The organism is Microbacterium esteraromaticum (assembly GCF_900163815.1).
Classification (GTDB): Bacteria; Actinomycetota; Actinomycetes; order Actinomycetales; family Microbacteriaceae; genus Microbacterium; species Microbacterium esteraromaticum_B.
On record NZ_FUKO01000019.1, the window covers coordinates 396614 to 509360 of the forward strand.

General features: G+C 66.3%; 110 protein-coding genes and 1 tRNA gene (2 of these 111 cut by a window edge). 70 read left to right on the plus strand and 41 right to left on the minus strand.

The annotated features are described in order from the left end of the window. On the plus strand, window positions 1–571 hold the 3' portion of the coding sequence (locus FM104_RS07305; protein ID WP_087130772.1) for a hemolysin family protein. 494 nt of this gene lie to the left of the window's left edge; 571 of the gene's 1065 nt are visible here — the last part of the coding sequence; the start codon falls outside the window, past its left edge; its stop codon occupies window positions 569–571. A 47-nt stretch (window positions 572–618) separates the two neighbouring features. Here the strand turns inward: FM104_RS07305 and FM104_RS07310 are convergent, their stop codons facing one another. Continuing rightward, window positions 619–1686 carry an NADH:flavin oxidoreductase/NADH oxidase gene (locus FM104_RS07310; protein ID WP_087130773.1) on the minus strand — a complete coding sequence of 356 codons (1068 nt, stop codon included), beginning with the start codon at window positions 1684–1686 and terminating at the stop codon, window positions 619–621. A gap of 51 nt (window positions 1687–1737) precedes the next feature. Here FM104_RS07310 and FM104_RS07315 point away from each other — a divergent pair, with 51 nt between their 5' ends. The 4 genes from FM104_RS07315 to FM104_RS07330 are packed head-to-tail and all read left to right on the plus strand — an operon-like array spanning window position 1738 to window position 4795. Next, entirely contained in the window at window positions 1738–2565 is an 828-nt protein-coding gene (locus FM104_RS07315) for an ADP-dependent NAD(P)H-hydrate dehydratase (protein WP_087130774.1), read from the plus strand. Further along, window positions 2450–3808, plus strand: a complete 1359-nt coding sequence (locus FM104_RS07320) for a hypothetical protein (protein WP_256971555.1) — start codon at window positions 2450–2452, stop codon at window positions 3806–3808. The genes FM104_RS07315 and FM104_RS07320 overlap by 116 nt, the downstream gene beginning before the upstream one ends. 11 nt (window positions 3809–3819) lie before the next feature. After that, window positions 3820–4137, plus strand: coding sequence for a thiamine-binding protein (locus FM104_RS07325; RefSeq protein WP_087130776.1), 318 nt, complete (start codon window positions 3820–3822; stop codon window positions 4135–4137). Window positions 4138–4141: 4 nt separating this feature from the next. Continuing rightward, window positions 4142–4795, plus strand: coding sequence for an NUDIX hydrolase (locus FM104_RS07330; RefSeq protein WP_218778560.1), 654 nt, complete (start codon window positions 4142–4144; stop codon window positions 4793–4795). Window positions 4796–4798: 3 nt separating this feature from the next. Here the strand turns inward: FM104_RS07330 and metX are convergent, their stop codons facing one another. Together metX and FM104_RS07340 are read right to left on the minus strand one after the other, a co-directional pair. After that, on the minus strand, window positions 4799–6004 hold the full coding sequence (metX, locus tag FM104_RS07335) for a homoserine O-acetyltransferase MetX (protein ID WP_087130778.1): 1206 nt from the start codon (window positions 6002–6004) through the stop codon (window positions 4799–4801). 220 nt (window positions 6005–6224) lie between these two features. After that, entirely contained in the window at window positions 6225–7547 is a 1323-nt protein-coding gene (locus FM104_RS07340; RefSeq protein WP_087130779.1) for a bifunctional o-acetylhomoserine/o-acetylserine sulfhydrylase, read from the minus strand. Between the two features lie 179 nt (window positions 7548–7726). On the opposite strand from FM104_RS07340, the gene FM104_RS07345 reads away from it, so the two are divergent. Together FM104_RS07345 and FM104_RS07350 are read left to right on the plus strand one after the other, a co-directional pair. After that, the gene (locus FM104_RS07345) at window positions 7727–8512 is read left to right on the plus strand and encodes an SDR family oxidoreductase (protein WP_179206712.1); all 786 of its coding nucleotides are present in this window, start codon (window positions 7727–7729) and stop codon (window positions 8510–8512) included. A gap of 15 nt (window positions 8513–8527) precedes the next feature. Next, on the plus strand, window positions 8528–9229 hold the full coding sequence (locus FM104_RS07350) for a uracil-DNA glycosylase (protein ID WP_087130780.1): 702 nt from the start codon (window positions 8528–8530) through the stop codon (window positions 9227–9229). Between the two features lie 115 nt (window positions 9230–9344). Here FM104_RS07350 and FM104_RS07355 read toward each other — a convergent pair whose 3' ends face one another. The 6 genes from FM104_RS07355 to FM104_RS07380 are packed head-to-tail and all read right to left on the minus strand — an operon-like array spanning window position 9345 to window position 15271. Then, complete coding sequence (locus tag FM104_RS07355; RefSeq protein WP_087130781.1) at window positions 9345–10133, minus strand: ABC transporter ATP-binding protein; 789 nt, start codon at window positions 10131–10133, stop codon at window positions 9345–9347. After that, entirely contained in the window at window positions 10130–10921 is a 792-nt protein-coding gene (locus tag FM104_RS07360; protein WP_087130782.1) for an ABC transporter ATP-binding protein, read from the minus strand. The genes FM104_RS07355 and FM104_RS07360 overlap by 4 nt, the downstream gene beginning before the upstream one ends. After that, complete coding sequence (locus tag FM104_RS07365; protein ID WP_373407840.1) at window positions 10918–11805, minus strand: ABC transporter permease; 888 nt, start codon at window positions 11803–11805, stop codon at window positions 10918–10920. The genes FM104_RS07360 and FM104_RS07365 overlap by 4 nt, the downstream gene beginning before the upstream one ends. Further along, window positions 11802–12752: an ABC transporter permease gene (locus tag FM104_RS07370; protein ID WP_087130784.1), complete on the minus strand. Its 951-nt coding sequence runs from the start codon at window positions 12750–12752 to the stop codon at window positions 11802–11804. Before FM104_RS07370 ends, FM104_RS07365 begins: the two co-directional genes overlap by 4 nt. A gap of 19 nt (window positions 12753–12771) precedes the next feature. Next, window positions 12772–14298 carry an ABC transporter substrate-binding protein gene (locus FM104_RS07375; protein WP_087130785.1) on the minus strand — a complete coding sequence of 509 codons (1527 nt, stop codon included), beginning with the start codon at window positions 14296–14298 and terminating at the stop codon, window positions 12772–12774. Between the two features lie 58 nt (window positions 14299–14356). Next, window positions 14357–15271, minus strand: a complete 915-nt coding sequence (locus tag FM104_RS07380) for an alpha/beta fold hydrolase (protein ID WP_087130786.1) — start codon at window positions 15269–15271, stop codon at window positions 14357–14359. A gap of 222 nt (window positions 15272–15493) precedes the next feature. Between FM104_RS07380 and FM104_RS07385 the strand changes: the two genes are divergently transcribed. After that, a complete protein-coding gene (locus FM104_RS07385) occupies window positions 15494–16198 on the plus strand; it encodes a tyrosine-protein phosphatase (protein WP_087130787.1) in 705 nt (234 codons plus the stop codon). Between the two features lie 58 nt (window positions 16199–16256). Next, window positions 16257–16733 carry an SIP domain-containing protein gene (locus tag FM104_RS07390; RefSeq protein WP_087130788.1) on the plus strand — a complete coding sequence of 159 codons (477 nt, stop codon included), beginning with the start codon at window positions 16257–16259 and terminating at the stop codon, window positions 16731–16733. Here FM104_RS07390 and FM104_RS07395 read toward each other — a convergent pair. The 4 genes from FM104_RS07395 to FM104_RS07410 all read right to left on the minus strand — a co-directional run bounded on the left by FM104_RS07395 (window position 16712) and on the right by FM104_RS07410 (window position 20874). After that, a complete protein-coding gene (locus tag FM104_RS07395; protein ID WP_087130789.1) occupies window positions 16712–17176 on the minus strand; it encodes a Fe-S oxidoreductase in 465 nt (154 codons plus the stop codon). The two genes, FM104_RS07390 and FM104_RS07395, sit on opposite strands and share 22 nt — an antisense overlap. Next, window positions 17173–17973, minus strand: coding sequence for an arginase family protein (locus FM104_RS07400; RefSeq protein WP_087130790.1), 801 nt, complete (start codon window positions 17971–17973; stop codon window positions 17173–17175). The genes FM104_RS07395 and FM104_RS07400 overlap by 4 nt, the downstream gene beginning before the upstream one ends. A gap of 61 nt (window positions 17974–18034) precedes the next feature. Beyond that, complete coding sequence (locus tag FM104_RS07405; protein ID WP_087130791.1) at window positions 18035–18775, minus strand: PspA/IM30 family protein; 741 nt, start codon at window positions 18773–18775, stop codon at window positions 18035–18037. Between the two features lie 71 nt (window positions 18776–18846). Then, window positions 18847–20874, minus strand: a complete 2028-nt coding sequence (locus FM104_RS07410; protein WP_087130792.1) for a TPM domain-containing protein — start codon at window positions 20872–20874, stop codon at window positions 18847–18849. Window positions 20875–20997: 123 nt separating this feature from the next. Here FM104_RS07410 and FM104_RS07415 point away from each other — a divergent pair, with 123 nt between their 5' ends. The 4 genes from FM104_RS07415 to FM104_RS07430 all read left to right on the plus strand — a co-directional run bounded on the left by FM104_RS07415 (window position 20998) and on the right by FM104_RS07430 (window position 23611). Next, on the plus strand, window positions 20998–21840 hold the full coding sequence (locus tag FM104_RS07415) for a DUF3097 domain-containing protein (protein WP_087130793.1): 843 nt from the start codon (window positions 20998–21000) through the stop codon (window positions 21838–21840). A 23-nt stretch (window positions 21841–21863) separates the two neighbouring features. Then, window positions 21864–22589, plus strand: a complete 726-nt coding sequence (gene trmB, locus FM104_RS07420; RefSeq protein WP_087130794.1) for a tRNA (guanosine(46)-N7)-methyltransferase TrmB — start codon at window positions 21864–21866, stop codon at window positions 22587–22589. Beyond that, window positions 22586–23458, plus strand: coding sequence for a CPBP family intramembrane glutamic endopeptidase (locus FM104_RS07425; protein ID WP_087130795.1), 873 nt, complete (start codon window positions 22586–22588; stop codon window positions 23456–23458). Before trmB ends, FM104_RS07425 begins: the two co-directional genes overlap by 4 nt. A gap of 80 nt (window positions 23459–23538) precedes the next feature. Further along, window positions 23539–23611 (plus strand) — tRNA-Arg (locus FM104_RS07430). A 39-nt stretch (window positions 23612–23650) separates the two neighbouring features. Here FM104_RS07430 and FM104_RS07435 read toward each other — a convergent pair. Continuing rightward, window positions 23651–24172, minus strand: a complete 522-nt coding sequence (locus tag FM104_RS07435) for a hypothetical protein (RefSeq protein WP_087130796.1) — start codon at window positions 24170–24172, stop codon at window positions 23651–23653. A gap of 48 nt (window positions 24173–24220) precedes the next feature. After that, the gene (locus tag FM104_RS07440; protein ID WP_143738274.1) at window positions 24221–24763 is read right to left on the minus strand and encodes a hypothetical protein; all 543 of its coding nucleotides are present in this window, start codon (window positions 24761–24763) and stop codon (window positions 24221–24223) included. Between the two features lie 143 nt (window positions 24764–24906). On the opposite strand from FM104_RS07440, the gene FM104_RS07445 reads away from it, so the two are divergent. Genes FM104_RS07445 through FM104_RS07455 form a run of 3 tightly spaced genes read left to right on the plus strand, consistent with a single transcriptional unit; the run spans window position 24907 to window position 27684 of the window. Further along, the gene (locus FM104_RS07445; protein ID WP_087130798.1) at window positions 24907–26925 is read left to right on the plus strand and encodes a BTAD domain-containing putative transcriptional regulator; all 2019 of its coding nucleotides are present in this window, start codon (window positions 24907–24909) and stop codon (window positions 26923–26925) included. After that, window positions 26922–27137, plus strand: coding sequence for a hypervirulence associated TUDOR domain-containing protein (locus FM104_RS07450; RefSeq protein WP_087130799.1), 216 nt, complete (start codon window positions 26922–26924; stop codon window positions 27135–27137). Before FM104_RS07445 ends, FM104_RS07450 begins: the two co-directional genes overlap by 4 nt. A 4-nt stretch (window positions 27138–27141) precedes the next feature. After that, the gene (locus FM104_RS07455; RefSeq protein WP_087130800.1) at window positions 27142–27684 is read left to right on the plus strand and encodes a DUF488 domain-containing protein; all 543 of its coding nucleotides are present in this window, start codon (window positions 27142–27144) and stop codon (window positions 27682–27684) included. Between the two features lie 6 nt (window positions 27685–27690). Here the strand turns inward: FM104_RS07455 and FM104_RS07460 are convergent, their stop codons facing one another. The 6 genes from FM104_RS07460 to FM104_RS07485 all read right to left on the minus strand — a co-directional run bounded on the left by FM104_RS07460 (window position 27691) and on the right by FM104_RS07485 (window position 33726). Next, a complete protein-coding gene (locus FM104_RS07460; protein ID WP_179206713.1) occupies window positions 27691–28488 on the minus strand; it encodes an SGNH/GDSL hydrolase family protein in 798 nt (265 codons plus the stop codon). Between the two features lie 121 nt (window positions 28489–28609). Further along, the gene (locus FM104_RS07465) at window positions 28610–29521 is read right to left on the minus strand and encodes a carbohydrate ABC transporter permease (RefSeq protein WP_087130801.1); all 912 of its coding nucleotides are present in this window, start codon (window positions 29519–29521) and stop codon (window positions 28610–28612) included. Continuing rightward, window positions 29518–30540 (minus strand): carbohydrate ABC transporter permease, encoded by a 1023-nt coding sequence (locus tag FM104_RS07470; protein WP_306298514.1) that lies wholly within the window; start codon window positions 30538–30540, stop codon window positions 29518–29520. The genes FM104_RS07465 and FM104_RS07470 overlap by 4 nt, the downstream gene beginning before the upstream one ends. Then, window positions 30537–31961 (minus strand): N-acetylglucosamine/diacetylchitobiose ABC transporter substrate-binding protein, encoded by a 1425-nt coding sequence (ngcE, locus tag FM104_RS07475; protein ID WP_087130802.1) that lies wholly within the window; start codon window positions 31959–31961, stop codon window positions 30537–30539. Before ngcE ends, FM104_RS07470 begins: the two co-directional genes overlap by 4 nt. An 83-nt stretch (window positions 31962–32044) precedes the next feature. Next, window positions 32045–32797, minus strand: coding sequence for a sugar isomerase domain-containing protein (locus FM104_RS07480; protein ID WP_087130803.1), 753 nt, complete (start codon window positions 32795–32797; stop codon window positions 32045–32047). Further along, window positions 32794–33726, minus strand: coding sequence for a MurR/RpiR family transcriptional regulator (locus FM104_RS07485; protein WP_179206714.1), 933 nt, complete (start codon window positions 33724–33726; stop codon window positions 32794–32796). The genes FM104_RS07480 and FM104_RS07485 overlap by 4 nt, the downstream gene beginning before the upstream one ends. A gap of 112 nt (window positions 33727–33838) precedes the next feature. Between FM104_RS07485 and FM104_RS07490 the strand changes: the two genes are divergently transcribed. From FM104_RS07490 to FM104_RS07505, 4 genes are all read left to right on the plus strand, one after another. After that, window positions 33839–34816, plus strand: coding sequence for an N-acetylglucosamine kinase (locus tag FM104_RS07490; RefSeq protein ID WP_087130805.1), 978 nt, complete (start codon window positions 33839–33841; stop codon window positions 34814–34816). A gap of 59 nt (window positions 34817–34875) precedes the next feature. Beyond that, window positions 34876–36381 (plus strand): HNH endonuclease signature motif containing protein, encoded by a 1506-nt coding sequence (locus tag FM104_RS07495; RefSeq protein WP_087130806.1) that lies wholly within the window; start codon window positions 34876–34878, stop codon window positions 36379–36381. A 64-nt stretch (window positions 36382–36445) separates the two neighbouring features. Next, window positions 36446–38113: an arginine--tRNA ligase gene (argS, locus tag FM104_RS07500; RefSeq protein ID WP_087130807.1), complete on the plus strand. Its 1668-nt coding sequence runs from the start codon at window positions 36446–36448 to the stop codon at window positions 38111–38113. A gap of 1 nt (window position 38114) precedes the next feature. Then, a complete protein-coding gene (locus FM104_RS07505) occupies window positions 38115–38888 on the plus strand; it encodes an LmeA family phospholipid-binding protein (protein WP_087130808.1) in 774 nt (257 codons plus the stop codon). An 8-nt stretch (window positions 38889–38896) separates the two neighbouring features. On the opposite strand, the gene FM104_RS07510 is transcribed toward FM104_RS07505, so the two are convergent. The 3 genes from FM104_RS07510 to FM104_RS07520 are packed head-to-tail and all read right to left on the minus strand — an operon-like array spanning window position 38897 to window position 40711. Then, window positions 38897–39115, minus strand: a complete 219-nt coding sequence (locus FM104_RS07510) for a DUF1990 family protein (RefSeq protein WP_087130809.1) — start codon at window positions 39113–39115, stop codon at window positions 38897–38899. 59 nt (window positions 39116–39174) lie between these two features. Next, entirely contained in the window at window positions 39175–39648 is a 474-nt protein-coding gene (locus FM104_RS07515) for a hypothetical protein (RefSeq protein WP_087130810.1), read from the minus strand. 13 nt (window positions 39649–39661) lie between these two features. Then, window positions 39662–40711 carry a YihY/virulence factor BrkB family protein gene (locus FM104_RS07520; RefSeq protein WP_087130811.1) on the minus strand — a complete coding sequence of 350 codons (1050 nt, stop codon included), beginning with the start codon at window positions 40709–40711 and terminating at the stop codon, window positions 39662–39664. 122 nt (window positions 40712–40833) lie between these two features. Between FM104_RS07520 and lysA the strand changes: the two genes are divergently transcribed. The 6 genes from lysA to FM104_RS07550 all read left to right on the plus strand — a co-directional run bounded on the left by lysA (window position 40834) and on the right by FM104_RS07550 (window position 48593). Then, window positions 40834–42225 (plus strand): diaminopimelate decarboxylase, encoded by a 1392-nt coding sequence (gene lysA / locus FM104_RS07525; RefSeq protein WP_179206715.1) that lies wholly within the window; start codon window positions 40834–40836, stop codon window positions 42223–42225. A gap of 72 nt (window positions 42226–42297) precedes the next feature. Beyond that, the gene (locus FM104_RS07530) at window positions 42298–43611 is read left to right on the plus strand and encodes a homoserine dehydrogenase (RefSeq protein WP_087130812.1); all 1314 of its coding nucleotides are present in this window, start codon (window positions 42298–42300) and stop codon (window positions 43609–43611) included. 29 nt (window positions 43612–43640) lie between these two features. Then, window positions 43641–44603: a homoserine kinase gene (gene thrB, locus FM104_RS07535; protein WP_087131200.1), complete on the plus strand. Its 963-nt coding sequence runs from the start codon at window positions 43641–43643 to the stop codon at window positions 44601–44603. 166 nt (window positions 44604–44769) lie between these two features. Further along, a complete protein-coding gene (gene rho / locus FM104_RS07540) occupies window positions 44770–47040 on the plus strand; it encodes a transcription termination factor Rho (RefSeq protein WP_087130813.1) in 2271 nt (756 codons plus the stop codon). A gap of 24 nt (window positions 47041–47064) precedes the next feature. Continuing rightward, complete coding sequence (gene prfA, locus FM104_RS07545) at window positions 47065–48150, plus strand: peptide chain release factor 1 (protein ID WP_087130814.1); 1086 nt, start codon at window positions 47065–47067, stop codon at window positions 48148–48150. A 41-nt stretch (window positions 48151–48191) separates the two neighbouring features. Further along, window positions 48192–48593 (plus strand): phage holin family protein, encoded by a 402-nt coding sequence (locus FM104_RS07550; RefSeq protein ID WP_087130815.1) that lies wholly within the window; start codon window positions 48192–48194, stop codon window positions 48591–48593. A gap of 12 nt (window positions 48594–48605) precedes the next feature. Here FM104_RS07550 and epsC read toward each other — a convergent pair whose 3' ends face one another. Together epsC and cysK are read right to left on the minus strand one after the other, a co-directional pair. Then, window positions 48606–49175: a serine O-acetyltransferase EpsC gene (epsC, locus tag FM104_RS07555; RefSeq protein ID WP_087130816.1), complete on the minus strand. Its 570-nt coding sequence runs from the start codon at window positions 49173–49175 to the stop codon at window positions 48606–48608. Window positions 49176–49220: 45 nt separating this feature from the next. Further along, complete coding sequence (gene cysK / locus FM104_RS07560; RefSeq protein ID WP_087130817.1) at window positions 49221–50168, minus strand: cysteine synthase A; 948 nt, start codon at window positions 50166–50168, stop codon at window positions 49221–49223. Window positions 50169–50268: 100 nt separating this feature from the next. On the opposite strand from cysK, the gene prmC reads away from it, so the two are divergent. The 17 genes from prmC to FM104_RS07645 all read left to right on the plus strand — a co-directional run bounded on the left by prmC (window position 50269) and on the right by FM104_RS07645 (window position 66903). After that, on the plus strand, window positions 50269–51126 hold the full coding sequence (gene prmC, locus FM104_RS07565) for a peptide chain release factor N(5)-glutamine methyltransferase (RefSeq protein ID WP_179206716.1): 858 nt from the start codon (window positions 50269–50271) through the stop codon (window positions 51124–51126). Between the two features lie 24 nt (window positions 51127–51150). Continuing rightward, complete coding sequence (locus FM104_RS07570; protein WP_087130819.1) at window positions 51151–51888, plus strand: L-threonylcarbamoyladenylate synthase; 738 nt, start codon at window positions 51151–51153, stop codon at window positions 51886–51888. Then, window positions 51885–53060: an MraY family glycosyltransferase gene (locus FM104_RS07575; RefSeq protein WP_087130820.1), complete on the plus strand. Its 1176-nt coding sequence runs from the start codon at window positions 51885–51887 to the stop codon at window positions 53058–53060. Before FM104_RS07570 ends, FM104_RS07575 begins: the two co-directional genes overlap by 4 nt. Beyond that, on the plus strand, window positions 53057–53518 hold the full coding sequence (locus FM104_RS07580) for a hypothetical protein (RefSeq protein WP_087130821.1): 462 nt from the start codon (window positions 53057–53059) through the stop codon (window positions 53516–53518). The genes FM104_RS07575 and FM104_RS07580 overlap by 4 nt, the downstream gene beginning before the upstream one ends. A gap of 155 nt (window positions 53519–53673) precedes the next feature. Beyond that, window positions 53674–54468: a F0F1 ATP synthase subunit A gene (atpB, locus tag FM104_RS07585; RefSeq protein ID WP_087130822.1), complete on the plus strand. Its 795-nt coding sequence runs from the start codon at window positions 53674–53676 to the stop codon at window positions 54466–54468. Window positions 54469–54512: 44 nt separating this feature from the next. Beyond that, complete coding sequence (gene atpE, locus FM104_RS07590; RefSeq protein WP_087130823.1) at window positions 54513–54749, plus strand: ATP synthase F0 subunit C; 237 nt, start codon at window positions 54513–54515, stop codon at window positions 54747–54749. A 28-nt stretch (window positions 54750–54777) separates the two neighbouring features. Then, window positions 54778–55314, plus strand: a complete 537-nt coding sequence (locus FM104_RS07595; RefSeq protein ID WP_087130824.1) for a F0F1 ATP synthase subunit B — start codon at window positions 54778–54780, stop codon at window positions 55312–55314. After that, the gene (locus tag FM104_RS07600; RefSeq protein WP_087130825.1) at window positions 55314–56102 is read left to right on the plus strand and encodes a F0F1 ATP synthase subunit delta; all 789 of its coding nucleotides are present in this window, start codon (window positions 55314–55316) and stop codon (window positions 56100–56102) included. The genes FM104_RS07595 and FM104_RS07600 overlap by 1 nt, the downstream gene beginning before the upstream one ends. 51 nt (window positions 56103–56153) lie before the next feature. Then, the gene (gene atpA / locus FM104_RS07605; RefSeq protein WP_087130826.1) at window positions 56154–57794 is read left to right on the plus strand and encodes a F0F1 ATP synthase subunit alpha; all 1641 of its coding nucleotides are present in this window, start codon (window positions 56154–56156) and stop codon (window positions 57792–57794) included. Window positions 57795–57812: 18 nt separating this feature from the next. Beyond that, window positions 57813–58709, plus strand: a complete 897-nt coding sequence (locus tag FM104_RS07610; RefSeq protein ID WP_087130827.1) for a F0F1 ATP synthase subunit gamma — start codon at window positions 57813–57815, stop codon at window positions 58707–58709. A 26-nt stretch (window positions 58710–58735) separates the two neighbouring features. Next, the gene (gene atpD, locus FM104_RS07615) at window positions 58736–60190 is read left to right on the plus strand and encodes a F0F1 ATP synthase subunit beta (RefSeq protein WP_087130828.1); all 1455 of its coding nucleotides are present in this window, start codon (window positions 58736–58738) and stop codon (window positions 60188–60190) included. A gap of 2 nt (window positions 60191–60192) precedes the next feature. Next, window positions 60193–60453 (plus strand): F0F1 ATP synthase subunit epsilon, encoded by a 261-nt coding sequence (locus FM104_RS07620; protein WP_087130829.1) that lies wholly within the window; start codon window positions 60193–60195, stop codon window positions 60451–60453. Window positions 60454–60534: 81 nt separating this feature from the next. Continuing rightward, window positions 60535–61275, plus strand: coding sequence for a YaaA family protein (locus tag FM104_RS07625; RefSeq protein ID WP_087130830.1), 741 nt, complete (start codon window positions 60535–60537; stop codon window positions 61273–61275). Window positions 61276–61407: 132 nt separating this feature from the next. Continuing rightward, entirely contained in the window at window positions 61408–62214 is an 807-nt protein-coding gene (locus FM104_RS16265) for a large exoprotein (protein WP_143738279.1), read from the plus strand. Window positions 62215–62294: 80 nt separating this feature from the next. Further along, window positions 62295–63278 (plus strand): aldo/keto reductase, encoded by a 984-nt coding sequence (locus tag FM104_RS07635; protein WP_087130831.1) that lies wholly within the window; start codon window positions 62295–62297, stop codon window positions 63276–63278. Window positions 63279–63350: 72 nt separating this feature from the next. Then, window positions 63351–64145: a PP2C family protein-serine/threonine phosphatase gene (locus tag FM104_RS07640; RefSeq protein ID WP_087130832.1), complete on the plus strand. Its 795-nt coding sequence runs from the start codon at window positions 63351–63353 to the stop codon at window positions 64143–64145. A 58-nt stretch (window positions 64146–64203) separates the two neighbouring features. Further along, window positions 64204–66903: an FtsK/SpoIIIE domain-containing protein gene (locus FM104_RS07645; protein ID WP_179206717.1), complete on the plus strand. Its 2700-nt coding sequence runs from the start codon at window positions 64204–64206 to the stop codon at window positions 66901–66903. Window positions 66904–66925: 22 nt separating this feature from the next. Here FM104_RS07645 and FM104_RS07650 read toward each other — a convergent pair whose 3' ends face one another. Then, window positions 66926–67921, minus strand: a complete 996-nt coding sequence (locus tag FM104_RS07650) for an asparaginase (protein ID WP_087131203.1) — start codon at window positions 67919–67921, stop codon at window positions 66926–66928. A 39-nt stretch (window positions 67922–67960) separates the two neighbouring features. On the opposite strand from FM104_RS07650, the gene FM104_RS07655 reads away from it, so the two are divergent. After that, window positions 67961–68461, plus strand: a complete 501-nt coding sequence (locus FM104_RS07655; RefSeq protein WP_087130834.1) for an OsmC family protein — start codon at window positions 67961–67963, stop codon at window positions 68459–68461. Here FM104_RS07655 and FM104_RS07660 read toward each other — a convergent pair. After that, a complete protein-coding gene (locus FM104_RS07660) occupies window positions 68430–69206 on the minus strand; it encodes a lysophospholipid acyltransferase family protein (protein WP_087130835.1) in 777 nt (258 codons plus the stop codon). The genes FM104_RS07655 and FM104_RS07660 overlap by 32 nt on opposite strands. A gap of 86 nt (window positions 69207–69292) precedes the next feature. On the opposite strand from FM104_RS07660, the gene FM104_RS07665 reads away from it, so the two are divergent. Then, complete coding sequence (locus tag FM104_RS07665) at window positions 69293–70324, plus strand: FKBP-type peptidyl-prolyl cis-trans isomerase (RefSeq protein WP_256971556.1); 1032 nt, start codon at window positions 69293–69295, stop codon at window positions 70322–70324. Between the two features lie 48 nt (window positions 70325–70372). Beyond that, the gene (gene dxr / locus FM104_RS07670; protein WP_087130836.1) at window positions 70373–71455 is read left to right on the plus strand and encodes a 1-deoxy-D-xylulose-5-phosphate reductoisomerase; all 1083 of its coding nucleotides are present in this window, start codon (window positions 70373–70375) and stop codon (window positions 71453–71455) included. A 14-nt stretch (window positions 71456–71469) separates the two neighbouring features. On the opposite strand, the gene FM104_RS07675 is transcribed toward dxr, so the two are convergent. The 3 genes from FM104_RS07675 to FM104_RS07685 form a co-directional block, all read right to left on the minus strand. Then, the gene (locus FM104_RS07675) at window positions 71470–73083 is read right to left on the minus strand and encodes a Mur ligase family protein (protein ID WP_179206718.1); all 1614 of its coding nucleotides are present in this window, start codon (window positions 73081–73083) and stop codon (window positions 71470–71472) included. Window positions 73084–73197: 114 nt separating this feature from the next. Further along, the gene (locus FM104_RS07680) at window positions 73198–73905 is read right to left on the minus strand and encodes a YcnI family copper-binding membrane protein (protein WP_087130837.1); all 708 of its coding nucleotides are present in this window, start codon (window positions 73903–73905) and stop codon (window positions 73198–73200) included. A 101-nt stretch (window positions 73906–74006) separates the two neighbouring features. Further along, window positions 74007–74582, minus strand: a complete 576-nt coding sequence (locus FM104_RS07685) for a hypothetical protein (RefSeq protein WP_087130838.1) — start codon at window positions 74580–74582, stop codon at window positions 74007–74009. An 85-nt stretch (window positions 74583–74667) separates the two neighbouring features. Here FM104_RS07685 and FM104_RS07690 point away from each other — a divergent pair, with 85 nt between their 5' ends. Continuing rightward, the gene (locus FM104_RS07690) at window positions 74668–75981 is read left to right on the plus strand and encodes a M50 family metallopeptidase (RefSeq protein ID WP_087130839.1); all 1314 of its coding nucleotides are present in this window, start codon (window positions 74668–74670) and stop codon (window positions 75979–75981) included. Between the two features lie 21 nt (window positions 75982–76002). On the opposite strand, the gene FM104_RS07695 is transcribed toward FM104_RS07690, so the two are convergent. Further along, on the minus strand, window positions 76003–77883 hold the full coding sequence (locus FM104_RS07695; RefSeq protein WP_087130840.1) for a chorismate-binding protein: 1881 nt from the start codon (window positions 77881–77883) through the stop codon (window positions 76003–76005). A 226-nt stretch (window positions 77884–78109) separates the two neighbouring features. On the opposite strand from FM104_RS07695, the gene ispG reads away from it, so the two are divergent. Together ispG and FM104_RS07705 are read left to right on the plus strand one after the other, a co-directional pair. Then, window positions 78110–79261, plus strand: a complete 1152-nt coding sequence (gene ispG / locus FM104_RS07700) for a flavodoxin-dependent (E)-4-hydroxy-3-methylbut-2-enyl-diphosphate synthase (protein ID WP_179206719.1) — start codon at window positions 78110–78112, stop codon at window positions 79259–79261. A gap of 5 nt (window positions 79262–79266) precedes the next feature. Further along, a complete protein-coding gene (locus FM104_RS07705) occupies window positions 79267–80121 on the plus strand; it encodes a hypothetical protein (protein ID WP_087130842.1) in 855 nt (284 codons plus the stop codon). Between the two features lie 108 nt (window positions 80122–80229). On the opposite strand, the gene FM104_RS07710 is transcribed toward FM104_RS07705, so the two are convergent. The 4 genes from FM104_RS07710 to FM104_RS07725 all read right to left on the minus strand — a co-directional run bounded on the left by FM104_RS07710 (window position 80230) and on the right by FM104_RS07725 (window position 83807). Beyond that, window positions 80230–80577 carry a GntR family transcriptional regulator gene (locus FM104_RS07710; protein ID WP_087130843.1) on the minus strand — a complete coding sequence of 116 codons (348 nt, stop codon included), beginning with the start codon at window positions 80575–80577 and terminating at the stop codon, window positions 80230–80232. Further along, window positions 80574–81464 (minus strand): hypothetical protein, encoded by an 891-nt coding sequence (locus FM104_RS07715; protein WP_087130844.1) that lies wholly within the window; start codon window positions 81462–81464, stop codon window positions 80574–80576. Before FM104_RS07715 ends, FM104_RS07710 begins: the two co-directional genes overlap by 4 nt. Window positions 81465–81546: 82 nt before the next feature. Further along, window positions 81547–82392: a phosphotransferase gene (locus FM104_RS07720; RefSeq protein WP_218778561.1), complete on the minus strand. Its 846-nt coding sequence runs from the start codon at window positions 82390–82392 to the stop codon at window positions 81547–81549. Beyond that, window positions 82389–83807 carry an RNB domain-containing ribonuclease gene (locus tag FM104_RS07725; RefSeq protein WP_087130845.1) on the minus strand — a complete coding sequence of 473 codons (1419 nt, stop codon included), beginning with the start codon at window positions 83805–83807 and terminating at the stop codon, window positions 82389–82391. Before FM104_RS07725 ends, FM104_RS07720 begins: the two co-directional genes overlap by 4 nt. Window positions 83808–83843: 36 nt before the next feature. Between FM104_RS07725 and FM104_RS07730 the strand changes: the two genes are divergently transcribed. From FM104_RS07730 to rbfA, 7 genes are all read left to right on the plus strand, one after another. Next, window positions 83844–84614 (plus strand): isocitrate lyase/PEP mutase family protein, encoded by a 771-nt coding sequence (locus FM104_RS07730; protein ID WP_087130846.1) that lies wholly within the window; start codon window positions 83844–83846, stop codon window positions 84612–84614. Between the two features lie 9 nt (window positions 84615–84623). Next, window positions 84624–86381 carry a proline--tRNA ligase gene (locus tag FM104_RS07735; protein ID WP_087130847.1) on the plus strand — a complete coding sequence of 586 codons (1758 nt, stop codon included), beginning with the start codon at window positions 84624–84626 and terminating at the stop codon, window positions 86379–86381. 66 nt (window positions 86382–86447) lie between these two features. Further along, window positions 86448–87482, plus strand: coding sequence for an LOG family protein (locus FM104_RS07740; protein WP_087130848.1), 1035 nt, complete (start codon window positions 86448–86450; stop codon window positions 87480–87482). 118 nt (window positions 87483–87600) lie between these two features. Beyond that, window positions 87601–88584: a transcription termination factor NusA gene (gene nusA / locus FM104_RS07745; RefSeq protein WP_087130849.1), complete on the plus strand. Its 984-nt coding sequence runs from the start codon at window positions 87601–87603 to the stop codon at window positions 88582–88584. A 54-nt stretch (window positions 88585–88638) separates the two neighbouring features. Next, window positions 88639–88911, plus strand: a complete 273-nt coding sequence (locus tag FM104_RS07750) for a YlxR family protein (protein ID WP_087130850.1) — start codon at window positions 88639–88641, stop codon at window positions 88909–88911. A 94-nt stretch (window positions 88912–89005) separates the two neighbouring features. After that, complete coding sequence (gene infB, locus FM104_RS07755) at window positions 89006–91771, plus strand: translation initiation factor IF-2 (RefSeq protein ID WP_256971557.1); 2766 nt, start codon at window positions 89006–89008, stop codon at window positions 91769–91771. Between the two features lie 62 nt (window positions 91772–91833). Further along, complete coding sequence (rbfA, locus tag FM104_RS07760) at window positions 91834–92262, plus strand: 30S ribosome-binding factor RbfA (protein ID WP_087130852.1); 429 nt, start codon at window positions 91834–91836, stop codon at window positions 92260–92262. Between the two features lie 9 nt (window positions 92263–92271). Here the strand turns inward: rbfA and FM104_RS07765 are convergent, their stop codons facing one another. Continuing rightward, a complete protein-coding gene (locus FM104_RS07765; RefSeq protein WP_087130853.1) occupies window positions 92272–93168 on the minus strand; it encodes an A/G-specific adenine glycosylase in 897 nt (298 codons plus the stop codon). Window positions 93169–93229: 61 nt separating this feature from the next. Here FM104_RS07765 and truB point away from each other — a divergent pair, with 61 nt between their 5' ends. From truB to FM104_RS07795, 6 genes are all read left to right on the plus strand, one after another. Further along, window positions 93230–94123: a tRNA pseudouridine(55) synthase TruB gene (truB, locus tag FM104_RS07770; protein WP_087130854.1), complete on the plus strand. Its 894-nt coding sequence runs from the start codon at window positions 93230–93232 to the stop codon at window positions 94121–94123. Then, window positions 94120–94488, plus strand: a complete 369-nt coding sequence (locus FM104_RS07775; RefSeq protein ID WP_087130855.1) for a hypothetical protein — start codon at window positions 94120–94122, stop codon at window positions 94486–94488. Before truB ends, FM104_RS07775 begins: the two co-directional genes overlap by 4 nt. Before the next feature lie 44 nt (window positions 94489–94532). Then, a complete protein-coding gene (locus tag FM104_RS07780) occupies window positions 94533–94952 on the plus strand; it encodes a hypothetical protein (protein WP_256971558.1) in 420 nt (139 codons plus the stop codon). Continuing rightward, a complete protein-coding gene (locus tag FM104_RS07785) occupies window positions 94949–95896 on the plus strand; it encodes a bifunctional riboflavin kinase/FAD synthetase (RefSeq protein WP_087130857.1) in 948 nt (315 codons plus the stop codon). Before FM104_RS07780 ends, FM104_RS07785 begins: the two co-directional genes overlap by 4 nt. 206 nt (window positions 95897–96102) lie before the next feature. Next, a complete protein-coding gene (locus FM104_RS07790; protein WP_087130858.1) occupies window positions 96103–98253 on the plus strand; it encodes a DEAD/DEAH box helicase in 2151 nt (716 codons plus the stop codon). A 221-nt stretch (window positions 98254–98474) separates the two neighbouring features. Further along, entirely contained in the window at window positions 98475–99503 is a 1029-nt protein-coding gene (locus FM104_RS07795) for a 6-phosphofructokinase (RefSeq protein WP_087130859.1), read from the plus strand. Window positions 99504–99631: 128 nt separating this feature from the next. Here the strand turns inward: FM104_RS07795 and FM104_RS07800 are convergent, their stop codons facing one another. After that, a complete protein-coding gene (locus FM104_RS07800; RefSeq protein ID WP_143738281.1) occupies window positions 99632–100618 on the minus strand; it encodes a hypothetical protein in 987 nt (328 codons plus the stop codon). A 257-nt stretch (window positions 100619–100875) separates the two neighbouring features. Beyond that, complete coding sequence (locus tag FM104_RS07805; RefSeq protein ID WP_256971559.1) at window positions 100876–102981, minus strand: S9 family peptidase; 2106 nt, start codon at window positions 102979–102981, stop codon at window positions 100876–100878. Between the two features lie 150 nt (window positions 102982–103131). Here FM104_RS07805 and FM104_RS07810 point away from each other — a divergent pair, with 150 nt between their 5' ends. The 4 genes from FM104_RS07810 to FM104_RS07825 all read left to right on the plus strand — a co-directional run bounded on the left by FM104_RS07810 (window position 103132) and on the right by FM104_RS07825 (window position 107406). Beyond that, window positions 103132–104595: an inorganic phosphate transporter gene (locus FM104_RS07810; protein ID WP_087130861.1), complete on the plus strand. Its 1464-nt coding sequence runs from the start codon at window positions 103132–103134 to the stop codon at window positions 104593–104595. Beyond that, the gene (locus tag FM104_RS07815; RefSeq protein WP_087130862.1) at window positions 104592–104927 is read left to right on the plus strand and encodes a peptidase; all 336 of its coding nucleotides are present in this window, start codon (window positions 104592–104594) and stop codon (window positions 104925–104927) included. The genes FM104_RS07810 and FM104_RS07815 overlap by 4 nt, the downstream gene beginning before the upstream one ends. A 48-nt stretch (window positions 104928–104975) precedes the next feature. Further along, the gene (locus tag FM104_RS07820) at window positions 104976–105884 is read left to right on the plus strand and encodes a phosphodiesterase (protein ID WP_087130863.1); all 909 of its coding nucleotides are present in this window, start codon (window positions 104976–104978) and stop codon (window positions 105882–105884) included. A gap of 61 nt (window positions 105885–105945) precedes the next feature. After that, the gene (locus tag FM104_RS07825) at window positions 105946–107406 is read left to right on the plus strand and encodes an aspartate ammonia-lyase (protein ID WP_087130864.1); all 1461 of its coding nucleotides are present in this window, start codon (window positions 105946–105948) and stop codon (window positions 107404–107406) included. 57 nt (window positions 107407–107463) lie between these two features. Here FM104_RS07825 and FM104_RS07830 read toward each other — a convergent pair whose 3' ends face one another. Further along, on the minus strand, window positions 107464–108333 hold the full coding sequence (locus FM104_RS07830; RefSeq protein WP_087130865.1) for a fumarylacetoacetate hydrolase family protein: 870 nt from the start codon (window positions 108331–108333) through the stop codon (window positions 107464–107466). Window positions 108334–108392: 59 nt separating this feature from the next. Between FM104_RS07830 and FM104_RS07835 the strand changes: the two genes are divergently transcribed. From FM104_RS07835 to FM104_RS07845, 3 genes are all read left to right on the plus strand, one after another. Next, the gene (locus FM104_RS07835; protein WP_087130866.1) at window positions 108393–109814 is read left to right on the plus strand and encodes a PrsW family intramembrane metalloprotease; all 1422 of its coding nucleotides are present in this window, start codon (window positions 108393–108395) and stop codon (window positions 109812–109814) included. Between the two features lie 368 nt (window positions 109815–110182). After that, window positions 110183–110551, plus strand: coding sequence for an FKBP-type peptidyl-prolyl cis-trans isomerase (locus FM104_RS07840; RefSeq protein WP_179206720.1), 369 nt, complete (start codon window positions 110183–110185; stop codon window positions 110549–110551). Window positions 110552–110702: 151 nt separating this feature from the next. After that, window positions 110703–111251, plus strand: a complete 549-nt coding sequence (locus FM104_RS07845; protein ID WP_087130867.1) for a YceI family protein — start codon at window positions 110703–110705, stop codon at window positions 111249–111251. A gap of 30 nt (window positions 111252–111281) precedes the next feature. On the opposite strand, the gene FM104_RS07850 is transcribed toward FM104_RS07845, so the two are convergent. Continuing rightward, window positions 111282–112574 carry an MFS transporter gene (locus tag FM104_RS07850; RefSeq protein ID WP_087130868.1) on the minus strand — a complete coding sequence of 431 codons (1293 nt, stop codon included), beginning with the start codon at window positions 112572–112574 and terminating at the stop codon, window positions 111282–111284. 143 nt (window positions 112575–112717) lie between these two features. On the opposite strand from FM104_RS07850, the gene rpsO reads away from it, so the two are divergent. Beyond that, window positions 112718–112747, plus strand: partial view of a 30S ribosomal protein S15 gene (gene rpsO, locus FM104_RS07855; protein WP_087130869.1) — the beginning only. Its footprint extends 240 nt past the window's final position; the window shows 30 of its 270 coding nt (coding positions 1–30); the start codon lies at window positions 112718–112720; its stop codon lies beyond the right edge, outside the window.

The window sequence follows — 112747 nt, forward strand, 5'->3', positions numbered from 1 at the left end:
GCGGCTGTTCCGCGTCGAGCCCAAGAACGAGGCGGCATCGACGTTCACCATCGAAGAGGTCGCGACGATCGTCGACCGCTCACGCCGGGAAGGACTCCTGACGGATTCGGCCGGAGCCGTGGCCGCTGCGCTGGAGTTCACCGACAAGAAGGCGCGCGATGTGGCGGTGCCGCTGGCCGAGCTGGTCACGCTGCCAGAAACCGCCACCCCGGATGATGTGGAACGCGCCGTGGCCCGCTACGGCTTCTCGCGGTACGTGATCGTCGACGCCGAGAACGACCCGGTCGGCTACGTGCACCTGAAGGATGTTCTGCGGGCATCCGAAGGTCCGACGGTCGACGACCATGTCGATGCGCCGCTGCCTGCCAAGCGCATCCACCACATGGCACCGGTCCACGAGGAGACCGACCTCGAGGACGCGCTCGCCGTCATGCGGCGCGCGGGGCGCCATCTCGCCCGCGTCTGCGACGCGAACGGCGAGACGACCGCGGTGCTGTTCCTGGAAGACATCCTCGAAGAGCTCGTCGGCGAGGTGCAGGACGCCACGCGGCGCGGCTACCCCGGACGCTGATCCGGTTCGGCATCCGCTTCAGCAGACAAGCGGATGCCGACCGCCGGTCAGCGCCAACGGGCACGCAGGTACTGCGGCGGCCATTCGGTTTCCACGTCGAGCTCATGCGCAGCGCGCAACCCGAAGTGCGGGTCGCGCAGCCATTCGCGACCGGCGAAGATCGCATCTGCGGATTCTGAAGCGAGAACCTGCTCGGCCTGCTCGGCCGAGGTGATCAGGCCCACCGCGGCGGTGCGCACGCGTCCTCCGGCGCGCACGGCGGCCGCCAGCGGCACCTGGTAACCGGGATGGATATCGACCTTTGGGCGAGGCACGATCCCGCCAGAGGAGACATCGATGAGGTCGGCGCCGTGCGCGGTCGCCCAGCGTCCCACTTCGGCTGCCTCCTCCGGAGTGAAGCCGCCGTCGGCGTAGTCGGTGCCGGACAGTCTGACGAAGATCGGCAGATCGGCACCAGCTGCCTCGCGCACAGCTTCCACCACCCGCAGCAGCAGCCGTGCGCGGTTCGCCAGCGAGCCGCCGTATTCGTCGCTGCGATGATTCGACAGCGGAGAGAGGAACTCGTGCAGCAGGTACCCGTGCGCGCCATGCACTTCGAGCACGTCGAATCCTGCATCCACAGCGCGACGCGCGGCATCCGCGAAGGCGTTCACGATCCGCTCGATTCCCGCGACGTCCAGCTCCGCGGGAGCGGCGTAGGTGTCGAAACCGATCGGCGATGGCGCCACCGTGGGCCAGCCGCCTTCGGACCGCGGCACCGTTCCCCGCTCAGCCGCCCATGGCCACCACGTCGATGCCATCCGGCCGGCGTGGGCGAGTTGGATGCCGATCTGCGCCCCTCGATCGTGCACGTCATCTACGATTTCTGCCCAGGCGTCACGCTGCTCATCCGACCAGATGCCGGTGTCACGGGGCGAGATGCGCCCCTCGGGCACCACGGCGGTCGCCTCGGCCATGATCAGCCCCGCACCGCCCGAGGCGAACTGGGCCAGGTGCGAGTGATGCCATCGTTGCGGGACGCCGTCGACGGCGCTGTACATGCACATGGGCGAGACCCACAGTCGGTTGCGGAAAGTGCGTGCACGCAGGGTCAGTGCAGAGAAGAGCAGGCTCACACCTCGACGTTACCGCGTGGAAAACGGGGCGTGCCGCGCTACCGTGGATACATGCTCCGGGAGTGGACCAGAACCGATATGGCGACTGCGCTGCGCGTACCCACCGCAGCGGACGACAAGTATTCGCGCGGCGTCGTCGCGCTGCGCACGGGATCGGCCGACTACCCCGGGGCAGCGGTGCTGGGTGTGGAGGCTGCCTGGCGCAGCGGTGCCGGCTACGTGCGCTACATCGGTGGCGCGGCGGACGCCGTTCTCGCGCGTCGACCGGAGACGGTCGCCGGAGCAGACCTCGGCCGCACGCGGATCGGCGCGTGGGTGATCGGATCGGGAACGGATGCTGCGCACCGCAGCGACAATGAGACCGATGCGCTGCAGAAGATCCTGGCCGGATCGGTTCCCGTCGTGGTCGACGCCGGGGCACTGGACCTCGTCGCAGAAGCTGCTGCGCCGCGGCTGCTGACACCGCACGCGGGTGAACTCGCCCGCCTGTGCACGCGGCTCGGGATGAACGCTGACCGGCTGGAAGCGGATCGAGCCGGAATCGTTTCGGAGGTCGCGGAGAAGCTGGGGGCGACAGTGCTCCTGAAGGGTGCCACGACGCTGATCGCCGCGCCGGGAGCGCAGCTGATCGCCGTCTCGAATGCGCCGTCATGGCTCGCCACCGCGGGAACGGGAGACGTGCTGGGCGGAGTGCTCGGTGCCTTGATCGCCGCGAACCCGCAGCATCCGATTGATGAGACGGCGGCAGCCGGAGTGTGGCTGCATGCCCACGCCGCCCGCCTGGCATCCGGTGCCGTCGACGGCGCACCAGGGCATCCGATCGTCGCGCTGGATGTGGCAGAGGCTCTTCCGCTGGCCATCGCAGAACTTCTCGCGTGAGAACGGCGCTCGACGAATGAGGGCTTCCGTGCGCGTGCTGTGGGCGGCATTCCTCGCCGCGCATCTGCTGGTCGCGTGGTGGGGATGGGTGCTGCCCAGTCAGCCGATGGGCGATGTGGTGCTGGTGTATCAGCCATGGTCGGCTGCGGCGCTCAACGGCGGCGCGGTGGTGGGCATCACGACCACCTGGGTGTATCCGCAGCTCGCCCTGGTGCCCATGCTGCTCGCGCAGCTGTTCGCGGTGCCGTTCACCTCGGTGATGGGAGGGGACGGTGCGTATCTGATCGGCTGGGCGATTCTCGTCACGGTGTGCGACCTGTTCGGCTTCGCGGCCCTCGTCGGACGCGGCCGCACACGAAGACGCCGCACGGCGGGATGGATGTGGACAGCAGCGCTGGTGCTGCTCGGCCCGATCGCGATGTACCGGATCGACGCGATCACTGTGCCCCTGGCGATCGTCGGCGGTCTCTGGCTCGCACAGCGTCCCCGCGTGGGTGCGGCGCTGTTGACGATCGGTGCATGGATCAAGATCTGGCCCGCCGCGATCGTGCTGGCAGCCATCGCCGACGGACGCCGTGCGTGGAGCACCGCGGTGACGGCAGCATCCGTCACCGCGGTGATCATGCTGGTTCTGGTGCTGCTCGGTGCAGACCGGGCGCTGTTCGGCTTCTTGACCGAGCAGACCGGACGCGGGCTGCAGATCGAGGCCGTCGCGGCGACACCGTTCTTGTGGCTGGCGATGGTCGGAATCGCATCGATCGACTACAGCTTCGACATCCTCACCTATCAGATCACCGCACCGGGAGCCGAAGTCGTCGCTGCACTGCTGACGCCGCTGATGGGCGTGGTCGTGCTCGGCATCCTCGTCGTGGCGGTGCTGCGCGCTCGACACGGAGTGCTGTGGCAGCGGATGCTGCCGGCGCTCGCCATGGCCGTCGTCGTCGCGCTGATCGTGACGAACAAGGTCGGCTCGCCGCAGTTCCAGACGTGGCTGTTCGCACCGGCCATCCTTTGGATCGTCTTCGACCGCCCGCGAGCGCAGCTGCCCTCCGCGCTCGTGCTGCTGCTGTGTGCGCTGACGTTCACGATCTATCCGCTGACATACGATGGGCTGCTACAGGCCGAGGCCTTCCCCGTGCTGTTGATAACTGCACGCAATGCGGTGCTCGTCATCCTGCTCTTCCACGCGGTGCGCTCGGTCGTGCACGCACCCGTTTCACCCCACCTGACCCGCACGCGCTAACGGAGGAAATCATGCTCGTCGCATTCTCAGTCGCCCCATCCGGCAACGCCCACGAAGACGGCTCGGTTCACGACGCTGTCGCCGCAGCAGTGAAGGTGGTGCGCGAATCCGGTCTCGCGCATCGCACGACGAGCATGTTCACCGAGATCGAGGGCCCCGATTGGGACACGGTGATGGACGTCGTCAAGCGCGCGACCGACGCGGTCATGCCGTTCGGGTCACGGGTTTCACTGGTGCTGAAGGCCGACATCCGCCCCGGCTACAGCGGTGAGCTGGATGCCAAGATCGAGCGACTGGAAGCCGCTATCGACAGCGCCGATGAGGCGTGACCCGATGACTGCCGCCCCGGCGTCGATACGCGTCGCGGGTACCGCTGTTGTGCTGCGCGACGGTGAGGCTGGTGTGGAGACGCTGCTGCTGCGGCGCCCGGAATCCGGCTCCTTCCCGGGTGCGTGGGTGTTCCCCGGCGGCCGGGTGGACCCCGGTGACGCTGAGGGCACAGCGACGGAGATGGATGCCGCTCAGCGTGCGGCGATCCGCGAGACGCGCGAGGAGGCCGGCATCCGCGTGCACGACCTTGCGGCGATCTCGTGCTGGATGCCGCCCGCGGAGACTCCCGTGAAGTTCCGCACGTGGTTCTTCCTCGCTCGCGAGCGGGGCGATGAGCTGCAGGCCAATGCCGGAGAGATCGACGAGGCGCTGTGGCTGAGTCCGCAGGGAGCGTTCGAACGGCACGCGGATGGCGCGCTGACGCTGTTTCCGCCGACCTGGGTCACGCTGCACGGTCTGCGGGAGCACCGCAGTGTCGACGACGTGTATGCGGCACGCGGAGAGGTCGCGCAATTCGCCACCCGCCTGGCGCAGACGTCGACCGGGCGACTGGCGTGCTGGGCGGGGGACGAGGAGTACCCCGACGCGCCCGGGCCCGTGAGCGGGCGCCATCGGCTTCTGATGGGCGAGCTGCCCTGGAGGTACGAGCGCAGCTGAGGCTCAGGCGTCGAGCAGACGACCCAGATGCTCGCCGACCGGATCTGTCTCGATGAGGAATCCGTCGTGCCCGAAATCGCTGGTGAGCACGATCGCCTCCTCGTCGATGAGGTGCGGGATGCTGCGTGCGATGCGCTGCTGACCATCGGCGGGGAACAGGCGGTCCGAGTCGATGCCGAGCACAAGAGTCTTGGCGGTGATCGTATGCAGGGCCTCTTCGATGCCGCCGCGATCTCGCCCGATGTCATGCGAGTTCATGGCCTCGACGAGCGTGACATAGCTGTTCGCGTCGAAGCGGCGAGTGAACTTGTTGCCGTGGAAGTCGAGGTAGGACTCCACAGCGAAGCGCCCGCCGCGACCCAACGGCGACACGCTGGACTGCCAGGATCGCTGGAAGCGCTGGTTCAGCTCGATCGGGCTGCGGTAGTTCAGCAGGGCCATCCGCCGGGCGAGGGCGAGCCCCCGGTGCGGGCCGTCACCGAGGCCGGCGTCGTAGTACTCGCCGCCGTCGAACTGCGGATCCATGCGCACGGTCTCCAGCTGCACGAAGTTCAGGGCCAGCTGGTCGGCCGTCGTCGCCGGGGGAGAGGACAGCACGGCGAGGCGCTCGACGCGCTCCGGCGCCATGATCGCCCATTCCAGCGCGTGCATCCCGCCCATCGACCCGCCGACGATGGCGGCCCACCGGCTGATGCCCAGCTGGTCGGCGAGAAGCATCTGCGCAGACACCTGGTCGCGGATCGTGAGGTAGGGGAACCGCGATGCCCACTCTCTGCCGTCGGGGGCGATGCTGGCCGGGCCGGTCGATCCCTGGCATCCGCCGAGGATGTTCGGGGCGATCACGAACCAGCGGTCGGTGTCGATGCCGGCGCCGGGCCCCACCACGGGTTCCCACCAACCAGCGGTCGGGTGCCCCGGACCGGCTGCACCGCGCACGTGACTGTCGCCGGTAAGGGCATGCAGAATCAGCACGGCGTTGTCGCGTGCTTCGTTCAGCTCTCCCCAGGACTCCCACGCGAGGCGAGTCGCTGGCAGGTTCTCGCCGTTCTCGGTGCGGAAGTCGCCGAGGAAGGTCAGCTGGCGGCCACCGGCCGGATCACCGTCGCGCCAGGCCCCCGTCGCGGGTGGGCGGCCCCGCAGCAGCCGCACATCGGCCTCGGAGACGAGCGCCGATGGCACCGTGTCCTCAGAGGTCGTCTGCCAGTCCATGCCTCCATTCTCGCCTGTGCCGCCATGGCACCGCGTCACGTTACGGTCCGGCGCCTCTGCGCAACTCCGCAGATCTGCAGTTCTTCGCAGAGAAACCGCAGAATTCATGCGAACTTGTGCAGATCTGCGAAGAATGGATGCGGGTGAGCAGCGCGAGTGGAGACGACGGATGCCCCGGACCAGGCGGTCCGGGGCATCCGAGGGGCTGTGCTGAGGCGGGTCAGGCGCGAGCGGCCTCGGTCACCCGACGGGCGGCGGCAAGGGCGCTTTCGAGATCGGCCTTCAGGTCTTCGGCGTTCTCGAGTCCGACCGAGAGACGCACCAGGCCCGGGGTCACCCCCGCGGTGAGCTGCTGCTCGGGCGAGAGCTGCGAGTGGGTGGTGGATGCCGGGTGGATGACCAGCGAGCGCACATCGCCGATGTTGGCGAGGTGGCTGAACAGCGACAGGCTGTTGACGAATTCGCGGCCGGCTTCGACGCCGCCCTTCAGCTCGAACGACAGCACCGCACCGACACCCTTGGGTGCGTACTGGTTCGCCTTGGCGTACCACGGCGACGACGGCAGCCCCGAGTAGTTCACCGAGGCGACGTCGTCGTGGTTCTCCAGCCACTCGGCGATCTCCTGCGCGTTCTGCACGTGCCGCTCGATGCGCAGCGACAGGGTCTCGATGCCCTGGATGAGGTTCCAGGCGCTCTGCGGAGCGATTGCCGATCCGAGGTCGCGCAGCAGCTGCACGCGCGCCTTGATGATGTACGCGAGACCATCGCCGACCGCGGTCGTGTAGCTGGCGCCGTGGTACGACGGGTCGGGCTCGGTGAGTCCGGGGAACTTCTCGACGTTCTTCGACCACTCGAACGTGCCGCCGTCGATGATGGCACCGCCGAGGGTCGTGCCATGGCCGCCGAGGAACTTCGTGACCGAGTGCACGACGATGTCGGCACCGTGCTCGAACGGACGGATCAGGTACGGAGTGGCGATCGTGTTGTCGACGACGAGCGGCACACCGTTCTCGTGAGCGATGTCGGCGATGGTGCGGATGTCGAGCACGTTGATGCGCGGGTTGCCGATCGTCTCGGCGAACAGCAGCTTCGTGTTCGGGCGCACCGCGGCACGCCACTCCTCGGGGTCATCCTGGTTCTCGACGAAGGTGACCTCGATGCCGAGCTTCGCGAGCGTGTACTTGAAGAGGTTGTACGTGCCGCCGTAGATCGAGCTGGATGCGACGAAGTGATCGCCTGCCTGCGCGACGTTCAGCACTGCGAACGTGGTCGCGGACTGTCCGCTCGCCAGCACGAGCGCTCCGGTGCCGCCTTCCAGGGCAGCGAGGCGCTGCTCGAGCACATCCTGCGTCGGATTCTGCAGACGCGTGTAAATGTTGCCGAACTCCGCAAGCGCGAACAGGTTCGCCGCGTGATCAGCGCTGTCGAAGACATACGAGGTGGTCTGGTAGATCGGCGTGGCGCGCGACTTGGTGACCGGGTCGGGCGCAGCGCCGGAGTGGATCTGCTTGGTCTCGAAGCGCCAGTTCTCGGGTGCGGACATGAGATTCTCCCGGAGTCGTAGAGGGTAATCGGGTGGGGTCTTTTGGCAGTTGCCTTGATGAGAGAGTACGGATGCCGAGCATCCGTCAACAAGCGCCGGGAAATGTTACGTAACACAGCGGCGCCCCGCATGTCGTGGTGATGATCGGCTGACGGCATGAAAAGCCCTACGGTGGATGCATGGTGAACAGACGTGCCGTGGTGACCGGAGCGAGTTCCGGTATCGGGGAAGCAACCGTGCGGGCATTGCGCGCGCAGGGCTGGGAAGTTGTCGGGGTCGCACGCAGGGAGGAGCGCCTGGCCGCGCTCGCCGCAGAGACCGGAGCCTCGGCGATCGCGTGCGATCTGACCGATGCGGATGCCGTCGCGGCGCTGATCGAAGAACTCGATCGCTCCGGTCCGGTGCATGCGCTCGTGCAGGTCGCCGGGGGAGCCCGCGGAACCGACAGCGTCGAGGGCGGCTCGGCCGAGGACTGGCAGTGGATGTTCGATGCCAACGTTCTGTCGACGCAGCGGCTCGTGGCGGGCATGCTGCCGCTGCTGCGTAAAGCCGCCACCGCAGACGGCCATGCCGACACGATCTTCGTGACCTCGACCGCCGCGCAGATCGCGTATCCGGGTGGGGCCGGATACAACGCGGCGAAGGCCGGGCAGTCGATGCTGGTGAAGGTGCTGCGCCAGGAGCTCAACGGCGAGCCGATCCGCGTCGTCGAAGTCGCTCCGGGCATGGTGCACACCGAGGAGTTCACTCTGAATCGACTGGGTGGCGACAGTGTCGCGGCCGAGGCCGTCTATTCCGGCGTCGACGAGCCCCTGCTCGCGGAAGATGTTGCCGATGTGATCGCGTATGCGCTCAGCACGCCGCGGCGTGTGAATCTCGATCAGATCACTATGCGCCCGGTCGCGCAGTCCGCTCAGCACCTGCTCGCGCGCGGACCGCTGCACGTGCGCACCGACGTCGACTGAGACCGGCGTCGACTGATGTCGCAGACGCTCGCGGAGCTGGCCGAGACCGGTCAGCTCGATCCGGGGTGGGCTGAGGCACTCGCGCCGGTGCAGCCGCTGGTCTCCGAACTCGGAGAGAGACTGCGCGCGGAGCATGCTGCGGGGCGTGGCTATCTGCCTGACGGACCGCGCGTGCTGCGGGCATTTCAGCGACCATTGGCAGATGTGCGGGTGCTGATCACCGGTCAGGATCCGTACCCGACTCCCGGACACGCGATCGGGCTCTCGTTCGCGGTCGACCGGAACGTGCGCCCGCTGCCGCGCAGCCTGGGGAACATCTATCGCGAACGCGAGAGCGATCTCGGCATCCCACCGGCATCGCACGGCGACCTGACTGCGTGGAGCGACCAGGGCGTGCTGCTGCTGAACCGGGTGCTCACCGTGCAGCCGGGAAACGCTGGCTCCCACCGCGGGTGGGGCTGGGAGAAGGTCACTGAGCTGGCCATCCGTGCACTCGTCGCCCGCAAGCAGCCGCTGGTCGCGATTCTGTGGGGGCGGGATGCTGCCGGGCTGCGGCCGCTGCTGGGGGACGTGCCCGCGATCGAATCCGCGCATCCCTCGCCGCTGTCGGCCCGGCGCGGGTTCTTCGGCTCGCGGCCGTTCTCACGGGCCAACGCCCTGCTGGAGCAGCAGGGCGCGAGCCCCATCGACTGGCGCGTCGCGGGCGAGGCGTGCTGACCTCCGCATCTGCGCCAGTTTCTCGCATCCGCTGCATCGATCGATGCCGCGGATGCGAATACCTGCAGCGGATGCTGTCGCAGCATCCATCGACAGACGACGACGCGCCGAACGATCAGGGGTGCGGGATCACCGGGATCGCGGCGAGCAGGGCCTTCGTGTAGTCGGCACGCGGATGCTGCAGCACAGCATCCATCGTTCCGCGCTCGACGATCCGGCCGTCCTTCATGACCGCAACGGTGTCGTTGAGATTCTGCACGAGCCCGATGTCGTGCGAGACGACGATGAGGGTCAGACCCTCCTCGACCCGCAGCTTCGCGAGCACTTCGAGGATCTGCGCGCGCATGGTGACATCCAGCGCCGACATCGGCTCGTCGCCGATGAGAATGCGCGGGCGGTGCGCAATGGCGCGCGCCAGCGCGATGCGCTGGCGCTGCCCGCCGGAGAACTCGTGCGGATGCCGGTCGGCCATGTCGGCTTCCAACCCCACCTGCGCGAGCACTTCACGCACGCGTGCGCGGTGATCACCGGGAATATCGAGTGCCCACAGCGGCTCGGCGACGATCTGGCCCGCGGTCATCCGCGGATCGAGCGACGCGTACGGATCCTGGAAGACGAGACCGGTCTGTCGGCGCAGCCAGTGCAGCGAGCGCGCGGATGCTGTCGCATCCACCTCCTTGCCGTCGACGAGCACTCGACCACTGGTGGGTCGATCGAGTCCCAGCAGCAGCCGGACGAGGGTTGACTTTCCCGACCCCGATTCGCCGATCAGCCCCAACGACTCGCCCTCGGCTATCTCCAGATCGGTCGGATGCAGCGCGGTGTTCGCACGGGACCGCTCGAAGAGGTGGCGCTTGGGGATCGCGAAGCTGCGGCTCAGGCCTTCGGCGACGATCAGACTCATGCTGTGCCTCCTTCCGGACGCCACAGCGTCGCCGTGGCGTCGCGCAGCAGCGCCTGCGTGACGGGAGAGGACGGCGTGCTGAGCAGCGTGGGCACGGGCGCGGATTCGACCACGTGGCCGTGTTCGAGAACCACGCCGTGGGTGGCGACCTGTGCGAGCACTGCGAGGTCGTGCGTGATGAACACCAGAGACATGCCCTGATCTTCGACGAGCGAGAGCAGCAGGCGCAGCACCTCGGCCTGGATCGTCACATCCAGTGCGGTCGTCGGCTCATCAGCGATGAGCAGCTTCGGCCGGCAGGCAAGTGCCATCGCGATCGCGACCCGCTGGCGCTGGCCGCCGGAGAGCTGGTGCGGGTAGCGGTCCACGATCCGCTCCGGATCCGAAAGCCGCACCCGGGCGGCTTCGGCGATTGCGCACTCGCGCGCTTGTCGTCGGCTCACCTTCTGATGGATGCGCACCGACTCGGCGATCTGCCGACCGACCGTGCGTATCGGGTTCAGCGCGGTGCGCGGCTCCTGGAAGATCATGCCGATCTCGTCGCCGCGCAGTTCAGCCAGCTCGCGGTCCGGCATCCCGAGCAGTTCGGTGCCGTTCCAGCGGATGCTGCCGTGCGCCGTGGCCTCATCGGGAAGCAACCCGAGCACGGCCAGCGCCGTCAGCGACTTGCCAGACCCGGATTCGCCGATCAGGCCCAGACGTTCGCCGTCGGCAACCGCGAACGAGACGCCGTCGACCACACGGCGTCCGCCGATCTCGACCACCAGGTCGCTGACTTCCAGGCTCATGCGATCGCCTCCGGCAGGTGGACCTGCGCTGCGCGGCGGGACAGAGTCGGATCCGTCGCCTCGCGCAGCGCGTCGCCGAGCAGGTTCAGCCCGAGCACGGTGATGGTGATGGCGAGCCCCGGCCAGACCACGGTCAGCGGGTGCACGCCGATGTACCGCTGCAGATCGGCCAGCAGCAGCCCCCACGACGATTCCGTGAGGGAGGCGCCGAAGCCGAGGTACGACAGCCCTGCTTCGGCGAGCACCGCGACAGCCATCGACCACGACAGCTGCACGATGAACACCGGTGCGACGTTGGGGAGCAGGTGCCGGATGAGGTTCTGGCCGTTGGTGAGGCCGCTGGCGCGCCCGGCGACGACGAAGTCGCTCTGCTGCACACGTCGCAGCTCAGGACGGGTCACGCGCGCGATGCTCACACCGAAGCCGATGCCGACCGAGAACACCACCACCCACAGTGAGCCGCCCCACACCGCGGAGATCATCATGGCGATCATGAGCACGGGGAACGCGATGAGGATATCGACCAGGACGGCGACGGTTTCGCGCATCCACCGCGCTGTCAGAGCACCCAGGGCGGCGAGCAGGATGCCCACGATGGTGGCGACGATGCCTGAGCCGACGGCGACGAAGACCGTGGTCCGGGCGCCCGCCATCAGCAGGCTGAGGATGTCACGGCCGGTGCCATCCGTGCCGAGCAGGTGCGGCCAGCTCGGTGTCGCCCAGCGGCCGCGAATATCGGAGAGCATCGGGTCGAATGGCATCCAGAACAGCGACACCACTGCGGTGAGCGCGAGCAGCACGACGACGATGACCCCGAACCACCCGGTGGCCGAGGAGAGCAGTGCGCGCAGCCAGCGCGGCGCCGATGCGCGAGCAGCCATCATTCCGCCTCCCTCTGCCGCGGATCGACCATGTGGTGCACCAGATCGACCACGAAGCCGATGACCAGCACGAAGCCCGTGAGCACGAGCAACTCGCTCTGCACCTTGATCAGGTCACGGGTGCCGACATCCGCGACCAGCATCCGGCCGATGCCGGGCAGTGTGAACAGCTGCTCGATCACGACCGAGCCGACGATGATGCCGGCCACCTGCAGACCGAGCACCGTCACCACCGACAATCCCACAGCCGGGATGCCGTGCCGCACCAGCGCCTGCCTGCGCGTGAGGCCCTTTGCCGCGGCGGTGCGCACGAAGTCCTGGCCAGCGGCCTGCAGTGTAGCGCTGCGCACGAAGCGCATCAGCATGGCGCCTTCGACGATGCCGATCGTCAGTGCGGGCAGCAGCAGAGCTTCGAAAGCCTTCGTCGGCGTCGACCAGCCCGAGCGCGGAAAGCCCTGGGCCGGCAGCCAGCCGAGCCAGTGCGCGAAGACGACGACCAGCATCATGCCTGCCCAGATCACGGGCACCGCGGCGATGGTCTGCGCGCCGACGCTGATGGCCGTGCCGCCGGCGCGCCCGCGGAGAATCGCGGAGACGACGCCGAAGGGCACGGCGATCAGCAGAGCGATCGTGAGCGCCATCAGCCCGAGTGGCACCGTGACGGCGGATTTCTCCAGCAATTCGGCCCCGACGGACGCACCGCTCAGCTGCGATGTGCCGAGGTCGCCGTGGAAGATGCCGCCGACCCAGTCGAGATACTGCGAGGTGAGCGGCTTGTCGAGGCCCAGCGACTCACGCAGCGCCTCGACGACGGCAGGGCTGGCTTGCGTGCCGGCGATGAGCTGCGCGACGTCCCCAGGGAATACGCGCAGCGTGAGGAAGATGATCACACTCGACACGAGGAGCCCTGCGATGAGCAGGGCTCCTCGTGTGAGCGCGTAGCGGGCCACGTGTCAGTCAGCTCGCTGGTCAGTCAGCGGTCTTGGTGACGCCCGCGAGGTTGATGCGCGAGTTGATGGAGTCCTGCGGGAACCCGGAGACGCCGGGTACGTGCGCGGTGAGCGTGGCGCCGTTGTACAGCCAGTCGGCGGCGTGATCCTCTGACACGATGCGCGCGGCCTTCTTGAGCAGGTCGGCGGACTTCTGCGGATCGAGCTCGAGCTGCGACTGCTCGTAGAGCTTCTGCACCTTCGGGTTGTCGTAGTCGAAGTAGTAATCAGGGTTCGCGAAGTTGCTGAAATCACGGGGCTCGACGTGCAGTACGAAGCTCAGCTCGTAGTCGTGGTTGGTGTAGACGTCTTCCAGCCAAGCCGGGAACTCCACGCGATTGACCTCGAGCGAGACGCCCACCTTGGCGAAGTCGGAGATGAGCACCTGTGCGACCGTGGTGCCGTAGAAGGAGGGGATGGTCAGCGTGAGATCGAGCTTTTCGTGCCCGGCTTCCTTGAGAAGCTTCTTCGCCTTGTCCGGATCGAACGGAACCAGCTCGGACAGATCCTCGTATCCGGGATCGAGTTCGGGAATCGGCCCGTACAGCGTTTCGCCCGCGCCGACGGCCTCGACGAGGGCCTCGTGGTCGATGGCCAGGCGTAGCGCTTCACGCACCCGCTTATCATCGAGGGGCGCTTTGGTGTTGTTGAACGCGAGGGTGGCCTTGTCTGTGGTGCGACCGTTGGTGATCTTGAACTCGCCGCTGTCTTCCAGTTGCGAGACCAGGTTCGGGTCGACGGCGGTGAGTACGTCCACGGTGCCATCCAGAGCCGCATTCACCCCTGCGGTGAAATCGGGGATGTACTGGAAGACGACCTCGCTGAGCGTTGCCTTCTCGCCCCAGTATTCGTCGTACCGATCGAAGGTGATCGAGCTGCCCTTCGTCCATCGCTTGAGCGTGAAAGGACCGGTGCCGTTCTCGGCTGTCTTCAGGTCGGTCGCGTCGCCCTTCTTGAAGACGAGTCCGCCTGGTCCGGTGAGGTTGAACAAGAAGTTCTGGTCGGGCTGAGCGAGCGCGATCTCAACGGTCGCTGCATCGGGGGCGGTGATCGCTGTCACACCGGTGAACTGTGCGTTGCCCTGCACACTGGCATCGGTCTTCACCGTCTCGTAGGAGGCGACGACATCGGCTGACGTCATCGCGGCGCCATCGTGGAAGGTGACGTCCGGATTCAGCGTGAATGTGTAGACGAGGCCGTCGGGGGAGACGTTGTAAGAACTCGCGAGGCGCTCTTCGATCTTGTTGTCCTGCGTGCGTGCGAGGAGACCCTCGTAGATGTTGTCCACGAGGACCTGCTCGAGAGCGGCACCGCTGGTGTGCCGGATGTCGAGGTTGGTGGGCTCGAGCACGAGACCGACCGTGAGGGTTGCATCGGGGTCGGGCTTGCCCGATGTGGTCGGCGCGGGCTCGGGTGCGCCCGTGCAGGCACTGAGCACAAGGGCTCCGGCGGCGAGGATGCCGATTGCGGCCAGACGGGCCGATCGGCGGGCGGTGGTGAGGTGCAAGGGAGTTCCTCTCGGAGAGGTGCTGTGCGGGGCCGGGCGGTTTCGCACAGCGATCGGGTCAGTTCGGCAGTCGGATCAATGCGGCGGAGGCGAGCTCGGCGATCGTCGCCGGCGATGTCTCCTGCACGTTGTGGCCGGCGTCTGCGGTGACGACGGATGCTGTGGGCAGGCGCCTGGTGAACTCAGCGACGTCTGAATCCTGCAGGAAGCCGTGTGTGCCGCGGATCAGTGTGACGGGTGCCTGGACCGCGGTGAGGTCGGTCCAGGGGTCGGCGGCATCCGGTCGCGTGTTGGCGTCTGCCAGCGCGTCGAAGGCATGGCCGATGATCTGCGCGAAGTGGTGTTTCCACTCGACGCGACCGTCTTCGCGCACGCGCGTGTTGAAGAAGACGCCGCGTGCCGTGTCTTCCCTCGTGCCGCCGAAGCCGAATGACATCGCGCGCTCGACGATGTCATCGCGTGTGTCGAAGTCTGTGACGCCGTAGAACTCGCGGAGTACGGCGGGGGCAGCTGCCGTGTCGAGGGCCGGGACGATGTCGACGAGCAGGAGTTCGCGGATGAGTGCCGGATGCTGCGCCGCGACGACAGCCGCGGTGAGTCCACCCAGTGAGTGTCCGACGAGCACCTGCGGCTGCGCGGTCTGTGCGGTGATCGCGTGTGCGACGTCGGCAGCGAGCGCAGCAGGGGAGTAGTCGAGATCGTCTCGCCAAGAGGAATCGCCGTGTCCGGCGAGATCGATGACGAGAGCAGGGCGCCCGAGCAGCAGCACCACGGAGTCCCAGGTGTGCGCGTTGAGCCCGGCGCCGTGCAGCAGGGTGACCTCGGGGTCGCCTTCGCCGAAGCGGAGCATGCTGAGCGTGCGCCCATCGGGGAGCGCAACCGAGAGACGCTGCGCCGCCGGAACGGTCGCGTGCAGAACATCGGCCTGTGCGGGCAGATATCGGAACTCGCTGGTGTCGTGTGCCACGGCCATATTCTGCTATCGAGCGAGCCCCAGCAGAAATGCCAGATCGAAACAACAAGTAACACAGTGACTTTTTGAGCAGAATGACAGCAATGAGGGCCCTTTTGGTGCGCACTCTGCATTTGATGCGTACGGTGTTGACGAGGTGCCGCTCGCTTAGGCTGGAAGCATGATTCATCTCCGCGCGCTACTCTCGGCCCCTCGACAGCTTCTCACGCTGCGCGCCGCGCTGTGACTGTCATCCAGATCCCCGGCGTCGCCAATCTGCGCGACGTCGGCGGCATCCCCATTGGCTCTCGGCGCGTGCGAGAGGGCATGCTGCTGCGCTCAGGGCAGCTCGCCAAACTGACCAGCGAAGGCGACACCATGCTGCAGACTCGCGTGCGTCACGTCGTCGATCTGCGTGATGACGCCGAGGTGTTCTCAGAGCCATCGGCGCTGACCGCGGTGCAGACCACTCGCATCCCGCTGTTCCTCGGGTCGGTAGAGTCCTTCTTCGCTCAGGACATGGACCTCGCGGGCATGTACCGGCATCTGGTCGACGACGCTTCTTCGCGCCTTGTCGAAGCGATCCGGATCATCGCCGTAGACGAGCCGACACTGGTGCACTGCACCGTCGGCAAGGATCGCACCGGCGTGACAGTCGCTCTGGCGCTCAGTGCAGTGGGCGCCGACCGCGATGCGGTGATCGCCGACTACGCCCTGACCGCATCGCAACTGCCCGAGGAGCGCACGAAAGCGATCGTGCAGTACCTCGCGGCGAACCTGCCGAACGCCCGCAACGCGATCCAGTTGGCCACCGCGTCGCCAGCGCACGTGATGGCAGAGCTGTTGACGGCGATCGATGACGAGTACGGATCTGCGGCCGACTACCTGCAGAACGCCGGGCTGACGGATGCCGAGCTCAAGGGGCTGCGCACGACGCTGGTCGAGTGACGTTTTCCGCCCAAGGTAGGTAAGGCATGCCTTCATCGGGTGTTATGATTGCTTCATCATGACCACCGTCGAAACCGTCGCTCGCGCACGCGCCGCACGCAGGGCATCGCGTCGCCCCCAGGTGCAGCACCTGATCACGGCAGACGAGAACTCGCTCGCAGAGCTTGAGGTTCTCCTCGCAACGCTGCCGCTGTGCGCCGTCGGACGTGTGTTCATCGAGGTCGCGGACAGCGACGACGTCAGTGCTGTCACGGCTCCGCCGCGGATGACTGTGACGTGGCTGCCACGGGCACGTCGCTCCGGTGCCTTCGGCAGTGTGCGCAAGTGCGGAATGGGTGCGGCGCTGACGCGCGCGGCCGTCGCATGGGCCGACGAAATGCTCTGCGATGAGAGCGACAGTGCGCTGGCAACAGAGGTGACGCTTCTCGGCGGCTACCTCAGCACGGCCGACATCATCGATCATCTCACCGAACGCCACGGCATCGACGTCGCGGCGATTCACGCACCCGAGCGCTACGGACTCTCCGTCCGCTGACGAGCGCGCGGAAGACGCCGCACATAGCCGCCGTCCTCCAACCCGGCTTCGATCTCGAAGCGGTTGCGCAGTGCGTCTCGCCCTGCGAAGAGGTACAGTACCGGCATCAGAAACCCGTAGCGCAGCCACTGCTGCTTGTGCACAGCCTCATGGCGCAGCACAGCCTCCGTCGGCGCACGGTCGCCGGTGAGGTAGCATCCGCCGACGCAGACGCCGCCTCGCGCGAACGCCCACTCCGGCAGGCCGCGGAAGACCCAGAGTCCGTTGCGACGTTCGACCGGCCCTGTGCTCCAGATCGAGCCCCATAGCCAGCCGACGGCGGTGCCCCACCAGTAGCCGACGCGACTGATCGGAGATCGCAGCAGGAATGCGGGGATGCGACGGTCGAAGCGCCGGCCATCTGCGAGTGCGCGTTCGGCGTCGACCTGCCAGCCGCCATTCACGCGACGGCGCCGATCAGACGAAGGATCGACCCGAGGTCCTGCACGGCAGCATCCGCGCTGCGGGGGGCGAAACCGGCGATGGTCGCACCCGCCAGCGGCAGATCTTCGCGCACCCGTTTGATCACAGCGATGAGGTCGGCGGCACTCATGCCGAAAGGTGCCGGTTCAGAGACCCCGACGAAGTCGGCCGGGTCGAGCACGTCGACGTCGATGTGCACCCAGACGCGTGACGCGCCGGTGGCGCGGATCGCGGCGGCGACGGCAGCCGGATCGAGGGCGTCGTCAACCGAGAGGCTCGTGAGTCGGTCGAGTTCGGGCTGCTCCGCATCGTCGATGCTGCGTGCGCCGAGCGTGATCACGCGCTCGCGCGCGATCCCTGGTGCCAGCGCCAGTTGCGCCTCGCCTTCGCCGAGGATGGCACGCAGCGCCATGCCGGAGAACGCTCCCGACGGTGATGACGACGGATCGTGCAGGTCAGGGTGCGCATCGCACCACAGCACGGCGACGTCGGTGGTATCGAGCGCTGACAGAGCGGCGGCACTCACACTGCAGTCGCCGCCGATCACGACCGTCGGCTCATCCGCTCCGGCCTCGTGCACCAATTCGCGTACGCGCAGCAGCGAACTCAGTCGGCGCACGCCCGTTGTCAGAGATTCGCCCGCCTCCAGCGGCACATCGAGGGTGACCGTGTCTTTGCGCGGCAGATCACCGGCGATGGCGTTCGCGCCGTCGACGAGCAGCATGGCACGCGGGGCGGGAGAGCCCTGCCATTGCGGAACGATGAGGAATCTGGTCATTGGATTCTCCGGGGGAGAAGTCGAGAGTGGATGCTGCAGATGCAGCATCCACTCTCTCGGCTCAGTCTGACTCGAGAGCAGCCTGCGGTGTGACGCCGGACTTGAGCTCGGCGAGGCGTGCTTCGACCTCGGTCAGCTCGCCGAGGTCTTCGAGGCTCTCGAACTGTGCGTCGAGCGAGGAGGCCGCGATCTCGGCCTTGCCCTGCGCGAGCGCCTCTTGGCGGCGGATCTTGTCTTCGAAGCGGCCCAGGTCGCTGGTCGGGTCGAGAACGTTGATCGAGCCGATGGCATCCTGCACCTTGGTCTGCGCTTCGGCGACCTTGGCACGGGCGAGCAGTTCGCTGCGCTTGGTCTTCAGCTCGCCGAGCTTCTCCTTCATGCCGTTCAGGCCGCTCTTGAGCTTGTCGACGATCTCGGTCTGCGAAGAGATCTGCGGCTCGGCCGACCTCGCCTCGCGCTCGGCGCTGATCTGACGCTGAAGGGCGATCTTGGCGAGGCTGTCGAACTTGTCGGCATCCGCACTGCTGCCGGCCCCGCGCAGCTCGTCCGCCTTGCGGCTCGCCGCGAGTGCCTTGTTGCCCCACTCGGTCGCCGCCTGGACGTCTTCTTCGTGGTCGCGCTCGAGCAGGCGCAGATTGCCGATGGTCTCGGCGATCGCCGATTCGGCGTCTGCGATGTTGTTCGTGTAATCGCGGACGAGCTGGTCGATCATCTTCTGCGGATCCTCGGCGGAGTCGAGAAGCGAGTTGATGTTCGCGCGGACGAGCGTGGAGATGCGCCCGAAGATGGACTGCTTGGCCATAGGTTGTTCCTTTCAGAGGGACGGAATCGTGTCACTGATAGTCGGTCAGGTGAGGTCGGTCATCGGGGGCGTCAGAAGCGACCACCTCCGGAACGGCCGCTGCGGCCGCTGGAACGACTTATCGATCGGCTCCCGCCGCCGAAGCCGGAACTGCGGAAACCGCTGCTGCCGCTGGAACGCCAGCTGCTGCCGCCTCTGCGGGACGTGCCGCCGCTGGCGAGGAGCCCGCCGATGAACCCGCCGAGGATATCGCCGGCGATGCTGGAGCCGCCGCCCGATCCACCGCGGTAAGGGTCGCCCCACATGCCGCTCTGCGAAGAATAGGCCGCGACATCGCTGTGCGCATACGACGAGGCCTGTCGCGCGAAGTCGAGCGCCCGAGTAGCTGCGACGAGCGCCGCCTTCGGGTCGGTCGCGCGCAGGCTCAGAGCCTGGTTGAGCGAAGCCTCGGCCTGTGAGATGCGGGTGCGTGCTGTGGAGCCGACGGATCCGCGCCGCGTCTGAATGAATTCGTGCGCGGCTCGCACCTCGGAATTGGCCTGTCCGAGCGTCTGCTCAAGCAGCTGCTGCTGTCGTCGAGCCTGCACGACGACTTCCTGACCTTGTGCGATTGCCGCGTCGATCTGGGTGTTCACCGCCGACAGTGCCTCAAGAGCACGGCGCGGGCTGCGCGCGTTTCCGGTGAGATCAGCCTGCGCGAGCGTCAACTGCTGCTGCACGGCCGCGACGGCGGCTGCCAGAGTCCCTGCAGCGTCGGGAAGGGTGCTGGCTGTCGAGATATCGCCCTGCAGGTCGGCGATCAGCGCCTGGGCCTGGGTCTCAAGGGCTGTGAGCTCGCCGCCGAGGGTGGTCACCGCCTGGCAGAGCTGCGCTGCCTGCGCGATCGACTGCTCAGCCGTGCGAATGGCGAACGCGGCCTCACCGGTTTCGCCGGCGGCGATGGCCTTCGCGGCGGCATCGATAGAGCGGTCGGCGAGCACCGCGCGCTCTCGTGCCTCGCGGGCATTGTCGGCGACCGTGTCGAGCGCTGCTGCATCGTATTCAGCGGCCAGCGCATCCATGGCTGGTGCGACGGCCGCGAGCGGGGAATCGAGCGCCGCACGCTCACCGCGCACGCGTTCGAGTTCTTGCGGCGCGTTCTGCTGGAGCGACCGTAATTCGTCGAACGCCTCGGTGTTGTCATCGAGCACGTCGTCGATCTCATCGCAGAGTTCGATGATGCGGATGTGCCAGGCTCGGCGATCATAGATCGTGTCTTCGATCTCATCGTCGAGCTTCTGCTTGAGATCGAACGCCTCGGACATCTTCGCCTTGGCCGTCTCGATCACCTGGGAGAAGCCGTCGGTGGCCTGATCACCGAACTGGGCGATCGCGAAGCCGAGTTCTTCACGGCTGGAGGTGATCGCATCATCGGCCTGCACCAGAGCGGAGCCGGCCTGGGTCTCGACCTGGTCGTCGGTGAGCGTGGAGAACGGATCATTCGGGTCGGGTGTCTCGGGCATGGCGCCCCGTGCACGGATGGCGGCTTCGCGGCGACGCTTCGCAACGAGTTTCACTGTCATCCAGATCAGCAGCGCGACGACGACGATGGCGGCGATCACGAGCATGATGCGGATGAAGCCCGCACCACCATCGCCCTGGATTTCGTCAGCGGCGAGTACGATCGCGCCGTCCCAGTCGCTCTGAGCGAGCAGCGGCTGGATCTTGTTCTCGATGGAGTCGAGTTGACTGTCACTGATCGGACCGCCGACCCCGGAGGAGATGTAGAACGCGCGCTGATCGACCGCCACGGCGAGCAGATACTGGCTGGTGCCGAGATTGTTGTTCTCGGCCGCGGTGTTCGCCCACTGGATGCGGTCGGACGGAGACGTGAAGGCATCGACGAAGACGACGAAAAGACTGGCGGAGGAGTTCTCGGCGAGCTCTTGCAGACGCGATTCGAGCGCCTGCTTCTCGGAAGCGGACAGCACGCTGGCCGTATCCGTCACATAGCCCGGGTCAAGCTGGACCGGGTCTGTGGCCGAGGCGGCGGATGCTGTGAAGCCTCCGATCACCACAGCCAGCAGCAGTGCGGCAAGCGTCAGCCACCGATTCCTCATAGTGCGCTCCCTCCGACCGACAGCCGTGCCCCCATCGCAACGAGTCTATGCAAGACCCCCGACACGCAACAGCATCCGAGCCATCTTCGTTCGCCGTCAGCGCAGGAGCATACGCTGGAAGGCATGGACGACCGATATGGCACCGACGTGCTCTCCGACGGATGGCGACAGCGCGGATCCGTGCAGGCGGCCGAGGTTTCGGCCGAGAAGGATCTCGTGATCGAAGTCGCCGACGACGGCTTCTGCGGCGCCATCACCCGCGTCGAGGCCGGCATGGTGGAACTCGAGGACTGGAAGGGCCGGCGGCGCAGCTTCCCGCTCGGCGGTGGCTTCCTGCTCGAGGGGAAACCCGTGCGGCTTGCGGTTCCCGCAGCGAAGCGGAGTGGGCCGCGCCGGACGGCATCCGGATCGTACGCCGCAGTCGATGACCGTGCGCGCGTCGCGTTGCCCAGCCGCATCCTCGTCGAAGGCAGACACGACGCCGAGCTCGTCGAGAAGGTCTGGGGAGCAGACCTGCGCGTGGAAGGCGTCGTCGTCGAGTACCTGCAGGGTCTCGACCTGCTCGACGAGTTGCTGACTGCAGAGCCGCCCTCATCGACCAGACGCTACGGCGTACTCGTGGATCACCTCGTGCCCGGCTCGAAGGAGACGCGCATCGTCGATCAGATCATGCGCGGTCCGCACGGGGCGCATCTCAAGATCGTCGGACACCCGTACATCGACGTCTGGCAGTGCGTGACGCCGGCGGCACTCGGCATCCGGGACTGGCCGCAGATCCCGCGCGGAACCGATTGGAAGACGGGCATCTGCCGAGCATTCGGCTGGCCGGCTGAGGATCAGACCGACATCGCGCACGCGTGGAAGCGGATCCTCTCGAAGGTGACCACCTTTCGAGACCTCGAGCCATCGCTGCTGGGCCGCGTCGAAGAGCTCATCGACTTCGTGACCGAACCGGCGGCGCGCTGACCGTCGCCCGGTACTCTGGAGGAATGCCAGAACCACGCATCTTCCGCGATGAGCCGGTCTCTTTCGTCCGCCGCAGCGGGCGCATGTCCGACGGACAGGAGCGGGCGTTCGCAGAACACGCGGAGTTCTATCTGCTCGACGTCGAGCGCGGGGTCGCGACGACGTCGGTGCACGCGGATGCACGGCTCGACGTGGCATCCGCCTACGGGCGCTCGGCGCCGCTGATCGTGGAGATCGGGTCCGGCCAGGGGCACGCGATCATCTCCGCGGCATCCGCACGTCCTGACGACGACTTCCTCGCGGTCGAGGTCTTCCGCGCGGGCCTCGCCCGCACGATGCTCGATGCCGACAACGCCGGCGTGCGCAATCTTCGTCTGATCGAGGCGAATGCGCCCGAGGTTCTCGACCCGTACCTGCCGGAAGGCTCGGTGTCGGAGATCTGGATCTTCTTCTCCGACCCGTGGCACAAGAACCGTCACACGAAGCGTCGGCTCGTGCGCACCGGCTTTGCAGAGATCGCCGCCCGTGCTCTGGCCGACGGTGGCGTCGTGCGTCTGGCGACCGATTGGGAGGACTACGCACGGCAGATGCGCGAAGTCTTCGATGAGGCTCCCGACTTCGAGCGTGCGTTCGACGGAGATTGGGCCGATCGTTTCGAAGGCCGCGTGATGACCGCCTTCGAACGCAAGGGGATCGCGAAGGGTCGCGCGATTCGAGACCTCAGCTACCGTCGCTCCCCGCGGACGTGACGCCTCTCGCCTGGCGCAGCATCCCGCCCGCGCTGCTGGTCTGCGCTGCAGCTCCCGCGTTCTTCGTGCTGGGCTGGACCTGGGTCGGCTGGGTGCTGCTGGCGGCAGGTGTCGGGACGGCCGCGCTGATCGAACGCGGTCAGCCCGCGATGGTCGCGGTATCGTTCGGCCACCGGGCCGATAGAGGCATGAAGCTCGGCGAGAAGCGCCGGCCGTCGCTCACCCGGGATCTTGCGCTCATCGGCATCGGGATGCTGATCGTGCACGCGATCCCGCTGGCAGCCGAGCTCGACAACCTCGCCATGCTGCGGTTCACGCTCGCCCTCGGTGGTGCCGTGCTCGTGCCGTACGTCGTCTCGCGTTTCCTGTTCCGCGATCGCGCGATCTCGTTTCCCTGGCGCACCGGTCGACGCTGGACGCTGTGGCAGTGGGGCTGGCTGGTGACCGTGCTGGTGCTCGGATGGCTGATTCTGCCGTTCTACTTCATCACCAGCGGTGTCTACCTGAATTGGCCGGTGGTAGACGACTCCGATCTGATCGCGCGGCTCTTCGTGGGTGTCGGTGCGGTGGGCATCTGGGATGAACTGTTCTTCATCTGCACGGTCTTCGCGCTGTTGCGTCGGCACATGCCGACCTTGCCCGCGAACCTGCTGCAGATGGTGGTGTTCGTGTCATTCCTGTGGGAGCTCGGCTACCGTGCCTGGGGCCCGGTGCTGACGATCCCGTTCGCGCTGCTGCAGGGGTACATCTTCGTGCGGACGCACTCGCTCGCGTATGTGGTCACCGTGCATCTGCTGTTCGATGCGGTGGTGTTCGCCGTGCTCGTGCACGCGCACAATCCCGGGATGATGTCGCTGTTCCTGGTCTGAGATGGATCCTCACCCGACGGCTCTGAGGGCGGTGCCATTGCGCGGGAGCCGCGGCTGCAACTGATAGCCTTGATCGGTACGCCTCCGTAGCTCAGTGGATAGAGCGCCGGTTTCCGGTACCGTAGGTCGCAGGTTCGACTCCTGTCGGGGGCACGGAAAGAAAAGACCGCCTGAGGGCGGTCTTTTCTGTTCCTAAGCCTTCCTCAGGTTTATCGACACGCTCTGCGTGCCTTCGGCATCCGTATCGAAATCGAGGGTGCCGGAATACCGCACGCCATTGACATCTCCCTTGGCGATGAAGGCTGCTTGATTGACCTGTTCGGCGAGGGGGTTCGGGTGTATCTCGAAACCAGCCTGCTGCAGCAGCTGCTTGTACTCCTCCGCGGCGGAGGCGGCGTCGCCGGGGTAGACGAAGGAGCCGGCCATTCCCATCTCCTTGCCGATCTTCTCTTCCGTGAACGGCCAGTTCTCTGCCCAGTCCTCCGGCACGGGGAAAGGGAACTCGGCGCTGGCGGGACGTGCGCCAGGCGGCATGACCGAGGCCTTGCCCTCGGGGGCGGCGGCGGGCTCGTCACCATCCTTGGGATCGGCATCGGTTGAGCTCTGGGTTGTGGGCGCTTCCTTCGGCGGGGAAGCGGGGCTCTCGGCCGCGCACGCGGTGAGGCCGGTCGTGCCGAGCAGAAGTGCCGCGAGTACGGCGACGGTACGGTTCATGATCTCTCTCAGATGTCTAGGAGGGGAAAGAATGGTGGATGCTGCCGTTCAGCGGCATGTGATGCGCACCGTGCCCTGGCCGAGGTCGGTGCCCTGGGCATCCCAACTGGCCGCGGTGACGACATAGTCATCGCCGTCGTTGTCAACGCTGATAGCGCCACCGGTGGAATCGCCGATCGATAGGAAGTCGCCGGTGGAGTCGAAGGGCTGATCCGTGCCGATGTCGATGCGGAACTCACCGCGCGGGGTGGAGTCCATCTCCATCAACCCTCCGTCGAAGTAGCTCGGCACGTCCGAGCCGGCTTCGCCACCGGGCCCTGAGACTTCAATTTCGCTGTCCTGGTATCGAGCACAGCTTTTGATCGTGAACGTGAACTCCCGACCATCGACAGATACCTGCACCGATCCAGCATCCGCTGCGGGCTGCTGCTCGTCCTGGCTGGCAGCGGGCGCTCCGGCGGTATCCGGCGCAGGATTGTGCGGGGCCTCGAGCGCATTGGCACAACCCGTCAGCATCAATGCCGTGGCGAGCGCGAATGCCCATGTGGTGACGTGCACGCCAGCGCGTCGGTTCAAGCGTCTTTGTGTCACGTCGGTTCCTCATGTTCGGTTGTGAAAAGCTGTTCCGCTGCGCTGAGGCATCGACAAGGCTTCCCCCTGGTACTCCGATCACCATATGAGGGTGTTTCTAAAGGCTTCTTAGCGCCGACGTTAAGCACAGCTATGGTGTTGCTATGCCCTCGACGACGCGGTTCGTGCTCCACTACTCCGGCCAGGATGCCAGCGAGCAGGTGCGTCGTGTGCCAGAGATCCTCGAACGTGTGGAGGCAACAGCGCACCCCGTGCGGACCCGGCTGCAGACGATTCTCGCCTCGGCGCATATCTTCACCGACATCACCGCGGCTGAGAGGGCTGCGGAGCACGCTCAGCGCGAAGCAGCGAGCGCCGGTGACGAAGTCTCGCGAGCCTGGGCGCTGATCGCATCGAGCATCGTGGATGTCTCGCCGGACGGCGTACAGCGGCGGCTAGTGGAAACCAGGGAAGCCCTGCGGATCGCACAGGTCAGCGGTGAACTCGAGTTCGTGCCGACGGCCTACTTCCTGCACCTGAGTGCGCTCGCCGAGTTGGGGCGGATCGCCGAGCTCGACCATGCTCTCAGCACGAGCGGCCAGCTGCTCTCCGCATTCCCCTGGCTCGAGCAGGAACGGCACGTCACCTGGTTCCGGTGTTTGCGCGCGACCATCGACGGACAGGCGGATCGAGCGGAGAAGATCGCTGATCAGGGTCTGGGCCTCGCGCTGCAGGGAGGTGATCCCGACGCGAAGAGCGTGTGGGTCGGACAGCTCGCGATCATCCGCTGGATGCAGGGGCGCGTCGTCGAGCTGGAGCCGGCATTCCTGCATGCGAGACAGGTCGCACCCCATGAGCCGGTGTGGGCTGTTTCACTCGCCTGGATGTGGCTTCGCCAAGGCCGCAGGAGTGCTGCGCGATCGCTTGTCGCCACCCTCCCGCCTTTCGCAGAGCTTCCGCTGGACCGCAACTGGCTGTCCACCGCGTGCATCCTCGCCGTCGCAGCCGCTGAGCTGGGTGAGACTGCGATCGCCGCCGAAGTCGGTGCGGCACTGCAGCCATTCGAAGACCGACTCGTCACGATCGGGCTCGGCGTCACGTGCTGGGGCACGGTATCGCGACCGCTGGCGCTGGTCGCGCAGGCCACGGGCGACGTCGACGGGGCGATCGGACACTACCGTCGCGCGATCGATGTGACAGCGCGGATCGGTGCCCATCCGTGGCTTGCCGAGGCGCAGGTCGAACTGGCCGCGATCCTCGCCGATCGGCGAGATCCTGCCGGGAGACACGAAGCATCCGACCTCGCTCGGGAAGCGATGGCAACCGCGGGTGCGCTGGGCCTGCACAGTATCGAGCGCGCAGCCGCGGGGCTCGTCGATTCGCTGAGCAGCCCGCATTCTGCGCCGGTGGCTGCGGATGAGCAGCCGACTGTCACCGCCGCGCCCAAGATCGAAGTGCTCGGCACTTTCGAGGTCACCGCGCACGATGGCACCGTCGCCCGCTGGCAGTCGCGCAAGGCCCGGCAGCTGCTGAAGATCCTCGTCGCGCGTCGCGGGGTCGCGATCGGGCGCGACACCCTGATGCACCTGCTCTGGCCCGATGAAGCACCGCAGCAGGTGGCGAACAGATTCTCGGTCGCGGCGACGACGGTGCGCCGAGTGCTGGACCCGCAGCGCGTCTTGCCGAGCGATGCGTTCGTGCAGACGACCGGTTCGACGGTGCGCCTGTGCGTCGAGCGCATCGACATCGACGTCGAGCGGTTCCTCGCCGAGACAGCCGTGGCGCTCAACGGGGCGCCGCTGACCGCGACGGGCGCCGACCGTCTGCGCGAAGCCCTCGACCTGCACCGAGGCGATGCGATGGTCGACGAACCGGAAGAGTCCTGGGCGGAGCAGCTGCGCAGCGAGGTGCACGCCGCGTTCTTCGCGGCAGCGCACACTCTCGCAGAGGCCTCGCAGGAGAGCAATGATGAGCTCACGCGGCTCGAGTGCTATCGGCGTATCCTCGCTATCGATGGCTATGACCAACGCGCGCACGAGGGCCTGATCGATGCGCTCGCAGCGCTGGGTGCCCACGGTCAGGCGAAAGCCGCCCGCAGCACCTATGCAAAGAAGATGGAGGAGCTGAACATCTCCATCGATGCGCTCGATGGTGAGCGCCCCACAGGAAGGAGCGTCGCATGACGAAGCAGTTCAAGGTCGGGGATCACGTCAGCTGGAATTCGGAGGCAGGTCGCGTGCACGGACGCATCACGGCCGTGCACACCGCCGATTTCGACTACAAAGGTCACACGCATCGTGCGAGCAAGACAGACCCGCAGTATGAGATCAAAAGCGACAAGACAGACCACATCGCGGCGCACAAGGGTGACGCGCTGAGGCATCTCAAAGACTGAGCGGATGATTCTCACAGTCGGTCATTCCACGCATCCGTTCGACGACTTCGTCTCACTGCTGGGGGCGGCGGGGGTGGATGCTGTCGTCGACGTGCGGCGGCTGCCGGGTTCGAATCGGTATCCGTGGTTCAACGAAGATGCGCTCTCGGCGTCATTGCCCGACGCAGGCATCTCGTATCAGCGCATCGCTGATCTGGCAGGGCGTCGCAATCGACAGCACACCGTCGATGACGCAGTGAATGGGTTCTGGGAGAACCGAAGCTTTCACAACTACGCCGACTACGCGCTCGGTTCCGAATTCGCCAGCGGTCTCGACGAGCTGCTCGCTCTCGCGGCGGGAGAACACGCGGAACACCACGTGGCCATCATGTGCTCAGAAGCGGTCTGGTGGCGGTGCCATCGCCGCATCATCGCCGACCATCTGCTCGCTCGTGACATGACGGTCGGGCATCTCATGCCCGATGGCCGCGTCACGCCGGCAGAGCTGACCCGTGGAGCGGTCGTCGCATCGGGCGGGGTCGAATACCCGGCCGAGCAGGCGGGGTAGCGGCGACTATTTCGCCGGGTCGAGTCGAGTGCCGTCGGCGGCTGTCACCGGGGCATCGCTGAACTGCTGCAGAGCATCGGAGACCTTCTCGGCGAGAAAGCGATGCCCGGCATCTGTCGGGTGCTTTCGTCCGGCGCCGACGTCGATCACGTCGAGGTAGTTCGCCTCCGTGATCCAGCGGTCCTGCACGGGGGAGATGTACCACCAGCCCCGGGATGCGGCCAAAGTGGCCAGGTCGCGGTCGATGCGCGCGGTCGTGGCGCCGACGGGCAGCTCGTGCGGTGCGGGGCCCATCACGATGATCGGCGTCTCCGGGAACTTGGTCGTGAGAGCATCCCAGGCGGCGTTCACCGCGGGGACGAACCCGGCAGGATCCTCGCGTCGGTCATTGATGGAGCCTTCGATGATGACAGCATCCGGGTTGATGTCGGCATCCAGTGCGGCGATGCGCTCACCGTAGGTCGGGCCGTCCACTCCCGGCTTCTGGTAACCGCTGCCACGCACGCCGTCTACGACGGTCTCACCCTGGATCAGGTCGGCGAGCAGGTATGCGTATCCGAGCGTCGGCTCCGTCGCGGCCGACCCGTAGGTCCAGGAGTCCCCGAAGACGAGCACGGTCGGATGCTCGCCGAGCGCCAGCGGAATGGGCGCTATGCCCGAGTCGACGGCTGCGGCCACTGGTGCTGTCTCCACCGGCGGCATCCACGGCCGGGTGATGCCGAGAACAGCTCCGGCGACGACTGTCAGCGCGCCCACGACCGCGAGGGCCGCGCGGCGCCGTCGGGTCGGCGGATGCAGGGTCATGAGGCGAGTGTAGGGGAATGATCGTGCGGGAGGAACTCGGCCGCGTGTGCCCGGCCGGCGCGCACCGGATCGCCCGTCCGGCGCGGGATGCGGGGAGGGGCGATCCATCAGTGCTGAGCCATCACTTCGATGTGCCCTGCGACACCGATCCCTGCAACTGGCGCTGGAAGAGGATGTACACGATGAGCACGGGGATGATCGTGATCATCACGGCGGCGAACATCTGACCGAAGTCGAGTGCGTAGCCTGCGGAGGATGCGTATGCAGCCATACCCTGCGACAGCACATAGTTGTCTTTCTCGGCGTTCAGCGAGATCGGCAGCAGGAACTGGTTCCACAGTCCCAGGAAGTTCATGATGGCCACCGCCGCCATGCCCGGCTTCGCCATGGGCAGCATCACCGTGAAGAACGTGCGCCACTCGCTGGCGCCGTCGACATAGGCGGCCTCTTGGATCTCATACGGGAGGGACTTGAAGAACGAGAACAGGAAGAACACCGTGAACGGCAGCGCGAAGGCGACGTACGTGATGATCAGACCCGGCAGCGTGTTCAGCAGGTTCATTCCCTGCAGGATGAAGAACAGCGGAACGATGGCGAGGAACACCGGGAAGGTGAGCCCGGCGAGCATCAGGTAGTAGATCAGCCGACTGCCCGGCAAAGAGAACCGTGCCAGCACGTAGGCGCACATCGCACCGAGCACCATCACCAGCACCAGCGAGACGCCCACGACGATGACCGTGTTCACGAACATCTGTCCGAAGGCGTTGTCGACCCAGGCGCTGACGTAGTTGTCGAAGTTCCACTCGGCGGGCAGGCCGAAGGGCGATGCGAAGATCTCCTTGGTCGTCTTGAACGACCCGATCAGAGTCCACACCATCGGCAGGATGACGACCAGTGACCAGATCGCCATCACAACGTGGGAAGTGCCTCCGACCACCTTGTCGCCGGTGGTCGCCTTCCTCGTGTGCAGCTGTGGATCCTGCCGCTTCGTGCGGCGATCGATGGTGACAGCGGCGCGCGTCTCAGTGCTCATGCGCGTCCTCCTTCATCTTTGCCGCCGATGAGGCGGAACAAGCCGATGATGAGCGCGGCGAACAGCAGGGTCATCACGGCGAGGACGACACCCATAGCGGTAGCGAGGCCGAACTGGCCCTTTTCGAAGGCCGTGCGGAACAGGTACTGGCTCATGACGAGGGTGCTGTTTCCCGGGCCGCCGGTGGAGTTCAGACCAGCCATGTAGACGAACGCGTCCAGGGCCATGATGCCGAGGTAGATGTACGCGGTCTGCACATTGTCGCGGATCTGCGGGAGAACGATCGAAGTCACGGTGCGGAACCGACCGGCACCGTCGATGCGCGCCGCCTCGAGAGTCTCGCCCGGGACGCCCTTGATCGCGGCGATGAACAAAATCATGTAGAACCCGACCATGCTCCAGACGATCACGAAGATCGTCGCGCCCATTGCTGTGCGCTCATCGCCGAGCCAGGCGAATTGGTTGGTATCGATGCCGAACGCGCCCAGGATGCCGTTGAGCAGACCGCTGGGCGTGTAGATCATGCTCCACAGGATCGCGATGACGATGGCGGGGATCACGTACGGGAAGAAGGAGATGACACGGTAGAAGCTGGAGCCTTGAAGCCCTCGCACCTGTCCGTGGCTCGGGCCACCGACGGTGATCATGCTCGCGAACGTCATGGCGATGACGATCGTGACCAGTGGGACGACGAGCGCCAGCACGACGTTGTTCAGCATCGCCTGCTGGAAGGTCGTGTCCTGGAACAGCTTGACGAAGTTCTCGACACCGACGAAATCCATCGTGTCGGAGAAGCCCGTCCAGTTCGTCATCGCGTAATACAGGGCCTGTACGAACGGCGAGATGACGAAGATGACGAAGATCGCCAGCGGCAGCAGGAGGAACACCGCCAGGAACGAGACGTAATCGAAAGTCAGCTTGCGGCCGCCGAGGCGGAGCGGCTTGCGCCGCCCCGCCTGAGCTGCGATGACCGCGGCCGTCTCAAAGCCCGGTCCACCGCTAGGGGTGGAATAGCTCACTTGATCTCGATCTTCTCGATGGAGCTGTCGTTGCGGATCTTGTCGACAAGTGCCTGCAACTGCTTGGTAATCTCAGCGACCGACATCTTGCCGTCCAGGAACGAGTTCCAGATCGGCAGCTGGTCGCTGTTCATGCCGTACAGGTTGGTCGACATGATCGTGAACATGCCGGATCCGGCAGCGGCGATCATCTCCACCTGCGAGACGAGAGCCGTCGAGCCGAAGCCGTCATCCGGAACGATGTCCTTGACGACCGTCGGTGCGAGCTTCTCCTTCGAGAACGCCGTGGCCGCGTCCTTGGAGAGCATCGTGCGCAGCAGCTCCTTGCCGCCGGCGGGGTTCTTGGCCTTCGACGGAACGATGAAGGGCTCGCCGGCCTCTGCGCGCATGAAGCCCGCCGGGGTCGTGGCCTTGTCGTCCAGAGGCATCTCGCGGACGCCCTTCATCTGGAAGTCGTCGGCCGTGGTCTTCTTCATCTCGTTCTCGATCCACGAGCCCGACGGGTACAGCAGCGCCTCCTGGTCGAGGCTCCACTGCGCCTGTGCCTGCGTGAACTGCGTGCCGCCACCACCCGGCTTCATGTAACCGGCCTGGATCAGGTCGTGCAGCTCGGTGAGAATCGCCTGCAGGGTCGGGTGCGACCAGCAGTTCTCCTTGAGGTTCTCCAACGGCAGACGCACGTCGTCACCGGACTGGATGACAGCGGAGTCGATAACGAACGTCTGGTAGTAAGTCGCTGCTTCCTTGCCCCAGAGGAACAGGTACTTGCCCTGCTCCTTCGCCGCGGCGCCCAGCGCCTTGAGGTCCTTCCAGGTCTTCGGCGGCTCCCAGCCGTTCTTCTCGAACAGGCTGCCCGAGTACCAGAGGCCATACGTGGTGAACACGTAGTTGATCGCCGCGAACTTGTCACCGAAGGTGCCAGGTGCCTTCACGCCGTCGAAGAGCGTGTCGGCGATCTTCTTGCCTTCGAGGTTGTCCGAGTCGAGGACATCGCTGAGGTCCTCGAGCTGGTCGAGGATCGTGTTCCAGCCGATCGAGTTCGCACCCGAGTTGTCGATGAGGTCCGGCGGGTTGCCACCGACGAAGCGGGGCTGGAGCTCCTGCGCGATCTTCGTCGACGACGAGACCTTGACGGTGACGCCATCCAGGGCCTTGTTGCCCTGCATGATCGTCGCGGCGTTCTCGACGTAGTCGATGCCGTAGCCGCCGTCGAAGATGACTGCGTCGACCTTCGAGTTCGCTGCGACACCGAACGGGTTGTCAGCAGTCGCGTCGCCCTTCGGCTTGTCGCCGCCGCCGCCTCCGCCGCCCCCGGGCGCTGCGCAGGATGCGAGGGTCATGCCGAACGGCAGCAGCATCGCTGCGGCAGCCGCGCCGCGCAGCAGGTTGCGACGGCTGATGGATGCTTCGTTGAGTTCCATCTCTATACCTTCCGTTGTGATGTGATCGTGTGTCGATTGCGGGCCCGTCTACGAGTTCAGGGCCCCAGGGTGAGCTCAGGAGATCAAGCTCCCCGTCGGATGCGGCCGCGGTAGCGGTCCTCAAGGACGGAGTTGTGGTCATCGCCGCCGGGAATGTTGGCGGAGATGTACATCGGGGGAGTCTCGCCGCGTTCGACGATGGCGCGCGCGACGCCGAGCGTCAGCAGTTGCGCGATGAACGCGGCGGTCATCGACGAGACGGCGCCGGCGCCGATGCCGTCGTCGAACTCGAGAGTCGTGTCTCCATAAGGCGCGAGGTTGTCGATCACCACGTCGGCGACATCGCTGAGACGCTTGCCGCTCGGATGCTTCGGATCGACGCGCGCCGTGTGCTCGAGGCTGGTGATGGCGATCACGGGATGACCGTGTTCCTTCGCCCACAGGGCGGTGCCGACGATCGACCCGTTCACACCGGAGTTCGATGCGATCAGGAAGACATCGCGCGGGCCGACCTCTACCGTCGCCATGAGCTCGTCTACGACCCAGGGCTCGCGCTCCAGCGCGGGGCTGAGCACGTCAATGCCACGATCGCCGTGCAGCACGATATCGCGCAGCGCGAACTTGTTCGTGGGGATGAGCCCACCTGCGCGCCCGGCGATCTCCATGGCGAACGCTTCGGAGTGTCCGGTGCCGAACGACTGCAGCACGCCGCCGTCATCCAGCGCGGCGACCATCAGCGCGATCGCGGCGTCAAGTGCGCCGGCTTCGGCATCCGATGCGAGCCGTTCGAGTCTGCTGGTCGCTTCGTGAAGCAACCCGGTGGGAGTGGGGCTCATCGCGTCTCCTCCAGGATCGGAGTGTTCTTGACAGCCCGCGGCGGTCTGCGGTGAGCGGACACGGCCATTGCGCTGGCGGCGAGCCGGGTCGATGCCTCGGTGAACATCTGCTGCGCGATGAGCAGGTACAGCAGATCCAGCACGAGCAGCTGGGAATGCTTCACCGAGAGGTCATCCGGGCGCAGGTAGCGCGAGGGCTCTGCCGTGGCGAGGGAGACGTCGGCGATGCCCGCGAGCCAGGACTCGGCGTCATGCGTGATCGCCACGGTGAACGCGCCCGTCGCTCCGGCTTGCGAGAGCATCTGCACGGTCTCATCGGTGCGACCGGTGCTGGAGATGCCGATCGCGACTGACGTGCTCTTCTGCATGACGGCGCTTGTCAGCCCCTCGTGCACGTCCGACCACGAGTGCGCATTCACACCGATGCGATACAGGCGACCCTGGAATTCGCGCGCGATGATGCCGCTGCCGCCGACGCCGTAGATGTCGACATGATGGCTGGAAGCGATGGCGTCTGCCACCCGGAGCACCGCGTCGAGGTCGAGGCGGGCCGCGGTGGTCTCCAGGCTCTCCACGTGAAGTGCCACGAGCGTCTGCAGGACCTTGCCCGGTTCGTCCTGTGATCCGAACTCCTGTCCGATGTCGGCCTGCCAGCTTTCGTTCGCGTCACCGCGTCCGATCTCGCTGGCGACGCCGACGCGGAACTGCGTGTAGCCGTCGAAGCCGAGAGCACGGCAGAAGCGCGTGACCGTCGCCGGTGACGTGCCGGCGCGATCTGCGAGTTCGGTGATCGTCAGCTCGACGGGGGCGGCGGGGTGCTCGGTGACGACATCGGCGATCTTGCTCATCGCAGTCGGCATGGCGCGACGGCTGGCGGCGATGCGACGTGCGATCGTCATGCCGTTGCCCATGTCGCTGGTCCGTGGCACCATTGCCTCCAATTCTTCGACCTCCGTTGGACGAATTTGATTCTTCGGGGAATCTCCGTTGAATGAAAACTATTCTCACGCGGCGAAAACGTCAAACAGGACAAGATCACAAATGAGTCACGAACCGCTTCTGGTCGGCATCGATGCCGGTGGGACCTCGACCCGTGCGGTCCTGACGAACCTCGGCGGCGAGTGTCTCGGCTACGGGGTCGGCGGGCGTGGGAATCCGATTTCGGCCGGTCCAGATCGTGCCGCGGATGGAGTCCTCGATGCGATCGACAATGCGCTTCGAGCGTCTGGAAGAGCGATCTCAGATCTCTCCACGGTCGTCGCTGCGATGGCGGGTTCGCGCGCGGCAGGCGGCGATTGGCTGCGAGAACGCCTGGTCGACCGAGGATTCAGAGGAGATCTCAAATTTGAGTCCGACCTTCTCGCGGCGTACTTCAGTGCTGCGGCATCACCGTTCGGTTATGCCCTCGTCTCCGGGACGGGAGCGTGTGTCATCCGCGTGCAGGATGGGTGCATCGCCAAGGCGGGCGACGGGCTGGGGTGGTTGCTCGGCGACCGGGGGAGTGGCTTCTCGATCGGCCAGGCCATCGCTCGTGCCGCGGTGCAGGATCTCGACGGCACGGGGCCCGCAACCGCACTGACGGACAAAGTGCTCGAGCACTGCGGCGTGGAACGGTCGAGGGAGATCCACCAGGGGCGAACGGAAGATTTGGAAGAGCTGATCACCGCGCTGTACGCGCGACCGCCGATCGAGCTCGCGGCGCTGGCTCCGTTCGCCTTCGAGATGTCGGATGCCGTGGCTACCGACATCCTCGCTGCGGCAGGAGAGCACCTCGCAGACACGCTTGCGTCCGTACTCGAGGGGCCGGGGCCGCTCGCCATCGGTGGCGGGGTGCTGGCGCGCACCGGGCCCGTGCGTGACGCATTCCTGGCACGGCTGGGTGGAGCCGTTGAAGGCTTGGAGATACGCGTCGTGCGGGATGGTGCGGTCGGTGCGGCGATGCTCGCGGTTCGCGCCGCCGGCGGCGTCATCGACGATCAATTGCTGGGGCGTTTGACAACGACGGTGGCACGTTTTTGAGGGTCAGCTTCCCTGCAGAGGCTCTTCCTAAATGGGAAAGTATGTTCTAAACTAGGGGCATGCCTGAGGATCTCGAAGTACTCATGGAGCGGCGCATTGCCCTGCTCGATGAGTGGGGAGAGCTGCAGCGTGAGATCGCCGCGATGCAGGCGAAGTCGGCGGCACTGCTCGCGCAGCGCTGGCGGCTGATGGAAGACGAGATCGCGGTTGCGCCGAGGCAGCGAGACGTCATTGAACGGTCGATGATCGCGGAGCATTCGGCGGCCGGCAGGATCTCGAAGGGGTCGATGGAGTATGCGTTCAGCGACGCGCGGATGCTGGAGCAGTGCTTTCCGGCGGTCGTCCTTTTGTTCGAATCAGGACGCATCACGCCTGGGCATGTGCGCGAAGTCATCCGCCCCGCAGAAGTGGTGCGCGATGCGATTGACGAGGGCACAGTGTCGTCTGACACTCTGGCTCTGTACGAAGCCGCCGTGCTCGAGATCGCTGAACGCGATACGGCGATGCGCACGCGGGTGCACGCTGCCGAGGTCGCCGCAGCTCTCGCCGGAGTCACGGTCGTTCAGCGGCAGAAGCGGGCGCGTGGCGAGCGGACTGTGACAGTGCGCTCCGTAGGCGATGGGCTCGCCCTGCTGGAGGCTGTGCTGCCCGAGCATCTCGCGGTGGGGATTCACGACCGGCTCACCACGATGGCTCGCGAACTGGCGAAGCATCCCGACAATCGCGACGTCGTGCTGCCTCCGCTCACGCCGGCCGATGTGGGCTGGGACGTCGAGGCGGGCATGAGCTTCGGCGCCGATACGTTCATCGCTGACCCGTTCGGCGGCGAAGATCCGTTGCTGCCAGATCCCGCTGACGACGACGTGCAGGCGATGCTGGCATCCGACCCGTTCTTCCACGCTGACAGCCCGTGCATCACGCACGTTCCCGCAGACGTTCGCACAATGGATCAGCTGCGTGCTGATCTGCTGACCGATCTGCTGCTGGCATCCGATCCTTCCGCCGCGCACCGCACCGGGCTCGACAACATCACGGCGACCATCCAGGTCACAGTGGCCGCGGCCACCCTGGCTGGTGCGGATGACCTGCCCGTGCAGCTCGACGGCACCGGGCCTTTGCATCCCGACACCGCACGGACGCTCGCGGGAGCGCGTGCCGGCTGGACTCGTCTGTTCCTCGACCCGACCGGATTCGTCACGCAGACCGATACCTATACGCCGAGCGAGCCGATGCGCAGCTATTTGCGCGCACGTGATCAGCACTGCCGGTTTCCCGGATGCCGGCAACCCGTGCATCGGTGCGAGACCGATCACAATCTTGACTATGCGCTGGGCGGTCCCACGGCGATCGACAACCTCGCGCATTTCTGCCGCGGACACCACGTGCTGAAGCATCCGGATATCCCGGATGCGCATCGTTGGACGGCACATCAGCTGCCGGACTGGTCCGTGCGGTGGACGAGTCCCACCGGCCGCGATTATGCCGACCCACCGCCGCGGCGGGTGATGTTCGTGCCGTCGGCAGTATCCATCCGCTCCGAAGCCCCCGTCGACGCGCCGTTCTGACGATTCCGTCGGGCAGCGGTTCGGATGCTGGCGGCGGCTCTGCGAGCCGTAGACTGGATCGTCTATGAACCCTGAAGCCCTCTCCGCAGCAATCCTCGCCGTCGTCACACCGATCGCGGCCGAGCGACGTCCGGACGGCGAACTGGGCCTCACGGCATCTGACATCGTGCTCGATCGCCCTCGCAATCGCGATCACGGTGACTGGGCGACGAACATCGCGATGCGCCTCGCCAAGCAGCTGGGCACGAACCCGCGCGAGCTCGCGCAGCAGATCGCCGGCGAGTTGGCGAAAGTCGATGGCATCGCCAGTGTCGACGTCGCTGGCCCCGGTTTCGTGAACATCCGGCTCGAAGCCGCAGCCGCTGGTGCGTTGGCGAAGACGATCGTCGACGCGGGCCCTGCATACGGCACCAATGACTCGCAGGCGGGCGTTTCTGTGAACGTCGAGTTCGTCTCTGCGAATCCGACGGGGCCGTTGCACATCGCACACACTCGATGGGCGGCACTCGGTGATTCGATCGTGCGTCTGCTGCTCGCGAGCGGCGCGAACGCGGTGCGGGAGTACTACATCAACGATGCCGGGGCGCAGATGGAGCGCTTCGCCTACTCGGTGCTGGCCGCGGCCAAGGGCGAGCCGACTCCCGAGGGCGGTTATCCCGGACAGTACATCGCTGACCTGGCCGCACGCGTGCTGGCCGCTCACCCCGGTCTGCTCGCGCTGGACGACGAGCAGCAGCTCGTCGTCGCGCGCGATCAGGCGTACGAGTACCAGCTCGCCGAGATCAAGGCCTCGCTCGACCGATTCAATGTGCCGTTCGACGTGTGGTTCTCGGAGCGCACGCTGCATGACCTCGGCCCGGACGGCCAGACGAGCCGGATCGACCAGGCGGTTGACCGCCTGCGCGCGCAGGGGCACGTCTTCGACGAGGGTGGCGCCGTCTGGGTGCGCACCACCGACTTCACCGACGACAAGGATCGTGTGATCCGTCGCTCCAACGGCGAGTACACGTACTTCGCTGCCGATGCTGCGTACTACCTCGACAAGGGCGACCGCGGCTTCCAGAACAAGATCTACCTGCTGGGTGCCGACCACCACGGCTACGTCAACCGGCTGAAGGCTGTCGCAGGGGCCGCGGGGGAGGACCCGGAGAAGAACATTCAGGTGCTCATCGGGCAGATGGTCTCGATCAACGGCGCCCGGCTATCGAAGCGCGCGGGAAACATCATCGAGATGGACGACCTGCTCGACTGGCTCGGCACCGATGCGCTCCGCTACTCGCTCGAGCGTTCACCCGCTGACTCGCCGCTCGATCTTGATCCCGAGCTGCTGCAGAAGCGCACCAACGACAATCCGGTCTTCTACGTGCAGTACGCCCACGCTCGCACGCACAACGTGGCCCGCAACGCGGCTGATTCCGGTGTCGACCGCTCGGAGTTCGCCCCGGAGCTACTCACGCATGACGCTGAGGGCGCGCTGCTGGGCGCACTGCAGGAGTTCCCGCGCATCGTCGCATTCGCTGCCGAAGTACGCGAGCCGCACCGTGTCGCCCGCTATCTCGAAGAGCTCGCCGGCCTCTATCACCGTTGGTATGACAACTGCCGAATCATCCCGAGAGGCGACGATCCCATCGAGAGCGTGCACCGGACCCGACTGTGGCTGAACGACGCGACCGGTCAGGTGCTGCGCAACGGGCTGGAGCTGCTCGGCGTCTCGGCGCCCAAGCGGATGTGACATGACCGCCGTCATCGAGGCTCCAACCCGCAGACCGCGAAAGCGCTGGCCGTGGATAGTGGCGATCGTCGTCGTCGTGATCGCGGTGCTGCTCGTCGCTGCCGAGCTGGTAGCCCGCGCCGTGCTGCCGAGTACGGTGCGCTCGCTGGTGATCGAGCAGCTGGAGCTGCCGGCAGATCAGCAGCTCGATGTGACCGCGTCCGGCATCCTGCTGCCGCAGCTCATCACCGGCACCCTCGATGAACTGCAGCTGTCTTCCGACGAGGTGACGATCGGCGGCATCACGGGGTCCGCGGATGTGGTCGCCACTGAAGTGCCCATTCACGGTGGCGCGTTGGGCTCGGCGGAAGGCACGATCACGATCGATCAGTCGCAGTTCGCATCTCTGCTGGATGCAGCTGATCTGCCCATCTCCGAGATCACCCTGCAGGAGCCGAACGTGGTCGCCCAGGGCGGCATCCCCCTGTTCGGGCAGGAGATTCCGCTGGGTCTCACCGTCACCCCCGGCGCGCAGGACGGCGATCTGCTGCTGACCCCGGTATCGGTGACGATCGGCGGCAAAGAGATCGACCTGCAGAACCTCGTCGGGCTTCTCGGCGATGCCGGCAGCGACCTCTCCGGACCGCAGCGGGTGTGCATCGCCGACCGGCTGCCCGCTGGCATCGCACTCACCGGCCTGCGGGTCGAAGGAGCGAAGATCGTCGCCGACATCAGCGCCGACGGTGACATCGCCGTCGACCCGAAGCTCCTCGAGAACGGCACCTGCTCGCGCTGACCCCGCTCTCAATCGAGCGAGCGCAGGTACCGTCGACGAACGATCTGCTGCACGATGCGCAGCAACGGGTACACCGCTCGCCAGGGCTGCTGCGGCGCGGCGCGCGTCAGAGACCGCACGGTGAGACGTACTTCGTCACCGTGCCGGTGCACGACGACCGCCGTCTTCTCCGCGAGGCGATAGCCATGACCATTCCACGCCCATTCACGAAGCTCAGGGGTGGTCACACGTGACCCTTCGCACTCCATCCACGAGCTGGTTCGCGAAGCAGAAGAATGGCACGCTCTCAGCCCTTGGAGAGGAGGTCGACGACATCCTGCGGGTTTTCGTCCGGCGAGAGCGCGATGGTGATCTCGTCGCCACCCAGGGCTTCTTTGACCTCGATGGCGCCGCGTATGTCATCGCCGATCTTGAGAAGCAGGCGTGCATCAGCACCGGCTCGAGCTGCGCGGTCCGTGACCGTGCTGAGCACCGCGGCGCCCTCGGACGTGAACGTGATCTCGACGGCATTGTCCTGCTGACCGCTGACAACGGCTTCTTCCACCGTCGCCTTGTCGAAGCTGGCTGGGTGCAGGACATACTGGCCGTCGACGTCAATGCACTGCGGGTCGGATCCCTCGACGCACGTCTCGGACACTGCCATTTCGATGGTGCCTCCGCCACCCGCTGCGCTTTCTTCTGGGCCCGCCGTGGCGGCACACCCGCCGAGCGACAACGAGACCAAGGCGACCAGAGCGATGTGGCGTGCGCGAAAAGTCATACGTCTCCTCAGTTCAGTGGGGTTTCTTCTGCTCGACGGCCACGGCCTCCTGAGCGTCGCGGAGGGAGGCTGTCGCTGTGCGCACGTCCTTCTCCGCGAGCTGCATGTTCGCCTGCGCCAGCGTCTCCGCGCGGTACTGGGCGGCAACCCGGTCATGCTCCTGTTCCACCGAGACGGCGATGAAGGAACTCGACAGCAGAATGACCTGCGTCGACAGGTTGAGCCAGATCAGCAGCGCCAGCAGCGATGCGAACGACGCGAGCAGCGGGTTGGAAGAGGCGCCTCCCACGAACAACCCCGACAGCTCCTGCAGCACCAGCAGGGCGACGGCACCGAGGGCAGCTCCGCTCCAGAGCGACTTCGCCGACGCGCGGATGCCGGACAGCATTCGGAAGGCCGCCGCGACCAAGACCGCGTTCAACAGCAGGACCACGACGAGAGAGACAACGCGAACAGCCCAGAAGGCGCCCGCAGAGTCGTCTGACAGCCCCACCGCATCCGTGACCCACTGCACGGCGAGCCGGCTTGCGAAAGTGAGACCAGCGGCAGCGAGGAAGGTGACCCCGATGATCAACGCCAGCGTCAGATTGCGAAGGATCACCTTGTACCAGGCGACATCGGCGCTCACGGTTCCGGTGATCGTGCGCATCCCTGTGCGCAGCGAGCCGATCGCGCCGAGCGCGGCGAAGATCAGCCCGACCAGCGAGATGGCACCGGCGATCGACAGGCCGGCGGGAGCCCCGATGCTGTCCAGATCGATGATTCCGTCACCATCCGAAGTCGCGATCAATCCGGGAACCGCCGAGTCGACTGCTGACACCACGGCATCCCACGCGGCACTGTTTCCCGCAAGCCACAATGCGGCGATCGAGAATCCGAGCAGCACGCCTGCGAACACGCTGAACAATGCGCGGTATGTCACCGCATCCGCGAGCACAGGTCCGCGTCGGGCCGAGTAGACCAGCGCCGCACGCACCAGACGCCATTTCAGCAGCCGCCGTATCACGGCCGCGATGGCTCGTGCCGGGAAACCGGGCCGCGCAGAATCCGAAGTGTCTTCCATCTCGTTCACCGTAGTCGCCCGATGAGATATTGACGGGGCGCGTCGCGGCGGTGCCTTAGAATCGTGGGCAACCTCGACGTGCGGCGTTTCCACCCGAGGACCCGTTCCAAGATTGGTGCTCTGTGCAATCCGCTGTCTCCTCTCCTGCGCCAGAATGGCTGGTCGCACCCGACGACGTCAATGATCTGGTGCCGGCTGTCTGGCCGGCGTCGATCGAGCGGGGCGCCGACGGAGAGATGATCATCGGCGGTGTCTCTGCAGATGAGCTGGTGCGCGCTTACGGCACCCCGGTGCAGGTCATCGACGAGGGCGAAGTGCGTCGCCGTGCGAGCACGCTGCGACGTGCCTTCGAATCGGCTGCTGCGGGGCAGGGCACGACTGCCCGCATCTACTACGCGGGCAAGGCGCTGCTGAATACTTCGATCGTCCGCTGGGTGACCAGTGAAGGGTTGAACGTCGACGTCTGCACGGGCGGCGAGCTCGAGGTCGCGCTCGCGGCCGGGGCGGATGCTGCGCAGCTGGGCTTCCACGGCAACAACAAGTCGGTGCTCGAGCTGGAGCGGGCCGTCGAGGCGGGCGTCGGCACCATCGTGATCGACAGTCTTATCGAGATCGAGCGCCTCGCCGCCATCATCGCCCGCACCGATGGTGACCAGCGCGTCATGCTGCGCGTCAACAGCGGCGTGCACGCCGAGACCCATGACTTCCTCGCCACTGCGCACGACGACCAGAAGTTCGGCTTCGCGTTGGGCGATGCCGCCGCAGCCGTCGCTCGAATCCGGGAGATCCCCGGCCTCGTGTTCGTAGGACTGCACTGCCACATCGGTTCGCAGATCTTCGGCGTGGCCGGCTTCCGCGAGTCCGCCTCGCGCGTGCTCGATCTGCACCAGGAGCTTCTCTCCGGCGGCGATGTTCCGCAGCTCAACCTCGGCGGTGGGTTCGGGATCGCTTACACGCGTGCAGATGATCCGACTCCCATTGCTGAGCTCGCTGAGGGGATCGTCTCGGCGGTCGCCGAGGGGTGCGCAGCCCGTGGCATCCATATTCCGGCACTGTCGTTCGAGCCCGGGCGCGCGATCGTCGGCAACGCCGGCGTGACACTGTACGAGGTCGGCACGATCAAGGACGTCACCCTCGAGGCGGGCAGTCGACGCTACGTGAGTGTCGACGGCGGCATGAGCGACAACGCTCGCCCGGCACTCTACGGCGCGCAGTACTCGGCGCGGCTCGCGTCGCGCGAGGGCTCGCCTGATCCGGTGCTGGTGCGCGTAGTCGGCAAGCACTGCGAGTCCGGAGACATCGTCGTCGACCACGAGTACCTGCCTGGCGATACCGCACCAGGCGATCTGCTCGCTGTGCCCGCGACCGGCGCATACTGCGCGCCGCTGTCGAGCAACTACAACCACGTGCCGCGGCCGCCCATCGTCGCCGTGCGCGATGGTGCTTCGCGCGTGATCGTGCGGGGCGAGAGCATGACCGACCTGCTGGCCCGTGATGCGGGCATCGAGCTGTGAGATCACCTGGAGAGAGTGAGCGGATGCGCGCGCTCTCCGAAAGTTACGACACCGACGTGCTGAGGAGCGCAGATGACTGACTACCGCCGACTTCGTGTGGCGCTGCTGGGTGCTGGGGCCGTGGGCTCGCAGGTGGCATCGCTGCTGCTGCGTCACGGCGATGAGCTGGCAGACCGCGCCGGAGCCCGACTGGAGCTCGCTGGCATCGCTGTCCGCGACGTGGACGCGCCGCGCGACGTCGATCTGCCGCGCGATCTGTTCACGACCGATGCCGAGACGCTGATCACCGGTGCCGACATCGTCATCGAGCTGATGGGCGGCATCGAGCCCGCCAGGTCGCACATTCTGCTCGGGCTCGGCTCCGGCTCTGACGTCGTCACCGCCAACAAGGCGCTGCTGGCCACCCATGGTCCGGAGGTGTTCGAAGCAGCCGATCGCGTCGGCGCCTCGGTGTATTACGAGGCGGCCGCCGCTGGTGCGATTCCGATCATCCGTCCGCTGCGCGATTCGCTCGCCGGCGACCGGGTCGTGCGCATCATGGGCATCGTGAACGGCACCACGAACTACATTCTCGACCGGATGGACATCGAGGGCGCCGACTTCGCAGAGGTGCTGGCTGACGCGCAGGCGCTGGGCTATGCGGAATCGGACCCCACGGCCGACGTCGAAGGTCACGACGCCGCGCAGAAGGCGGCGATCCTCGCCAGCCTCGCCTTCCACACCGCCGTGCCGCTGGATGCCGTGCACTGCGAAGGAATTTCCGCCATCACATCGTCGATGATCGAAGAGGCGCGCGCTGCCGGATTCGTCATCAAGCTGCTCGCCGTGTGCGAGCGGCTCACCGGCGGCGACACGGAGAAGATCTCCGTGCGCGTGTATCCGGCACTCGTCCCGCGCTCGCATCCGCTGGCCTCGGTGCACGGCGCGAACAACGCCGTCTTCGTCGAGGCGGAGGCTGCCGGCTCGCTGATGTTCTACGGTGCCGGTGCCGGTGGCGTGCAGACGGCATCCGCTGTTCTCGGTGACGTCGTCTCGGCGGCGCGTCGCCACATCGCCGGCGGCGTCGGGGTGGGGGAATCCACCAGGGGCAACCTTCCGGTTGCACGCATCGGTGACGTCGTCACCCGCTACCAGATCACGCTCGAAGTCGCCGATGAAGCCGGAGTTCTCGCCGCGATCGCCGGACTGCTCAGCGAAGGCGGCGTCTCGGTGGCGACGCTCGTGCAGACCGCTGTTCCGTCCGAAGAGGGCGAGGAGGAGACAGCGCGCCTCATCATCGGAACGCACCGTGCGACCGAGAGTGCGCTCAGCGCTGCCGTCGAACGCCTCGCAGCCAGCGACGTGGTCGAACGCGTCGTGTCGGTGCTCCGCGTCGAGGGGGAGTGACCGTGGGCGTCACCGTCGTTCCTGGCGACATGGAATCGGTCGTCACGGCCGCACCGGCCACCGAGGGGGCGGTGCGTACGGTCACTGTGACGGTGCCGGCGACGAGCGCGAACCTGGGACCCGGGTTCGACACTCTCGGACTCGCGCTGAGCCTTTACGACACGCTGACAGTATCGTCGTTCGCCGATGATCGACTCGACATCGACGTCGCCGGCAATGGTTCCGATGCGATCCCGCTCGACGCCAGCAATCTCGTGGTGCGCTCGATCGCGCATGTGTTCGCTGACGTCGACCGAACCATGCCGGGTCTGCATATCTTCGCCGAGAACGGCGTGCCGCACGGGCGCGGGCTCGGGTCTTCCGGCGCAGCCGTGACCGCGGGCGTTCTCATCGCCAAGGGCCTGCTGGCGGGCGATGTCGACCTCGACGACGAGGCGCTGCTGCGGCTGGCCACCGAGCTCGAGGGTCACCCCGACAACGTCGCACCCGCACTGTTCGGCGGGCTGACGATCGCGTGGACCGGGGAGCGCGGGCCGCAGCACAAGAAGCTGCTGGTGCATCGCGGTGTCGCACCGCTCGTGTTCGTACCGGGGTTCACGATGTCGACCTCGCTCGCACGTTCGCTGCAGCCGCCGCAGGTGCCTCGCGAAGACGCCGTCTTCAACGTCTCCCGCTCGGCGCTGCTGGTGGCGGCTCTCACGCAGAGCCCGGAGCTGCTGCTGGATGCCACCGCCGATCGCCTGCACCAGGACTACCGCGGCGCTGCCATGCCCGAGACGCTCCGCCTCGTGCAGGCGCTGCGCGCGGAAGGCTTCGCAGCGGTCGTCTCAGGGGCAGGACCGAGCGTGCTCGTCCTCGCGGACGGCCCGGGTGCGAGACAGCGCGCGGTCGAAATAGCGGATGCTGTCGCCGACACCCCCTGGGATGCGCATATGCTCGCCGTCGATGTGCGGGGTGGTACAGTTAGGGATCGAGCGGAGGGCTCCACGTAACTACGTGAATCTGGCCCCATCGCACTTCTGCGAAATCCCCACGCGATCCCCAGAACCACCGAGGTCCTGGCTGGCAGGCGCTCTGCGTCGGCGCGTGTGATGCGCGCAGCTTCTGCTGTGTGCATATCCGGATTGCTCATTTCCCACGACATATAAGGGAGTACTCGTGGAGAATTTCTCCGAGACCCAGAACAACCAGTCGGCCGCTGAGACGGCCGCAACCGAGACGACCACGGCTGCAGCTCCGGCTCGCAAGCGCGCTCCGCGCCGTGCGACCACGGCATCCGCCGCGGCTGCTGCGGCAGCGACTGCTGAGGCCCAGACGGACGCTCCCGCTGAGGCTCCGGCCGCGAAGGAGCCGAAAGCCAAGGCACCGGCGGCCAAGTCGTCCGCGAAGTCGTCGGCGACCAAGTCTGCCGCGGCCAAGGAGTCGGCTGCCAGCGAGACCGCTGCCAGCGAGCCCGCTGCCAAGGAATCGAAGGAGTCGACGGCCAATGCCGACGATGCCGACGCGACCGCAGCTGAAAAGCCGAAGACCCCGCGCCGCTCACGCGCCAAGACTGCCGCAGCCGAAACGCTCGATCTGCCGGTCTCCGATGCTCCGGCCACCGAATCGTCGGCTGATGCTGCCGATGCCCCCGCTAAGCCTGCACGCAAGCGTGCTTCGCGCGCCAAGGCTCCGGCTGAGAAGACCGACGTCGCAGAGAGCACCGCGCCCGCTGAAGAGCACGGCGCCGCAGAGTCTGCTCCGGCGAAGGACGACAATGCGGATGCCGCCGAGTCGGGCAAGCGCCCCGCACGTGGCCGCCGTGGCTCCAAGGCCGCTGACACCGACAGCGCTTCCAGCAACGCAGAGACGGGCTCTTCCGACTCGAGCTCCGCCGCTCAGGGCTCTGACGATGCCGCATCCGCGGGGCAGGGCTCTCAGAACGGGCGCGGCAGCCGCAATGAGCAGAGCAGCTCCTCCGATGGCGACTCCTCGGACAGCGACGGCGACGGCGACGGCAACTCCCGTGGCCGCGGCCGTGGCCGCAACCGCAGTCGTGGCCGCGGTCAGAGCGGCAGCAGCCAGGACGGCAATGGCCAGGGTGGAAGCAACCACGATGGCAACGGCCGCGGCAACCAGCGCGGCGGCGGACAGAACACCGACGGCGCGCAGAGCGATGACGAGCACTCCTTCGGCCGCACCCGCCAGCGCAACAAGCGTCGCGGCGGCGGCAACATGAACTCGGATGAGTTCGAGACGGAGATCGGCGAGGATGACGTGCTCATCCCCGTCGCCGGCATTCTCGATGTGCTCGACAACTACGCCTTTGTCCGCACCACCGGCTACCTGGCGGGCGCGAGCGACGTGTACGTCTCCCTCGGCCAGGTCAAGAAGTACCACCTGCGCAAGGGCGATGCAGTCGTCGGCGCGATCAAGCAGCCGCGCGAAGGCGAGCAGCAGGGCCGCCAGAAGTACAACGCTCTGGTCAAGGTCGATTCGGTCAACGGGCTCTCGCCCGACGACGCCGCGAACCGCGTCGAGTTCGGCAAGCTCACCCCGCTGTACCCCCAGGAGCGCCTGCGCCTGGAGACCGCACCGGAGAAGCTCACCCAGCGCATCATCGACCTGGTCGCCCCGGTCGGAAAGGGCCAGCGCGGTCTGATCGTCGCGCCGCCGAAGGCGGGCAAGACCATCGTGCTGCAGCAGATCGCCAACGCGATCGCGCAGAACAATCCCGAGGTCCACCTCATGGTCGTCCTCGTCGACGAGCGCCCCGAAGAGGTCACCGACATGGAGCGCACGGTCAAGGGCGAGGTCATCGCCTCGACGTTCGACCGCCCTGCTGAGGACCACACCACCGTCGCTGAGCTCGCCATCGAGCGTGCCAAGCGGCTGGTCGAGCTCGGCCGCGACGTGGTCGTACTGCTCGATTCGATCACCCGCCTGGGCCGTGCGTACAACATCGCCACGCCCACCTCGGGTCGCGTACTCACCGGTGGTGTCGACGCTGCGGCTCTCTACCCGCCGAAGCGCTTCTTCGGCGCGGCGCGCAACATCGAGAACGGCGGCTCGCTGACCATCCTCGCTACGGCGCTGGTAGAGACCGGCTCCAAGATGGACGAGGTCATCTTCGAAGAGTTCAAGGGCACCGGAAACAGCGAGCTTCGTCTGTCGCGCTCGCTGGCCGACAAGCGCATCTTCCCCGCCGTCGACATCAACGCATCGAGCACCCGTCGCGAAGAGATGCTGCTCTCCGCCGACGAGGTGAAGATCACCTGGAAGCTGCGTCGTGCACTTGCTGGTCTCGACCAGCAGCAGGCTCTGGAGGTCGTGCTCGGCAAGCTGAAGGAGACGAGCTCGAACGTCGAGTTCCTCTTCCAGATGCAGAAGTCGATTCCGGCTCCGGCGTCGACCGGTTCGTCGCACTCGCACGAGAACAACATCCGCTGATCGGTCACTGAGCGGAGCCACGGGGTGTTCGAGTCAGTTCAGACCCTCATCGACGAGCATCGCCGGGTGCAGGAGGAGCTCTCCGACCCGGCGGTGCACGCCGATGCCGCCCGCGCGAAGCGCGTCAACCGGCGATACGCCGAGTTGAACCGGATCGTCGCGGCGCATGCCGCGTGGACGGCAGCATCCGAAGATCTGGATGCTGCCCGCGAGCTCGCCCGCGAAGATGACGCGTTCGCCGCCGAGGTTCCCGCGCTGGAGGAAGAAGCTCGTGTCACGCAGGAGAAGCTGCGTCGCCTGCTGATCCCGCGCGATCCTGATGACGCCCGTGACGTGATCATGGAGATCAAGGCGGGGGAGGGCGGTGCGGAATCAGCACTGTTCGCGGCCGACCTGCTACGCATGTACGTGCAGTTCGCCGCGCATCGTGGCTGGAAGACCGAGCTGCTCGAGCGGAACGAATCCGACCTCGGTGGCTACAAGGACGTGCAGGTGGCGATCAAGGGGTCGGCATCCGACCCGTCTCAGGGCGTCTGGGCGCATCTCAAGTACGAGGGCGGTGTGCACCGCGTTCAGCGAGTGCCAGCGACCGAGTCGCAGGGTCGCATCCACACATCGACCACTGGTGTACTGGTCTTTCCTGAGGTCGACGAGCCCGAAGAGGTTCAGATCGACGCGAACGACCTGAAGATCGACGTGTATCGCTCTTCCGGCCCCGGTGGACAATCGGTGAACACCACGGATTCCGCCGTGCGCATCACGCACGTGCCCACGGGCATCGTCGTCTCGATGCAGAACGAGAAGTCGCAACTTCAGAACCGTGAAGCCGGCATGCGCGTGCTGCGCGCCCGGCTGCTGGCCAAGCGTCAGGAGGAGCTGGATGCCGCAGCATCCGACGCTCGTCGCTCGCAGATCCGCGGCATGGACCGCTCAGAGCGCATCCGCACGTACAACTTCCCCGAGAACCGCATCGCCGACCACCGCACCGGCTACAAGGCCTACAACCTCGATCAGGTGATGGACGGCGCGCTCGATCCGATCATCGAATCGGCGATCCACGCCGATGAAGAGGCGCGCCTCGCCGCGGTCGGCTCGGACAGCCGTTCCTGACGGTCCCTCCGAATTCGCGGTCCGCGCGATATGCTCAGCGCGTGATCACCCTCTTGATTCGTGCCGGCATCTATCTGGCTTCTGCGGCGATCGGCCTGATCGTCGCTGATCTGATCCTGGAGGATTTCCGGATCGAGTGGTCGCAGTGGTGGGGCTTCGTCATCTGCGTCGTGATCTTCGCTGTGCTGCAGAGCATCCTCGCGCCGTGGGTCAGCAAGCTCGCCGATCGCTATGCGCCGGTGCTGCTCGGAGGAATCGGCATCATCTCCACGCTGATCGCCCTGGTCGTCGTCGTGCTCCTGCCGATCGGCGGTCTGCGCATCAGCGGGGTGGCCGGCTGGGTGCTCGGCGCAGTGATCGTCTGGCTCGTCACGGCGCTGGGAACAGTGCTGCTGCCGATGATCTTCATCAAGCGCAAGGTTCAGGAACGCCGCAGCCGCTGAGCGCGCGCAGCCTCAGATCGAGTAGTCGGGCGCAGCCAGCAGCGAGCGGGTGCTCTCGGCCGCATCACGCGGTCTGGCCTTCGCCGGTACGCCCACGAGCACGCTGTCGGCGGGTGCATCGCGGGTGACGACGGCGTTCGCCCCGACGACGGAGTTCGCGCCGATCGTGATCGGTCCGAGAATCTTCGCCCCCGTGCCGACGGCCACACCGTCCGACAGGGTGGGGTGGCGCTTTCCGGCATCCCGTGTCCGTCCGCCGAGCGTGACCCCGTGGTAGAGCATCACATCATCGCCGATCTCTGCCGTCGCGCCGATCACCACCCCCATGCCGTGATCGATGAAGAACCGTCGACCGATCTGCGCGGCCGGGTGGATCTCGATGCCGGTGAACCATCGCGTGATCTGAGAGCCCGCTCGCGCAGGCAGGCGCAGCCGGCGCCTCCACAGCGCATGCCAGACGCGGTGCGCCCAGATCGCATGCAGGCCGGGATACAGCAGCGCGACCTCGAGGGCAGTGCGCGCAGCGGGATCCCGCTGGCGCGCGGCTTTGATGTCCTCACGGATGCGGGCTATGACGGTCATGCGTCCGCCTTCCTGCTGAGTGATCGGTCGAGTCAAGTGGTCGGCTCAGGCTTTGGGCTCGTCGCGCAGGTCCTCGAACAGCGCTGTGGAGATATAGCGCTCGCCGGTATCCGGAACGACAGTGACAATGGTCTTGCCAGCGTTCTCGGGCCGCCGAGCGACCTGCAGTGCCGCCCAGACCGCGGCGCCGGCCGACATGCCGACAAGCAGACCTTCCTTCGATGCAAGTTCGCGCGCGGTGCGGATGGAGTCATCGAATTCGACCGGGATGACCTCGTCGAGCACGTCGCGGTCGAGGACATCGGGGACGAAGTTCGGGCCGATGCCCTGAATCTTGTGCGGTCCGGGGTGGCCCTCGGTGAGCACGGGGGAGTCCTTGGGCTCGACGGCGATGACCTGCACGCCGGGCTTCGCGGCCTTCAGCGCCTGTCCGGCACCGGTGACGGTTCCGCCGGTGCCGACGCCCGCGACGAGGATATCGACTGCTCCGTCGGTGTCGCGCAGTATCTCCTGGCCGGTGGTCTCGCGGTGGATGCGGGGATTCGCCTCGTTCTCGAACTGGCGCATCCACACTGCCCCGGGCGTCTCGGCGATGACCTTCTGCAATTCGTCGATCGATCCGCTCATGCCCTTGGTCGGGTCGGTGAGCACGATCTCGGCTCCGAACGCCTTCAGCAGGACGCGGCGCTCCTTCGACATCGATGCGGGCATCGCGAGGATCACGCGGTAGCCGCGGGCAGCGCCGACCATTGCCAGCGCGATGCCGGTGTTGCCACTGGTCGCCTCGACGATCGTGCCGCCGGGCTGCAGCTGTCCGGACGCTTCGGCCGCGTCGACCATGGCGATGCCGATGCGGTCTTTCACGCTGGAGGCCGGACTGTAGAACTCCAGCTTGGCCAGAACCGTCGCATCCACCCCCTCGGTGACGCGGTTGAGTCGCACCAGGGGAGTGTTCCCGAACGCGGTGGTGATGTCGGAGTGGATACCTGCCATGGCAGACCTTTCGTCGAAGGAATCAGCGTGTTCAGCCTACGGCGGCAGAACAGGCGGCGGCTGAATGTGTCCGAAGATGTGCAGCGCCTACTCTGAAGGGATGCCCGAGAACCTCGCTGCGCGTCTGCGCGCCATCGCCCAGGAGCTTGCCGACGCCGGGGTGTCGGACCCGCTGGTCGACGCCGAGTTGCTCGTCGGTCACGTACTGGGGCTCCGCCGTGGAGAGGTGCAGGCTGCGGTCGTGCGCGGCGACAGCATTCAGGAATCGGATGCCGTGCAGCTGGCAGCTCTGGTTGCGCGACGCGCAGCCCGCGAGCCGCTTCAGCACCTCACGGGCAAGGCCGCGTTCCGTCACCTGGAACTCGCCGTCGGCCCCGGCGTCTTCGTGCCGAGACCGGAGACCGAGACCGTCGTGCAGTTCGCCATCGACGCGCTCTTGGAGAATGCCGCCCCTGCGCCGGTCGCCATCGACCTCGGCACCGGCAGCGGCGCTATCGCGCTCGCGATGGCCACCGAGGTGCCGCACGCCCGCGTCTTCGCCGTCGAGCGCTCCGCCGACGCGCACGCCTGGGCCGCGCGGAACATGGCGGGAGTGCCGAACCTCGCACTCGTGCACGGCGACCTCGCCACAGCCTTCGAAGAGCTCCGCGGCACGGTCGATGTCGTGATCTCCAATCCGCCCTACGTGCCCGACGATGCGATTCCACGCGACCCGGAGGTGCGCCTGCACGACCCGGCGCAGGCGCTCTACGGCGGCGCGGACGGACTCGACGTGGTGCGGGTCATCAGCGGCCGTGCGCAGGAGCTGCTGCACGCCGGCGGTCTGCTCGTGCTCGAGCACGGTGAGCTGCAGGGAGAGCAGATCCGCAGCATCCTGGAATCCGACGGCTGGCGCGCGCCGGCGACGCACGAGGATCTGACCCGCCGCGACCGCGCGACGACCGCACTGCGCGGTTGAGCACCACCGTAGAATAGGCACGCCATGTCATCTGTCTTCGATTGCCGCGACGACTCTCAGATCCTCGCCGGAATGCGCCATGCTCGTCAGGCCATTGCGCGCGGTGAGCTCGTCGTGCTGCCCACTGATACCGTCTACGGGATCGCGGCCGACGCGTTCTCCCCGGCCGCTGTGCAGCGACTGCGTGAGGCGAAGGGCCGCGGTCGCGATATGCCGCCGCCTGTTCTCGTCTCCGGACAGGAGATGCTCGCCGCCCTGGTGGAGGAGGTCCCGGAGGCGGTGCAGAAGCTCGTCGACGCATTCTGGCCCGGCGGGCTCACCATCGTGCTTCCGGCGCAGCCGTCGCTCGTCTGGGACCTCGGTGAGACGAAGGGCACGGTAGCCGTGCGGATGCCCGACCGACGGATCGTGCTGGAGCTGCTCGCCGAGACCGGACCTTTGGCCGTGTCGAGCGCGAATCTGACCGGTCGCGACGCCGCGATCATCGCATCGGATGCGCAGGACATGCTCGGGGACAGCGTGGCGGTGTATCTCGAAGAGGGGTACAGCGAGACGGGTGTCGCCTCGACGATCGTGGATGCGACCTCTCTGGTCAGCCCCGTCGACGACGAGACGCCGGTCGTGCGTGTTCTCCGCGAGGGCGCCATCAGCCGCGAGCAGCTCGAGGGCGTGCTCGGCGATCTGCTCGAGGCGGAGGCCCAGCCGGGTGATGTCGCTGCGGACGAGACTCTCGGCGACGAAGGCCCGGTCGAGGCAGAGTGAAGCAGTACCTGTTCACGATCATCCTGACGGCGTCGATCACCTTCGCGCTGACATGGGCGGTCTGGCGGCTGAGCTTGAAGTTCAAGCTCTACCCCGGCATCCGTGAACGGGACGTGCACAAGACTCCGACGCCACGGCTCGGCGGCATCGCGATGTTCATCGGCATTGCCGCAGCGATCCTGATCTCGGCGGCCAACCCGTTCTTCGAGCGGATGTGGTCCCCGCCGCAGACCCTGTGGTCGATTCTCGGTGCGGCCCTGCTGATCGCCGTCATCGGAGTGATCGACGATCTCTGGGATCTGGACTGGATGATCAAGTTGGCGGCGCAGTTCCTCGCGGCCGGCATCATCACCGCGGGCGGTGGGCTGCAGATCCTCTCGCTGCCCGTGGGCGACATGATCCTGGTGTCGCCCTGGGTCAGCATCTCGATCACGATGTTCGCGATCGTCGTCGTCATGAACGCGGTCAACTTCATCGATGGGCTCGATGGCCTGGTCGCCGGAGTCTGCCTGATCGCCAATGGCGTGTTCTTCGTATACGCCTACATGCTCACCCGAGACTCGGGAGCCACCAGCTACTTCAACCTGGCGACGTTCCTCGCCGCGGTGCTGATCGGCGCGTGCATCGGCTTCCTGCCGTTGAACTGGACCCCCGCGAAGCTCTTCATGGGAGACTCCGGCGCCCTCGTGCTCGGGCTTCTCATGGCGACATCCGCCATCGCACTCACAGGTCAGGGCAATGCCTTCAATCCCGAGCAGTTCGGCCGTTCCCAGCTGCTCGGCGCGTTCATCCCGATCGTGCTGCCGCTGGTGATCGTGATGCTGCCGCTACTCGATTTCGGCCTCGCCGTGTTCCGTCGCATGCGCGCCGGCAAGTCGCCGTTCTCTCCCGACCGCAAGCATCTGCACCATCGGATGCTGGATGTCGGCCATCATGCGCGTGATGCGGTTCTGATCTTCTATGCCTGGACCGCCGTCATCTCGCTGTCGGTGCTGCTGATGTACATCGGCACGCGCCAGGATTGGCCCGGCGGTTATCTCGTCGGCGTCGGATTCGGCGTGGTCGGAGTCGCTGCGTGTCTCGTCGTCACGCTGATGCCGCCGAAACGCAGGCCCGCCGCATCCGACACCCCGAAATCTTCCGTCTCATCGCCTACCTTGGAGCCGAAATGACCCCGAGCCCTGTGTCCAGCACGCCGATTCTGCGGCGCACTCTGATCTGGTCCGCCATCGCGGCTCTCGTGCTCGCGATGATCGCCGGCGGAATCGGCTTCGCGGTGGCTGGAGTGAACGGACTGTGGAGCGGCCTGATCGGCGTCCTGCTGTCTATGGTTTTCCTGGGAGTCACGGCGGCCAGCATCCTGTTCGCCAACCGCTGGTTCGGCGATCCGATCTACGTGCAGATCTTCTTCGCGGTCGTGCTGGGCGGCTGGCTGCTGAAGATCGTGATCTTCATCGTGGCGATGCTGCTGATCGGCGGCCAGCCGTGGGTCGTGCCGATGATCCTGTTCCTGTCGATCATCGCGGGGGTCGCTGTTTCACTGGTCGTCGACGCCGTGGTGCTGATGCGGATGCGCCTGCCGAACGTCAGCGATATCGAACTGCCGACGACCGTCGAGGACGAGTCCTGACCTGCCCTCAGGGTTTGCTAAGCTAGTCAAGTCCCCGCAGGTTGTGTGGTGATCTTCCAGGTCACGGTGTCGCCGCGGGATGATGCTCATCCGTCCCTTCGCACCGATCTACACCTCGGTGCTTCAAAGCTGGAGCCGCAACGTTGACTCAAGCCGTGTCTCTCCTTGCCGCCGCGACTGAGGGTCCGACGTTCCATCCTCCGTCGATCTGGGACTTCTTCCCGCCGATCATCGCCTTCGAGGGCACGCCGTTCGCATTCACTCGCATCAACCTCGCGCAGATCCTCGCGACGGTGATCCTGGTCCTCGTCTTCTGGCTCGGCACGCGCCGTCTGCGAATGGTTCCGGGTCGTTTCCAGAGCCTGGTCGAGATGGGCTTCGGCTTCGTCCGAGGCAACATCGCGCACGACCTGCTCGGACGCAAGGACGGCGACCGCTTCCTGCCGATCCTGATGACGATGTTCTTCATGATCCTGTTCATGAACCTGACCGGCATCATTCCCGGTGTGAACATCGCCGGAACATCGGTGATCGCGGTGCCGCTCCTGCTGGCGCTGATCTCCTACGGAACCTTCATCTACGCCGGCGTCAAGCAGAGCCCCAAGGGCTTCGTGCGCAACTCGCTGTTCCCGTCCGGCATCCCGGTCGCCCTGCAGTGGTTCGTCGCGCTTCTCGAGTTCCTGTCGACCTTCATCATCCGCCCGGTCACCCTGACCCTGCGTCTGCTGATGAACATGATGGTCGGCCACCTGATGCTGGTGCTGTTCTTCTCGGCCACGCAGTTCTTCGTCTTCGGCCTCAGCGGCTGGTGGTCGACGCTCGGCGTCGCGACCGGCGCCTTCGGCCTCGCCTTCACCCTGTTCGAGGTCCTCGTGGCCGTCCTGCAGGCATATATCTTCGCCGTCCTGACTGCGGTCTACATTCAGCTCGCAGTCGCTGATGAACACTAAGGGGACAGGTCACCACCTGCCCACCAACCGAAAGGAAAACACCCGTGGACGCAACTACGGTTCTCGCTGAGATGACTGGCTCGATCGCGACCGTCGGCTACGGCCTTGCAGCAATCGGCCCGGCAATCGGCATCGGCATCGTCGTCGGCAAGACGATCGAAGGCGTTGCTCGCCAGCCCGAGCTCGCCGGTCGCCTGCAGGTCCTGATGTGGATCGGTATCGCCTTCACCGAGGCGCTCGCCTTCATCGGCATCGCCACCGGCTTCATCTTCGGCTTCTGATCCCGCTTCCGATACGTAAGGAGACAGGATGCTGAACGCTCTTGTCACTGCTGCGGAGGAGCAAGCTCCGAGTCCGCTGCTGCCGGCGTCGTATGACATCTTCTGGTCGGCGATCTGCTTCGTCATCATCCTCGTGGTGATCTGGAAGGTCGCGATTCCGAAGCTGACGGCGATGCTCGATGAGCGTGCAGCCGCAATTGAGGGCAACATCGCCAAGGCCGATGAGGCTCAGAAGCAGGCTGAGGCGGCGCTGGAGGAGTACACCCGCCAGCTCGCCGAGGCACGCACTGAGGCTGGGGAGATCCGTGAGGCCGCCCGCGTGGACGGCAAGAAGATCGTGACCGAGGCGAAGGATGCCGCCACTGCTGAGGCAGGACGCATCACCGCCGCGGCGCACACCCAGATCGAAGCCGAGCGCCAGTCTGCATTCGTGTCTCTGCGCAGTGAGGTCGGAACGCTTGCGATCGACCTCGCCGGTGGAGTCGTCGGAGAGACCCTCTCTGATGACGCTCGTGCGACGGCCGTCGTGGATCGCTTCCTCGCTGACCTCGAGAAGGCCAAGTAATGGGCAGCGCGACCACTCAGGCACTCGCGGCATCGACGGACGCGCTTGCCGCAGCGTCGGGCCTCACCCTCGACAACGCGGCCGAGCTGTTCACAGCTGCCCGCGCGATCGGGGAGTCGGCCCAGCTGAGCGGCGCGCTCGCTGATCCCGCAGCTCCGGCACAGGCGCGCACGGCGCTGGTCGACAGCGTGTTCTCTGGCGCCTCGGCACCAGTGCGCGCGCTGCTGACCGCGGTGACGGCCCAGCGCTGGTCGAGCGCATCCGATCTCGTCGACGGTGTCGAAGAGCTCGCGATCCGCACGGCCGCGATCGGTTCACCCGACGACGACGTGGCGGGGGAGCTGTTCGGCTTCTCCCGCGTGATCGCAGCGAACCCTGACTTCGAGCTCGCCCTCGGCCGTCGCTTCGGCGACGACTCCGCCAAGGGAGCGCTCGTCGCGAAGGTGCTCGGCAAGACGGCGGCTCCGGCTACCGTGCTGATCGCTTCTTCTCTGGTGCGCCAGCCGCGTGAGCGTCGGGTTCGCCAGATCATCAGCCGCGCGATCGACATCGTCGCAGCCCAGGCCGACCGCACCGTCGCCACCGTGTACACAGCCACTCCGCTGGCTGCTGCTCAGGAGACCCGTCTCCGTGATGCTCTGGCTAGCCGCTATGGGGGCAAGATCTCTGTGAACCAGGTGATCGACCCCACCGTCGTCGGGGGACTGCGCGTGCAGATCGCCAACGACGTCATCGACGGCAGCATCTCCGCCCGACTCGCCGACCTTCGCCAGAAGCTCGCGAGCTGACAACGACTGGCGCGGGGAACCGCGCTCACCCAGACACACAAAGGGAAGACAATGGCAGAACTATCGATCAGCCCCGACGTCATCCGTGACGCGCTGAAGGACTTCGCCGCCGCATATGAGCCCACCGGGGCCGCGGCGACCGAGGTCGGCACCGTCATCGACGCAGCTGACGGCATCGCGCACGTCGAGGGACTGCCCGGCGTCATGGCGAACGAGCTTGTTACATTCGCGGACGGGACCAAGGGCCTCGCGCTGAACCTCGACGAGCACAAGATCGGCGTGGTCGTCCTCGGCGAGTTCACCGGCATCGAAGCAGGTCAGGAGGTCACCCGAACGGGTGAGGTCCTCTCCGTGCCCGTCGGCGACGGCTACCTGGGTCGTGTCGTCGACCCGCTCGGCACCCCGATCGACGGCCTCGGTGCAATCGCCACCGAGGGCGTGCGCGCTCTTGAACTGCAGGCGCCCGGCGTCATGCAGCGCAAGTCGGTGCACGAGCCGATGCAGACCGGCATCAAGGCGATCGACGCCATGATCCCTGTCGGCCGTGGTCAGCGTCAGCTGATCATCGGTGACCGTCAGACCGGTAAGACGGCGCTGGCGATCGACACGATCATCAACCAGAAGGCCAACTGGGAATCGGGCGACGTCAACAAGCAGGTTCGCTGCATCTACGTCGCGATCGGCCAGAAGGGCTCGACCATCGCCTCGGTGAAGGGCGCGCTCGAAGAGGCCGGCGCACTGGAGTACACCACGATCGTGGCGGCTCCGGCATCCGACCCCGCTGGTTTCAAGTACCTCGCTCCGTACACCGGCTCGGCCATCGGCCAGCACTGGATGTACGGCGGCAAGCACGTGCTCATCGTCTTCGACGACCTGTCGAAGCAGGCTGAGGCCTACCGAGCCGTTTCCCTTCTGCTGCGCCGCCCGCCGGGCCGCGAGGCATACCCCGGTGACGTCTTCTACCTGCACTCGCGTCTGCTCGAGCGCTGCGCGAAGCTCTCCGACGAGCTGGGCGCCGGATCGATGACGGGTCTGCCCATCATCGAGACCAAGGCCAACGACGTCTCGGCATACATCCCGACCAACGTGATCTCGATCACCGACGGCCAGATCTTCCTGCAGTCCGACCTGTTCAACGCCAACCAGCGTCCGGCAGTCGACGTGGGCATCTCGGTCTCGCGAGTCGGCGGTGACGCTCAGGTCAAGTCGATCAAGAAGGTCTCCGGAACGTTGAAGCTCGAGCTCGCGCAGTACCGCTCGCTCGAGGCCTTCGCCATGTTCGCCTCGGACCTCGATGCGGCATCGCGTCGTCAGCTCTCGCGTGGTGCGCGCCTGACCGAGCTGCTCAAGCAGCCGCAGTACTCGCCGTACCCCGTCGAGGACCAGGTCGTCTCGATCTGGGCGGGAACCAACGGCAAGCTCGACACGATCGAGGTCGAAGACGTGCTGCGTTTCGAGCGCGATCTGCTCGACCACCTGCGTCGCAACAGCACTGTCCTCGACACTCTGCGTGAGACGAACGTCCTCGATGACGCCACCGTCGCAGAACTCGACAAGCAGGTCGACGCATTCATCCTGGAGTTCCAGGGTGGCAAGGGCCACGCCATCGGCGCCCCTGGCCACGAGGAGCATGCTGCCGCCGAGGCAGAGGACGTCAACCAGGAGAAGATCGTCAAGGGCCGTCGCGCGTAACCGCGTGGGATATAGATAATGGGCGCTCAACTCAGGGTCTACAAGCAGAAGATCAGTTCTGCTCAGACGACCAAGAAGATCACGAAGGCGATGGAACTCATCGCGGCTTCGCGCATTCAGAAGGCCATGGCACGCGTGAAAGCGTCCAGCCCCTTCGCGCGTGCCGTGACGAGGGCTGTCTCTGCCGTCGCGACGCACTCGAACGTCGATCATCCGCTCACCCGCGAGCCCGAGAAGATCAGCCGCTCCGCGGTGGTCATCTTCTCGTCCGACCGCGGTCTTGCCGGAGCCTTCAACTCGCAGATCCTCCGTGAGGCTCTCGAGGTGGCAGAGCTCCTGCGCGAGCAGGGCAAGGAGCCGGTTTTCTACCTGGTCGGCCGCAAGGCTGTCGGGTACTTCCAGTTCCGTCGCATCGCTGCGGCAGCGGAGTGGACCGGCGACACGGATACGCCGTCCTTCCACACTGCTGAAGAGATCTCACAGACCCTGCTGGACGCTTTCTCCCGTGGAGGAAGCGCCGGTGGTGTCGACGAGATCACCCTCGTGTACAACCGCTTCGTCAGCATGATGACGCAGTCGCCGGAGAACGTCCGACTGCTTCCGCTGGAGATCTCGGAGGCCGACGACTCAGAGGCTGGTACGACCGTGTACCCGCTGTACGAGTTCGAACCCGACGCCGAGACCGTGCTGGATGCGATTCTCCCGGTGTACATCCAGAGCCGCGTCTTCAACGCCATGCTGCAGTCCTCCGCGGCGAAGCAGGCGGCCACGCAGAAGGCGATGAAGTCGGCCAGCGACAACGCCGACAAGCTGATCACCGATTACACCCGCCTGCGCAACAATGCGCGCCAGGCCGAGATCACCCAGCAGATCGCCGAGATCGTCGGTGGCGCCGACGCTCTGGCATCCAAGTGATAGACCCTCAGGAAAGAGACGAAGAAATGACCCCCACCGCTACGGCTGACCAGCCCGCGACCGCGGTCGTCGGGCGCGTCGCACGCGTCAACGGTCCGGTTGTGGATATCGAGTTCCCGCACGACTCGATCCCCGACATCTACAACGCGCTGAAGACCACGATCACGATCGGCGAGGAGTCGACCGAGATCACGCTCGAGGTCGCTCAGCACCTCGGCGACGACCTCGTGCGCGCCATCTCGCTCAAGCCCACCGACGGCATGGTCCGTGGCCAGGAGGTGCGCGACACCGGCGAGGCGATCTCCGTTCCCGTCGGCGACGTCACCAAGGGCAAGGTCTTCAACGTGATCGGCGAGGTTCTCAACGCCGAGCCCGGTGAGCAGATCGAGATCACCGAGCGCTGGCCGATCCACCGCAAGGCGCCGAACTTCGACCAGCTGGAGTCCAAGACCCAGATGTTCGAGACCGGCATCAAGTCGATCGACCTGCTGACCCCCTACGTGCTGGGTGGAAAGATCGGTCTGTTCGGTGGTGCTGGTGTCGGCAAGACGGTGCTCATCCAGGAGATGATCCAGCGTGTTGCACAGGACCACGGTGGTGTGTCGGTGTTCGCCGGTGTCGGCGAGCGCACCCGTGAGGGCAACGACCTGATCCACGAGATGGATGAGGCCGGCGTCTTCGACAAGACCGCCCTTGTCTTCGGCCAGATGGACGAGCCGCCGGGAACGCGTCTGCGCGTGGCACTGTCGGCTCTGACCATGGCGGAGTACTTCCGCGATGTGCAGAAGCAGGACGTGCTGCTGTTCATCGACAACATCTTCCGCTTCACGCAGGCCGGTTCCGAGGTCTCGACGCTGCTGGGCCGCATGCCCTCGGCCGTGGGCTACCAGCCGAACCTCGCCGACGAGATGGGTGTTCTCCAGGAGCGCATCACCTCGACGCGTGGTCACTCGATCACCTCGCTGCAGGCGATCTACGTGCCGGCCGATGACTACACCGACCCGGCGCCGGCGACCACGTTCGCGCACCTCGATGCAACCACCGAGCTCTCGCGTGAGATCGCATCGAAGGGTCTGTACCCGGCCATCGACCCGCTGACCTCGACGTCGCGCATCATGGACCCCCGCTACTTGGGCGAGGACCACTACCGCGTGGCCACCACGGTCAAGCAGATCCTGCAGAAGAACAAGGAACTGCAGGAGATCATCGCGATCCTCGGTGTCGACGAGCTCTCCGAAGAGGACAAGATCGTCGTGTCGCGTGCACGTCGCATCCAGCAGTTCCTCTCGCAGAACACCTACATGGCGAAGAAGTTCACCGGTGTCGAGGGTTCGACCGTCCCGCTGAAGGAGACCATCGAGTCGTTCGATGCGATCACTCGCGGTGACTTCGACCACGTCGCCGAGCAGGCCTTCTTCAACGTCGGTGGCATCTCGGACGTCGAAGAGCAGTGGGCGAAGATTCAGAAGGAGAACGGCTGATCATGGCTCTGCACGTCAGCCTCGTCTCCGCCGATGCGGAGGTCTGGACGGGAGAGGCATCGCTTGTCGTCGCCAAGACCGTCGAGGGCGAGATCGGCTTCATGGCCGGGCACGAGCCGGTGCTGGCCATCCTCGCTGAAGGCCAGGTCCGGATCACCCAGGAAGACGGCACGAAAGTGCTCGCCAACGCGCAGGACGGCTTCCTCTCGATGGAGGGCGACGCCCTGACCATCGTCGCCGGCAACGCTGCGTTGATCGCCTGACAGCAATTCACTGACGCGTCCGCCTCGACCCGGAGTTCTCTCCAGGTCGAGGCGGACGCTTCTTCTTACCCCCGGGAACCCATGAAGATTCTCCTGCCTCCCTCTGAGACCAAGCGCACCGGCGGCACCGGGGCGCCGATCGATCTCGCGAACCTCGCGCTTCCGTCACTGCACGCGGCACGCGAGCAGGTGGTGTCGGCGCTGATCGAGTTGTCTGGTGACGTCGCCGAGTCCCAGCGGGTGCTGAAGCTCAGCGACCGGCAGCTGGCCGACATCGATGACAATCGGATGCTGCGCACGGCGCCCACGATGCCGGCCGTCGACCGCTATACGGGGGTGCTCTATGACGCACTGGATGCACCGAACCTCGATCGCGCGGCCAGACGCTGGCTCGGCGCGCATGTGCTCATTCATTCGGCGCCTTTCGGACCCGTCGGGGCGCTGGACTCCATTCCGGCATATCGGCTCGCGGCCGGCGCAGCTCTTCCCGGACTGCAGCCGTTGCGCAGGCACTGGGCCGAATCCACAACCGCGGCTCTGGCCGAGAACGACTTTCTGCTCGACCTGCGCAGTGAGGCATATGTTGCCCTGGGCCCGGTGCCAGCGTCCGTGCGCTCCGCGTACGTGCGCGTCGTGACCGACACAGGTCGCGCGCTCAACCACTTCAACAAGAAGGCCAAGGGCGAATTCTTACGCGCGCTTGCCACGACACGCCCGAGAGGGCGCTCCGCTGACAGTCTGTTCGAATGGGCCGAGCGGACTGGTCTGCACCTGCAGAAGGCGCCGATCCAGGGGGAGTGGGAACTCGTCGTTCGAACCTGAGCCCGGTGGTGGGTACATGTGCCCTGGCTGAGTATTGCCTGAGTACTTGCTCGGCAGATAGCATGGCCGTTGCGATTCATTCGCGAGGGGGAGTGCAGCAGCTTCCCTGGTCGACAACGGAAATGGGACGACATGGACAACGGGGATCTATACGGGCTCGGTGCCTTCTACGCGATGATGGCGATCTTCGGGGTCGTGATCTTCGTCTTCTCAGTGGTCGGCTATGTACTCGGCTCGCTCTTCATGATGAAGATCTTCGAGAAGGCGGGCGTGCAGGGCAAGTGGCGCGCATGGGTTCCCGTCTACAACACGATGATCTTCTTCAAGCTCGGCGATATGAGCCCCTGGCTGGTGCTCTACGGCATCGGCGGCATCATCCTGCTCTCCTGGATTCCGATCCTCGGTTTCATCGGCAGTCTCGTCGGAGTCGCGATCGGCGTGCTGTCGGCGATGGCTGCGTGGCGCGTCGGCCTGAAGCTGCAGAAGGAAGCGGCATGGGTCATTCTCTACGTGCTCCTGGGCATTGTCTGGCTGGGTATCAACGCCTTCGACAAGTCGCGGTGGAACCCGAACATCGCGCCCGCTTCGTGGGCCGGCAACAACTTCCTCGGCGACCGCACCGTGTGGGACGGCGTTCCCGTGCAGCCGTCCGCGGGCGTCGCACCGGCCGCACCCGGATATGGTGCGCCGCAGGGATATGCCGCTCCTGCTCCGCAGGGCTACCAGCCTCCCGCGCAGCCCGGTTACCCGGCGCAGCCTGGATACCCGGCGCAGCCCGGCTACTCGGCTCCCGCGCAGCCCGGCCAGCAGCCTCCTGCGCAGCCCGGCTACGGTGCTCCTCAGCCGCCGGTTCCTCCGGCACCGGGTGCGCCGACGCCTCCGCCCGCACCTCCGGCTCCGCCCGCACCGCCGGCAGATCCGAACCAGCCCCCTGCGTGAGCTGAGCTCCTGAAGAAGCCCCCGACCTCGGTCGGGGGCTTCTTGCATCTGGCGAGGTCAGGATTAGATACGGTGGAGGCATGGGAACTTCGCAGCGTCGCGTCGGCGCATCCGGTCTCGTCGTATCCGCAACAGGTCTCGGATGCAATAACTTCGGCAGGGCCGGAACCGTGACCGAGACGCTCGACGGCACTCGCACGGTGATCGACGCCGCGTTGGCGAATGGAGTCTTCTTCTTCGATACCGCTGACATGTACGGAGCCGATGCGGGTCAGAGCGAGTCGCTGATGGGCGAGGCGCTGCAGGGGCGTCGTGACCGTGTGGTGCTGGCCACGAAGTTCGGTCACGAGCGCGACATGGGCTATGACTTTCCGGCGGGCCGAGGGTCGCGTCGCTACGTGCGCATGGCTGTCGAGCAGTCTTTGCGCCGCCTGCACACCGATTGGATCGATCTCTACCAATTGCATCTGCCCGACCCGCAGACACCGATCGCCGAGACGATCGATGCACTCGATGAGCTCGTCGACGAGGGCAAGATCCGCTACTACGGTCACTCCAACCTCGACGGCTGGCAGATTGCCGAGGCGGAGTTCACCGCCCGCACGCGTTCGACCGGGCGCTTCATCTCGGCACAGAATCATTATTCGCTGCTGGCGCGCGCGTCCGAGCGCGAGGTGCTGCCTGCCGTCAATCAGTACCAGCTCGGCTTCTTCCCGTTCTTCCCGCTGAAGAACGGACTGTTGACGGGCAAATTCACCCGCGAAGGCGGTCCGAGCGACAGCCGCATCATGCAGACGCGACGGCAGATCTGGGTGGATGCGCCGTGGGACGCGCTGGAGGCATATCAGGAGTTCTGCGATGAGCGTGAGATCACGATGCTGCAGGCCACGTTCGGGTGGCTGCTCGCGCAGCCCGGCGTGTCGAGCGTGATCGCCGGCGCGACCACTGCCGAGCAGATCGAGGCCAACGCCGCGGCAGCAGATGCGTGGGCCCCGTCTGCGGCGGACCTGACGGAGATCGACCGGATCTTCCCGCTGCCAGAGGACCCTGCGACGCAGATGTGACCGTCTGCTCCATTACGATGAACCTGTATCCCATGGGCGCTGCGTCGCCCGCACGTCAGACGGAGACCTCCTGTGCCTGAAACGACAACGCAGACGCACCGCGTCAGCGATGAGCTGCAGCTCGCGTGGGCCGGGATCACCGACCGCGGCCGGCGGCGCGACAACAACCAGGATGCGTTCCTGGCGCGGTATCCGCTTTTCGTCGTCGCTGACGGCATGGGCGGCCATGCCGGTGGTGAGATCGCCAGCCAGAGCACCGTGACCGAGCTCGACGCCATGCTGGATGCCGGCGAAATCTCCAGCGCAGCCATCGAGGCAGCGCTGCACCGCGCGGTAGATGACATCCACAGCCACCCGGAGACCACGGACGAAGGCACCGGCACCACACTCACTGGTGTCTATCTTCAGCGCACCGAAGAAGATGGCTGGCAGTGGATCTCATTGAACATCGGCGACTCGCGGGTGTATCTCAAGCGCGACGACCGTCTCGTGCAGGTGACGACTGACCATTCGGTGGTGCAGGAGCTCATCGCCTCGGGAAAGATCAGCCCGGAAGAGGCCGACAGCCATCCCTACAGCAACGTCATCACCCGTGCGGTCGGTGCAAGCGAGTTGGTGCCGCCCGACTACGTCGCGGTCGACCTGCGTGACGACGACCGCATCATCATCTGCTCCGATGGGCTCACCAAAGAGCTCACCGACTACGGCATCCTGCACTTCCTCCGCGAGCACGCCGATCCAGCGACCGCAGTCGAAGCCATGCTCGATGCCGCGCTCGAGAACGGTGGCCGCGACAACGTCACGATGATCGTGCTCCAGGTCATCATGGGCGAATCGCCCTCCACAGAAGTCGAATCCGCGCAATAGCCCGATCCGCCTGTGGATAGTCCGTTTCTGATGGCGTCCGTGCGCTCGAATGGTGGGTATGGATGCCACCACCATTGTTCTGCCGGCAGCTCCCGCTGAGGCGCGACGCCCGCAACTGCCGCTGCTCGCTGCCATTGTTCCGGTTATCGCCGGAGTGGTGCTGTGGCTGGTGACCGGGTCGCTGTTCGCGCTGTGCTTCGCCGCGCTCGGCCCGCTCATGCTCGTTTCGTCCTACCTCGATGGGCTTCGATCCCGACGCAAAGAGCGTCGGCGTGCCGACGCGGAAGACACCCAGGCGTGGCAGCGCGCCGACGCAGAGCTGGATCGGCTGCACGCCCAGGAGCACGCCGGCGCGTGGGCCCGCGACCCCGATGTCGCCGAGTGCGTGATCGAGCCGCCACTGCGAGGACACGAGGGGGTGGGTCGAGCGACGACGATCGTGCTGGGCCGTGGCCTGCGCCCCAGCGTCGTGCGAGCCAGCGGGGGCGATGACGACCGGGCGCGCGCATTCGCCGAGCGCGCGCAGCAACTGGACGATGCACCGATCGTGGTGCCTCTCGGCGGTGGCGTGTGCATTCGGGCACCGGAGCCGGTGGCAGCGGCGGTTGCACGGGCCCTGGTGATTCAGTTGTGTCTGCGCTTCCCTCCGGCGCAGCTCGGGGTGTTCGGCGATCGCACCGCGGCCTGGTCGCTGGATGTTCTCCCGCACGCGGGGCGACGACGGGCCTCGTTTCGCCTGAGCGCAGGAACCGGCGCTGAACGATCGGACGCGGTGATCTGCGTGCGTGCGCCGGGGGAGGAGCCGCCGCCTGGAATCACGACGGTGCTGGACTTCACGACCCCGGTGCGTGCGCGGGTGCGGACACCTGAGGGAACGAGTGAGCTGTCGCTTGAGGCGGTGTCAGCCCAGCAGGCTCGTGCCATCGCCAGCACCGCGGCTGAGAAAGCCGACACAGACACCGAGGTGCCGGACCGTCTCGCGATGGATGAGCTGCCGCCGGCGCGCACCCACGGACTCTCGGCGACGTTCGGACGTGGTGAGCACGGTGACCTCACCCTGGATCTCGTCGAGGACGGGCCGCATGCGATCGTGACCGGAATGACGGGAACGGGCAAGAGCGAGTTGCTGACGAGCTGGCTGACGGGGATGGCAGCGGTGCACTCTCCGGCGGAGGTCGCTTTCGTCCTGGTGGATTTCAAGGGCGGCACAGCGTTTGATCCACTGCGCAGGCTGCCGCACGTCGTCGCGGTCGTCACCGACCTTGACGCGGAGGGGGCGCGGCGCGGCGTCGGCAGCCTCACCGCCGAGCTGCGTCGTCGTGAGGCGGTGATGGCGGATGCTGGGGCCCGCGACGTGCGCGACTGCCCGGCACTGGCGCGGCTCGTGATCGTCGTCGATGAGTTCGCCGCACTGCTGCAGGAGCATCCCGATCTTGCCGCCATCTTCACCGACGTCGCAGCCCGTGGTCGCGCGCTGGGAATGCATCTCGTGCTCGGCACGCAGCGCGCGAGCGGGATCATCCGCGATGCGCTGGCATCGAACTGCCCGCTGCGGCTCAGCCTTCGCGTCGCCGAGACGGCCGACAGTCGGTTCGTCATCGGCTCGGATTCGGCTGCGGAGCTGCCCGGTGGTGCCGACTCGCGCGGGCTCGCGTTCGTGCGCCGTCCGCGTGACACCGAAGCGCACGTCACTCGCATCGCGCTCACCTCCGACGCTGATCTCGCTGCCGCGTCCCAGCGCTGGAGCGGACACGAGCGGCAGCGGAGCCCCTGGCTGCCACCGCTGCCGCCGCGCGTGGCGTTGCCAGATCATGGAGCGGTCGATGCAGAGGCAGTCTTCGGTCTTGCGGACGAACCGGAACAGCAGCGGCAGCCCTGGGTCACCCTGAAACGCGGACAGGGACTCGCGATCCTCGGCGGACCAGCGGCGGGAAAGAGTTCTGCTGTGCAGATGCTCGCCTCGCAGCTGCCTGATGGGGTGATCGTGCCGCCAGATCTCGAAGGCGCATGGGACGCTGTCGCTGAATTGTCCACCGGCCGGCACGGAACGGTGCTCTGCGACGACCTCGACCTCCTGGTCGGTCAGTACCCGCCGGACTATCAGCAGCTGTTCCTCAGCAGGTGGGAGAAGATCGTGCGCGCTCCGGCGGGTGCAGTCATCACGCTCTCACGCGCATCCGGTCCGCTCGGACGTCTGATCGATGCCCTCCCGCAACGAGCCCTGCTGCGATTGACGAGCAAGGTCGAGCACATCGCAGCGGGCGGTGACCCGTCAGCATTCGACCGGGCACGGCCCGCTGGCAGAGCCTGGATGGACGGGCGAGAGGTACAGGTGTGCTGGACGGACGAACCCGCATCAGACACGGCGCAGCCATCCGCGCGCGATCCCCAGATCTGGCAGCCCCGTCGCAGATGGACGGGCATCGTGACGGCAGCGGAGGAGGCGACTCGAACGGTGCTCACCGCGGCGCACCCGGGGCATCGGGTGATCAGCCTTGGTGAGGCCGACAGAGCAGCAGCCGACGCGCAGCCCGAGGCGCAGTTCATCGTCGTCGGCGACCCCGAGCAGTGGCGTGCGCAATGGTCGCTGCTCCAGCTCGTGCGAAGCTCCGGCGAATTGCTGATCGCGGCGGAATGCCCCACCGAACTGCGTCAGCTCGCTGGTGCGCGGGAGGTGCCGCCCTTCGCCCTCGCACATGCTGACCGGGCGTGGTCGGTGGAGGCGGGAGCGCTGCCGCGGCGGGTGCTGCTGAACTGATCTCCGCTCGTCGATTTCCGGTTCAGACGGCGGAACCGGGGCGGATGGTGCCAACAGGTTCTCCGCCGCCGAGCACGGTCAGCTGCAGCGCGGCCGCGAGAGTGACGACGTCGGCCTCGGCCAGTGCGCCGGCACGGGCAAGCATCGTGGCTGCGACGATCGTCGCAGCGCGACCGTTGCCATCGAGCATCTTCAGTGCCACCGTTGCGCCGTTGGGGGCGACCATCACCATGACTCCCTCGGCGCCGCCCTTCGCGAAGACACCGAGCGTCTCGATGGCGATCGTGTCGGGCTCACCGGGGCCCGCGATCGTCCACGGGCTCTCGCGCACCGCACGCACGAGTGTTCCGGCGACGCGGTGCAGCGCGAATGGCGAGCGCTCCGACGCAGTTCCGATGCGGTGAACGCCGCGTGCGAGAGCTGTGAGGGTCATCGCGTGCACCGGCGCCCCGCAGCCGTCGATCGCTGTGTGCGCAACCTTCTCTCCGGTGAGACGCTCCACGACCTCACGGATGTGGACCTGCAGCGGATGGGTCGGTGCCAGATAGTTCTTGATGGGCCAGCCAGTGGCGAGGCAGGCGCGAAGCATGAGGGCGTGCTTGCCGGAGCAGTTCATGCGAATCCGGGCCTCGGCAAGGTTGTCACTGATCATCTGACGGCGCGTGGCGCTGTCAGATGGCCACGCGACGGGGCAGCCGAGATCGTCCTCGTTGAGGCCACCGGCGGCGAGCACCTCGCGAACCACTGCCGCATGCCGGTCGGTGCCGGTGTGGCTCGCCGTGCCGAGTGCCAGCTGATCGCCCTCGAGCGCGGCGCCCGCGGTCACACTGGCGACAGCCTGCAGGGGCTTCAGACTCGAACGGGGCAGGATCAACGCGTCTGCGTTGCCGTGCACGGCGGTGGTATCACCATCGGGGGAGAGCACGATCGCGGCGCCGACGTGGCGAGATTCCACGAAGCCGCTGCGCTCCACGACGGCGAGTTCGACAGCATCACTGATAGTCAGGGTCTCCAGCACCACACCAGCCTATCGTCGCCGCCGTGGCAGACTTGCGGCATGGCACAGCATCCGCTCGGCGAGCATCATTACGAGCTCACTGCGACCTGGACCGGGAATCGCGGCAGCGGAACGAGCGGATACCGCGATTACACGCGCGACGTGACGATCACGATCGACGGCAAGCCAGAGCTGCTCGCTTCGGCCGACAGGCCGTTCCGCGGAGACAAGACCAGATGGAACCCCGAGGACATGCTGATCGCGTCCCTGTCGGAATGCCACCTGCTGTCATATCTGCACGCCTGTGTGACGGCGGGTGTCGCCGTGACCGCGTATCGCGATCGGGCGACCGGCGTGATTCGTGAGGACGGCCGGGGCGGTGGAGCATTCGTCGAGGTGATGCTGCGGCCCGAGGTGGTGGTGGCGGATGCTGCGATGATCGAGACGGCGGAACAGGCCCATCATCAGGCCCACGAATGGTGCTTCATCGCCAACTCGGTGAACTTCCCGGTGCGTTACGAACCGACAGTCAGCGCCTCTCGTGGGGCAGCGCCTGCCTGATCTTGTCGATCGGGGTGGCGGCGGGCGGTTCGTTGTAGACACCGGCGAGCTCCTGCTCGGACAGTGCGTGGATCGCCGCCATGATCTCATCGGTCGCGAGGCGGCGCGCCCGGCCGCTGTTCGCCGCGCCGTGCTTCGACAGGTCGAGCGGCTTGCCGAAACGCACCGAGATCCGCTCACTGAGCGAGGGCATCTTCGCGCCCACCGGCATCACTCGATCCGTGCCGATCAGTCCGACCGGCACGACGGGTGCGCCGGTCTGCAGCGCCAGGAAAGCTACTCCGGTGCGGCCCCGGTACAGGCGCCCATCGGTGGAGCGCGTTCCCTCCGGGTACAGTGCGACGGCGAGCCCCTCTTCGAGCAGCTGTCGCTGCTGATCCAGAGCATCCAGAGCGGCCTGGCCGGCACCGCGGCGAACCGGAATCGCGCCGACAGAGGTGAAGAACTCCCGCGATACGGCGCCCTTGAATCCGGTGCCCTCGAAATAGCTCGATTTCGCGAGGAAGTGCACCGGCCGCGGGGCGGCGACGGGGATCGCCATCGAATCGATGAAGGAGAGGTGGTTGCTGGCGAGGATGACGGCACCGGTCATCGGAACGTTCTCGCGGCCTTCGATGCGGGGGCGATAGATCGCGCGGGCGAGGGGAGTGGCGATCATCCGACCCACTGCGTATTTGAATCCCGCGTGATGGGGTGTGGCCGGTTCCGACGTGTGCTCGGAATCCATCGACTGCTCAGAACTCATCAGAAGATCCTATCCAGCGATCCATGCCGGCATCGGCATGCCGATGCCGGGTCGCACTCAGCGGCGACAAAGCCGGATGAGCGAGGATGGTGTACTCCCACCACCGATTCCGAGGTCTCATCTTGCGCCTGCGTCCGCTTGCTCTCCTGTCCACCGTCGCCGTGACGGCGCTGCTTCTGGCCGGTTGCGCAAGCAGCCCCGAGACGGCAGAGACTCCCGAGCCCACGCCTTCCGGACAACCGGAGTGCCTCGTCGATGCGAAGCCGGGTGCAGGATCGGATGCCATCAAGGTGACCGGTGAAGGACTCGACGCGAAGATCGAGGTGCCACAGGGAACCGAGTTCGACGACGTGCAGCGCACGATCCTGAACAAGGGCGATGGCGACGATGTGCACGCCGGCGACTTCATCTCGATCCGCTACCAGATCGTCGAGGCCGACACGAACAAGGTCGTGGAGACCTCGGAGCGCGGCGTCGACGGCGTGCTGCCGATGCTGCTCGACCCGGCGATCGCGCAGAACCCGCAGGCGATCATGGATTCCACCCAGTCGCCCGTCTTCATCGCGGCGGCCGAGTGCGCGCCGATCGGCTCTGACGTCGTCTTCGCCCTGCCAGGGCAGGAGGGGCAGAGCGCAGTCATCGTCTACCTGCAGACGCTGAAGGAGCTTCCCACCACCGCAACGGGCAAGAGCGTCGATGCGCCTGCCGACATGGCGACGGTGAAGCTCGCGAAGGATGGCACGCCGTCTGTCGAGATTCCGAAGGGCGACGCTCCGACCGAAACGACCATCGGTCTGCTGAAGCAGGGCGACGGTCCCACTGTCGGCGTCGGCGACCTGGTCACGGTGCAGTACCTCGGCGTGAAGTGGAGCGACGGCACAGAGTTCGATTCGTCGTGGAGCCGCGACGCGATGCCCACCCAGTTCCCGACCACGGGCGTCGTGGCGGGCTTCAGCAAGGCTCTGGAGGGCCAGCAGGTCGGCTCGCAGGTGCTCGTCGAGATCCCGCCGGCTGACGGCTATGGTCCGTCCGAAGGCCACGAACTGCAGAAGGAGACTCTGGTCTTCGTGATCGATATCCTCGGCGTCACACCGCTCGTCACCGATCCGGTCGAGTGAGTCCCCTCTGCCCTGCGGGAGATCGCTGCACGGCATAGGCTTGGCGGCATGCGTCGCGTCATCGTCCTCGGCTCCACCGGTTCCATCGGCACTCAGGCACTGGATGTGATCCGCGCCAATCCGCGCCGGTTCGAGCTCGTGGGACTCGCTGCGGGCACGAACGCCGAGCTGATGGCGCAGCAGGCCGCCGACTTCCACGTCGAGCACACGGCGCTGGGAGCATCCGACGCCGAGCAGCTGGTCCGCGATGTCGAGGCGGATGTCGTGCTGAACGCCATCACCGGCTCGATCGGCCTCGGCGCCACGCTGGCAACTCTCAAAGCTGGTCGCACGCTCGCACTCGCGAACAAGGAATCGCTCATCGTCGGCGGCGAGCTCGTGCGCGCTGCGGCTGCAGATGGGCAGATCGTGCCAGTCGATTCCGAGCACTCGGCGATCGCTCAGGCGCTCCGGGCCGGGGTGGATGCCGAGGTGCGGCGGCTGGTCGTGACCGCGTCCGGTGGACCTTTCCGTGGCCGCGGCCGCGCAGAACTCGGTGACGTCACCCCCGCACAGGCACTGGCTCACCCCACTTGGGACATGGGGCGGATGGTCACCACGAACTCCGCCACCCTGGTGAACAAGGGCTTGGAAGTGATCGAGGCGCACCTGCTGTTCGACGTCGCCTACGACGATATCGAGGTGGTGGTGCACCCGCAGTCGATCGTGCACTCCATGGTGGAGTTCGTCGACGGCTCCACCATCGCGCAGGCATCGCCGCCTGACATGCGCCTGCCGATCTCTCTCGGACTGGACTGGCCGCATCGAGTCGGGGGTGTCGGTCAGCCGTTGGATTGGCGAGCTGCGACGAGCTGGACTTTCGAGCCCCTTGACGACGAGGCGTTCCCCGCCGTGCTGCTGGCGAAGGCAGTGGGGCGAGCGGGCAAGACATTCCCCGCCGTCTACAACGCCGCCAACGAGCAGGCCGTCAATGCCTTCCACGAGGGGCGCCTGACGTTCCTGGGCATCGTCGATACGATCTCCCGCGTGATCGACGCGCACGACGCGGGCGATGTGCTGACTGTCGACTCGCTGGCGGAGGCCGAGCGGTGGGCGCGCGAGAAGGCAGACGCGCTGATCGCCTCCGCGTGAAAGGTATCCGGCTGCTAGTCGCCGTACGGATTCGGCCAGTGCGAATCCGCGACCGGCCAGCCCGCGGCCTGCAGCGCACGACGGGCCAGCTCGCGGGCTGAGTACGGCGTGCGCACGCCGCGGATGTCGCGATAGTCCTGGTGGCCGGGGCCGGCCCAGAGGATGGCATCCCCTTCGCCGACCATGCCGACAGCAGCGATGATCGCCTCCTCGGGAGGCGAGAACTCATGGATCTCGGCATCCGGCCGCGACCGGCGGGCGCCTTCGATGAGGGTGGCACGGATGGATGCGGCGTCTTCGAACCGCGGGTGATGATCGGTGACGACCAGTATGTCGCTGCCCTGAACGGCCGTTCGCGCCATATCGAATCGCTTGGTCGCGTCGCGATCGCCGTCGGCGCCGAAGAGCATGAGCACCTTGCCCGGCGTCACGCGGCGCACGGCGGAGAGGGTCTTCTCGAAAGCATCCGGCGTGTGTCCGAAATCGACGTAGACGGCAGGACCGTTGGTGCCGGAGATGAACTGCGTGCGCCCTGGCAGGTGGGCGATGATCTGCCCGTCGCGGGCGAACGACGCCGCGATGCGTTCCCAGTCGTAGCCTCCCTCAAGCAGCATGACAATCGCCAGCCCGGCGTTCGCGGCCATGTGCTGGCCGATGACGGGCACGAGTGTGGTGAGGTTGCGACCGCCAGGCCCGGTCAGTGTGAAGAGCGTGCCGCTGGGGCGCTCGTCATTGATGGTGACGACCCAGTCGGCCCGGGCGGCAGCATCCGGATCCGCGGCGATCGACGGCGTGCCGATCGTGACGACGGGAATGCCCGCGCTATCGACGACACGAGCGCCAGACGGCGAGTCGAGACTGATGACGCCGCGTCGAGCCCGCTCTGGAGTGAACAGCGGCAGCTTCGCCTTGAAGTACTCCTCCATATCGGCGTAGTCGTCGAGGTGATCATGCGACAGGTTCGTGAACCCGGCGACATCGAAGACGATGCCGTCGACGCGGTGGCGCGACAGCGCCTGCGCGCTCACCTCGACCGCTACTGCCTCGACCGAGCGCTCCCGCATGAGGGCGAGCAGCGCGTGCATCTCTGACGCCTCGGGGGTGGTGAGACGCGAGACGATGACCTGGCCGGCGATATGCCGTTCGGCCGTCGATGAGAGACCAGAGACGACACCGAGTTGATCGAAGATGCCCTGCAGCAGGTGCGAGACACTCGTCTTGCCGTTGGTGCCCGTCGTTCCGAACAGCAGCGGCAGCGGATCGGCGGCTCCCGTGCCGTAGACCCAGGCGCTGAGGTCACCGAGAACCGCGCGCGGATCGTCGACGATGATGATCGGCAGACCGGTGGATGCTGCGATATCTGCGCCGGCGGGATCGGTGATGACCGCAACGGCGCCCTTCTCCGCAGCGATCGGCGAGAACTCGGCGCCATGCCGATTCACACCCTGAATAGCGACGAAAGCTTCGCCGGGACGCAGGTCGGCGGTGGCGAGGGTGATTCCGCTGAGGTACACGTCGGCGAGGTCGCCGCGGGTGTCACGGGCGAAACGGTCGGAGAGCTCGGTCAGCGCGCGACGGGGTGGGTCGGCGGGACGGAGCACAGGTGGGAGCGGCGGTTGGCTGATCATCGCATCCATGATCTCACGCACATCGGTCTCTGCTCGGATGCGACGTGGCCCGACGCGCGCGATCCGCAAGGGGGCGTGCGCGACCGGCCAATGACCGGCCGCGCACGCGGGGCGTCACGCGCGACGGCGTCGGTACGCGGCGATCGATACGACCAGTGCGACCAGCCCGGCCACGAGGCCGGCAGAGCCGACGATCATGGGAACGGGCGACACGGCGTCATCGGCTGATGCCGCGTCGCCGGCTGGTGCTGTGTGGTCGGCCGCAGGTGTGTCGGAGGGGGCATCGTCGGATGCTGCGCCCGTGTCATGCCCGTGCGCGTCATCGGCTGCAGCTGTGACCTCGACGACCGGAGCCGGCGCGTCGAGGTCGTGCGGGTCCTGGCCCTCCTCAGCTGTTTCGACCCACTCGCTCGAGCCCTCCTCGCAGATCTGCGAGACCGGGAACACCAGCGGACCGATGTCTTTCTCCGCGGGTCGGAAGTTGATGCTCACCGCGCCGCGGAGATCGATCGGAACGGGCCGGACGGCGGTGAACGTCACCGTGGAGACGAACCCGTCATCGCCCTTCTCGACCTGTGCATCCCAGGCGGCATCGAACGTCGGCGACACGGATGCCGCGCCCTCAGGCATCGTGATGCGCAGAGCCGTCGTCGGCGACTCGCCGCAGCCGTGGCTGAACGAGAACGTGAGCAGGGTGGATGTGCCGGACGAGATCGCATCGGGCGACACCCCGACGTGGGCGCTGGCGACGGCGGGGGTGGCGATGACGATTCCAGCGGCGAGGGCGGCGACGAGTGCGCCGCGACGAAGAGTGATGGACATGCGAATTCTCCTGAAGATTGTGTGAGCGGACGGCCATGTGCCGTGCCGCAGCGAATATCGCTGCTCCGAGCCGGGCAGCGGATGAGAGCTGATCGCACAGATCAGCGCCAGGAGAGTGCGGGCGGGCCGCGGCGGCAGACATCGCCCAGGGGAAGCCGCTTCAGCGGCAGGTGAAGCTCGTGGGTGACAGCAGAAGGACGAGGCGCCTGCAGCACGACCAGCAGCTGCGGGGCACGCAGCTGCACGCGGACCCACTGAGCGATGACATGGATCATCGACTCGCCGCGCCAGAGCAGCAGGGTCGTCACGACCGCGGCGATGACGTGCGCGGCGACCATCGGGGCATCCGCATGCGACATGTGCGTCATCGGCGTCAGCGCGCCGACGCTATGCACATGCGGAGCGAGGCCCGCTCCCGACGATGCCGTGCTGCCGGTCGTCTCGAAGACCGTGTGGAACACCCACTGGATCACGGCGACGGCTGCGGCGATGCTCGCGAATCGGGATCGCCGGCCGACCAGCATGGCTGCGAGCGGCGTGAGGAACACCGAGCTCGCGACGATGAGCAGCGGATGCGGCAGCTCGCCGCCGCCGATGGTGTGCGAGAGAGCGGCGATCAGAGTGGCCACTGCAGACGCGGAGGCGCCGCGGGTGATGCGCAGCTGCCTCCGGGTCACCCGATCAGTCTAGGCCCGAGGAAGTCACCGAACAGACGGCGCAAGTCACGGGGGATTCCTAGCCGTCTCGCGATAGCGTGAGCCGGTGGAGATTCTGCTGTACGTGGGCGGCATCCTGTTCATGCTCGTCGGTCTCGGCGTCTCGATCGGATTGCACGAAGTCGGGCACCTCGTGCCTGCGAAGCTCTTCGGCGTGCGCGTCGGCCAGTACATGATCAGCTTCGGACCCCGGCTGTGGTCGAAGCAGATCGGCGAGACCGAGTACGGCTTCAAGGTGCTGCCTCTGGGCGGTTTCATCTCGATGTCGGGCATGTACCCGCCCTCGACGACGAGCGGGCCCGCCAAGGGCATGTTCGCCAGCCTGGTGCAGGATGCACGGTCCGCGAATGACGAGACCATCGCAGACGGTGCCGAGAAACGAGTCTTCTACCGGCTTCCCGTCTTCAAGCGCATCATCGTCATGCTCGGCGGTCCGGTGATGAACCTGCTGCTGGCCATCATGATCTTCACGATCCTGGCATCCGGCATCGGGGTGCAGCAGGCCAGCACGACGATCGCCGAGATCAGCCAGTGCGTTGTTCCGGCAGGCACCTCGCAGACGGCGTGCACGCCCGACGATCCGGCCGCACCGGCCGCCGACTCCGGTTTCCAGCCGGGGGATGTCCTGGTCAGCTTAGACGGCACGGATGTCACGACATTCGCTGAGGCATCGGCGATCATCCAGTCCTCTGCGGGGCGAACGCTCGATGTCGTGGTGCGACGCGACGGCACTGACGTGCCGCTGTCGCTGACCCCTGCTCCCGCACAGCGCGCGGAGACCGACGCCAACGGGCGAGTGGTGCTGGATGCCGATGAGAAACCGGTCATGCACACCGTCGGCTACGCAGGCATCACGGCGCAGCTCGAGTATGCTCGGCAGCCGATCGGCACAGGCACCGACATGGCGATGCAGCAGGCCGGAGCGGTGGCGGGGCTCATCGTCAACCTGCCGGTCAAGCTGTGGGACGTCGGTGTATCGCTCGTCACCGGATCGGAACGCGACCCGAACGGCCCCCTCAGCGTCGTCGGCGTCGGTCGTATCGCCGGTGAGGTGGCGGCGGCAGATGCGCCCGTGCTGAACCGTCTGGTCGTGCTTCTGAACCTGCTGGCAGCGCTCAACATCGCCCTGTTCGTCTTCAACATGGTGCCGCTCCTGCCGCTCGACGGCGGCCACATCGTGGTGGCACTGTGGGACGGCATCAAGCGCGCCTGGGCGAAACTCACGGGTCGCCGCGACCCGAAACCGGTGGACGCGACCAGGCTCGTGCCGCTGACCATCGTCGTCGCGGTGCTGCTGATCGGTATGGGGGCGCTGCTGCTCGTCGCCGACCTGATCCGTCCGATGAATCTGCTCGGCTGATTGCCCTCGCGCCGCAGCGATTCAGTCGAGTGCGTGCGCGATGAGCCGCTCGAGCGTTTCGAGGCCGTCGCGCGAGAGGATCGACTCCAGGTGCCCCTGGATGGAGGCGAAGCGCTCGCCGCGAAGCGCATAGACATCGCCGGTCTCCGCATCAGCCGAGACCTCGGCGTCGCGCACGTGGGTCGTGACGGCGGGGACCCGGGCGGTGAACGTGTTGTAGAAGCCGATCGACGCGTCTGTGCCGAACACCGGCACGGTCTTCTGCACACCCTGGTGCGGGGACGCCAGCGGCACCAGATCGATCCCGATGCTGTCGGCGAGGATCTGGTGACTGAGGCACACAGCCAGCAGCGGAGCACCAGCATCCCGGCGCCGCGCCACGACGTGCTTCATCCGTGCCATGCGCGCGGATGCCTCGTCTCGCGGGTCTCCCGGCCCTGGGCCCGCGACGACGAGATCGGCATCGTCGACGGCCAGGTCGGTCACCGCATCCCAGGCCGCGATCTGCACTTCCAGCCCGAGGTGGCGCAGCTGATGGGCGAGCATCGTGGTGAAGCGATCTTCGGCGTCGACGACGAGAGCGCGAAGACCCGCGAAGCGCTCGGACGAGTGCGTGTTCTGCGGCTGCATCCAGAAATCGGCGAGGCGCGTGTTTCGGGATGCCAGAAGCGCCGCGATCTCGGGATCATCCGCCAGCCGTGCCGGGGCGGGGGCGTCATCGTCGCGCGCTTCGGCGGCGTGATCGCGTTCGATCGCACCGATCGCACCGAGGACTCCCGCGGCCTTGCCGTGTGTCTCGCTGACCTCGCCCGCCGGGTTGGAGTGCCGCACGAGAGTCGCGCCGACCGGTACGCGCAACCGTCCCTGGTCGACGTAGGCCGTGCGGATGAGGATCGGCGCATCCAGGTCGTGTCCGCCGTCATCGTTGGGCGTGAACAGTGCCGCTACTCCCGAGTAGTAACCGCGCGGCCGGCGCTCGTGGCGGTTGATCACGACGCAGGCGTTCTGCATGGGGGAGCCGGTCACCGTCGGTGCGAACATCGTCTCGCGCAGAATGTCGCGTGGGTCGAGCTGGCTCGTGCCGCGGAGCATGTACTCGGTGTGAGTGAGCCGCGACATCTCCTTGAGGTGCGGGCCGGTGATGCGTCCGCCATCCGAGCAGACCTGGCTCATCATCTTCAGTTCTTCGTCGACGACCATGAAGAGCTCTTCGGTCTCCTTCGTCGATGACAGGAATTCGCTCAGCGATGCGCGGGTGGCGCCGCCGGCCGGGTGGCGGAAGGTCCCCGAGATCGGATTCATCGTCACGACGCCCTCCCGGGCGACGACGTGCGCCTCGGGGCTCGCGCCGACTGCGATCTGCCCAGGTGTGATCACGGCGAACGTCCAGTACGCGCCGCGCTCGTGTTCGAGCAGCGCCCGGAACCAGGTGAGTGCAGCCGTGCGGTCGTCGGCGGCGAAGCTAGCCAGGAAGTCGCGGCGGATGACGAAGTTCGCGCCCTCGCCACGGCCGATCTCCTCGGCGATCACCTGCTCGACGATTTCGCCGTAGTCCTCGTCCGAGATGTCGAACCCACGGTCGGTCAAAGCGATCGCATCGTTCGGGAGCGCGGCGATGAGTTCGGCTGTGGCCAGTCGTTCATGCTGATCCACGAGAAGACAGCGCAGCGGCGTGCCGTCGTCCTGCGCCTCGAAGCCGCGTTCGCGGACCTGTCGATACGGCACCATCGCGAAGATCTCACGCGGGCCATCGTCTCCGTCGAGCGGAATATCCGCCAGCAGGTCGACATCGAGGATGTCGCCGGTGAGCAGTTCGGAACCGCCCTCGCGTGCGATCAGCACGAAGGATGCGGTGGGGTCGGCAGTGAGTTCCCGGATGCGATCGGGCAGGGGTGCAGTCATCGGTGTCTCCTGGATTCGGGCATCCGGTGCGGAACGACTCGGTGGAAAAACAAAGACCGCCCCGGAAGGCGGTCTGGTTCTGGTTCGCGAACACACCGCCTAGGAGGCGGGCCACCAGGTGAGGTTCGCGGACATGGGCCGAAAGTATCACACCCCGTGCGCGCCACGGTCGCGTGTGACGGCCCGACTCGGGTCTTCCACATCATCGGCATCGTAGGCTGGTGGGGTGCCAGCAGTGAATCTTGGGATGCCGAAAGTCCCCGAAGTCCTCGCCCCTCGTCGCAAGTCCCGTCAGATCCGGGTCGGCAAGGTGCTCGTCGGCGGCAACGCTCCCGTCAGCGTGCAGTCGATGACGACGACGAAGACGACCGACATCAACGGAACACTGCAGCAGATCGCCGAACTGACAGCATCCGGATGCGAGATCGTGCGTGTGGCCGTGCCCTCGCAGGACGACGCCGATGTTCTGCACATCATCGCGCAGAAGAGTCAGATCCCCGTGATCGCCGACATCCACTTCCAGCCGAAGTACGTGTTCCAGGCGATCGACGCCGGATGCGGTGCCGTACGTGTGAATCCCGGCAACATCCGCAAGTTCGACGACCAGGTCGGCGCCATCGCCGCGGCCGCGAAGGCCGCGAATGTGTCTTTGCGCATCGGCGTGAACGCGGGGTCGCTGGATCCGCGTCTGCTGCAGAAGTACGGCAAGGCGACGGCTGAGGCGCTCGTGGAGAGCGCGGTGTGGGAAGCGTCGCTGTTCGAAGAGCACGATTTCCACGATTTCAAGATCTCCGTCAAGCACAATGACCCCATCGTGATGGTGAAGGCGTACCGTCAGCTCGCCGAGCGAGGCGACTGGCCGCTGCATCTCGGCGTGACCGAGGCGGGGCCCGCGTTCCAGGGCACGATCAAGAGCGCCACGGCATTCGGCATCCTGCTCGGCGAGGGGATCGGTGACACTATCCGCGTCTCGCTGTCTGCGCCGCCGGCCGAAGAGGTCAAGGTCGGGCACCAGATCCTGCAGTCGTTGAACCTTCGCGAACGCAAGCTTGAGATCGTGTCGTGCCCGTCGTGCGGTCGCGCGCAGGTAGACGTCTATTCACTGGCGGATGCCGTCACCGAGGGCCTGAAGGACATGACCGTGCCGCTGCGCGTGGCCGTCATGGGCTGCGTCGTCAACGGCCCGGGTGAGGCGCGCGAGGCTGACCTCGGGGTCGCCTCGGGCAACGGCAAGGGGCAGATCTTCGTCAAGGGCGAGGTCATCAAGACCGTGCCCGAAGCCGACATCGTGCAGACGCTGATCGAAGAGGCGAACCGCATCGCCGCTGAGATGGGTGCGGAGGCCGGCATCGGCACCGCGCAGGTCGTCACCGGCTGACCCGTATGGAATCCACACGCATCACATTTCCGGCCGGTTCGTTGCAGGGTGACGGCGAAGTCCTGATCATCGACCGCGAGATCGCGGTGGTCATCGGCGACGCCACGCCTTTTCATCCCGTCGACCACACCTGGCCGGATCAGCCCGGCGATGTCGGAACGCTCAGCGTCGGCGATGCTCAGGTCGTCGTGACCGAAGCTGTCATGGCCGCGGTGAGTGACGACGGTGTACTCGCCGTCGGTGCAGACATTCCCGTGAAGCGCGGTGCGGACGGCTGGACCTGGCTGGTCGCGCATCGAATTGAAGGTGAGTTGCCGCCGGAGATCTCGGTGGGTTCGGTCGTCACGCTCGAAGTCGATGCTGAGCACCGCGCTGCTCTCAGTCGCGGGCACACGGCCTGCCATCTCGCTTCCCTGGCTCTGGACGCCGTGCTGGCTGATCTGTGGCGCAAAGAGATCGCGATGGATCCGCTCGGCAACCCCGACTTCGAAGGCAAGGCGAACCAGTCGAGCCGGATCCATGCCGATGGCAGTGTCGACGAGTACCGACTCGGCAAGAGCCTGCGCAAAGCCGGCTTCGACTCAGAAGGCTTCGCCGGTTCGGTCGACGAGCGCGAGACTCGCATCAATGCGCTGCTGGCTGAGTGGGTGGCGGCGGGTGGCGAGAGCCGCATCGAGGTCGACGGTCCGAACATCTCCGATCGACGGACCTGGCGATGCGAGTTGCCGGGTGGCGAAGTGGGCTTCCTCTGCGGCGGCACGCATGTGCGCTCGCTGACCGAGTTCGCCGCGATCACCGTCTCGCTGGACCTCAGCGATCCGCAGCTGCTGGTGATGACGACGACGGCCGTTCCTGCCTGATCGGGCGCGCCATAACTCCGCGGATCTACCCAAATCCGCGTGATCTGTGCGGAACCTCTGCGACGTTATGCCGATCTGCGAGGAGCGCCCGAGGCGCATCCGGCCGGATCACCACATCGCCCGCAGGACGCGTTCGGCGTCCACTTGGGTGAGACCGTCCTTCTGAGCGGCGGCAACCAGAGCTCGTGCAGCAGCAGCAACAGGCTTCGAGACTGTGACGGCGGAGCTGCTTACGCGCGTACCCGCGCCTACGCGCGACGTGACAAGCCCGTCTGCTTCCAATTGCCGGTATGCCTTAGCGACGGTGCCGGGCGCCACTCCTAGATCGGAAGCGAGCTGGCGAACCGATGGCAGTCGCTCATCGGCGGCGAGACGCCCAGCGGTGATCAGCCCACGCAATTGGCCGTGGACTTGCTCTGCCGGTGACCCACCAGTAGGCGAGATCGTGATGATCATGCTGCTGATGGTTTTCGTGCCCGCGAATTCGGTATCGCGACCAAGGCGATGAGAAGCCACATCGCGAGGCCGGCTGTCAGCGCTATCTCGCTTCCCCAGTGCAATGCTGGCTCGAGCGCGGCGAAAGGGGGGCCAACTGCGACGGTCCCGAGTTCAGTCGTCGTAGCCTCGCCCCGCACCCCTGCTGTACTCGCGAGGGAGCGAAGAATGACCGAGAGATGCACAAGGATCGATCCTGCTGCTGCTCGGCCGATGCTAGCGGCGCGAATACGTCTTGTGATGGTGTCGGCTACCGCATCGTCCTGCCACGCAGGGCGCGGGATGATCAGCCAGGCCATGACTGTTGCTGCGAGAAGAGCAACCAGCATCCATAGGGCGGGAATCGAGAAATGCCATCCGTAGATCGCGGTCGCTATTGATGTGCCTGTAGTCCCGACCAGGAATTTGTATAGGGCGCGATGGCCTTCGGAATCGACTGTCGATACTGTCCCAGCCGCGATAGTGAAGAGGAGGACAACGACGGTCAGCGCGGTCAGTGTCCAGACCCATCGGAACGTCACGAAGGACAGGAAGGTCCGGCGAGACAAGTGGGAATGAGTGGTCGTCCGAGCCTTGGACCGCGGAATGCTCAACAGAAGCACTGCGAGGATCCCCAGCCCGAGAGGCAGAATCGCGGTGATTGACAGGTCGGAGAGAAAAGGCACCCGCCATGCGGCGCGTGACACGACGATAGCTGCTGCCGGGATAACCCCGGCGAGCACGGTCAGGACCGAGACGATTCGCCCGAGCCGGGGCACTGGCTGCATGACGACGAACCGAATGACGACAGCTCCCAGCAGCGCGATCGTCGGAGCCGCACCGAGCACGATCAGCGGATAAACTCCCATGTGCTTTCCTCCTTAATGTGTCATACCACTGACACATAATGTATCAACGTGCTGATACGGTGTCGAGGGCAAATGGAATCCTTCAGTGCATTCGTTGCAGCGCGTCTGCCAGCATCCGATGGCCTTGTGCTTCAAACTCCTCATCGCCGACCTGAAACGCCCAGCAGGTAGTGCCGACGGCTTCGCGCAGCGTGGCCATCCGCCAGCGATCGCCATCGCGTGGGTCCTGACCATACGCTTCGAAGAAGGCCGACTCCACCTCCGGGTGACGCTGCCACTGCTGTGCGGCCAGGCGCACAAGATCCGTCGCAGCCGGGCGGAAAGCGAAGCGCCCGAAGTCGATCACTCGCACGGTGCCGTCATCGACCAGCCAGTTGCGTGGCTGCCAGTCGCCGTGCGTCGGCACGAGATCGACGGGCGGCGCAGCATCCGTTTCGAGGATGTGCTTCGCCTCCGCGGCGATGGGTTGCTCAATCCGATGCGGACCCTCAAGCCAGACCAGAGCACGAGCGTTCACCCGGGCCTCGTACTCCTCGTCGACGCAGGATTCCTGGCTGTGCAGACGCTGCAGGAGCCCGCCCGCCTGCGCATACGTGGACGGATGCCATTCAGCATCCGATCCCTCCACAAGCCGCCCAGGCAGATACTCAAGCAGCATCACCCGCTCCTCTGGCAGCGAATCGATCAGGCGCGCGGCGTGCCCGCTGTCGACCAGCGCTGACGTCCAGCCGTCGTGTGCGGCGATCTCCCGATCGATGTGATGGTTGCTGGCGTCACCGGCTTTCACCACATAGTCGTGGGCGCCATCGCGCACCTGCAGCACGGTCGACGCCATGATGCCCCACGACATGTCTCGCACCAGGAATGTGCCAGGCAGACGCGACCGCACCCATGCGGCTTGCGCCTTGGCGAGACCCCAGTCGCTCACGCCGCGAACTCGACCTCGCCCTTGGCGATGTTCGTCCGCACCAGCCGCACCGATACCGTCGTTCCCGGGACTGTTCCGGTGGGCACGGAAGCAGTCGCGGTCACAGCTGGGTCGGCGATCTGGATGGCTGCACGCTCATCTCCGCGCAGCTCGATGACTGTCGCATCGACGGTGGTGCCGACGAGCGGATGCAGCAGGGCGGCCTCGACCCGATTGAGCGTGTCTGCATTCAGGCGGGATGCCCGCTGACCGGACTCCTGCATGAGCGCAGGCAGCGTCTCCAGCGACGAGCGCGCCCACTCCGGAGCCTCGTCGCCCTTCGACACCGCGAGACAGATCGCAAGCGACCAGCGGTCCACGAGCCTCCGCAGCGGTGCCGTCGCATGCGCGTAAGACGCACCGATCGCCGCCTGCTCGATATCTGCCGGCACCTGTCCGTCGAAGGTGACGTATCCGGCGCCGCGGAACAGCGACGCCGCTGCCTCGAGCACTGGCAGCGTCATCGGGTCAGCCTTGTCGAGTCCGCGCAGGAACTCGCCGTACTGCCCGGTCGTCCATGGTCGACCGAGCGCCTCGGTCTGACGACGGAACGTGTCGAACGCGCGCTCATCGGGCTGCGGCATCGTACGCAGCACACCGACCTTCGCCCCGAGCATGAGTTCGGCCGCCGCCATCCCCGTCATCAGGGAGAGATGCGCGTTCCATTCCTCGATCGGCAGGGGATGGCGTCGTTCGATGTCATAGGTGCCGTCCTTACGCTGCACGACCTCTTCGTCGGGGAGGTTGAGGCTCGCACCCCCGCGCTCGCTCTCCTGCGCCTGCCGCAGCGCACCGATCTCGCCCAGAAGCGCCAGCGGACCGTCATCGCCGCGATCCATCTCCGCCTGCGCCGATGCGTAGTCAAGCTTTGCTCGCGACTTCATGAGCGCGCGTTCCAAGCGAAAATCAGTGACGGCGCCGGCGTCGTCCAGCGAGAACGTCCACACCAGCGCGGGGCGCTCAACGTCAGGCAGAAGTGAAGCTCGCCCCTCAGAGAGTGCGACGGGATGCAGCGGAATGTTTCCGTCAGCCAGGTACAGCGTCTGTCCTCGCTGACGCGCTTCAGCGTCGACCGCGCCGCCCGGGGTCACGAAGCCCGGCACGTCTGCGATCGCGTATCGCACCTGAAATCCGGTGCTGGCGCGCTCGAGGTGGAAGGCCTGATCCAGATCCATCGAGCCGAGCGGATCCAGCGTGGCAAAGGGCACATCACGCAGGTCCAGCTCGGGTTCCGGGGCTGTCGCCGACTCGGCCTCCGCGAGAGCCGCCGGCGAGAACGTCGTCGGCGATTCGATATCGGCCCGCAGCTCGGCGAGGGCGGCAGCCAGTTCGCTCTGCTCGGCGGACGGGGCTACGTGCGATCGGCGCTGAGGCATGGATCCACCCTACGCACGGCCCGCTACGGTGGAGGTATGACAAGCGCAGACAAGGCCCGCACACTGATCGATCTCTACGAGGCACCGGAGATCCTCCGCGTCGTGAATGTGTGGGATGCCGTGTCGGCGAAGGCGATCGCGGCTCTCCCCGAGACCCGTGCGCTCGCCACCGCAGGTCACTCGATCGCGGCGACCTTCGGCTACGCCGACGGGCAGATTCCGCGTGACATCATGATCGACTTCGTCGGGCGCATCGCCGCAGCCGTCGACCTGCCCGTCTCCGCCGACCTCGACGACGGCTACGGCGACGCGGGCGAGACCACGCGTCTCGCTATCGGCGTCGGCATCGTCGGCGCCAATATCGAAGATCGTCTGAAGCCCCTCGACGAGTCCGTCGCGCAGGTCGAAGCGATCGTCAAGGCTGGAGAAGCCGAAGGCGTGCCGTTCGCGCTCAACGCCCGGACGGATGCCATCGTGCGCGGCGGCGACAAGCCGCTCGCCGAGAAGCTGGCGGATGCTGTCGCCCGCGGCCGTGCCTATCTCGACGCCGGCGCAACCGCCGTATTCGTGCCCGGCGTGCTCGACGCCGACGCGACCCGCACTCTGGTCGAGGGAATCGGAGCCGGAAAGGTGAGCGTCATCGGCCTGCCGGGAGCACTCACCGCCACTGAGTACGAGCAGCTGGGGGTGAGCCGCATCTCCTACGGCCCGATGACGCAGCGCGTCGCACTGACGGCGCTGCAGGATCTCGCCACTGATCTGTACGCGAGCGGTGCGATTCCAGAGGGCACTCGCGCACTCAACTAGAATCAGGGCGTGGTCACTCGTCTATCGAACTTCTTTCTCCGTACGCTCCGTGAAGACCCGGCTGGCGCCGAGGTCGCCAGCCACAAGCTGCTGATCCGTGCCGGGTACATCCGGCCGCAGGCAGCCGGCATCTTCGCGTGGCTGCCGCTCGGCCTGCGCGTGAAAGCGAAGATCGAGACGGTTGTACGCGAGGAGATGGCCGCGGCCGGTGCGCAGGAAGTGCACTTCCCGGCTCTGATGCCTCGCGAGGCCTACGAGGCGACCGGTCGGTGGGAGGAGTACGGCGACCTGCTGTTCCGCTTGCAGGATCGCAAGGGCGGCGACTACCTGCTCGCCCCCACTCACGAAGAGGCGTTCACCCTGCTGGTGAAAGACCTGTACTCGTCGTACAAGGATCTGCCGCTGACGCTCTACCAGATCCAGGACAAGTACCGCGATGAGGCCCGTCCGCGTGCAGGGCTGCTGCGCGGCCGCGAATTCACCATGAAGGACGCCTACTCGTTCGACGCGTCGGATGAGGGTCTCGACGCCAGCTACCAGGCGCAGCGCGACGCCTACGAGCGCATCTTCCAGCGTCTCGGTCTGGAATACGTGATCGTGCAGGCGGATGCGGGCGCCATGGGCGGCTCGCGCAGCGAGGAATTCCTGCACCCCACGCCCGTAGGCGAAGACACCTTCGTGCGCAGCGAAGGGGGCTACGCCGCCAACGTCGAGGCCTACACGACCACTCCTCCTGAAGCCGTCGGCTGGGACGACGTCGCCGCTGCCGCGATCTACGAGTCACCGGACACACCGACCATCGAGACGCTCGTGGCGCACTCGAACGCTGTGCTCGACGGCGAGTACACGGCTGCCGACACGCTCAAGAACGTCGTTCTCGCACTGACGCACATCGATGGCACCCGTGAACTCGTGATCGTCGGCCTCCCCGGTGATCGCGATGTCGATATGAAGCGCGCCGAAGTCGCTTTCGCCCCGGCGGAGATCGAACCGGCCACGGATGCCGACTTCGAGAAGCACCCGCTGCTCGTTCGCGGCTACATCGGGCCGTGGTCCGAGACCGGCCCCGTTCTCGGCGAGGAGTCCGCCACCGGCATCCGCTACCTCGTCGATCCTCGAGTCGCCGACGGCACCCGCTGGATCACCGGCGCCAACATCGACCAGAAGCACGTGCACACGGTCGTCGCCGGCCGCGACTTCGTCGCCGACGGCACCGTCGAGATCGCGAACGTCCGCGAAGGCGACCCGGCTCCCGACGGTTCCGGCCCGGTGTGGCTCGCGAAGGGCATGGAGATCGGTCACGTCTTCCAGCTCGGCCGCAAGTACGCCGAGGCGCTCGGGCTGAAGGTGCTCAACGAGAACGGCAAGCTGGTCACCGTGACGATGGGCTCGTACGGCATCGGCGTCACCCGCATCCTCGCGATCATCGCCGAGCTCAACAACGACGACAAAGGCCTCATCTGGCCGGCATCCGTCGCGCCGTTCGACGTGCATGTCGTCGCAGCCGGTCGCGACCAGATCGCCTTCGACGTCGCGGAGAGCATCGCCGTTCAGCTCGAGGCAGCGCGTCTGGACGTGCTGTATGACGACCGCGTGAAGGTGTCGCCCGGTGTGAAGTTCGGCGATGCCGAACTCGTCGGCGTGCCGAAGATCGTGATCGTCGGACGCGGCGCAGCCGAGGGCCAGGTCGAGCTGTGGGATCGCGCCACCGGCGAGCGCGATTCGGTTTCGGTCGAGGATGCTATCGCGCGGCTGACCGCGCCGTGATCGCGCGCTGACCCACGGCGGCGGTGCACGGACTGCGAGAGCGCGGGCTGTGACAGTCTGGGAGGCATGACCGATGCCTCTCTGAACGACGACCTGCGTCACGAACTCACCGCCCTGCTGGATCAGGCGGGGATCCGCGCGGAGCGAGGGCTGATCATGCGGATGCTGCAGACCGCGCTCAGGCTCGGCATGGAGAACACCGACCGACTCGACCTCAAGATCGCCTCCGCGGCGCTCGGCGAGATGCATGACGCATTCCAGTTGTTCCAGCCGTTTCACCAGGTGCCGAAGGTCACGGTGTTCGGCTCTGCCCGCACTCTGCAGGACGATCCGCTGTACGTGCACGCACGTGATGTCGCGGCGGCGCTGGCCGAGGATGGCTGGATGGTCGTGACGGGTGCAGGGCCGGGGATCATGCAGGCGGCTGCAGAGGGCGCCGGTTCGAAGATGTCGCTCGGGGTGTCGATCCGGCTGCCGTTCGAAGAGAAGGCGAACTCGATCGTCGTCGAGAACGAGCAAGTCGTCTCGATGAAGTACTTCTTCACCCGCAAGCTCATGCTCATCAAGGAATCCCGCGGCTTCATCTGCCTCCCCGGCGGGTTCGGCACGATGGATGAGATGTTCGAGCTGCTCACCCTGCAGCAGACGGGCAAGGCAGTGCCGGTGCCGATCGTGCTGCTCGACGAGCCGGGCGGAACGTTCTGGCAGGGGCTGAAGACCTATGTGGAGGAGCACCTCGTGCCGGCAGGCGTGATCTCGGCGAACGATCTCGATCGGGTGCTCATCACTGATTCGGTCACCGACGCCGTGTCGAACATCACCGGTTTCTGGCACAACTACGACTCACTCCGGTGGGTCGATGATCGCCTGATCGTGCGTCTGGTGCACGAGCCGACGGATGCGGAGATCGCCAGTCTGAATGAGCGCTTCGCGAACATGTGCGCACACGGAGAGATCGAGCGCACCGAGGCTCTGGCCGTGGAACGCAGCGATGGCGACGTGGTCGACCTGCCGCGGCTGGCGCTCTACCTCGAACAGCGCACCGTCGGGTCACTGTTCGCGCTCATCCGCGCCATCAACGAGCTGCCCTCCGCGCAGTGAGCAGATCTGCCGGTCGTGACCGGCGCGCGACACGCTGACGGCATCCGGAGTCGGCTATCCTGTTCTGATGCCCCGCGGAGTCATCTCGCGCGGTGAGAGCTTAATAGGGAGGCCGCTGATGGACATCGAACTCGGACTGCTGCGCGGAATCGAGAAGGAGAAGGCGATCCCCTTCGACGAACTCGTGTCGATCATCGAGCAGGCGATTCTCACAGCCTACGGAAAGCACGTCTCTGAAGACGGTGCTGTGCCGGAGGGCGTTCGTGTGGAACTCGACCGCAAGACCGGCCACGTGGCGGTCCTGCAGCCGGTGCGCGATGAAGAGGACGCGATCATCGGCGAAGAGGAGACGACGCCGGACAACTTCGGTCGCATCGCCGCCTACGCAGCCAAGCAGGTCATCAGCCAGCGGCTGAGAGACATCGCCGACGAAGCCGTGCTGGGCGAGTTCCGCGGCAAGGAAGGCGACATCGTCGCCGGCGTCATTCAGCAGGGGCCGAACCCCCGGATGATCCATGTCGATCTGGGCAGTGTCGAGGCGATCCTTCCTCCGGAAGAGCAGGTTCCAGGCGAAGAGTACGCGCACGGCTCGCGGTTGCGCGTGTACGTCACCAGTGTCGCGAAGGGAGCCAAGGGTCCGGCGATCACCGTGTCGCGCACGCACCCCGGGCTCGTCCGCAAGCTGTTCGCGCTGGAGGTTCCTGAGATCGCTGCAGGGCTCGTCGAGATCGTCTCGCTCGCTCGAGAAGCCGGACACCGCACCAAGATCGCAGTGCGGGCCAATGACTCGTCCGTCAACGCCAAGGGGTCGTGCATCGGCGAGATGGGGCGGCGCGTGCGCGCGGTCACAGAAGAGCTCGCCGGGGAGAAGATCGACATCGTCGACTACCACGTCGACCTCGCGACCTTCGTCGCCAACGCTCTCTCGCCTGCGAAGGTCACCTCGGCGTTCATGCTGGACACGAACACCAAGGCCGTGCGAGCGCTGGTTCCCGACTACCAGCTGTCGCTGGCGATCGGCAAGGAGGGTCAGAATGCGCGACTGGCCGCAAAGCTGACCGGTGCCAAGATCGATATCCAGCCCGACAGCGTGATGGAGTGATCCTCGGTCGGTGCTGCGGAGCGCTGAATCCGGATCTCAGCCACGAGGTGTAACATGGACCCTGTACGAACGTGTGTCGGTTGCCGCGGTCGTGCCTCTAGAGCCGCTCTGATCAGAGTGGTGGTGCAGAACAACAACCTCGTCCTCGATGAGCGAGCTGTCCTGCCCGGGCGAGGCGCGTGGTTGCATCCGACACCCGAATGCTTCGATGCCGCAATGCGGCGCCGGGCTTTCGCACGAGCACTCCGCGTACCGCATGTCATCGGGTTTCCCGAGGCGGCGGACGCGCAGACCATCGAACAGTACTGCTCGAAGAACAAAGGCTGAACGGCTATGGAAACAAAGTGAACGGCTCGAAATGAGTCCCGTCACCGACTAGTGGTCTGCCCTGCCTGGGCGGACCGACCCAGACAGGAGAATTGTGGCTGCCAAACCACGTGTGCATGAGATCGCCGCTGAACTCGGCGTCGATAGCAAGTTCGCACTTGCCAAGCTCAAGGAGCTCGGCGAGTTCGTGAAGAGCCCGTCTTCGACGGTGGAGCCCCCGGTGGCGCGCAAGCTGCGCGCCGCGATCGAGGCCGACCCGAAGGCGAAGGCCAGCGAAAAGACCGAGACCAAGCCCGCAGCGAAGCCTGCCGCGAAGTCCGCGTCCAAGGCGCCGACACCCGGGCCCAAGCCCGGTCCGGCGAAGAAGGCCCCCGAGGCTGAGGCCCCCGTTGCCGAGACGCCGGCTGCACCGGCGCCCGCCGCACCGGCCCCGGCATCCGAGCCGAGCGCACCCGCGTCTGACGCGCCTGCATCTGACGCGCCCAAGCCAGGCGGGCACGCGCCCAAGCCCGGCGGAGCGCCCAAGCCGGGTGCCCCTCGCCCCGGAAACAACCCCTTCTCATCTGCACAGGGGATGGGCTCGCGTCCGGCGGGTCCGCGTCCGGGCAACAATCCTTTCGCTTCTCAGCAGGGTATGGGCCAGCGTCCGACGCCAGGCAACATCCCGCGTCCGCAGGCACCCCGTGCCGACTCTCCGCGCATCGGCGCACCCCGTCCGGGTCGCCCCGGTGGCGGTCGCGGCGGTCCCGGTGGTCGTCCCGGTGGCGCACCGTTCCAGCAGCGTCCAGGTGGTCCCGGCCGTCCTGGCGCGGGTGCAGGAGCCGGTGGTGGCCCCGGTGGTCAGCGTCCGGGTGGCGGCTTCGCCGGTCGCCCGGGTGGCGGTGGCGGCCGTGGCCGTGGGCCCGGCGGTGGTACCGCGGGTGCCTTCGGCAAGGGCGGCGGCAAGAGCAAGCAGCGCAAGTCGCGGCGGGCGAAACGCCAAGAATTCGAGATGCGGTCGGCGCCGGTCGTCGGCGGCATCAACGTCTCCAAGGGCAATGGCGAGACCATTCGCCTGCGTCGCGGCGCATCCATCGCCGACTTCGCTGACAAGCTCGAGGCGCTGCGCGGATACACCGTGCAGCCCGGCACGCTCGTCACGATCCTCTTCAACCTCGGCGAGATGGCCACGGCCACCGAGTCGCTGGACGAGGCCACGTTCGAGGTTCTCGGAGCCGAACTCGGCTACAAGATCCAGATGGTCTCGCCCGAGGACGAGGACAAGGAGCTCCTCGAGGGCTTCGGTCTGAACCTCGAGCAGGAGCTCGAGGAAGAGGACGACGACGACCTCGAGATCCGTCCGCCTGTGGTCACGGTCATGGGTCACGTCGACCACGGTAAGACCCGCCTTCTCGACGCGATTCGCAAGACGACCGTCATCGAGGGCGAGGCCGGCGGCATCACCCAGCACATCGGTGCCTACCAGGTGTGGACCGAGCACGAGGACGTCGAGCGCGCCATCACCTTCATCGACACCCCCGGTCACGAGGCGTTCACCGCCATGCGTGCTCGTGGTGCGCAGGTCACCGACCTCGCGATCCTCGTGGTCGCAGCCGACGACGGCATCATGCCGCAGACGGTCGAGGCGCTGAACCACGCCCAGGCCGCCGGTGTGCCGATCGTGGTCGCGGTGAACAAGGTGGACAAGCCGGAGGCGAACCCCTCCAAGGTGCGTCAGCAGCTCACGGAATACGGCCTGGTCGCAGAGGAGTTCGGTGGCGACGTCATGTTCGTCGACGTCTCGGCGCGTCAGGGCACCGGCATCCAGGAGCTCCTCGACGCCGTGCTGCTCGTCGCGGACGCAGGTCTTGACCTGACGGCCAACCCGAACAAATCTGCTCGCGGTGTCGCCATCGAGGCGAAGCTCGACAAGGGCCGTGGCTCGATCGCCACCGTGCTCATCCAGTCGGGAACGCTGCATGTCGGCGACTCGATCGTGGCCGGAACGGCCTACGGCCGCGTCCGCGCCATGCTCGACGAGAACGGTGACTCCGTCGAGTTCGCCGCACCGTCGCGTCCTGTCCAGGTGCAGGGCCTCAACTCAGTGCCCCGCGCCGGCGACGTCTTCATCGTCACCGAGGAAGACCGCATGGCGCGTCAGATCGCTGAGAAGCGCGAAGCCGTCGAGCGCAACGCCCTGCTGGCCAAGGCCCGCAAGCGCATCTCGCTCGAGGACTTCACCCGTGCACTCGAAGAGGGCAAGGTCGAGACGCTCAACCTCATCATCAAGGGCGACGTCTCCGGTGCTGTCGAAGCGCTGGAAGAGTCGCTGCTCAAGATCGAGGTCGACGACTCGGTGCAGTTGCGCATCATCCACCGCGGCGTCGGTGCTGTCACCGAATCCGATGTGAACCTGGCAACGATCGACAACGCGATCATCGTCGGATTCAACGTCCGCCCGGATGCCAAGGCCCGTGAGGCTGCGGCTCGCGAAGGCGTGGATGTCCGGTTCTACTCGGTCATCTACTCGGCGATCGACGAGATCGAGAGCTCGCTCAAGGGCATGCTCAAGCCGGAGTTCGAAGAGGTCCAGTCCGGTGTCGCCGAGATCCGCGAGGTATTCCGCTCCTCGAAGTTCGGCAACATCGCCGGTGTCATCGTGCGGTCGGGAACGATCACGCGCAACGCCAAGGCTCGCATCATCCGCGACGGCGTCGTGCTCGCCGATGGCCTCGCCATCGAATCGCTGCGTCGGTTCAAGGACGACGTCACCGAGGTGCGCACGGACTACGAAGCCGGTATCGGCCTCGGCAAGTTCAACGACATCCAGGTCGGCGACGAGATCGAGACCACGGAAATGATTGAGAAGCCTCGCGGCTGATCTGATCTGATCGATGAGGGGCGCCTGCGGGCGCCCCTCACTGCTCTCGGAGGAGAAGGAAAATGGCTGGAGAACGACAGGCACGTCTCGCGGATCGCATTCGCGTCATCCTTGCCGAACGTCTCGAGAAGGGCCTGCGCGACCCACGACTCGGCTTCGTGACGATCACCGACGTGCGCGTCTCCGGAGACCTGCAGCACGCCTCCGTGTTCTACACGGTGCTCGGCACCGATGAAGAGCGCGAGGACAGCGGCAAGGCGCTAGCATCAGCCACTGGCCTGCTGCGCAAGGAAGTCGGCAAGCAGCTCAGCATCCGCCTCGTGCCGACGCTGGAGTTCATCGCCGATGCGCTCCCCGAGAACGCCGGCCACATCGCCGAGCTGCTGCGCGAAGCACGCGAGCGCGACGCGCATGTGTCCAAACTCGCTGAGGGTGCAATCCACGCCGGCGATGCCGACCCGTATCATCACGACGAAGACGAAGAGAGCTGATCGGCCCGATCAGTTCGGGAGGCGCAATTCGCCTTCCGTCGCCTCGATGAGTCCATCGGCGATGAGCGAGTCGATCGCTCGATCGCGCTGCGCGGGGTCCGGCCAGTCTCCAGCCGCTGCATGTGCAGGCAGGACGTGCCCCGGTGCGTCGCGCAGCATCCGCAGAACCGCACCGCGCGCCTGTCGATCAGAGCCTTCGTAACGGGCTTGCCGTCGACGGCGGTCGCCCGTGTCGGGTCGCCCGGCTCGCAGCCACGCACAGACGGATGCCAATGGGCATATCTCGCATCGTGGTGCGCGTGCCGTGCACACGGTGGCGCCCAGTTCCATCATCGCGGCGTTGAAGACGGCAGCCTGATCCTCCGCCTGCGGAAGCAGCTCCGACATGCGATCCAGATCGCGCTTCGACGGGGGAGCGGGCTGCGAACAGCCATCCGCTGCACGAGCGATGACCCGACGCGTATTCGTATCGACCACGGGGTGCCGGTCGCCGTAGTGGAAAGCGGCGACGGCGCGCGCGGTGTAGTCGCCAATGCCCGACAGTGCGAGGAGGGCAGGAACGTCTCTCGGGACGACGCCGTCATGACGCTCGGTCACCTCGATCGCCGCGCGCCGCAGCCATAGCGCACGACGCGGATAGCCGAGGTTCGCCCACTGGTGCACGACCTCGGCAGGGGTGGCACTGGCCATCGCAGCGGGCGAGGGCCAGCGATGCAACCACGCTTCCAAATGCGGGATGACCCGCGACACCGGCGTCTGCTGCAGCATGAATTCGCTGACGAGCGTGCCCCACGCGCCGTATTCGACATGGAATTCCGCATGCCGCCATGGCAGGTCGCGCGCATGCTCGCGATACCAGCTCGACACCTCTGTGAGGTCAGGCGGCGGCGGGGGAGAGGCGGGCACCAGGTCAGCCTAGACGTTGTCGTGACGCATGACTGCGCGGGGGCATCGGTAGGCTGGAGGAATGGTTTCGCCCGGCATTCTGCTCATCGACAAGCCCGGTGGCTTGACCAGTCACGACGTCGTCGCGCGCACGCGGCGTGCGTTCGGCACGCGCAAGGTCGGTCACGCTGGAACGCTCGACCCGATGGCCACGGGACTGCTCGTCCTCGGCATCGAGGGCGCCACGCGCCTGCTGACCTACATCGTCGGCGCCGACAAGACGTATACCGCCACGATTCGTCTCGGGGCGGCAACGACGACCGACGACGCCGAGGGCGAGACCGTCTCAGCGGCGACGCCGGATGCTGTAGACGTCCTCACCGCGGCGCAGATCGCGCATGGCATCGCCGACCTCACTGGTGCCATCTCACAGGTGCCGAGCTCGGTCTCGGCCATCAAGGTCGACGGCCGCCGTGCCTACGACCGGGTGCGAGCGGGCGAAGAGGTCGAACTCGCGGCCCGGCAGGTGACCATCGCGCGCTTCGATCTGCTCGGGCAGCGCCGTGTCGACGATGCGCTCGACCTCGATGTGATCATCGACTGCTCCTCGGGCACGTACATTCGGGCTCTCGCCCGTGACCTGGGGGCGGCCCTCGGTGTGGGTGGGCATCTCACCGCACTCCGCCGCACACGGGTCGGCGGCTTCGAGATCGCGGACGCCCATGCCATCGATGAGCTCGACGCTGCGACTACTCTCAGCCCGGCGGCTGCGGCCGCACGAATCATGCCCGCTCTGATCGTGTCCGCTGACGAGGCGCGAGACCTGCGCCATGGCAAGCGGCTGCAGGGGCAGGCAGACCGGCTCACGGCATCCGAAGTCGCGGGGATCGATCCGGACGGCACGCTGGTCGGAATTCTCGAAGCGCGCGGTCGCGACATCAAGAGCGCCATGAACATGCCGGAGGTACAGGAATGATCCTGTGGTTCACCACCCTGCAGATCGTCGTCGCCTGTGCCGCCGGGCTGTTCTGCCTCATCGCCGGACTCGCTGGGCGCCGTCCGAGCGACTACACCGTCGGCAGTCTTCTGTTCGTCGAGGTGCTGCTCATCGCGCAGGTCGTCATCGCCATCGTGGCGCCGCTGGCCGGCAACCCTCCGACCGGTGATCTGCTCGAGTACTGGGTGTACCTCATCGCCGCGGTGCTGCTGCCGGTCGGCGGCATCCTCTGGGCTCTCCTGGATCGCACCAGATGGAGCACAGTCGTGCTGGGAGTGGTCGGCTTCTCCCTGGCGATCATGCTGTGGCGCATGCAGTCGATCTGGACGCTTCAGATCGCGTGACCGGATCGGCCCGTGCTGCCGCGACGCATAAGATGGATGACGCAATGTCCCACACCATCACACGCGCCCGCATGACGGGTATCGGCCGTGTGCTCGTCATCGTGTATGCGGTGATGGCACTGGCTGCCACCGGTCGCAGCCTCGTCCAGATCATCCGCCGCTTCGATGAGGCCCCGCTCGCCTATGCCCTCTCGGCGCTGGCAGCCGTCGTCTATATCCTCGCGACTCTCGCGCTGATCCTCGCCCATCGTCGCGGCTGGTACACGGTCGCCTGGGCCGCGATCTGCTTCGAACTGGCCGGTGTGCTCATCGTGGGTGCGCTGAGCCTGCTGGTGCCTGACCTGTTCGGCCACGACAGCGTGTGGTCGTACTTCGGCATGGGGTACGTCTTCATCCCGCTCGCTCTGCCGGTGCTCGGGCTGTGGTGGCTGCGCACGCACCACCCGCAGGAGAACCTCGCATGATCGTCTTCCGCGATCCGGCGGAGGTGCCAGCCGACTTCGGGCGGTCGGTGGTCGCGATCGGCAAGTTCGACGGAGTGCACGTGGGGCACCGCACGGTGCTGGAGCGCATGTGCGCCGACGCGCAGGCCATCGGCGCGCGCACGGTGGCGGTGACCTTCGATCGGAATCCGCTTGAGGTGCTGCGGCCTGAACTGTGCCCGGACAGCGTCGTATCGACGGAACGCAAGCTGGAGCTGCTTGGCGAACTGAATCTGGATGCCACGCTTCTGCTCACCTTCGATCGCGCTCTCGCGTCCGTCGAGGCCACCGAATTCGTGCGCACGATCCTCGTCGACGCGCTGCACGTGACCACTGTTCTCGTCGGCCGCGACTTCCGCTTCGGGCGCGGAGGGGCCGGCAACGTCGACCTTCTGCGCGAGCTGGGGCCGCAGTACGGATTCACCGTCGATGTCGTCGAGGACGTGCATCCGGTGGGAACCGGGCGTCGGGTCTCCTCCAGCTGGATCCGCGAGCTGCTCGCGGCCGGTGATGTCTCGCAGGCAGCGGTCGCGCTCGGACGGCAGGTGACAGTATCGGGGATCGTTGTGCACGGTCTCAAGCGCGGTCGCGAGCTCGGCTTCCCGACCGCGAACCTCTCCGAGGTGGTCGATGCGCTCGTTCCGGCCGACGGCATCTACGCCGGTTGGCTGATCGACCATGACGCCGGCATCCGGCATCCGTCGGCGATCTCCGTCGGCACCAATCCGACGTTCGACGATGTCGAGCGCCGACAGGTCGAGGCCCATGTCCTCGACGAATCGGATCTCGACCTGTACGGGCACCACGTGACCGTCGAGTTCACCGATCGCCTGCGGACCATGGTCGCTTTCAACGGCATGGACGCGCTGATCGCACAGATGGCCGCCGATGTCTCCGACGCCCGGATCAGACTCGGACTGGCCTGATTCACGCAGAATTATGACGATGGGCCGCGGCAGCTGTCGCGTTCTGCCGCGGATGTCGTAAACTGTTCGCAGGTACTCGTCGACAACCGCGGCTCCCGCGCAGACCGAGCACCGCACTCCGCACGGTCCTGGCTAGCGCCACACGCGGATGAAATATACGAACCGAAGGCCCCTTCGGCGCTTCGGCACTCACGCTCAGGAGGAGCATGCCGACCACGGCAACGGCCGCATCGCGGCGTAAGAAGACGTCTCGTCGCGACGAAGAGGCACCGCTGATCCCGATTCTCGCCCGAAAGGTACGCGAGATCGAGGCGAAAGCGCAGCGCGCCAAGCTGGGCCCGACCAACCGGGTCAAGTTCCAGGTGATCGCGTTCCTCGTCCGTGAGGAGCGGGCCCGCGTGAAGGCAGACCCCGAAGTGACGGATGCTGCTCGAGCCGAGCTACTGAAGCGTCTCGATGGGGTGGCGACGATTCTCGCCAAGACCGCGGCACGAGACACCTCGCTGATCCAGCTGCTGGAAGCCGATCAGGCGACTTCACCGGTCGCGAAGCGCATGCGACGGGACTGGCTTCTCGAGTCGGGTGCGGAGCTTCCCCCGGAAGAGCTCGTCATCACCGACATCGCGCCGGTGCGCACGCAGGTCGTGTCGGCTGCGCTCGCCGAGAAGCAGGTCACTCCGCCCTCGGTGGAATCGCGCCAGCTCGCCTCGCCTTTCCTCGAGCCGGATCTCACCCCGCGCGCCGGAGCTGTTCCGCGCCGTCGCCTTGACGGGTGGGAGCTGATGGGCCCGCTCTACAAGGCATTCGAGTCCGGAGCCGGTGGAGGCGCGGCCACGATGGAGCTGCCGCCGACACCCGAGTACGACCACATCTCGCCCAAGGGCCGCGAAGTCATGGTGCACCAGTCGCGCTTCGTCGAGGCGGTCCGCTCCGGGCACCGCAGCTTCCTTCTCGCCGACGAGCCAGGCCTCGGCAAGACCGCGCAGTCGGTGCTCGCGGCGTCGATCGCCGGAGCATATCCGCTGCTGGTCGTCGTGCCGAACGTGGTGAAGATGAACTGGGCACGCGAGGTCGAACGGTGGACGCCGCAGCGGCGCGCCACGGTGATCCAGGGCGACGGCAGCGATATCGACGCCTTCGCCGATGTGTTCATCGTGAACTACGAGATCCTCGATCGGCATCTGTCCTGGCTCGGTGAGATCGGTCTGAAGGGCATGGTCGTCGATGAGGCGCACTTCATCAAGAACCTCTCCTCGCAGCGTTCGCAGAATGTGCTTGCCCTGGGATCGCGCATCCGCGAGCACCAGCGGAACCCGCTGATGCTTGCCCTGACCGGAACGCCGTTGATCAACGACGTAGAGGACTTCGATGCGATCTGGCGTTTCCTCGGCTGGACCAACGGCGAGAAGCCCGGCGCGGAGCTGATGGAGAAGCTGGATGCCACCGGTCTGACGCCCGCGGACAAGTCGTTCTACGCGGAGGCTCGCGAGGCCGTGATCTCAATGGGCATCGTCCGGCGCAAGAAGAAGGATGTCGCCGCAGACCTGCCGGACAAGCTCGTGGCCGATCTGCCCGTGCAGCTCGATGACGAGTTCGGGCGCAGCATCCGTCAGGCCGAGCGCGAACTCGGCGAGCGGATGGCAGCGAAGTATCGCCGCATCATCGAGGCGCGCGCGTCGTCTTCGAATCCGAACCGACCGTCTGCGGGCGAGATCGATGACGACATCGTGCGTCTCGTCGCGCACAATGAGCTCGAGGAGTCGAAGGCTGCGGGCACCGGGGGAGACAACGTCTTCACCATGGTGCGCAAGATCGGTCAGGCCAAGGCGCAGCTTGCGGCAGATTACGCGGCCCAGCTGCAGCGTTCGGTGCAGAAGGTCGTGTTCTTCGCGAAGCATGTCGACGTCATGGATCAGGCCGAGGCGCACTTCGCAGCCGCTGGCATCAAATCGGTATCGGTGCGGGGAGACCAGACGACGCCGGTGCGTCAGGCCGCGATCGATGCGTTCAACACTGATCCCGAGGTGGGTATCGCCGTCTGTTCGCTCACCGCGGCCGGTGTCGGCGTGAACCTGCAGGTGGCATCCAACGTGGTGCTCGCCGAGCTCAGCTGGACGGCTGCCGAGCAGACCCAGGCGATCGACCGCGTGCACCGCATCGGCCAGGACGAGCCGGTTACCGCATGGCGGATCATCGCCGCGCACACGATCGATACGAAGATCGCCGAGCTGATCGATCAGAAGCAGGGCCTGGCGGCTCGCGCTCTGGACGGCGAAGCCGTGGCTGACGATCCCAGTGAATCGGTGCAGATGGCTGCTCTGATGCATCTGCTGCGTGAGGCGCTCGGCGGAGCCTGACAGCACGCACTCGCAAGCGGGCTTTAAGAACAATGGTTCTTGAGGCCCGCTTTCGCTTACAACGAGGTGAGGCCGCCAAGAAGTGCGGAATGAGGCCTGATCGACGTCAAGATCATTCGTTTTCGGCGTTGAGGAATAGCATCCGCTCGGGTTCCCCATTAGTGTCGAAGGCGGGCAGCGTCGCCTTTACCCATCTTTCCCCGAAGCATGAAGGCAGCAGCATGAAGATCGGCATTCTCACGAGCGGCGGCGACTGCCCCGGCTTGAACGCAGTCATCCGCGGCATCGTGCTCAAGGGCACCACCACCTACGAGCTCGAGTTCGTCGGCATCCGTGATGGATGGCGCGGCGTCGTCGACGGCGATTTCTTCCCGCTCACCCGTCACGAGGTGAAGGGCCTGTCGAAGGTCGGCGGAACGATCCTCGGCACGAGCCGCACGAACCCCTATGAGGGTCCGCGCGGCGGTGCCGAGAGCATCGCCAAGACGCTCGCCGAGCACAACATCGATGGCATCATCGCGATCGGCGGCGAGGGAACACTGGCCGCGGCCGACCGCTTGGCCAACGACGGCATCAACGTGCTGGGCGTGCCGAAGACGATCGACAATGACCTGCGTGCGACCGACTACTCCTTCGGTTTCGATACAGCGGTGAACATCGCAACCGATGCCATGGATCGCCTGCGCACCACCGGGGAATCGCACCAGCGATGCATGGTCGCCGAGGTCATGGGGCGTCACGTCGGCTGGATCGCGCTTCATGCGGGCATGGCGGCTGGCGCGCATGTCATCTGCATTCCCGAGGTGCCGATGTCGATCGACGAGGTCTGCGCGCTCGTCACCAGCGCCCACGACAGAGGCCGCGCGCCACTGGTCGTCGTCTCGGAGGGGTTCACCCTGACCGGGATGGAAGAGGCATACAGCGATAAGGGTCTCGACGCCTTCAACCGTCCGCGTCTCGGTGGCATCAGCGAGATCATCGCTCCCGAGATCGAGCGGCGTACAGGCATCGAGACGCGCTCCACGGTGCTCGGACACATTCAGCGCGGCGGGTCGCCCTCGGGCTTCGACCGCGTGCTGGCGACGCGTCTCGGGCTGAATGCCGCCGATGCGATCGTCGATCAGGCATGGGGCCAGATGGTCTCGATGCGCGGCACTGACATCGTGCGGGTGCCGTTCGCCGAAGCGCTGGTCGAGCTCAACACGGTGCCGCTCGCTCGCTACGAGGAGGCGTCCGCGCTCTTCGGGTGAGCCCGCGCAGCATCCGCCTCGGGCGGGTATCGGAGCCCCGCATCCGCCACTAGTGCTCGCAGCAGCGGAGTGCGTCCCAGAAAAGGCCGGTTGGTTTCCGCAGCACCAGCCATTTGTGGGACACGCTGTCAACCGCGTCCCGGACGCCATCCTGCGTCGAACAGCGCGACGGCTACCTTGTCGACGGCGATCTGCGGATCCGGTCGTAGATGGTGGCTGAGGATGCGCACATGCTGCCAGTGTTGCGCCCGAATTGCATCCCAACGATCGGCATCCTTGGCGAATTGACCGGCCTCCGCGTGACCCCGGCCGTCGTACTCCGGCGCCACTCGGTATTTCGGATAGGCGAGATCGAGCCGTGCGACGAAGCGGCCGCTGTCGTCCACCAGGTTCATGTTCAGAACTGGCTCGGGGAGGCCTGCGCGCGTCAGCACCAGCCGCAATCGGCTCTCCTCCGAGCTTTCCGATCCCGAGCGGATCTCCTGCAGGGCGGCTCGCAGCAGCCTGCGCACATCGCCTGCCTCGGCGACTTCGCGGCGCAGGTCGTCGAGGGTGACCAACCGTCGCCGGGGGTGGATGAGGAAGTCGCCGGCGACGATCAGGTCATCCAGGCCCCATTGCGAGGCCGATTGACGCCACATGCGCGCCGGGTGCTCGATCGGCAGTCCGCCAGCTCGCCAGCGGGCCGACTCTCGTGCCTGAAGGCGATGTCCCCGGACACCGTTCCGACGGGGGAGCGGATGCGGGCGCCGAACGGACACGTGCACCTCACGTCGGTCGGTGGTCGTGTATGGCAGGGGACAGCCCAGGACAGCGAGTCCCGTCTCGTGGCTCAGGAATTGATGAGGGGTGAACGCTACGACGTAGCCCTCGATATCGTCGCGCAGACGAGTCGAGAGGCGCTGCATCCGCTGAGTGGGTGTGAGGTTGTCCTGATCGCTCCCTCCCTCAGCATCCGCTGCTTCCTCCTTGCTGCGGATTCGCCGGACGCCACGGGTCGGTGACGAGAGATCAGCAGCCCGCAGACGAGATCGCGCAATGCCGGCCTCGCGGGCCCGCGCGACATGGAAGGGGCCATCGACGAAGTCATCGGGAAGCGGCTGCCGGCGAGTCATCCCCATATCTCACCCGGTCGGCACGGCGGTCCGGTACCGGATCCCCACGAACTGTGCACAAGCTGCGACGACCCGCCATTGTGCAGGAGGAAGGAGATCCGTGTCCCTGTCTCAGTAGTGGCGGCTCACCGTGCCGACCACTCGCCAGTGCTGAGACATGCCGAGGGAGTCGGGCCAGAAGTGGCGGGTGCGCGGTGAGCACACCCACCACTTCTGAGACATGCCGCGGATGCAGGGGAGCGGCGCGCGCGCCGAGGCTAATCGGCGAGACCGAAGACGTCCAGCATCCACGCGATTTCGAACGCGCGTTCGCGCCAGGCGTTGTAGCGACCGCTGACGCCGCCGTGACCAGCTGACATCTCGCACTTCATGATCACGTCGGCAGCGCCCGCCTCGCGCAGCCGCGCGACCCATTTGGCCGGCTCCACGTACAGCACGCGCGTGTCGTTCAGCGATGTCATCGCGAGGATGCGGGGATACGCCACACCATCGCGCACGTTCTCGTACGGCGTGTACGACTTCATGTACGCGTAGACATCGGCGTCGTGCAGCGGGTCGCCCCACTCGTCCCACTCCACCACGGTCAGCGGCAGCGACGGGTCGAGGATCGAGGTGAGCGCGTCGACGAACGGCACGGCGGCGAGGATGCCGGCGAACAGCTCGGGTGCGATATTCGCCACAGCGCCCATCAGCAGACCGCCAGCGCTGCCACCCTCGGCGATCATCCGGTCAGGGGTGGTGACGCCGGTGTCGATCAGATGCTGCGCGCAGGCGACGAAGTCGGTGAAGGTGTTGCGCTTGTTCAGCTCCTTGCCGTCCTCGTACCAGTGGCGTCCCATCTCGCCGCCGCCGCGCACGTGCGCGACCGCGAAGACGACGCCGCGGTCGAGCATCGACAGTCGCATCATCGAGAAGCCCGGGTCGATCGAGTGTTCGTAGGCCCCGTATCCGTACAGGTGCACCGGCCGGACAGATGCGCCGGGTTCACCGAAGGAGCGCTTCCAGACGAGAGAGATCGGCACCAGCACGCCGTCGGATGCTGTCGCCCACACCCGCCGCTGGCCGTACTCGGCCGCGTCATAGCCGCCGAGTACCGCAAGCTGCTTGCGCACGTGCTTCTCACCGGTCGCGACTTCGAGATCGAGCACGGTCGACGGTGTGACGAACGAGGTGTACCCCATTCGCAGGAACGGAGTGTGCCATTCCGGGTTGCCGCTGAAGTACGCCTCGAACAGCGGCTCGTCGAAACCGATCTCGTCGAGGATGCCGGTCTTGATGTCCATGACCGCGGTGCGCGACAGACCCTCTCGGCGGTATTCGACGGTCGCGAAGTCGCGGAAGCAGTCCACATCGAGGATCCGGCGGCCAGCGGTGTGCTCCAGCAGCATCTGGCGCGCACCCTGCGGGTCCGTCGCCGCCACCGATATCAACTCGAAATCGAGAGCATTCTCGTTGTGCAGGATCAGCAGACGATCCTCGCCGTCGACGACGGCGTGATCGACTGAGTATTCGACCCCGTCGCGACGCGGCCACACCACGAGCGGCTCACCAGTCACATCGGCGAGATCCACCAGCAGCTCTTCGCTGGTGATCTTCGAGCCGAGACCGATCACCAGGTACCGCTTGCTGCGGGTGATCCCCGCACCGAGCCAGAACCGCTCGTCCGGTTCGTGGAACAGCTGCACATCGGCATCCGGAGCCGTGCCGATCCGATGCAGCCAGAGGGTGTCCGGCCGCCACGCCTCATCACGCGTCGTGTACAGAATGCTCGAGCCATCGGGGGTGAAGAACGCCTGAGCGGTGTTGTCGACGACGTCTGAGAGCGTCTCACCGGAGACGAGATCGCGCACGTGCACGGTGTACACCTCGGATCCTTCGACATCGACCGACCACAGCAGGCGCGTGCCATCGTCTGACACATCGAACGCGCCGAGCGAGAAGAACTCGTGGCCTTCGGCTTCGATATTGCCGTCCAGAAGGATCTGCTCACCGGGAACCGGAACACCAGGTTCAAGTACCGGGGGAGTCCAGTCGTCGCTCGCCACCGGGGTACGGCACTGGATGCCGTATTGCGCGCCCTCTACGGTGCGCCCGTAGAACCACCAATCGCCTCGGCGGGTCGGCACGGAAAGATCCGTCTCCTGCACGCGTGCCTTGACCTCGTCGAACAGCTGCTCGCGCAGCGACGCGAGATGCGCGGTTCTGGTTTCTGCATAGGCGTTCTCTGACTCGAGGTGCTCGACGACCTCAGGATCCTCCTTGACACGGAGCCATTCGTAGGCGTCTTCGAAAGTATCGCCATGGTGGGTGCGTGTGGTGGGACGTCGGCCTGCAACGGGCGGCTGGATGCTGGAATCGCTCACTCGCTCAACGCTACCCGAGGCGAGTTGACCGGGTGGAGGAGGGGTGGGAGGATTCACACGGGCCCGGAAACGGAAAACGAACCCACGGTGAACTCTTCGTTCGTCACGCCGACTTCGGCACTTCCCTGGTAGATCCAACGAAAGAGAACGGTGGAAACCGCAGCCCTCATCGTCGTGCTGGTCATCGCGCTGGCATTGTTCTTCGACTTCACCAATGGATTCCACGACACCGCGAACGCGATGGCGACGCCGATCGCGACCGGAGCCCTCAAGCCCAAGACGGCTGTGCTGCTTGCGGCGCTGCTCAATCTGGTCGGCGCGTTCCTCTCGACGGAGGTGGCCAAGACCGTATCCGGTGGCATCGTCCGAGAATCCGAGATCAGTCATGCGATCCTGCCCCAGTTGATCTTCGCCGGTCTCATCGGCGCGATCACCTGGAACATGCTGACCTGGTTGCTTGGCCTGCCGTCCAGCTCCTCGCACGCACTCTTCGGTGGCCTCATCGGCGCCACCCTCGTGGGAGTCGGCGCGTCAGGCATCGACTTCGGGGTCGTCCTGTCGAAGGTCATCCTGCCGGCTCTGATCGCTCCGCTGACAGCGGGAATCATCGCGTACCTCGCGACAAAGATCGCCTATTCCATTACGCGGCGATACGACGGCAAACCGGATGGCCGTGACTGCTTCCGCTGGGGACAGATCTTCACCTCATCGCTGGTGGCTCTGGCGCACGGCACCAACGACGCGCAGAAGACGATGGGTGTCATCACCCTCGCACTGATCACCGTCGGCTGGCAGACCGGCGACCCGACCAGCGAGGACTTCCACAACCCCGAGTTCTGGGTCATCGTCGCCTGTGCTTTCACGATCGCGCTCGGCACCTACCTCGGCGGCTGGCGCATCATCCGCACGCTCGGCAAGGGACTGACCGAGGTCAAGCCCGCGCAGGGTTTCGCAGCCGAGAGCTCAACCGCAGCGACCATTCTCGCTTCCAGCGCGCTGGGCTTCGCCCTCTCGACGACGCAGGTCGCATCGGGCTCAGTCATCGGATCCGGCCTCGGTCGCCGCGGTTCCGTCGTGCGGTGGGGGACAGCGGGGCGCATCGCTGTCGGATGGCTGCTGACGCTTCCGGCCGCCGGCGCGGTCGGCGGTCTCGCCGCCTGGCTGGTCGTGCTCTGGGGCAATTGGGGCGTCGTGGTCGACGCGGTGATCGCCGTCGTCATCATCGTCGGCCTGTTCCTGCGCTCGCGCCGCGACGCGGTGACAGCATCCAACGCGATGAGCAGCATCGCCAAGTCCGGCCAGGCCGTGGAAACCCCCGAGGTCCCTGGCCCCACGCGTCGCACCACGCGGATGGAGCTCGTCCGAGCGCTGGCTCGCGCAGAGCGCAAGGCCGACGAGGCAGAGCGGGCCGCACGCAAGGCCAAGAAGCTCAAGAAGTCCGGCGGCAGTCCCGCGGAGATCAAGGCGGCGCGCAAGGCCGCGCAGCGCGCGGCGGAGAAGTTCGCCGATGCGCAAGCGGCAGCGCAGGAGTGGGAGCTGCTCAGTGCGAGCCGGCGTGCGCGCGCTGAGCTTGCCGAATGGGAGATCTCGATCGAAGAGGAGGCTCCGCGATGAGCGTCGACATCGACTGGGCGGCGTTCCTCAGCGTCTTCATCGCCGCGCTGATCGCCGCGACTCTGATCGTCGCACTCTATGCGACGGGGCTGCGGATGCTGGTGCGCGCCGGGCGCGCGCCGGTGGTCAGCCCAGCGGAGTTCACCGATGCGATCACGATCATCTCGGCGAAAGACATCCGCCGCGCCGAGAAGCAGGCGGCGAAAGCAGCGAAGAAGAGTCCGCTGACCCCCGCGCAGCGGATGTTCTCGCTCGTGATCGCATATGCCTGCTTCGCGCTGTGCGGTGCGGCCGTGATCACCGGCGTGCTCATCATCTTCTTCCACCACTGACGCACTGCCTGCGGTTGCAGGCAGTGCGTTCGGTTCTAGGCTGGTCGCATGTCAGCGCGCTACGCCTTCGGTCGACACGAGCCTGCTTCGCATGTCATCGTGCACGTCAGCGACCCGCACCTGCTCGCCGATGGTGCAGCGCTCGGCGGTCGTTACGACGTCGAAACCAACCTGGCACGCACTCTCCAGGCGATTCGCTCGGTGAATGTCCAGCCGGCGGCGATCGTCGTCACCGGCGATCTGGCCGACCTGGGTGAGCCCGAGGCGTACCAACGCCTGCGGAGAGCTGTCGAGCCGGCCGCCGATGAGCTCGGCTGTCCGCTGATCTGGGTGGCGGGAAACCATGATGAGCGCCCGGCGCTGCGCGAGAACCTCCTTGATCTGCCGCCGACGGAAGAGCCCGTCACGGGGGTGTGGGATCTGAGCGGTCTGCGTCTGATCGCGCTCGACACGAGCGTGCCCGGGTGGCACCACGGCGACCTCGATGTCGATCAGCTCGAGTGGCTGCGCGATCTGCTGCGCGAGCCGGCACCGCACGGCACTCTGCTGGCGATGCACCATCCGCCTCTGCCCAGTCACGTGCCGCTGTTCGACATCCTGGAGCTGCAGCATCAGGAAGAGCTCGCAGACATCATCCGTGGAACCGACGTGCGCGGCATCCTGGCCGGGCACCTGCACTATTCTTCGCATGGCACGTTCGCCGGCATCCCGGTCAGCGTGGCGTCCGCCACCTGCTACACGATGAACGTCGCGCTGCCGGCGGCCGAGGTCAATGGCATGGATGCTGCGCAGTCGTTCCAACTCGTGCACGTGCATCCTGGCACGATCACGCACACCGTGGTGCCGGTGACGGATGCTCGCACCGGCGACTACTTCTCACCCGAGTGGGCCGAGCGAATGGCCCAGCTGTCACCAGAGGAGCGACGCGAAGCGTTCTCTCGAAAGCCACCGCGCTGAGCGGCGTAGACTGGACGCATCCCCCAAGATTCCTACTCGCCACTACCCACAAGGATGTGACATGGCCGCTGTTGAGCCAGCCCTGACCCGTACAGAGTCCGATTCGATCGGGAGCATGGAAGTTCCGATCGAGGCGTATTGGGGCGTGCACACCGCCCGCGCCGAAGCGAACTTCCCGATCACGAAGCGGCCCATCTCGGTCTACCCCGACCTGATTCGCGGCCTGGCGATGGTCAAGCAGGCCAGTGCCAGAGCGAACAAGGAGATCGGGGTCCTCGACGCCGAGCGCGCCGACCTGATCGACCATGCATCCCAGCGCGTCATCGACGGCGAGTTCCACGACCAGTTCGTCGTCGGGGTCATCCAGGGCGGCGCTGGCACGTCGACGAACATGAACGCCAACGAGGTCATCACCAACATCGCGCTGGAGATGGCAGGCCGTGAGAAGGGCGACTACGCATTCCTGTCGCCCATCGACCACACCAACCGCAGCCAGTCGACCAATGACGTGTACCCGACAGCCATCAAGATCGGCCTGTCGCTGAATCTGCACACGCTGCTCGACGAGCTCGACCTGCTGCGCCGTTCGTTCCTGGCCAAGGCATCCGAGTTCCACGACGTGCTGAAGGTCGGACGCACGCAGCTGCAGGATGCCGTGCCGATGACGCTCGGTCAGGAGTTCCACGGCTTCGCATCGACGCTCGGCTACGATCACACCCGCCTCACCGAGAACGCCTCGCTGCTGTTCGAGATCAACATGGGAGCCACGGCGATCGGCACCGGCATCACCACCCACCCGGGCTACGCCGCGTCGGTCGTGCGTCACCTGCGCTCGATCTCCGGCCTTGACCTGCAGACGGCAGCCGACCTGGTGGAGTCCACCAGCGACACCGGTTCGTTCATGTCCTTCTCGTCGAGCCTCAAGCGCAACGCGATCAAACTGTCGAAGATCTGCAACGACCTGCGGCTGCTGTCGTCGGGACCGCAGGCGGGGCTCAGCGAGATCAACCTGCCCGCAATGCAGGCCGGCTCCAGCATCATGCCCGGCAAGGTCAACCCGGTGATCCCCGAGGTCGTCAACCAGGTCGCATTCGCCGTCGCGGGTGCCGACATGACCGTCACGATGGCAGTGGAAGGCGGCCAGCTGCAGCTGAACGCCTTCGAGCCGGTGATCGCTCACTCGATCTTCCAGTCGATCACCTGGATGCGTCAGGCGATGTGGACGCTGCGCGTGAATTGCGTCGATGGCATCACCGCCAATCGTGCGCGTCTGGGCGCGATGGTCGGCGCCTCGGTGGGTGTGGTCACCGCACTCACCCCGTTCATCGGCTATGCAGCATCCGCAGCTCTCGCGAAGACGGCGCTGCTCACCAACCGCAACGTCGCCGACCTGGTGGTCGAGGCCGGACTGATGTCTCGTGAAGAGGTCACGAAGCAGCTCTCGCCGGCCCGCCTCTCCGGGCTGGAGACGGTCACCGAAGCGATCCCGGTGATCGCCGTCGAAGACCTGCTCGAGTCCTGAGCCGGCTGTGAAGAGGGCGCCTTCCGCGAAACCCCCGGAAGGCGCCCTCTCTCGTGATCAGTCGAGGATGCGGCAGTGCGTCGTCAACTCGCCGATGCCGTCGATGCCGACCGTCACCGTGGAGCGGTCGCGCAGGAAGATCTGCGGGTCGCGGGAGTAGCCGGCGCCGCCGGGGCTGCCGGTCGAGATGAGTGTGCCGGGCAGCAGCGTGATCGATGAGGAGAGATGGGCGATGAGCGTGGAGACCGGCCGCACCATCTGCCCGGTGCTCGCGTCCTGAACGGTGTGGCCGTCGATGACCGTCCAGATGTGCAGATCCTGCGGATCCGGGATCTCATCGGCGGTGACGACGACGGGGCCGGTGGGAGTGAATCCGTCGAACGACTTGCAGCGGGACCACTGCGCCTCGGCGAACTGGATGTCCCGTGCCGTGATGTCGTTCACGACCGTGTACCCCCAGACGCAATCGAGCGCGTCGTCTGCCGAGACGTTCTTCGTCGGTCGGCCGATGATGACGCCGAGCTCGGCCTCGTAGTCGACGGATTCGCTGAGCGTCCGTGGCCAGGCGGTGGTGCTTTCGTGCCCGGTGAGGGAGTTCGGCCACAGCGTGAACACCGTCGGTGCGGTGTCGGTCTTCAGCCCCAGCTCGCTGGAGTGGGCGGCGTAGTTCAGGCCGACGGCGAGGATGGCCGGAGGATTGACGACCGCGGATCCGTAGGCGAAGTCTCCGAGCGGATGCCGGGGAGCGTCGCCCTTGCTGAGGGCATCGCGCAGTCGGTGGAGGAGCTCGTCACCGCCCTCGATCAGACCCTGCAGGTCGGTCGGACTGGGCGAGAGCAGATCGCTGACGAGGATCGCTTCTTCACGGTCGATGACGGCAAGATGGAGGATCTCGGAATCAGGAGTGCTGAGATGGGCGAACTGCATGCCTCTACGCTACCGGCCCGGATGTCTGAGAAGACCGAGGCTCCCTCTAGGCTTTCGTCATGAGCTTTGGAGGACAGCCCCCGGCGTATACGCCGCCGCCCCCGTCCGGTGATGCTTCGGACACGGGCGCGCAACCACCGGCGTACGCACCGCCACAGGCGTACCCGCAGCCGCCGGCGTACGCGCAGCCACTGGCGTACCCGCAGGGACCGGCGCATCCGCAGCCACCGGCTTTCGGCCAGCCGCCGCAGCCCGCCTACGGCAGCCCGCCGCAGCCGCGGCACGCGCCATCGCAGCTCGCGCCCGCACCGACGCCCGCGCGCTTCGCCTCACCGTTCGACCGTCCGGCCGCGTATGCGCCACCGGCGCCGCAGGCTCCCGCCCCGGCGCCTGCTGTGCCGGCGCTGCCGGTGCCCGAGCGCAAGGGGCGCAGCGCGTCGATCTGGCTCTTCGGCATCCTCGGGTTTCTGATGCTTGTGCTGATCGCCTATTTCGCCCTCTTCATCGGCACGACGGCATCGATCGTGGGAATGATCCTCGCACTCGTGCCGCTGGCGATCGTGCTGTTCGGCGTGCGCCTGATCGACCGGTGGGAGCCCGAGCCGAAGAGCCTGGTGATCTTCGCCCTCGCCTGGGGGGCTATCGCATCGGTCGGAATCAGCCTGCTGTTCGACCTGCTCCTGACCATCTCGGTCGGCACGCGAAACGACTTCTTCACCGCTATCGTGCAAGCCCCCTTCATCGAGGAGATCGCCAAGGGGCTCGGCGTCTTCCTGCTCTTCGTCATCGGTCGGCGCGCTCTCGATGGCCCCGTGGACGGCATCGTCTACGGAGCACTGGTCGGCGCAGGCTTCGCGTTCACCGAGAACATCCAGTACTTCGGCATCAGCCTCGTCACCGGCGGTGCGGGCGACCTCACCCTCACGTTTCTGCTGCGCGGCATCGTGTCCCCATTCGCGCACGCGATGTTCACGGCTCTCACCGGCTTCGCGATCGGCCTCGCGGCGCGACGCGGAGCGAGCACGGCGGCCGCTCTCGGCTCGGGTGCGATCGGTCTGATCGGCGCCATCGCACTGCACGCGTTCTGGAACGGGTCGTCGCTGCTCGGCGACTTCCCGGTGCTGTATCTGACCACGCAGGTGCCGCTGTTCCTCGGCTTCATCTTCGCGATCATCGCGCTGCGCCGTGAAGAGGCGCGACTGACGAAGTCCCGCCTGGACGACTACGCCGCTGCTGGGTGGTTCACGCCAGAAGAGGTCACGATGCTGGCGACGCACGCCGGTCGAAAAGCCGGTCTGCAATGGGCGCAGGGTCTGCGCGGCAATCGCCGTGGGACGATGCGCGCATTCATCAAGGATGCGGCTGCACTAGCGGCGGTTCGCCAGCGGGCGATCCACGGTCACGACGCGTACGCGGCTTCGGACGAGCAGGCGCTGCTCGCCCGCATGCGACTGACACGAGCGGAGCTGCTGGCGTACTGATCCGGCGGCCCGGAGACAGACTCAGCGCCCCCGGAGACAGACTCAGCGCCCGGGGCTGCGGCGATGCCTGCGAGTCTCCCGAGCGCTGAGTTGACCTAATGACAGGGTGCACCGGCGTCGTGCTGAAGTCAAGGGTTTCAAGCGAAACCCCAGGTCAGATGCCCTCTGCGTGCATCACAGGGCGCGCATCACAGGCTCTCGGTGATGAGGTCCAGCGCGACCCCGTCGCAGGAGACGCGGGGGAGTTCCGCCTCGCAGCGGCTCTCCCGCGACGTGAGCGACCGCGACTGAGTGCGGGCGCGCAGGCGTTCGCGCTCAGCGGAGCCATGGCGTTGACCGAAGTCGGGAACCTCGGGTTGGATGTAGTCATGACTGATCGCACAAAGCCCGAGTTCGACGCCCCAACCGGTCCAGCACCGGAAGAGCTCGTCATCCGCGACCTCATCGAGGGAGACGGCGACGAGGCCAAGCCCGGTGACACCGTCACCGTGCACTATGCCGGTGTCGAATTCGACTCCGGCGAGGAGTTCGACTCGTCCTGGGGTCGCGGCGAGACCATTCAGTTCCCGCTCCGCGGCCTGATCCAGGGCTGGCAGGACGGCATTCCCGGCATGAAGGCCGGTGGTCGCCGTGAGCTCGTGATCCCTCCGCACCTCGCCTACGGCCCGGCAGGGGCAGGGCACTTCCTCTCCGGCAAGTCGCTGATCTTCATCATCGACCTGGTCGCGGTCGGCTGACCTGATCGAGAACAGAAGAGCCTCCGTCCGGAACATCGGGCGGAGGTTTTTCTCTGCTCTCGGAATAGATGCGCGTGGATAGAAGTTGACCTTCGTGTAATGCACACGACGTCGCGCACAGCGTGCGCGTCCCTACTCGAGGAGAGCTGCCATGACGATCGACATTCCCGGCTACCGTGCTGGAACCTGGGTCCTGGATCCCGCGCACAGCGAGGTCACGTTCAGTGTCCGTCACATGATGATCTCGAAGGTGCGCGGCACGTTCGGCATCAAGGACGCCACGCTCATCGCGCCGGAGAACCCGCTGGAGGCCAGAGTCGAGGCGAATGTCGACGTCGCCTCCATCGACACGAATGACGAGGGTCGCGATGCGCATCTGCGTTCGGCCGACTTCTTCGACGCCGATAATCATCCGCAGATGATCTTCACGTCGACGGGAGCGCGCGTCGAGGACGGAGACTTCCTCGTCGATGGCGACCTCACCATCCGGGGCATCAGCAAACCCGTCAGCTTCACCTTCGACTTCGGGGGCTTCGGTGAGGACCCGTACGGCAACTACAAGGCGGGTGCCTCGGCGACGACGGTCATCAACCGTGAGGACTTCGGTCTCACCTGGAATGCCGCGCTGGAGACGGGTGGCGTCCTGGTCGGCAAAGACGTGACGATCACCCTCGACCTGCAGGGCGCCCTGCAGGTCTGAACGACGCTGCGACGCCGAGCCTCGGACCCATCAGGGTTCGGGGCTCAGTGCGTCGTACGCGCGGAATCGAGGGCTGAGGCGTGCCAGCATCGCTGCCAGGCCGATCACCAGGAACCCACCGATCAGCGGTGGGAACCACAGCGTGGTGATGGTGGCGAGCGTTCCGGCGTAGAGGGCACCGACGCGCGGACCGCCGGCGACAACGATGATGAAGATGCCCTGCAAGCGCCCGCGCATCGCATCCGGCACGGCCGCCTGCATCATGGTGTTGCGGTAGATCGAGCTGACGTTGTCGGCGGCGCCGGACAGCGCCAGCGCAGTGCAGGCGGCGACGATCAGCGCCAGGTGCGGAACGTGTTCGGATGCCGGCGGCAAGAATGCGCCGAGGAGCAGGATCGCGCCGAAGAGTGCGATCGATCCGCCGTAGGCCTGAATGGCGCGCTCGATACCGCGGCCGTGCCAGCGGTAGTGCACGACGCGCCCCGAGAACAGGCTCGAGATGAAGGTGCCGACGGCGACAGCCGCGGTGAGAATGCCGGTGGTGAGCGCCCCGCCACCGAGGATGACGGTGCCCAGGGCGGGAAAGAGCGCCAGCGGCTGGCCGAAGGTCATCGCCGTGATGTCGAGCAGATACTGCATCCGGATGTTTCCCGCGCGCTGGAGGAACCGCCATCCGTCGACGAGTGAGGCCAGTCCCGGTCGTACGATCGTTCCCTCCGGCATCAGCGCAGGGAGCGTCCACAGTCCCAGGAACATGGACATCATCAGGATCACATCGATCGTGTAGGTCCAGCCGAAGCCCGTGAGCGCGACCAGCATCCCGGCTACGGCGGGGCCGACCATCACCGTGATGCCGAAGGCGATGCCGTTGAGGGCGGATGCTGCGGCGAGCTGGTCCATCGGGATCAGGCGGGGCACGATGGCTGTGCGCGTGGCCATGCTGACGGAGTTCGACGCGGCGATGATCATGCTGAGCCCGTACAGCCACCAGATGGTCTCGGAGTGCGTCCAGGTGAGTGTTGCCAGCAGCACCGTCGCGCAGAACGCGATGGTCGCCGCGACGAGGGCGACTCTGCGCCGGTCGAACGCATCTGCCAGCATCCCGCCGTAGAGTCCGGCGAGGATCATCGGCACAAGGCCCGCGACGGCGATCATCGCGACCGCGAACGTGCTCGCGGTGAGGTCGAACACATGCAGCATCACGGTGACGATCGTCAGCTGGCCGCCGATGCCGGCCAATGCCGAACCGATCCACATTCTGGCGAACGCAGGACTGATCTTCAGGGGAGTGAGATCGATGAGGTGGCCACGCGGTAACTGCACTCCCTGAGGTTATCGGTCCGCGCACACTGGTCGTCGCCGCAACTGGTAAGCTGGTTCAGTTGCCGTTTGATCGGCCGCGGATAAAGAGAGCCCACGTATCAGACGTCGGGCGCCGCGCAACGAACTGAGAGGGGATCGAATCTATGGCACTGGAAGCAGACGTCAAGAAGGCG

What these genes read in the sequence shown, in the direction of transcription:
- FM104_RS07330 (WP_218778560.1), top strand. Translation starts at nt 4,142, where the DNA reads ATGACTGCCGCCCCGGCGTCGATACGCGTCGCGGGTACCGCTGTTGTG.
- FM104_RS07655 (WP_087130834.1), top strand. Translation starts at nt 67,961, where the DNA reads ATGGCACAGCATCCGCTCGGCGAGCATCATTACGAGCTCACTGCGACC.
- FM104_RS07355 (WP_087130781.1), bottom strand. Translation starts at nt 10,133, where the DNA reads ATGAGTCTGATCGTCGCCGAAGGCCTGAGCCGCAGCTTCGCGATCCCC.
- FM104_RS07460 (WP_179206713.1), bottom strand. Translation starts at nt 28,488, where the DNA reads ATGACCCTGCATCCGCCGACCCGACGGCGCCGCGCGGCCCTCGCGGTC.
- FM104_RS07740 (WP_087130848.1), top strand. Translation starts at nt 86,448, where the DNA reads ATGACCGATGCCTCTCTGAACGACGACCTGCGTCACGAACTCACCGCC.
- FM104_RS07600 (WP_087130825.1), top strand. Translation starts at nt 55,314, where the DNA reads ATGGGCAGCGCGACCACTCAGGCACTCGCGGCATCGACGGACGCGCTT.
- FM104_RS07570 (WP_087130819.1), top strand. Translation starts at nt 51,151, where the DNA reads ATGTCATCTGTCTTCGATTGCCGCGACGACTCTCAGATCCTCGCCGGA.
- FM104_RS07660 (WP_087130835.1), bottom strand. Translation starts at nt 69,206, where the DNA reads ATGAGTTCTGAGCAGTCGATGGATTCCGAGCACACGTCGGAACCGGCC.
- FM104_RS07645 (WP_179206717.1), top strand. Translation starts at nt 64,204, where the DNA reads ATGGATGCCACCACCATTGTTCTGCCGGCAGCTCCCGCTGAGGCGCGA.
- FM104_RS07710 (WP_087130843.1), bottom strand. Translation starts at nt 80,577, where the DNA reads ATGATCATCACGATCTCGCCTACTGGTGGGTCACCGGCAGAGCAAGTC.
- cysK (WP_087130817.1), bottom strand. Translation starts at nt 50,168, where the DNA reads ATGGCAGGTATCCACTCCGACATCACCACCGCGTTCGGGAACACTCCC.
- FM104_RS07845 (WP_087130867.1), top strand. Translation starts at nt 110,703, where the DNA reads ATGACGATCGACATTCCCGGCTACCGTGCTGGAACCTGGGTCCTGGAT.
- FM104_RS07435 (WP_087130796.1), bottom strand. Translation starts at nt 24,172, where the DNA reads ATGAACCGTACCGTCGCCGTACTCGCGGCACTTCTGCTCGGCACGACC.
- FM104_RS07530 (WP_087130812.1), top strand. Translation starts at nt 42,298, where the DNA reads ATGACTGACTACCGCCGACTTCGTGTGGCGCTGCTGGGTGCTGGGGCC.
- epsC (WP_087130816.1), bottom strand. Translation starts at nt 49,175, where the DNA reads ATGACCGTCATAGCCCGCATCCGTGAGGACATCAAAGCCGCGCGCCAG.
- FM104_RS07705 (WP_087130842.1), top strand. Translation starts at nt 79,267, where the DNA reads ATGGAATCCACACGCATCACATTTCCGGCCGGTTCGTTGCAGGGTGAC.
- ngcE (WP_087130802.1), bottom strand. Translation starts at nt 31,961, where the DNA reads ATGGAACTCAACGAAGCATCCATCAGCCGTCGCAACCTGCTGCGCGGC.
- FM104_RS07315 (WP_087130774.1), top strand. Translation starts at nt 1,738, where the DNA reads ATGCTCCGGGAGTGGACCAGAACCGATATGGCGACTGCGCTGCGCGTA.
- FM104_RS07820 (WP_087130863.1), top strand. Translation starts at nt 104,976, where the DNA reads ATGTCAGCGCGCTACGCCTTCGGTCGACACGAGCCTGCTTCGCATGTC.
- thrB (WP_087131200.1), top strand. Translation starts at nt 43,641, where the DNA reads ATGGAATCGGTCGTCACGGCCGCACCGGCCACCGAGGGGGCGGTGCGT.
- FM104_RS07360 (WP_087130782.1), bottom strand. Translation starts at nt 10,921, where the DNA reads ATGAGCCTGGAAGTCAGCGACCTGGTGGTCGAGATCGGCGGACGCCGT.
- FM104_RS07750 (WP_087130850.1), top strand. Translation starts at nt 88,639, where the DNA reads ATGGACCCTGTACGAACGTGTGTCGGTTGCCGCGGTCGTGCCTCTAGA.
- FM104_RS07790 (WP_087130858.1), top strand. Translation starts at nt 96,103, where the DNA reads ATGCCGACCACGGCAACGGCCGCATCGCGGCGTAAGAAGACGTCTCGT.
- FM104_RS07415 (WP_087130793.1), top strand. Translation starts at nt 20,998, where the DNA reads ATGGACGACCGATATGGCACCGACGTGCTCTCCGACGGATGGCGACAG.
- FM104_RS07610 (WP_087130827.1), top strand. Translation starts at nt 57,813, where the DNA reads ATGGGCGCTCAACTCAGGGTCTACAAGCAGAAGATCAGTTCTGCTCAG.
- FM104_RS07835 (WP_087130866.1), top strand. Translation starts at nt 108,393, where the DNA reads ATGAGCTTTGGAGGACAGCCCCCGGCGTATACGCCGCCGCCCCCGTCC.
- FM104_RS07595 (WP_087130824.1), top strand. Translation starts at nt 54,778, where the DNA reads ATGCTGAACGCTCTTGTCACTGCTGCGGAGGAGCAAGCTCCGAGTCCG.
- FM104_RS07380 (WP_087130786.1), bottom strand. Translation starts at nt 15,271, where the DNA reads ATGGCCGTGGCACACGACACCAGCGAGTTCCGATATCTGCCCGCACAG.
- FM104_RS07635 (WP_087130831.1), top strand. Translation starts at nt 62,295, where the DNA reads ATGGGAACTTCGCAGCGTCGCGTCGGCGCATCCGGTCTCGTCGTATCC.
- FM104_RS07480 (WP_087130803.1), bottom strand. Translation starts at nt 32,797, where the DNA reads ATGAGCCCCACTCCCACCGGGTTGCTTCACGAAGCGACCAGCAGACTC.
- FM104_RS07450 (WP_087130799.1), top strand. Translation starts at nt 26,922, where the DNA reads ATGACGAAGCAGTTCAAGGTCGGGGATCACGTCAGCTGGAATTCGGAG.
- FM104_RS07505 (WP_087130808.1), top strand. Translation starts at nt 38,115, where the DNA reads ATGACCGCCGTCATCGAGGCTCCAACCCGCAGACCGCGAAAGCGCTGG.
- FM104_RS07775 (WP_087130855.1), top strand. Translation starts at nt 94,120, where the DNA reads ATGATCCTGTGGTTCACCACCCTGCAGATCGTCGTCGCCTGTGCCGCC.
- FM104_RS07780 (WP_256971558.1), top strand. Translation starts at nt 94,533, where the DNA reads ATGTCCCACACCATCACACGCGCCCGCATGACGGGTATCGGCCGTGTG.
- FM104_RS07730 (WP_087130846.1), top strand. Translation starts at nt 83,844, where the DNA reads ATGACAAGCGCAGACAAGGCCCGCACACTGATCGATCTCTACGAGGCA.
- FM104_RS07825 (WP_087130864.1), top strand. Translation starts at nt 105,946, where the DNA reads ATGGCCGCTGTTGAGCCAGCCCTGACCCGTACAGAGTCCGATTCGATC.
- FM104_RS07680 (WP_087130837.1), bottom strand. Translation starts at nt 73,905, where the DNA reads ATGTCCATCACTCTTCGTCGCGGCGCACTCGTCGCCGCCCTCGCCGCT.
- FM104_RS07390 (WP_087130788.1), top strand. Translation starts at nt 16,257, where the DNA reads ATGACCACCGTCGAAACCGTCGCTCGCGCACGCGCCGCACGCAGGGCA.
- FM104_RS07320 (WP_256971555.1), top strand. Translation starts at nt 2,450, where the DNA reads ATGCCCACGCCGCCCGCCTGGCATCCGGTGCCGTCGACGGCGCACCAG.
- FM104_RS07365 (WP_373407840.1), bottom strand. Translation starts at nt 11,805, where the DNA reads ATGATGGCTGCTCGCGCATCGGCGCCGCGCTGGCTGCGCGCACTGCTC.
- atpD (WP_087130828.1), top strand. Translation starts at nt 58,736, where the DNA reads ATGACCCCCACCGCTACGGCTGACCAGCCCGCGACCGCGGTCGTCGGG.
- FM104_RS07515 (WP_087130810.1), bottom strand. Translation starts at nt 39,648, where the DNA reads ATGACTTTTCGCGCACGCCACATCGCTCTGGTCGCCTTGGTCTCGTTG.
- FM104_RS07675 (WP_179206718.1), bottom strand. Translation starts at nt 73,083, where the DNA reads ATGATCAGCCAACCGCCGCTCCCACCTGTGCTCCGTCCCGCCGACCCA.
- FM104_RS07625 (WP_087130830.1), top strand. Translation starts at nt 60,535, where the DNA reads ATGAAGATTCTCCTGCCTCCCTCTGAGACCAAGCGCACCGGCGGCACC.
- FM104_RS07620 (WP_087130829.1), top strand. Translation starts at nt 60,193, where the DNA reads ATGGCTCTGCACGTCAGCCTCGTCTCCGCCGATGCGGAGGTCTGGACG.
- FM104_RS07580 (WP_087130821.1), top strand. Translation starts at nt 53,057, where the DNA reads ATGACCCCGAGCCCTGTGTCCAGCACGCCGATTCTGCGGCGCACTCTG.
- nusA (WP_087130849.1), top strand. Translation starts at nt 87,601, where the DNA reads ATGGACATCGAACTCGGACTGCTGCGCGGAATCGAGAAGGAGAAGGCG.
- dxr (WP_087130836.1), top strand. Translation starts at nt 70,373, where the DNA reads ATGCGTCGCGTCATCGTCCTCGGCTCCACCGGTTCCATCGGCACTCAG.
- argS (WP_087130807.1), top strand. Translation starts at nt 36,446, where the DNA reads ATGAACCCTGAAGCCCTCTCCGCAGCAATCCTCGCCGTCGTCACACCG.
- FM104_RS07725 (WP_087130845.1), bottom strand. Translation starts at nt 83,807, where the DNA reads ATGCCTCAGCGCCGATCGCACGTAGCCCCGTCCGCCGAGCAGAGCGAA.
- FM104_RS07715 (WP_087130844.1), bottom strand. Translation starts at nt 81,464, where the DNA reads ATGGGAGTTTATCCGCTGATCGTGCTCGGTGCGGCTCCGACGATCGCG.
- metX (WP_087130778.1), bottom strand. Translation starts at nt 6,004, where the DNA reads ATGGACTGGCAGACGACCTCTGAGGACACGGTGCCATCGGCGCTCGTC.
- FM104_RS07800 (WP_143738281.1), bottom strand. Translation starts at nt 100,618, where the DNA reads ATGACTCGCCGGCAGCCGCTTCCCGATGACTTCGTCGATGGCCCCTTC.
- FM104_RS07340 (WP_087130779.1), bottom strand. Translation starts at nt 7,547, where the DNA reads ATGTCCGCACCCGAGAACTGGCGCTTCGAGACCAAGCAGATCCACTCC.
- FM104_RS07520 (WP_087130811.1), bottom strand. Translation starts at nt 40,711, where the DNA reads ATGGAAGACACTTCGGATTCTGCGCGGCCCGGTTTCCCGGCACGAGCC.
- FM104_RS16265 (WP_143738279.1), top strand. Translation starts at nt 61,408, where the DNA reads ATGGACAACGGGGATCTATACGGGCTCGGTGCCTTCTACGCGATGATG.
- FM104_RS07325 (WP_087130776.1), top strand. Translation starts at nt 3,820, where the DNA reads ATGCTCGTCGCATTCTCAGTCGCCCCATCCGGCAACGCCCACGAAGAC.
- FM104_RS07410 (WP_087130792.1), bottom strand. Translation starts at nt 20,874, where the DNA reads ATGAGGAATCGGTGGCTGACGCTTGCCGCACTGCTGCTGGCTGTGGTG.
- FM104_RS07400 (WP_087130790.1), bottom strand. Translation starts at nt 17,973, where the DNA reads ATGACCAGATTCCTCATCGTTCCGCAATGGCAGGGCTCTCCCGCCCCG.
- FM104_RS07350 (WP_087130780.1), top strand. Translation starts at nt 8,528, where the DNA reads ATGTCGCAGACGCTCGCGGAGCTGGCCGAGACCGGTCAGCTCGATCCG.
- FM104_RS07665 (WP_256971556.1), top strand. Translation starts at nt 69,293, where the DNA reads ATGGTGTACTCCCACCACCGATTCCGAGGTCTCATCTTGCGCCTGCGT.
- truB (WP_087130854.1), top strand. Translation starts at nt 93,230, where the DNA reads ATGGTTTCGCCCGGCATTCTGCTCATCGACAAGCCCGGTGGCTTGACC.
- FM104_RS07465 (WP_087130801.1), bottom strand. Translation starts at nt 29,521, where the DNA reads ATGAGCACTGAGACGCGCGCCGCTGTCACCATCGATCGCCGCACGAAG.
- FM104_RS07455 (WP_087130800.1), top strand. Translation starts at nt 27,142, where the DNA reads ATGATTCTCACAGTCGGTCATTCCACGCATCCGTTCGACGACTTCGTC.
- rbfA (WP_087130852.1), top strand. Translation starts at nt 91,834, where the DNA reads ATGGCTGGAGAACGACAGGCACGTCTCGCGGATCGCATTCGCGTCATC.
- FM104_RS07345 (WP_179206712.1), top strand. Translation starts at nt 7,727, where the DNA reads ATGGTGAACAGACGTGCCGTGGTGACCGGAGCGAGTTCCGGTATCGGG.
- FM104_RS07405 (WP_087130791.1), bottom strand. Translation starts at nt 18,775, where the DNA reads ATGGCCAAGCAGTCCATCTTCGGGCGCATCTCCACGCTCGTCCGCGCG.
- FM104_RS07795 (WP_087130859.1), top strand. Translation starts at nt 98,475, where the DNA reads ATGAAGATCGGCATTCTCACGAGCGGCGGCGACTGCCCCGGCTTGAAC.
- FM104_RS07815 (WP_087130862.1), top strand. Translation starts at nt 104,592, where the DNA reads ATGAGCGTCGACATCGACTGGGCGGCGTTCCTCAGCGTCTTCATCGCC.
- FM104_RS07445 (WP_087130798.1), top strand. Translation starts at nt 24,907, where the DNA reads ATGCCCTCGACGACGCGGTTCGTGCTCCACTACTCCGGCCAGGATGCC.
- FM104_RS07785 (WP_087130857.1), top strand. Translation starts at nt 94,949, where the DNA reads ATGATCGTCTTCCGCGATCCGGCGGAGGTGCCAGCCGACTTCGGGCGG.
- atpA (WP_087130826.1), top strand. Translation starts at nt 56,154, where the DNA reads ATGGCAGAACTATCGATCAGCCCCGACGTCATCCGTGACGCGCTGAAG.
- trmB (WP_087130794.1), top strand. Translation starts at nt 21,864, where the DNA reads ATGCCAGAACCACGCATCTTCCGCGATGAGCCGGTCTCTTTCGTCCGC.
- FM104_RS07830 (WP_087130865.1), bottom strand. Translation starts at nt 108,333, where the DNA reads ATGCAGTTCGCCCATCTCAGCACTCCTGATTCCGAGATCCTCCATCTT.
- FM104_RS07490 (WP_087130805.1), top strand. Translation starts at nt 33,839, where the DNA reads ATGAGTCACGAACCGCTTCTGGTCGGCATCGATGCCGGTGGGACCTCG.
- FM104_RS07495 (WP_087130806.1), top strand. Translation starts at nt 34,876, where the DNA reads ATGCCTGAGGATCTCGAAGTACTCATGGAGCGGCGCATTGCCCTGCTC.
- FM104_RS07840 (WP_179206720.1), top strand. Translation starts at nt 110,183, where the DNA reads ATGACTGATCGCACAAAGCCCGAGTTCGACGCCCCAACCGGTCCAGCA.
- FM104_RS07695 (WP_087130840.1), bottom strand. Translation starts at nt 77,883, where the DNA reads ATGACTGCACCCCTGCCCGATCGCATCCGGGAACTCACTGCCGACCCC.
- prmC (WP_179206716.1), top strand. Translation starts at nt 50,269, where the DNA reads ATGCCCGAGAACCTCGCTGCGCGTCTGCGCGCCATCGCCCAGGAGCTT.